Annotated in this window: 89 protein-coding genes and 2 pseudogenes; 47 read left to right on the forward strand and 44 right to left on the reverse strand. The window is 68.0% G+C overall.

The genetic code is table 11. The features are described from left to right. Window positions 1-146: 146 nt before the first annotated feature. From ychF to FJX73_06605, 10 genes are all read right to left on the reverse strand, one after another. Window positions 147-1241, reverse strand: a complete 1095-nt coding sequence (gene ychF, locus FJX73_06560; protein MBM3470438.1) for a redox-regulated ATPase YchF — start codon at window positions 1239-1241, stop codon at window positions 147-149. Window positions 1242-1250: 9 nt separating this feature from the next. Continuing rightward, window positions 1251-4928 carry a GAF domain-containing protein gene (locus FJX73_06565; protein MBM3470439.1) on the reverse strand — a complete coding sequence of 1226 codons (3678 nt, stop codon included), beginning with the start codon at window positions 4926-4928 and terminating at the stop codon, window positions 1251-1253. A gap of 45 nt (window positions 4929-4973) precedes the next feature. Next, entirely contained in the window at window positions 4974-5222 is a 249-nt protein-coding gene (locus tag FJX73_06570; GenBank protein MBM3470440.1) for a DUF951 domain-containing protein, read from the reverse strand. A 67-nt stretch (window positions 5223-5289) separates the two neighbouring features. Beyond that, complete coding sequence (locus FJX73_06575) at window positions 5290-6792, reverse strand: spermine synthase (protein ID MBM3470441.1); 1503 nt, start codon at window positions 6790-6792, stop codon at window positions 5290-5292. Between the two features lie 21 nt (window positions 6793-6813). Continuing rightward, the gene (gene clpB / locus FJX73_06580) at window positions 6814-9414 is read right to left on the reverse strand and encodes an ATP-dependent chaperone ClpB (protein ID MBM3470442.1); all 2601 of its coding nucleotides are present in this window, start codon (window positions 9412-9414) and stop codon (window positions 6814-6816) included. A 19-nt stretch (window positions 9415-9433) separates the two neighbouring features. Further along, the gene (locus tag FJX73_06585) at window positions 9434-10372 is read right to left on the reverse strand and encodes a hypothetical protein (protein MBM3470443.1); all 939 of its coding nucleotides are present in this window, start codon (window positions 10370-10372) and stop codon (window positions 9434-9436) included. Window position 10373: 1 nt separating this feature from the next. Next, on the reverse strand, window positions 10374-10952 hold the full coding sequence (locus tag FJX73_06590; GenBank protein MBM3470444.1) for a nucleotide exchange factor GrpE: 579 nt from the start codon (window positions 10950-10952) through the stop codon (window positions 10374-10376). 9 nt (window positions 10953-10961) lie between these two features. After that, on the reverse strand, window positions 10962-12866 hold the full coding sequence (dnaK, locus tag FJX73_06595; protein MBM3470445.1) for a molecular chaperone DnaK: 1905 nt from the start codon (window positions 12864-12866) through the stop codon (window positions 10962-10964). 62 nt (window positions 12867-12928) lie between these two features. Further along, entirely contained in the window at window positions 12929-13372 is a 444-nt protein-coding gene (locus FJX73_06600) for an Hsp20/alpha crystallin family protein (GenBank protein MBM3470446.1), read from the reverse strand. Next, window positions 13369-13749: a MerR family transcriptional regulator gene (locus FJX73_06605; protein MBM3470447.1), complete on the reverse strand. Its 381-nt coding sequence runs from the start codon at window positions 13747-13749 to the stop codon at window positions 13369-13371. Before FJX73_06605 ends, FJX73_06600 begins: the two co-directional genes overlap by 4 nt. Window positions 13750-13860: 111 nt before the next feature. On the opposite strand from FJX73_06605, the gene trxB reads away from it, so the two are divergent. Then, the gene (gene trxB, locus FJX73_06610; GenBank protein MBM3470448.1) at window positions 13861-14781 is read left to right on the forward strand and encodes a thioredoxin-disulfide reductase; all 921 of its coding nucleotides are present in this window, start codon (window positions 13861-13863) and stop codon (window positions 14779-14781) included. Here the strand turns inward: trxB and trxA are convergent. Further along, entirely contained in the window at window positions 14778-15125 is a 348-nt protein-coding gene (trxA, locus tag FJX73_06615) for a thioredoxin (GenBank protein MBM3470449.1), read from the reverse strand. The genes trxB and trxA overlap by 4 nt on opposite strands. Window positions 15126-15236: 111 nt before the next feature. Here trxA and FJX73_06620 point away from each other — a divergent pair, with 111 nt between their 5' ends. Further along, window positions 15237-16349 carry a CBS domain-containing protein gene (locus tag FJX73_06620; GenBank protein MBM3470450.1) on the forward strand — a complete coding sequence of 371 codons (1113 nt, stop codon included), beginning with the start codon at window positions 15237-15239 and terminating at the stop codon, window positions 16347-16349. 6 nt (window positions 16350-16355) lie between these two features. Here FJX73_06620 and FJX73_06625 read toward each other — a convergent pair whose 3' ends face one another. The 21 genes from FJX73_06625 to FJX73_06725 all read right to left on the reverse strand — a co-directional run bounded on the left by FJX73_06625 (window position 16356) and on the right by FJX73_06725 (window position 33295). Further along, window positions 16356-16901 carry a tetratricopeptide repeat protein gene (locus FJX73_06625; protein ID MBM3470451.1) on the reverse strand — a complete coding sequence of 182 codons (546 nt, stop codon included), beginning with the start codon at window positions 16899-16901 and terminating at the stop codon, window positions 16356-16358. A 19-nt stretch (window positions 16902-16920) separates the two neighbouring features. After that, the gene (gene mgtA, locus FJX73_06630; GenBank protein ID MBM3470452.1) at window positions 16921-19536 is read right to left on the reverse strand and encodes a magnesium-translocating P-type ATPase; all 2616 of its coding nucleotides are present in this window, start codon (window positions 19534-19536) and stop codon (window positions 16921-16923) included. 115 nt (window positions 19537-19651) lie between these two features. Next, complete coding sequence (locus tag FJX73_06635; GenBank protein MBM3470453.1) at window positions 19652-20071, reverse strand: reverse transcriptase-like protein; 420 nt, start codon at window positions 20069-20071, stop codon at window positions 19652-19654. Between the two features lie 85 nt (window positions 20072-20156). Next, entirely contained in the window at window positions 20157-20834 is a 678-nt protein-coding gene (gene lexA / locus FJX73_06640; GenBank protein MBM3470454.1) for a transcriptional repressor LexA, read from the reverse strand. Window positions 20835-20960: 126 nt separating this feature from the next. Beyond that, the gene (locus FJX73_06645; GenBank protein ID MBM3470455.1) at window positions 20961-21917 is read right to left on the reverse strand and encodes a threonine/serine dehydratase; all 957 of its coding nucleotides are present in this window, start codon (window positions 21915-21917) and stop codon (window positions 20961-20963) included. Next, window positions 21914-23392, reverse strand: coding sequence for a glycine dehydrogenase subunit 2 (locus tag FJX73_06650; protein MBM3470456.1), 1479 nt, complete (start codon window positions 23390-23392; stop codon window positions 21914-21916). The genes FJX73_06645 and FJX73_06650 overlap by 4 nt, the downstream gene beginning before the upstream one ends. Beyond that, complete coding sequence (locus FJX73_06655; protein ID MBM3470457.1) at window positions 23389-24699, reverse strand: aminomethyl-transferring glycine dehydrogenase subunit GcvPA; 1311 nt, start codon at window positions 24697-24699, stop codon at window positions 23389-23391. Before FJX73_06655 ends, FJX73_06650 begins: the two co-directional genes overlap by 4 nt. Window positions 24700-24761: 62 nt before the next feature. Next, window positions 24762-25148, reverse strand: coding sequence for a glycine cleavage system protein GcvH (gene gcvH, locus FJX73_06660; GenBank protein MBM3470458.1), 387 nt, complete (start codon window positions 25146-25148; stop codon window positions 24762-24764). Window positions 25149-25175: 27 nt separating this feature from the next. Continuing rightward, window positions 25176-26276, reverse strand: a complete 1101-nt coding sequence (gene gcvT, locus FJX73_06665; GenBank protein ID MBM3470459.1) for a glycine cleavage system aminomethyltransferase GcvT — start codon at window positions 26274-26276, stop codon at window positions 25176-25178. Window positions 26277-26290: 14 nt separating this feature from the next. Next, window positions 26291-26920 carry a phosphoribosyltransferase gene (locus FJX73_06670; protein ID MBM3470460.1) on the reverse strand — a complete coding sequence of 210 codons (630 nt, stop codon included), beginning with the start codon at window positions 26918-26920 and terminating at the stop codon, window positions 26291-26293. Between the two features lie 13 nt (window positions 26921-26933). Next, window positions 26934-27392 carry a DUF4446 family protein gene (locus FJX73_06675; protein MBM3470461.1) on the reverse strand — a complete coding sequence of 153 codons (459 nt, stop codon included), beginning with the start codon at window positions 27390-27392 and terminating at the stop codon, window positions 26934-26936. 68 nt (window positions 27393-27460) lie between these two features. Next, a complete protein-coding gene (locus FJX73_06680; GenBank protein ID MBM3470462.1) occupies window positions 27461-28177 on the reverse strand; it encodes a DUF554 domain-containing protein in 717 nt (238 codons plus the stop codon). Window position 28178: 1 nt separating this feature from the next. Continuing rightward, window positions 28179-28769 (reverse strand): HDIG domain-containing protein, encoded by a 591-nt coding sequence (locus FJX73_06685; GenBank protein ID MBM3470463.1) that lies wholly within the window; start codon window positions 28767-28769, stop codon window positions 28179-28181. Beyond that, on the reverse strand, window positions 28766-29665 hold the full coding sequence (locus FJX73_06690) for a ParB/RepB/Spo0J family partition protein (GenBank protein ID MBM3470464.1): 900 nt from the start codon (window positions 29663-29665) through the stop codon (window positions 28766-28768). Before FJX73_06690 ends, FJX73_06685 begins: the two co-directional genes overlap by 4 nt. Further along, on the reverse strand, window positions 29652-30413 hold the full coding sequence (locus tag FJX73_06695; GenBank protein ID MBM3470465.1) for a ParA family protein: 762 nt from the start codon (window positions 30411-30413) through the stop codon (window positions 29652-29654). The genes FJX73_06690 and FJX73_06695 overlap by 14 nt, the downstream gene beginning before the upstream one ends. Further along, complete coding sequence (gene rsmG, locus FJX73_06700) at window positions 30392-31180, reverse strand: 16S rRNA (guanine(527)-N(7))-methyltransferase RsmG (GenBank protein ID MBM3470466.1); 789 nt, start codon at window positions 31178-31180, stop codon at window positions 30392-30394. Before rsmG ends, FJX73_06695 begins: the two co-directional genes overlap by 22 nt. Further along, window positions 31177-32025 carry a hypothetical protein gene (locus tag FJX73_06705; GenBank protein MBM3470467.1) on the reverse strand — a complete coding sequence of 283 codons (849 nt, stop codon included), beginning with the start codon at window positions 32023-32025 and terminating at the stop codon, window positions 31177-31179. The genes rsmG and FJX73_06705 overlap by 4 nt, the downstream gene beginning before the upstream one ends. Beyond that, window positions 31845-32555: a YidC/Oxa1 family membrane protein insertase gene (locus FJX73_06710; GenBank protein ID MBM3470468.1), complete on the reverse strand. Its 711-nt coding sequence runs from the start codon at window positions 32553-32555 to the stop codon at window positions 31845-31847. Before FJX73_06710 ends, FJX73_06705 begins: the two co-directional genes overlap by 181 nt. A gap of 18 nt (window positions 32556-32573) precedes the next feature. Next, window positions 32574-32786, reverse strand: a complete 213-nt coding sequence (gene yidD, locus FJX73_06715; GenBank protein MBM3470469.1) for a membrane protein insertion efficiency factor YidD — start codon at window positions 32784-32786, stop codon at window positions 32574-32576. Continuing rightward, complete coding sequence (gene rnpA, locus FJX73_06720; protein MBM3470470.1) at window positions 32783-33145, reverse strand: ribonuclease P protein component; 363 nt, start codon at window positions 33143-33145, stop codon at window positions 32783-32785. The genes yidD and rnpA overlap by 4 nt, the downstream gene beginning before the upstream one ends. A 9-nt stretch (window positions 33146-33154) precedes the next feature. Continuing rightward, complete coding sequence (locus tag FJX73_06725) at window positions 33155-33295, reverse strand: 50S ribosomal protein L34 (protein ID MBM3470471.1); 141 nt, start codon at window positions 33293-33295, stop codon at window positions 33155-33157. Between the two features lie 463 nt (window positions 33296-33758). Here FJX73_06725 and FJX73_06730 point away from each other — a divergent pair, with 463 nt between their 5' ends. From FJX73_06730 to FJX73_06850, 25 genes are all read left to right on the forward strand, one after another. Beyond that, window positions 33759-34550, forward strand: coding sequence for a histidine kinase (locus FJX73_06730; GenBank protein MBM3470472.1), 792 nt, complete (start codon window positions 33759-33761; stop codon window positions 34548-34550). A gap of 49 nt (window positions 34551-34599) precedes the next feature. Further along, the gene (dnaA, locus tag FJX73_06735) at window positions 34600-35967 is read left to right on the forward strand and encodes a chromosomal replication initiator protein DnaA (GenBank protein MBM3470473.1); all 1368 of its coding nucleotides are present in this window, start codon (window positions 34600-34602) and stop codon (window positions 35965-35967) included. A gap of 213 nt (window positions 35968-36180) precedes the next feature. After that, window positions 36181-37290 (forward strand): DNA polymerase III subunit beta, encoded by a 1110-nt coding sequence (gene dnaN, locus FJX73_06740; GenBank protein ID MBM3470474.1) that lies wholly within the window; start codon window positions 36181-36183, stop codon window positions 37288-37290. Then, complete coding sequence (locus FJX73_06745; protein ID MBM3470475.1) at window positions 37280-37546, forward strand: RNA-binding S4 domain-containing protein; 267 nt, start codon at window positions 37280-37282, stop codon at window positions 37544-37546. Before dnaN ends, FJX73_06745 begins: the two co-directional genes overlap by 11 nt. Further along, window positions 37410-38615, forward strand: a complete 1206-nt coding sequence (locus FJX73_06750) for a DNA replication/repair protein RecF (protein ID MBM3470476.1) — start codon at window positions 37410-37412, stop codon at window positions 38613-38615. Before FJX73_06745 ends, FJX73_06750 begins: the two co-directional genes overlap by 137 nt. After that, on the forward strand, window positions 38588-38914 hold the full coding sequence (locus FJX73_06755; GenBank protein MBM3470477.1) for a DUF721 domain-containing protein: 327 nt from the start codon (window positions 38588-38590) through the stop codon (window positions 38912-38914). Before FJX73_06750 ends, FJX73_06755 begins: the two co-directional genes overlap by 28 nt. After that, on the forward strand, window positions 38911-39234 hold the full coding sequence (locus FJX73_06760) for a hypothetical protein (protein ID MBM3470478.1): 324 nt from the start codon (window positions 38911-38913) through the stop codon (window positions 39232-39234). Before FJX73_06755 ends, FJX73_06760 begins: the two co-directional genes overlap by 4 nt. A gap of 141 nt (window positions 39235-39375) precedes the next feature. Continuing rightward, complete coding sequence (gene gyrB, locus FJX73_06765) at window positions 39376-41283, forward strand: DNA topoisomerase (ATP-hydrolyzing) subunit B (GenBank protein MBM3470479.1); 1908 nt, start codon at window positions 39376-39378, stop codon at window positions 41281-41283. A 35-nt stretch (window positions 41284-41318) separates the two neighbouring features. After that, window positions 41319-43772 (forward strand): DNA gyrase subunit A, encoded by a 2454-nt coding sequence (gene gyrA / locus FJX73_06770; protein ID MBM3470480.1) that lies wholly within the window; start codon window positions 41319-41321, stop codon window positions 43770-43772. Between the two features lie 24 nt (window positions 43773-43796). Further along, window positions 43797-44426 carry a hypothetical protein gene (locus FJX73_06775; GenBank protein ID MBM3470481.1) on the forward strand — a complete coding sequence of 210 codons (630 nt, stop codon included), beginning with the start codon at window positions 43797-43799 and terminating at the stop codon, window positions 44424-44426. A gap of 144 nt (window positions 44427-44570) precedes the next feature. After that, window positions 44571-45608 (forward strand): tripartite tricarboxylate transporter substrate binding protein, encoded by a 1038-nt coding sequence (locus FJX73_06780; GenBank protein ID MBM3470482.1) that lies wholly within the window; start codon window positions 44571-44573, stop codon window positions 45606-45608. An 8-nt stretch (window positions 45609-45616) separates the two neighbouring features. Continuing rightward, a complete protein-coding gene (locus tag FJX73_06785; protein MBM3470483.1) occupies window positions 45617-46060 on the forward strand; it encodes a tripartite tricarboxylate transporter TctB family protein in 444 nt (147 codons plus the stop codon). A 12-nt stretch (window positions 46061-46072) separates the two neighbouring features. Next, the gene (locus FJX73_06790; protein ID MBM3470484.1) at window positions 46073-47608 is read left to right on the forward strand and encodes a C4-dicarboxylate ABC transporter permease; all 1536 of its coding nucleotides are present in this window, start codon (window positions 46073-46075) and stop codon (window positions 47606-47608) included. Further along, entirely contained in the window at window positions 47608-49017 is a 1410-nt protein-coding gene (locus FJX73_06795) for an aldehyde dehydrogenase family protein (protein ID MBM3470485.1), read from the forward strand. Before FJX73_06790 ends, FJX73_06795 begins: the two co-directional genes overlap by 1 nt. Before the next feature lie 34 nt (window positions 49018-49051). Beyond that, a complete protein-coding gene (locus FJX73_06800) occupies window positions 49052-49447 on the forward strand; it encodes a cupin domain-containing protein (GenBank protein ID MBM3470486.1) in 396 nt (131 codons plus the stop codon). 27 nt (window positions 49448-49474) lie between these two features. Beyond that, complete coding sequence (gene aroD / locus FJX73_06805) at window positions 49475-50272, forward strand: type I 3-dehydroquinate dehydratase (protein ID MBM3470487.1); 798 nt, start codon at window positions 49475-49477, stop codon at window positions 50270-50272. Continuing rightward, on the forward strand, window positions 50272-51291 hold the full coding sequence (locus tag FJX73_06810) for a zinc-binding dehydrogenase (protein ID MBM3470488.1): 1020 nt from the start codon (window positions 50272-50274) through the stop codon (window positions 51289-51291). The genes aroD and FJX73_06810 overlap by 1 nt, the downstream gene beginning before the upstream one ends. A gap of 18 nt (window positions 51292-51309) precedes the next feature. Continuing rightward, entirely contained in the window at window positions 51310-53037 is a 1728-nt protein-coding gene (locus tag FJX73_06815) for a thiamine pyrophosphate-binding protein (protein MBM3470489.1), read from the forward strand. A gap of 42 nt (window positions 53038-53079) precedes the next feature. After that, window positions 53080-53808 (forward strand): IclR family transcriptional regulator, encoded by a 729-nt coding sequence (locus tag FJX73_06820; GenBank protein ID MBM3470490.1) that lies wholly within the window; start codon window positions 53080-53082, stop codon window positions 53806-53808. Then, window positions 53792-54994, forward strand: a complete 1203-nt coding sequence (locus tag FJX73_06825) for a CoA transferase (protein MBM3470491.1) — start codon at window positions 53792-53794, stop codon at window positions 54992-54994. The genes FJX73_06820 and FJX73_06825 overlap by 17 nt, the downstream gene beginning before the upstream one ends. Further along, window positions 54991-55845, forward strand: coding sequence for a citryl-CoA lyase (locus FJX73_06830; protein MBM3470492.1), 855 nt, complete (start codon window positions 54991-54993; stop codon window positions 55843-55845). The genes FJX73_06825 and FJX73_06830 overlap by 4 nt, the downstream gene beginning before the upstream one ends. A 655-nt stretch (window positions 55846-56500) precedes the next feature. Beyond that, window positions 56501-56737, forward strand: coding sequence for a hypothetical protein (locus FJX73_06835; protein MBM3470493.1), 237 nt, complete (start codon window positions 56501-56503; stop codon window positions 56735-56737). A gap of 2 nt (window positions 56738-56739) precedes the next feature. Next, the gene (locus tag FJX73_06840) at window positions 56740-57078 is read left to right on the forward strand and encodes a type II toxin-antitoxin system PemK/MazF family toxin (GenBank protein MBM3470494.1); all 339 of its coding nucleotides are present in this window, start codon (window positions 56740-56742) and stop codon (window positions 57076-57078) included. A gap of 119 nt (window positions 57079-57197) precedes the next feature. Further along, entirely contained in the window at window positions 57198-58601 is a 1404-nt protein-coding gene (locus FJX73_06845; GenBank protein ID MBM3470495.1) for a hypothetical protein, read from the forward strand. Window positions 58602-58742: 141 nt separating this feature from the next. Then, window positions 58743-60353: a bifunctional shikimate kinase/3-dehydroquinate synthase gene (locus tag FJX73_06850; GenBank protein ID MBM3470496.1), complete on the forward strand. Its 1611-nt coding sequence runs from the start codon at window positions 58743-58745 to the stop codon at window positions 60351-60353. A gap of 25 nt (window positions 60354-60378) precedes the next feature. Here FJX73_06850 and FJX73_06855 read toward each other — a convergent pair whose 3' ends face one another. Further along, window positions 60379-60990, reverse strand: a complete 612-nt coding sequence (locus tag FJX73_06855) for a hypothetical protein (GenBank protein ID MBM3470497.1) — start codon at window positions 60988-60990, stop codon at window positions 60379-60381. A 69-nt stretch (window positions 60991-61059) separates the two neighbouring features. Here FJX73_06855 and FJX73_06860 point away from each other — a divergent pair, with 69 nt between their 5' ends. After that, entirely contained in the window at window positions 61060-61680 is a 621-nt protein-coding gene (locus tag FJX73_06860) for a histidine phosphatase family protein (protein ID MBM3470498.1), read from the forward strand. Here the strand turns inward: FJX73_06860 and FJX73_06865 are convergent. Then, window positions 61663-63057, reverse strand: coding sequence for an MFS transporter (locus tag FJX73_06865; GenBank protein ID MBM3470499.1), 1395 nt, complete (start codon window positions 63055-63057; stop codon window positions 61663-61665). The genes FJX73_06860 and FJX73_06865 overlap by 18 nt on opposite strands. 88 nt (window positions 63058-63145) lie before the next feature. On the opposite strand from FJX73_06865, the gene FJX73_06870 reads away from it, so the two are divergent. The 11 genes from FJX73_06870 to aroA all read left to right on the forward strand — a co-directional run bounded on the left by FJX73_06870 (window position 63146) and on the right by aroA (window position 70182). Beyond that, a complete protein-coding gene (locus FJX73_06870) occupies window positions 63146-63439 on the forward strand; it encodes a type II toxin-antitoxin system RelE/ParE family toxin (protein MBM3470500.1) in 294 nt (97 codons plus the stop codon). Beyond that, the gene (locus FJX73_06875) at window positions 63436-63681 is read left to right on the forward strand and encodes a type II toxin-antitoxin system Phd/YefM family antitoxin (protein ID MBM3470501.1); all 246 of its coding nucleotides are present in this window, start codon (window positions 63436-63438) and stop codon (window positions 63679-63681) included. Before FJX73_06870 ends, FJX73_06875 begins: the two co-directional genes overlap by 4 nt. 126 nt (window positions 63682-63807) lie before the next feature. After that, the gene (locus FJX73_06880; GenBank protein ID MBM3470502.1) at window positions 63808-64242 is read left to right on the forward strand and encodes a DUF488 family protein; all 435 of its coding nucleotides are present in this window, start codon (window positions 63808-63810) and stop codon (window positions 64240-64242) included. Between the two features lie 44 nt (window positions 64243-64286). Next, window positions 64287-64520: a transcriptional regulator gene (locus FJX73_06885; protein MBM3470503.1), complete on the forward strand. Its 234-nt coding sequence runs from the start codon at window positions 64287-64289 to the stop codon at window positions 64518-64520. Continuing rightward, window positions 64513-64926, forward strand: coding sequence for a hypothetical protein (locus FJX73_06890; protein ID MBM3470504.1), 414 nt, complete (start codon window positions 64513-64515; stop codon window positions 64924-64926). Before FJX73_06885 ends, FJX73_06890 begins: the two co-directional genes overlap by 8 nt. A gap of 33 nt (window positions 64927-64959) precedes the next feature. Next, a complete protein-coding gene (locus FJX73_06895; GenBank protein ID MBM3470505.1) occupies window positions 64960-65472 on the forward strand; it encodes an N-acetyltransferase in 513 nt (170 codons plus the stop codon). Window positions 65473-65681: 209 nt separating this feature from the next. Continuing rightward, window positions 65682-66800, forward strand: coding sequence for a chorismate synthase (aroC, locus tag FJX73_06900; GenBank protein MBM3470506.1), 1119 nt, complete (start codon window positions 65682-65684; stop codon window positions 66798-66800). Beyond that, a complete protein-coding gene (locus FJX73_06905; protein ID MBM3470507.1) occupies window positions 66794-67360 on the forward strand; it encodes a GNAT family N-acetyltransferase in 567 nt (188 codons plus the stop codon). The genes aroC and FJX73_06905 overlap by 7 nt, the downstream gene beginning before the upstream one ends. After that, entirely contained in the window at window positions 67293-68531 is a 1239-nt protein-coding gene (aroB, locus tag FJX73_06910) for a 3-dehydroquinate synthase (GenBank protein MBM3470508.1), read from the forward strand. The genes FJX73_06905 and aroB overlap by 68 nt, the downstream gene beginning before the upstream one ends. A gap of 2 nt (window positions 68532-68533) precedes the next feature. Then, entirely contained in the window at window positions 68534-68911 is a 378-nt protein-coding gene (gene aroH, locus FJX73_06915; GenBank protein MBM3470509.1) for a chorismate mutase, read from the forward strand. After that, window positions 68896-70182, forward strand: a complete 1287-nt coding sequence (gene aroA / locus FJX73_06920; GenBank protein MBM3470510.1) for a 3-phosphoshikimate 1-carboxyvinyltransferase — start codon at window positions 68896-68898, stop codon at window positions 70180-70182. Before aroH ends, aroA begins: the two co-directional genes overlap by 16 nt. 210 nt (window positions 70183-70392) lie before the next feature. On the opposite strand, the gene FJX73_06925 is transcribed toward aroA, so the two are convergent. Together FJX73_06925 and FJX73_06930 are read right to left on the reverse strand one after the other, a co-directional pair. Next, window positions 70393-72036: an aldehyde dehydrogenase family protein gene (locus tag FJX73_06925; GenBank protein MBM3470511.1), complete on the reverse strand. Its 1644-nt coding sequence runs from the start codon at window positions 72034-72036 to the stop codon at window positions 70393-70395. A gap of 16 nt (window positions 72037-72052) precedes the next feature. Further along, complete coding sequence (locus tag FJX73_06930) at window positions 72053-72715, reverse strand: SdpI family protein (protein ID MBM3470512.1); 663 nt, start codon at window positions 72713-72715, stop codon at window positions 72053-72055. Between FJX73_06930 and FJX73_06935 the strand changes: the two genes are divergently transcribed. Genes FJX73_06935 through FJX73_06950 form a run of 4 tightly spaced genes read left to right on the forward strand, consistent with a single transcriptional unit; the run spans window position 72663 to window position 77756 of the window. After that, window positions 72663-74096 (forward strand): amino acid deaminase/aldolase, encoded by a 1434-nt coding sequence (locus tag FJX73_06935; protein ID MBM3470513.1) that lies wholly within the window; start codon window positions 72663-72665, stop codon window positions 74094-74096. The genes FJX73_06930 and FJX73_06935 overlap by 53 nt on opposite strands. 20 nt (window positions 74097-74116) lie before the next feature. Further along, complete coding sequence (locus FJX73_06940) at window positions 74117-75856, forward strand: hypothetical protein (protein ID MBM3470514.1); 1740 nt, start codon at window positions 74117-74119, stop codon at window positions 75854-75856. Next, on the forward strand, window positions 75853-77250 hold the full coding sequence (locus tag FJX73_06945) for a GMC family oxidoreductase (protein ID MBM3470515.1): 1398 nt from the start codon (window positions 75853-75855) through the stop codon (window positions 77248-77250). The genes FJX73_06940 and FJX73_06945 overlap by 4 nt, the downstream gene beginning before the upstream one ends. Then, a complete protein-coding gene (locus FJX73_06950; protein ID MBM3470516.1) occupies window positions 77247-77756 on the forward strand; it encodes a hypothetical protein in 510 nt (169 codons plus the stop codon). Before FJX73_06945 ends, FJX73_06950 begins: the two co-directional genes overlap by 4 nt. A gap of 31 nt (window positions 77757-77787) precedes the next feature. Here the strand turns inward: FJX73_06950 and FJX73_06955 are convergent, their stop codons facing one another. From FJX73_06955 to FJX73_06975, 5 genes and pseudogenes are all read right to left on the reverse strand, one after another. Further along, window positions 77788-78012: a hypothetical protein gene (locus tag FJX73_06955; protein ID MBM3470517.1), complete on the reverse strand. Its 225-nt coding sequence runs from the start codon at window positions 78010-78012 to the stop codon at window positions 77788-77790. A gap of 37 nt (window positions 78013-78049) precedes the next feature. Continuing rightward, the gene (locus FJX73_06960; protein MBM3470518.1) at window positions 78050-79654 is read right to left on the reverse strand and encodes a bifunctional metallophosphatase/5'-nucleotidase; all 1605 of its coding nucleotides are present in this window, start codon (window positions 79652-79654) and stop codon (window positions 78050-78052) included. 172 nt (window positions 79655-79826) lie between these two features. After that, window positions 79827-79931, reverse strand: a pseudogene (locus FJX73_06965) (peptidoglycan-binding protein). Between the two features lie 115 nt (window positions 79932-80046). Further along, window positions 80047-80922, reverse strand: a pseudogene (locus FJX73_06970) (hypothetical protein). A gap of 17 nt (window positions 80923-80939) precedes the next feature. Beyond that, window positions 80940-81644 (reverse strand): esterase, encoded by a 705-nt coding sequence (locus tag FJX73_06975; GenBank protein ID MBM3470519.1) that lies wholly within the window; start codon window positions 81642-81644, stop codon window positions 80940-80942. A gap of 85 nt (window positions 81645-81729) precedes the next feature. Here FJX73_06975 and FJX73_06980 point away from each other — a divergent pair, with 85 nt between their 5' ends. The 3 genes from FJX73_06980 (at window position 81730) to FJX73_06990 (ending at window position 85530) form a co-directional block, all read left to right on the forward strand. Next, window positions 81730-82707, forward strand: a complete 978-nt coding sequence (locus FJX73_06980; protein ID MBM3470520.1) for a MoxR family ATPase — start codon at window positions 81730-81732, stop codon at window positions 82705-82707. A 44-nt stretch (window positions 82708-82751) separates the two neighbouring features. After that, a complete protein-coding gene (locus FJX73_06985; GenBank protein MBM3470521.1) occupies window positions 82752-83975 on the forward strand; it encodes a DUF58 domain-containing protein in 1224 nt (407 codons plus the stop codon). A 70-nt stretch (window positions 83976-84045) separates the two neighbouring features. After that, on the forward strand, window positions 84046-85530 hold the full coding sequence (locus FJX73_06990; GenBank protein ID MBM3470522.1) for a DUF4129 domain-containing protein: 1485 nt from the start codon (window positions 84046-84048) through the stop codon (window positions 85528-85530). Here the strand turns inward: FJX73_06990 and FJX73_06995 are convergent. Genes FJX73_06995 through FJX73_07005 form a run of 3 tightly spaced genes read right to left on the reverse strand, consistent with a single transcriptional unit; the run spans window position 85484 to window position 88053 of the window. After that, entirely contained in the window at window positions 85484-85891 is a 408-nt protein-coding gene (locus FJX73_06995) for a cupin domain-containing protein (protein MBM3470523.1), read from the reverse strand. The genes FJX73_06990 and FJX73_06995 overlap by 47 nt on opposite strands. Window positions 85892-85912: 21 nt before the next feature. After that, window positions 85913-87406: a GAF domain-containing protein gene (locus tag FJX73_07000; protein ID MBM3470524.1), complete on the reverse strand. Its 1494-nt coding sequence runs from the start codon at window positions 87404-87406 to the stop codon at window positions 85913-85915. Beyond that, complete coding sequence (locus FJX73_07005) at window positions 87403-88053, reverse strand: response regulator transcription factor (GenBank protein ID MBM3470525.1); 651 nt, start codon at window positions 88051-88053, stop codon at window positions 87403-87405. Before FJX73_07005 ends, FJX73_07000 begins: the two co-directional genes overlap by 4 nt. A gap of 136 nt (window positions 88054-88189) precedes the next feature. On the opposite strand from FJX73_07005, the gene FJX73_07010 reads away from it, so the two are divergent. Then, window positions 88190-88645, forward strand: a complete 456-nt coding sequence (locus FJX73_07010) for a response regulator transcription factor (GenBank protein MBM3470526.1) — start codon at window positions 88190-88192, stop codon at window positions 88643-88645. Window positions 88646-88734 lie beyond the last annotated feature (89 nt).

Raw genomic sequence — 88734 nt, forward strand, 5'->3', positions numbered from 1 at the left:
GAAAATCCTCCCGGCGCGACAACTGCGAAAATAGGAAGCGCCCGCAGCATCCAGCAGCCGCCGGCGCTTATCCGCTTCCAGTAACTGCCCGCTTCGCCCTACCTACTCACCTCTTCCGAAATGGCTGGTAGAGCGGGCGCCCGAGGCTACACCGCGAACCTGAACGTTATCACGTCCCCGTCGGCCACCCGATAGTCGCGACCCTCGGTGCGCACCGTGCCGTGTTCGCGCGCCGCGTGCATGCTCCCGGCGGCGACCAGGGCGTCCCATGCAATCACCTCTGCCCGGATGAACCCGCGCGCCATATCTGTGTGGATCTCCCCGGCGGCCAGAAGCGCGGTTGTGCCTATCCGGACCGGCCACGCGCGCACCTCGTTAGAGAGCACCGTGAAAAAGCTCACCAGGCCCAGCGTGGCGAATCCCAGGCGAATCACCCTGTTAGCGCCCGGCTCCTCCAGGCCGGTCGCGGCCATGTATTCTCGGGCCTCGTCCGGCGGCAGGTCGCCGAGTTCGGCTTCCAGACGCGCGGCCAGCCCGATGAACGCGCCGCCCTGGCGATCGGCCAGCGCGTGCAATGCCGCAGCCGGGGGGCCTCCGTCGGGAAGGAGGCGCTCGTCGAGGTTGGCCACATAGATGACGGGCTTGGCGGTGAGCAAACGCAGTTCGCGGGCCAGGGCGCACCCTGGGTCCGAAAGCGGTTGCCGCCGCACGGGCACGCCCTCGGCCAGCGCGGCCGCGATGCGTGCCAGCATCGCCCCCTGTTCCCGCGCGGCCGCCTCTCCGGCCTTGGCCCGCGTCGCCGCCCGCTCGCGCGCCCGCTCGACGGTCTCGAGGTCGGCGAGCGCCAGCTCCGTCTCCACGATCTCGGCGTCGCGCACCGGATCCAGGCCGGCCTCATCCAGGGGCGCAGCGGGGTCGGAGAAGCAGCGGACGACATGCGTGATCACGTCCACCTCGCGGATGTGGGCCAGGAACCGGTTGCCCAGCCCTTCCCCGCGGGAGGATCCCTTCACGAGTCCTGCGATGTCAATGAACCGAACGGTCGCCGGCACCGTGCGGGCAGGCAGGATAACCCCGGCCACCGCCTGCAGGCGGGGGTCCGGAACTGCCACCTGCCCCAGGTTGGGCTCTATCGTGGTGAACGGGTAGGCCGCCACGGCTGCGCCTGCCCGTGTCAGCGCGTTGAAGAGCGTGGATTTTCCTGCGTTGGGAAGACCAACCAGTCCGAGTGCGAGACTCATGGAGCCCTGTCAGGCCTCGTGGGCCGAGTGGACCCTGTTGCCTCCGGACCGCTTGGCGAGGTATTGTGCGCGGTCCACCGCCTCGACCAGCGCTCCGGCCGTAGCACCATCCTGGGGGAAGGCCGCCACGCCAACGCTCATGGTGACGCTGGTTATGATGTCGCCGTTGGCGAGGAGAGGATACGCCTCTACCGTACGGCGCAGGCGCTCAGCAATCTCGTGCGCCGCGGCCGCGCTCGCGCCGGGCAGCACCACCATGAACTCGTCGCCGCCGTATCGAGCGACGACGTCCGAGGGACGGCTGCCGCGCCGCAGCAGGCCTGCGATCGTACGCAGGACCTCGTCCCCGCTCTTGTGTCCGTAGGTGTCGTTGTGGTGCTTGAACCGATCTATCTCGGCCATAATGATGGCGAGTGGCTGCGCATCCCGGCGGGACCGCTCGAGAAACCGCTCGAGCGCCTCATAGAAGTACCTGTGGTTGTACAGCTCGGTGAGCCCGTCCGTGATCGCGAGGCGCTGGGCCTGCTCGTACAGCCGCGCGTTCTGGATCGCCACGACTGCGTAGGAGGCCAGGGTGCCCAACAGGTGCAGGTCGCGCTGCCCGAACGCCGCCAGGCGCGTGCTCTCCACGTTGAAGACGCCCAGCACCTTGCCCTCGGCGATTAGCGGCACGGCCAACTCAGAGCGTACCCGGTCGTCCACCTGGTAGTACCGCGGGTCCGCGCTGACATCGTCCACCATTAGGGGGTTGCCGGTCCGGGCAACCCACCCGCTGATCCCCGTGCCTACGGCCACGCGCACGCCGACCACGGGGTTCTGGTACCCGTAGGCCGCCTCCACGACGAGGTCTCCGGTGGCGGCGTCCACCATGAGCAGCGCGCCGTTCTCGTAGCCGAAGGCACGGCAGGTGACCGAGACCAGGCTTTCCAGCACGGTACGAAGATCGAGCGTGCCGCTCACGGCCTTCGCGGCCTCGAACAGCACCTGCAGCTCGTCGTGCGTCCTGCGCAGGTCCTCGAAGAGCGCGGCGTTTCTCACCGCTATGCTCAACTGCCCGGCGAACTCGGTCAGGAACTCGAAGGCGTGCTGTGTCAGCGGGCGCGCGCGTGTGCCCTCGGCTGTGACCACGCCGGTGGTGACGCCTTCCAGCACAACAGGCACCGCGGCCATGCTAACCGTATCTGCGCTGCCGGAGACGTAATCTGGGTCTTCGCGCACGCTCGCGACGAACTCGGGGCGGCCGCTGCGGACAACGCGCCCCTTTACCCCAGAGGATGCCGGGGTCTCCGCGGGCGCGTCAGGTGAGCCCACCTGCGCGACCAGGCGTAGCAGCGTTCCTTCCAGGCGATGAATCGTGACGCGCGCGATCCCCACACCGTCTGCGAGTTCCGACACCGCGATGCGGCACACTTCGGCGGGGTCCAGCGAAGCGCTCACCGACCCAACGATGCGGTTCAACAGTGCAAGCTCGTTGAGGCGCCGGTCGCCGTGGGCCTGCAGGGCCATCCGCGCCATGGCGGCCGCCACCTGGGCGGCGAACGCCGTGGCCATATCGTTGTCGCCAGAGATGCCTCCGCCTTCGTCATCGTAAACCAGCGCCATCAGACCCACGAACGTCGCGTTGGTCCGCAGCGGAAAGAGGACTGCGGACCGATCCGGGCCTCCTCCTGGATCTGCCGGCAGGCCGGCCAGCACGTGCGGCCGGGCCCCTGGTGCGGTGTACCGGCTGCGGCCGTCCTGGGCACGCGCGACCACGGCGCGATGGTATTCGTCGGACAGTCCGGCCCCAAACGCCTCCCTGATGGGGCCCTGACCGTCCCAGGCCAACAGCATGCAGCGGCCTGCTCCAAACAGGTCGCGCGCTCCCTCCGCGACCAGCGTGAAGATGGTCTGCAGGTCCGCGGCCCTGCCAATCCGGCCGAACAGCTCGGCTGCCAGCTGGAGGCGGGCGTTCCGCACCTTCAGCGCGGCGCACGCGCGGGCGTTCTCAATCGCGGCCGCTCCCTGGGCCGCGGTCGCCTCAATAATCGCGGTCTCGGCCGCAGAGAAGGGGCGCGGCTCGGTGCGCACCACGGTCAGGGTTCCCACCGGCCGGCCCTGGTGGATCATGGGCGAGGTCAGCGCGTGGCGGCCCTCGGGCAGACCCAGGAGCACCAGGCAGCGGCAGGCCGGCAACTGATCATCGCCGGCCATGGTGGAGGCAATGGAACGGCGTTCGCGGACGGCGCGCACCGCGTCGCGCAGCTTCCCTGGCTCGGCATCCAGGCCTACGCGCAGCCGTCTCACCTCTTCCTCGTCCGTGCCGTATGCCGCCTGGCCGCGCAGTTCGCGGCGCACGCCTTCGTAGATCGCCAGCAGCGCGTACCTTGCGCCCAGCGCCTCCGCCGATCGCCTCACCAGGAACCGGCACGCCTCGTCAACATCGAGCGTGGCACTCGGAGCAAACCCAAGGTGCTGGAGCGCAACAAGCCGTTCCCCCTGGCGCCGGCCCTCCTCCAACTGGCGAGCGTTCCGCATGGCCACAGCGGCATATCCTGCAAGGGTGGCGACCAGATACTCGTGCCGGGCCGTGAAGTGACTGCGGTCGGCCTCGGCAAAGGCCATCGCTCCCCAGACCTCCCCGGCGGCCGCCAGCGGGACGACCAGCACAGAAAGAACCGCGCCCGTGCCGGCGAGCGGCCGGAGGCGTGGGTTGCGGCTGCGATCGCGCTCGTAGTCGCCGGACCGCACTGGCCGGCCGGACCGCATGACCTCAGCGACGAGCCCGGCCAGCTCGATCTGACCCACGGCCTCGCCGTTCTTGGTGCCGGTACCGTGAACCTGGACGGCCCCGGGTTCACCAGGCAGGCGCAGCCATACCAATGCTGTATCCGAGACCACCAATCTTTCCATGGCCGAGGCAGTGGCCTGTGCTACCTCATCCGTGTTCTCGGAGCGGCCGATCTCCAACGCTGCGGCGTGAAGCACCTCCAGCTCTGCCGATGCCTGCCTCCCTCCCGTGAACACCACCAGCACAACCGAGAACATCGCCACCGGGGCGGCTACCAGCAGCGCAAGCAGCGGCAGGCTGCCGTTGATGACCATTCCGGCTATCGAGCCAAACCCGAACAGCAGGATCGTGTTGATGGTCTCGACCCCAACGTTGGCTCCCAACACGCCAGCGAACGCCCGTCGCCGCCGCAGGGCAATGTACCAGTTCACCAGCACCGCGGAAACGGCCGTGAACGCCGCTGCCGCTGCCAGAATGGCCAGCGCGAGGTCCATGCTTTCGTGCACGCGGGGAAGACGGCTGGCCCATCCGGCAAAACCGGGTTGGACCTGGGCAGCGACGCTTCCGGCAGCGAGCGTGGCCAGGGTCGCCTGCGCAGCGTTGAACAGCGTGACTCGCAGTGGGCGCCGGCGCAGGAGTCCGTCCCCGAGCACCGCGCCGCCCGCCATGGCAACCGCGGCCGGCGCTGCGCCGAAGAGCCCGAGGCCGGCAGCGGCCACAGCGGGCCGCAGCGTCTGGTAGCCGCCCGCTGGCATCGGCACGCGCAGCGCGCTGGCGACCACCCCTGCCATGCACAGCAGCGCGAACCCCTGCGCCGGAGGCCAGGCAGCCGTGGATATCGCCGCGGCCATCGCTGCGGCGGCGGCCGCCACGACCGCCCACGGGTACGCAACCCTAAGCCGCGATCCTGCAGTCAAACCCAGCCCCCGCTCAAGACCCAGCCCTCACCCAAGACCCAACCCTCAACCAAGATCCAGCGCGCCACGCTGGTCCCCCTGCTGGCCGGCCTCGGCGAAGTCGGGGCCGCGCCGTATGAACGTCCGGACCCGGCGCTCGAACTTCACGCGAGGCATCAGGACCCTCCTGCCGCACTTCAGGCACCGAACCCCTATGTCGGCACCAAGACGCACCACTTCCCACTGGTCGTTCCCGCAGGGATGTGTCTTGCGCATGCGCACGACGTCCCCCAGGACGATCTTCAGCACCGGCACGGCGCCGAGACCTCCTGTCCGGCAACCAGGGCATCTCGTCGTACTCCCGTTGTGCCCAACTCCCCGCCTATCGAGTCGGTATCAGCGCATCAATGGGTGCGAAGTTGTCGGAGAGCACCGGGACGTCGGCGGTCGGGATGACCGCCTCGTACAGATCGGCCGCCGCGGCCAGGAACCTGTCCACGGTTACGCGCCGCGCATCCACCAGCGCCTGTGCGCGGCGTCTGATCTCCTCGGACGAGAGCGCCGGCTCGTCGGTCGCGATCACTATGACGTTGCGGAGCGAGTCCGGCGCGCCGTAGCGGCCGAAGTCCACCGGAAAGACATACACCGTGGGAAAGACCTGGCGGATGGTCTTGTAGATCGCCCTGAACAACCGGCTGTTCGGACCGTCCAGGGCTCCGATTATGTTGGAGGCGACCAAGCCGCCGGGGGCAAGCCGGGAGCGGGCGAGCGCGAAGAACTCGCGGGTGGCCAGGTGGAAGGGAATGGTGTCAATCAGGTAGGCATCGGTCATGATAATGTCGAACCGTGCCTGCGCTAGGCGCAGGTGCAGCCTGCCGTCGCGCGCGGTCATGATCAGGCGATCGCTGTCCGCCACGCCGAAGAAGCGCCGCGCCACGGTCACCACCTCGGGATCTATCTCGGCCACGTCCATCGTCACCGTGGGATAATCGGCCACGTAGCGGGCCGGGATCGTGCCCCCGCCTAGCCCGATCAGCGCGGCGTGCGACGGCCGGGGCACGAAAATCACGGGCAGGTGCATGTAGTCCGCGTAGGCAAAAACCGTGCGCTGCGGCCGCTCGCGATCGAGGGCGCTCTGCCAGTAGTTGTCCAGCTTGAGATAGCGGACGGTGCCCTCGTCTGAGACGGTGATCCGGTGATAGACGGTGTCGCGGGCATAGACCAGCGTGGGCGCGGGCGCCGCTCCCGTAACCCCGGCAGCCAGCAGAACCGCAAGCACCGCGCCCAGGGCCGCGGCAGTCCTCTGCCGCGCGGCCATCCAGGAGACCACGGCCATTGCCATCAGCGACAGCCCGAGGATCTGGATTATCTCGCGGACCCCGAGGTAGTTGATCAGCACGAACGAGGCCGCCAGCGTCCCGGTAATCGAGCCCACCGTGCTGATGGCGTAGAGCGCGCCGGCCGTCTGCCCCACGGTGGCCACGGCCCTGGCGCGAAGCCGCACGGCAAACGGCGAGACCATGCCCATCACAATGCTGGGTACCACGAACAGCGCCATGGATCCGGCCAGCGGGTTGAGCTGCGGCCCCAGGTCGGCGCGGGCGATCGCATCAAGCACGGGCGTGGCCAGGGTAGGTATTGGGACGGTCAGCAGCCCGGCCAGGAAGACGATCCCAGAGAACAGGCCGTGCGATGGGAATCGGTCGGCGATCCTACCGCCGACGGCGTACCCCACGCTCAACGCCGTGAGGAAGACGCCTATTAGACTGCCCCATACGTAGATCGAGTTGCCGAAGTAGGGCGCCAGTACCCGGCTGGCGATGATCTCCAGCGCGAGCAGCACGCCTCCGCTGACGAAAACTGTGACCTCAAGGATGGCGCTCACCTCCCCGCGAGTGTCGCCCAATTATAGCGCGGTAAACACCAGGTGGTCGCCCTGATAGTCCACGTGCATAGTCTCCCCCTGCCGCAGATCCCCGGCCAGTATCTTGCGGGCGACGACGTTCTCGATCTCCCGCTGGATCAGCCGGCGAAGAGGGCGGGCGCCGAAGTCTGGACTGTACCCCTCCTTGGCCAGGTACTTCCTCGCTGCCTCGGTTACCTCGATGCCCATGCCTTGCGCGGCCAGCCGCCGGGCCAGCGCACTGGCCTGGAGCCCGACGATCTCGACGAGCTGCTCCTCGGAGAGAGGGCGGAACACGATGATCTCGTCTATGCGGTTCAGGAACTCTGGCCGGACGGTCTTGCGCAACTCGCCCAGCACGAGCATCCGGGCCATCTCGTACGATGAAGCATCCCGGGCCTCCAGGCCCTGCAGGTGCCTGCTGCCCAGGTTGCTGGTCATGATGATGGCCGTGTTCTTGAAGTCCACGGTCCGGCCGTGACCGTCGGTCAGCCGGCCGTCCTCCATGACCTGAAGCAGGATGTTCAGCACGTCCGGGTGTGCCTTCTCGATCTCGTCAAGGAGGATCACGCGATAGGGCCGCCGCCTGACCGCCTCGGTGAGCTGCCCGCCTTCCTCGAATCCCACATAGCCCGGGGGCGCGCCGACGAGCCGGCTGGTGGTGTGCCGCTCCTGGTACTCCGACATGTCCAGGCGCACCATGGCGTCCTCGTCGTCGAAGAGCTGCTCGGCAAGGGCACGCGCCAGCTCGGTCTTGCCCACGCCGGTGGGGCCCAGGAACATGAAGGCGCCAATGGGCCGGCGGGGGTCCTTCAGGCCGGCCCGGGCGCGCCGGATCGCGTCGGCGATGGCGCTCACGGCTTCGCCCTGGCCGATCACCCGCTCGTGCAGCCGCTCCTCGAGGTGCAGCAGCTTGGCCATCTCGCCTTCCAGCAGCCGCTGCACCGGGATGCCCGTCCAGCGCGCTACCACCTCGGCCACCTCGTCCGGGGTGACCTCCTCGTTGAGCAGCCGCCCGCCGGCCTGAACCGTCCGCAGGTGCTCTTCCTGGCCGCGCATCTGGCGCTCCAGCTCCGGCACGGTCCCGTATCTAAGCCGCGCCGCGGCCTCCAGATCGGCACGCCGCTCAGCGTCCTCTATCTGGCGTCGGGCCTCCTCTATCCGTTGCTTGGTCTCGCGGATGGCGGTAATCGCCTGCTTCTCCTGGTCCCACTGCCCCCGCAGGGCCCCGGACCTTTCCGTCAGCGAAGCCAGCTCCTCCTCGAGCCGCTCCAGGCGCTCCCGGCTGGCGGGGTCGGTCTCTCGGCGCAGGGCCTCGCGCTCGATCTCGATCTGCATGACGCGGCGATCCACCTCGTCCAGCTCGGCGGGCTTGCTGTCAATCTCCATGCGCAGCCGGCTGGCCGCCTCGTCCATCAGGTCTATGGCCTTGTCGGGCAGGAACCGCGCGCTGATGTACCTGTCGGAAAGCATCGCGGCGGCGATGACCGCGGGGTCGGTGATCCGCACCCCGTGATGGACCTCGTAGCGCTCCTTCAGTCCGCGCAGGATGCTGATCGTCTCCTCCACCGACGGCTCGCCCACGAGCACCGGCTGGAAGCGCCGCTCCAGCGCCGCGTCCTTCTCGATGTGCTTCCGGTACTCGTCGAGCGTGGTGGCGCCGATCGCGTGCAGCTCGCCGCGCGCCAGCATCGGCTTCAGCAGATTTGCCGCGTCAATGGCCCCCTCGGCCGCGCCGGCGCCGACCACGGTGTGCAGCTCGTCAATGAAGACGCTGATCTGGCCTTCGGCCGAGGCGATCTCGCGGAGCACCGCCTTGAGGCGGTCCTCGAACTCGCCCCGATACTTGGTCCCGGCGACCAGCGCTCCCATGTCCAGCTGCACTACGCGCCTGGATTTGAGCCCTTCGGGCACGTCGCCTTTCACGATCCGCTGCGCCAGGCCCTCGGCTATGGCGGTCTTGCCGACGCCCGGGTCGCCGATCAGCACCGGGTTGTTCTTGGTGCGGCGGCTGAGGACCTGAATCACGCGGCGGACCTCGTCGTCGCGGCCGATGACCGGATCCAGTTTGCCCGAAGCCGCGAGTTGCGTGAGGTCGCGGCCGTACTTCTCCAGCGCCTGGTACTTGTTCTCGGGATTGGGATCCGTGACGCGCTGCTGCCCGCGTATCTCTCCAAGGGCCTTGTAGGCGCCTTCAGGCGTAACCCCCATCTCGGAGAGGTGCCGGGCGGCCTCGCTGTCGTGCGATGCTAGCAGGCCCAGCAGCAGGTGCTCGGTGCTGATGTACTCGTCGGTGAGCCGGTCGGCCTCCCGCTGCGAGGCCTCCAGCACGCGTGCCAGGCGAGGCGAGATCACGATGCCGGCGGCGGGCGGACTTCCCTCCACGCGCGGTCGGCGCTCCAGGTCAGCGACCAGGCGGGTGCGCAGAACGCGGGGGTCGGCGCCGAGGCGCAGCAGCAACTGCGGTATCAACCCTTCGGGCTGTTCCGTGAGCGCCAGCAGCAGGTGCTCCGGGTCGGACGCCTGGTGTCCGCGCGCCGCGGCGGCCTGCTGGGCGCCGATCAGCGCCTCCTGCGCCTTCTCCGTGAACTTGTCGAATCGCATTGTCATCTCCGTCCGTCTCCTACGAGAGCAGTCCCTTGCGCGGATCCTCGCTGCGCGCCCCACCCAATTCCTGGAAGAGCTCGCGCTCCCGCTCCGAAAGCCCGGTCGGAATCACCACGTTCACCTTCACGTACAGGTCTCCGCGGCCTTCGCCGCGCGCGTGGGGAATGCCCAGCCCCTTCAGCCGGAACCGCCGGCCGTTCTGCGTCTCGGGCGGCACGCGCATCGTAACGGCACCCTCCAGCGTCGGCACCTGGACCTCGGCGCCCAGCGCCGCCTCGCTGACGGTAACAGGAAGCACCACGGTCAGGTCGTCATCGCTGCGCTCGAAGAGCCGGTGAGGGAGGACGTGGATCTTCAGGTAGAGGTCTTCGCCGGCGGCGGCGCCTGGCAGCCGCACGGTCTGGCCCGACCGCACCCCGCGCGGGATCCCGGCGTCCACCCGCTGGCCGGATCCCGGCATCTCGATCTTCCGGTGCGCGCCGCCGAAGGCCTCTTCGAGCGTGATCTCGACAGGAACCTCCATGCGGCCAGGCCGTGTTGCGCCGTGGGGTTGGCCTGCCATCCCTCCGAACCCCCCGAACAGTTGCTGGAAGAACTCGCTGAAGCCCGCGGCAGATCCGCCGCCACGGCCGAAGAGATCCTCGAACCCACCTCCGACCGTGAACGTGACCCCACCCTGCGCCGTTCGGCCGGCCGTGGGCCGGCCGAACAGGTCCTGCCAGCGAACCCCACCGCTCTTGTAGGCCTCGTAGACCTGGTCGTACTGCGCCCTGCGCCCGGGATCGCTCAGAACCTGATACGCCTCGTTTATCTCCTTGAACCGGTCCTCGGCTCCCTTGCGCTTGTTGACGTCCGGGTGGGACTCGCGCGCCAAACGCCGGAAGGCACGGCTGATCGCCTTCTGGTCAGCCCCCTGCTCGACGCCGAGCGCCTTGTAGTAGTCCTTGAACTCCACCCTATTGCGCCACCCTCACCCTGGCCGGGCGGAGCACCTCGTCGCCCAGCATGTACCCGCGCTGGATCTCAGCGGCCACGGTTCCGGCCGGCGCGCACTCGCCGGCGGCCACCGCCTCGACCGCATCGTGAAAGCGCGGGTCGAACTCCTTGCCCAGCGCCTCCATCGGCCGTACACCCATCCTCGAGAGAACGTCCAGCACCTGGCGGTGCGCCAGGCGGATGCCGTCTGCGATGGCCGCCGCGCCCGCGTTGTTCCCGCCCGAATCGGCCGCGCCCGCGCTCCCGGCGTGCGTCAGGGCCCGCTCCAGCGTGTCTGCCACGCCCAGGATCACGGCGAGCAGGGCGCGTCGCGTGGAAGCCACCGCCTCCTCGCGCTGCCGAGCCGCCTGCTTCCGGTAGTTCTCGAGGTCGGCGGCCGCGCGCAGGAACTGCTGCCAGTTGCGCTCCGCCGCCTGGCTCAGACGCGCGACCTCGGCCTGGAGCGCCTCCACGCTCTCGCCGGGCGCCTCAGGCCGCGCCAGTGATTCCCCGTTGGTCTCGCCGTTGGCATCTCCCTTGAGAATGCGCTCGTCACCCATCGCCGCTTCCTACTGGCTCGGCTTGTACTCGGCGTCAATCACGTCTTCCCCGGACGGAGGCGCCTGACCGCCCACCGCTTCCCCGCCGGCGGCGGCGCCAGGGGCGCCCGCGGTCGCCTTGTACATTTCCTCGCTCATCTTGTAGGACGCCTGCTGCACCGCGTCGGCAGCGCTCGAGATGCGCGCCACATCCTCGCCCTTCAGCGCCTCGCGCAGTTCCTTGAGCGCCTCCTCGACCTTCGCGCGCTCCGCGGACGAGATCTTGTCCCCGGAGTCCTTGAGCAGCTTCTCCACCTGATAGGCGATGGAATCGCCGCGGTTGCGCGTCTCGGCGGCCTCGCGCTTGGCCTTGTCCTCGGCGGCGAAGCGCTCCGCCTCCTTCACCATCTTGTCAACCTCGTCCTTGACCAGCGTCGAAGTACCGGTGATCTTGATGGACTGCTCGCGATTGGTCGCGGTATCCTTGGCGGTCACGTGCAGGATGCCGTTCGCGTCAATGTCAAACGTCACCTCGATCTGCGGCACCCCTCGCGGGGCCGGCGGGATGCCGTCCAGCACGAACCGGCCAAGCGTACGGTTGTCGCGCGCCATCGGCCGCTCGCCCTGCAGGACGTGGATCTCGACCTGCGTCTGCCCGTCGGCGGCGGTGGTGTACCTCTCGGTCTTGCGTGTGGGAATGGTCGTGTTGCGGGAAACCATGGGCGTCATGACGCTGCCCAGGGTTTCGACCCCCAGCGTCAGCGGGGTGACGTCGAGCAGCACCACATCGCGCACCTCGCCCGCCAGCACGCCGGCCTGGATCGCCGCGCCCACGGCCACGACCTCATCCGGGTGGACCTCCCTGTTGGGCTCCTTGCCGGTGAGCCGCCGGACAAGCTCTTGGATCATGGGCATGCGGGTCGCTCCGCCGACCAGGATCACCTCGTTGATGTCGCGCTCCGTGAGCCGCGCGTCCGAGATGGCCTGCCGAAACGGCCCGATGCAGCGCTCGACCAGATCCGCGGTCAGCTCCTCGAACTTGGCCCTGGTGAGAACGTAGTCGAGGTGTTTGGGGCCGGTAGCGTCGGCGGTGATGAAGGGTAGGTTGATCGTGGTCTGAACGACCGTGGTGAGTTCCACCTTGGCCCGCTCAGACGCCTCGCGCAACCGCTGTAGCGCCTGGCGATCCTGCCGCAGATCAATGCCCTGCTGCTTGCGGAACTCGTCGGCCAGCCAGTTGACGATTCGTTCGTCCCAGTCGTCCCCGCCCAGGTGGGTATCGCCGGAGGTCGCCTTGACCTCGAACACGCCGCCGCCGATCTCCAGAATGGACACATCGAAGGTGCCGCCGCCCAGGTCGAAGACCAGGACCGTCTCGGAACCCTTCTTGTCCAGGCCATAGGCCAGGCACGACGCGGTCGGCTCGTTGATGATCCGGAGGACCTTCAGGCCGGCGATCTCGCCGGCGTGCTTGGTCGCGGTGCGCTGCGAGTCGTTGAAGTAGGCCGGCACGGTGATGACCGCCTCGGTGATCTTCTCGCCGAGGTAGGCCTCCGCGTCGGTCCGGAGCTTCTGGAGGATCATTGAGGAGATCTCCTCGGGCGTGAAGGTCTTGCCGGAGGCGGGAATGTGCACGACGGCCATGCCGTTCTGCCCTTCCCCGACCTTGTAGGGCACGATCTTGCGCTCGGACTCCACCTCGGCGTACCGGCGGCCGACGAAGCGCTTGATCGAGTAGACCGTGTTTTCGGGGTTGAGGATCGCCTGGCGCTTGGCCATCTGCCCGACCAACCGCTCGCCGGTCTTCGTGAAGGCGACCGCCGACGGCGTAAGCCGGCTACCCTCGGTATTGGCGATCACCTGCGGTTCTCCGCCGACGACCACGGCGATCACCGAGTTGGTCGTTCCCAGATCAATGCCCACAACTTTGCCCATGTGAGATCTCCCCTCGCGTTATCCTCGCGTTACTCTTGCGTTGTGCCTGCGTCGTCCCCGGGCTAGCCTTCGACCTCTACCTTTACGGTCTTCGGCCTCACCCGCTCGGCCTTCGGAACCTTCACCTCGAGAATGCCGTGGCGGAACGAGGCCTTTGTCTCCTCGCTCTTCACCTCGGTCGGCAGCGGGATAGTACGCTGAAACGCGCCGTAGCGCAACTCGCGCCTGTAGTAGTTGCGTCCCTTCTCTTCGTGGTCGGCCTTGGCCTCTCCCTTGATGCTCAGGCCCTCGGCGGTGATGGTCACGGTGACGCTCTTGGGGTCTATCCCGGGCAGCTCGGCCTTCACCACAACCTCGCTGTCGGTTTCGAAGACCTCGGTCGCGGGCTGCCAGACCAGCGGCGCCGCCGCACGGGGCCGCCGGGTAAAGAAGTCCTCGAACAGGCGGTCCATTGACTCCCGCAGGGACATCATCTCGTCAAAGGGCTCCCAGCGGATAATGCTCATCTCTTTCTCCCTCCCTGATGCTCTAGTATTCGTTCGACCAGCCACTGCATGGTGCTCTCAACGCGCTCTTCGTTGCCGTATCCCAGCCGCTCCACCACCTCCAGTATCAGCCGCACCCCGGCAAGGTTGAGCCGGTGGGCCTCGATCAGCCGCCGGATCATGCGCACCCGCTCGATGTCGTCGTCCGAGTACAGCCGGATCCGGTTGCGCCGCACCGGGGCGAGCAGGCCCTTCATCTCGTAGATACGCAGCGTGCGGGGGTGTAGCCCGGTTATCTCGGCCGCGACGCTTATCACGTAGACCGGCCTGGTATCCCTGCGTTCCCGCACCCCGCCACCTCCTGGCCTGCTCTCCTGGGCCTGAGTGATAGCGTCCATATTAGAAACCCTAACAACAGTATTGTCAACTCTTCTCCGGTTGTCAATACCGCCTCATGCAGTCCCGGCGGCATATGGCCCGTCTCGGGCCCGGCGTGATACGTTAGAGACATGCGCGACATCACAATCCTCGGCGGCGGACCCGCCGGCCTCACTGCGGCCATATACACGGCCCGCGCCAACCTGGCGCCGCTGGTCATCGAGGGTGCCGCAGCCGGCGGGCAGCTCACGACCGCCACGATCGTGGAGAACTACCCGGGGTTCGCGAAGGGGATACTGGGGCCCGCGCTGATGAAGACGATGCGGAAGCAGGCCGTGCGGGTGGGGGCCGAGTTCGTCTCGGAGGACGCAACCGAGGTGGAGTTCGGCCGGCGGCCGTTTGGCATCACGGTGGCATCGGGCCAGCGGTTCGAGTCGCGGGCCGTCATCGTGGCCACCGGCGCTTCGGCGAAGCTTCTCGGGGTGCCTGGGGAGTCGCGATTGATGGGCCGCGGAGTGTCCGTCTGCGCCGTCTGCGATGGCTTCTTCTTCCGCAACCGAGATGTGATCGTGATCGGCGGCGGCGACTCGGCCGTGGAGGAAGCCCTCTACCTGGCCAACCTGGCACAGACGGTCTCCCTGGTGCACCGCCGGGACGAGCTGCGGGCCAGCAAGGTCATGGCGGAGCGCGCGGCGGCCCATCCCAAGATCGCCTTCGTCTGGAACAGCGTGGTAGAGGAGATCCTGGGCGGCGACGCGGTGACCGGCGTGCGGCTCCGGAACGTAAAGACCTCTGAGCAGACCGAGGTGGCGGCCGACGGCGTGTTTGTCGCGATCGGCCACGTGCCCAACACGACCCTGTTTCGGGGACAGCTCGACCTCGACGAGGCCGGCTACATTCGGCTGCGAGAAAGGTCACTCACCAGCGTTGATGGGGTCTTCGCCGCGGGCGACGTGCACGACCCTACGTACCGCAAGGCGATCACCGCCGCAGGATTCGGCTGCATGGCCGCGATTGACGTGGATCGCTGGTTGCATACCCAGAGGATCTAGCCGCTCTTCTTGAGATCCGCCCCCAGGGCTCCATCGAGCCGCCGCTTCAGCTCGGGCTTGGGCATGAAGCCCACGATCCGCTCGATCATCTCTCCGCCCTTGAAGACCCCGAGGGTGGGGATACCCATGACATTGTATCGAATAGCCAGGTTCTGGTTGCTGTCCACATCTACCTTGGTGACCTTGACCCGGCCCGCGTACTCGCCGGCCAGTTCCTCCACGATGGGCGCCACCATGCGGCACGGGCTGCACCACTCCGCCCAGAAGTCCACCAGGACGGGTAGGTCGGATTTCAGGACCTCCGCGTCAAACGTCTGCTCGGTCACTGCCACTGGCTTGGCCATTCTGTGCTCCTCCTCGCGAATCTGCGGCGGCCTTGGACTCCTGACCACCAGGTCCCTTAACCGCTCCCCAGGTTAGGGTATTCCCGCTATCATGTCCACAGGAGGTGCGTGATGCGCGGTGCGCTGCGGTTGGGAACCCTGCTTGGGATCCCGGTTGCCATCAACTACACATGGTTCATCGCGATCTGGCTCGTGGCGTGGTCCCTCGCCGGATCGTACTACCCACAGCAGTCCCCGGGCTTTGATGAGAGCACCTACTGGGCCATGGGCATCGTCTCCGCGCTGCTGCTGTTCGCCTCGGTACTGGCCCACGAGTTCGGCCACGCGCTGACCGCGCGTCGCTTCGGCATGCGGACGCACTCCATCGTGCTATTCCTCTTCGGGGGCGTAGCGCAGGTTGCCGAGGAGCCGCCCTCGCCGCGGGCTGAGTTCCTGGTGGCGATCGCCGGGCCCCTGACGAGTCTGGCGCTGGCAGCAGCGCTGTACGCGGTCTCGCCGATCCTCGGTGATCGGGCCCTGGGTACCATCATCCGGTACCTGGCCGTGGTGAACCTGATGCTGGGCGTTTTCAACATGGTCCCTGGGTTCCCGCTCGACGGCGGGCGCGTCCTGCGCGCCCTGCTGTGGCACAGATCAAACAACCTGCCCAGGGCGACTCGCATCGCGGCCCGCACCGGGCAGGTGGTCGCCGTGATGTTCATCGGCGCCGGGCTGGTCGTGCTGTCACGCAGCCTCATCACGGGCCTTTGGTTGGTGCTCATCGGATGGTTCCTCGACGCCGGGGCGCAGTCGTCCTACCAGCAGGTGGTGCTGCGCCAGGGTCTGGGCGGCGTGCGGGTGGGCGAGATCATGACGCGCGATCTACACACCGTTGAGCCATCGCTCACCGTGGAGCGCGCCATTGCCGATCATTTCCTCCCGCACAAGCACGGCGGATTCCCGGTCGTGTACGGCGATCACCTTGTTGGAATCGTGACGCTGCAGGACGTGGCCGCGGTTCCAAGCGACCGGCGCGCCGAGGTCGCCGTGCGCGAGGTCATGACACCGCGCGAGCGGCTGAAGACCGTACTGGTGGATGACTCGGCCTACGACGCGCTCGCGCGCATGATGCAGGCCGGGATAGGCCGCCTGCTGGTGCTCGACGACCGCGGCGACCTGGCGGGAATCGTAACCCGCAGCGATCTCCTGCACGTGCTGCGGCTCCGGGGCGGCGTGGAAGACTAGAGAGGACTAGAGCAGGAGCGCCGCGGCGGCCACGATGATCAGCGCCGCGGCCGAGGCGCCGCCGCAACCGATCCGGCGGCCACCGGCAGGCCGGGAGCCGCGCAGCGCCCTGCTTGCCGACAGCCGCGTGGCACGGCGCAGCGAGGCGATCGCCTCGCCCGTGCGGCCCATCTGCTTGTAAAGGCCACCCAGGTTCTGGTGGGCGATCCAGTAGTCGGGGTCCAGCGCGACCGCCCGCTGGTAGGCCTCCAGCGCCTGATCCAGCCGCCCTGTCTCCCTGCAGGCGTTCCCCAGGTTGCTCCACGCGGGCGCGTATCGCGGGTCCACGGCGACCGCGCGGGCGAATGCCTGCTCCGCTTCTCCCAGGCGGCGCTGGTGTGCGATCGCAACGCCGAGCTTGCTGAGCGCCGCGGCCGACGAAGGATCCGCCTCAACGGCGCGGCGGAAGGCGGCCTCGGCCTCGGGCCACTCGCCGGCTTCGAGGTGAGCCTCGCCTTGCGCCATGTGCGTGGAATGCGTGGAAGCGGATTCGCCGGTCAACGAGGTCGTCACCCTCGGGCAAGGTTCGGCATCAGGGCGCTGCGGCCCTGCGGGGCACGGGCGGGGTGGACAGGCGCCGGTAGAACCACCGCTTCACCCATTCCACCGCCAGCAGGTAGGTGAACACCAGCCCTGCCAGCACCACGAAGAAGGCCGGCGGCAGCGGCACGAACCCCAGGCGGCCGGCGATGGGCGCGAACGGCAGGGCGATGGCCACCGCGACAACGCCCAGCGACGCGCCTGCCAGCAATTGGTGGGGGCGGCTTCGGAATGGATTTCCGCGCGTGCGTATCACGAAGATGACCAAGACCTGCGTGGCGAGCGACTCGACGAACCACCCCGTGTGGAAGAATGCTTCGTGGGCCCGGAACACCTCCAGCAGAACGTAGAACGTGAGGAAGTCGAAGATCGAGCTCACCGGCCCCACCACCAGCATGAACTTCCGGATGAATCCCATGTCCCACGAGCGCGGGTGGGCCAGGTCCTCGGGGTCCACGCTGTCCGCGGGAATGGGCATCTCGGAGATGTCATAGAGCAGGTTGTTCAGTAGGATCTGCGCCGGCCTCATCGGTAGGAAGGGCAGCACCAGGGATGCCCCTGCCATGCTGAACATGTTCCCGAAGTTGGAGCTGGTGCCCATCATGATGTACTTCATGACGTTGGTGAACGTGCGCCGGCCCTCCATGACCCCGCCGTGGAGGACGCCCAGGTCCTGCTCCAGGAGAATCAGCTCCGCGGCCTCCTTGGCCACGTCCACCGCGCCTTCCACGGAGATGCCCACGTCCGCGGTGTGCATCGAGGGCGCGTCGTTGATGCCGTCTCCCATGTAGCCCACCACGTGTCCGCGCGCGCGGAGCGCGCGGATGACCCGGTTCTTCTGCGCCGGGTTCACGCGGCAGAACAGGTTGGCGGTGCCGGCGCGGGCCCCCAGCGCCTCGTCGTCCATCGCCGCGATCTCCGTGCCCAGCAGCACGCCGGACACCGTAAGCCCGATCTGCGCGCAGACGTGCTGGGTGACGAGTTCGTTGTCGCCAGTGACGACCTTGACCGTGACCCCGCACTCCGCCAGGCGGCGGAGCGCCTCGGACGCGCTCGCCTTCGGCGGGTCGAGGAATGCCGCGAATCCCGCGAAGACCAGCTCCGTCTCGTCGGTCACCACCGCGTGGGGATGATCTACGCCGACCGACCGCCAGGCCACTCCCAGGACCCGGAACCCTTCGCGGCCCAGGGAGTGGAACAGGGCCTGAATCCGCTCCAGTCCGGGGCGGTCCATCGGCCGGAGATCCGACGGCCCGTCCCCCTCATACATGGTTGAGAGGCGCAGGATGTCCTCCGGGGCGCCCTTGACCACCAGGAGCCGTTCCCGCTCCCCCTTCCGCCCCCCATCCCGCTCGCCCTCCCGCTCCCCTTCCCGTTCCACGAGCACCGAGACCCGGCGCCGCTCGAAGTCGAACGGCACCTCGTCTATGCGCGTCCAGCCGCGCACGTCAATCTCCACGTGTTCCAGGATCGCCTCGTCCAGCGGGCTGCGCAGGCCGGTCTCGAAGACGCTGTTGATGTAGGCGAGCTCCAGCACTCGCTCGCTCTCGCGCCCGAATCCGTCCAGGTGGCGTTCCAGATGGATGCGCGCCTGGGTCAGCGTTCCGGTCTTGTCGGTGCACAGCACGTCCATGCTGCCCAGGTCCTGGACCGCGGCCAGCCGCTTCACAATGACCTTCTTCTCGGCCATCCGCAGCGCGCCCCTGGCAAGGGTCACCGAGACCACCATGGGCAGAAGTTCAGGGGTCAGCCCCACCGCGAGCGCGAGCGCGAACAGAAACGCTTCCAGGAGAGGCCTGTGGAACAGTGTGTTCACCATCAGCACGAACAGCACCATCAGGACGGTCAGGCGCATGATGAGCAGGCCGAACTGGCGCGTCCCCTGCTCGAACGCGGTCGGTGGGGCCTGCCTGCCCAGGGTGTCGGCGATCTCGCCCAGCGCCGTGGCTCCCCCGGTGCGGTAGATCAGGACGCGCCCGCTGCCGCTGATTACCGAGGTGCCCATGAAGACCGCGTTCTCGGCCCCGGCCATCCCCACGCTCCCCGTGAGGTCGCCGGAGCGCTTCTCCACCGGGTACGGCTCGCCGGTCATGAGCGCCTGGTTCACGAACAGGTCGCGCGATTCCAGTACGCGGCCGTCGGCAGGCACCAGGTCGCCGGCGGCCAGCATCACGACGTCACCGGGCACCACCCGTTCTGCCGGAACCTCCGTGGGGGCGCCGTCGCGGAGGGCTGTGACGCGCACCGCGACCGAGTTCTTCAGCCGCTCCGCGGCGCGGCCGGCCTTGTGCTCCTGCACGAAGTCCAGTGTCACGCTCATCAGCACAATGGCGCTGATGATGAAGAAGCTGGTGGCATCGCCGGTGAGGGCGGAGATTCCGCTGGCGACCACCAGTACGATCACCAGCGGATTGCGGAACCGTGAAAGGAACTCGACAAGCAGGGCCCGCTGCCCGCGCGGGCGCAGCACGTTGGGCCCGTGGCGGATCAGGCGCGCATCGGCCTCGGCGCTACTCAGCCCGGACGAATCCGAGCGTAGATCGTCTGCCAGCGCTGCCAGCGGCCGCGTCCAGAATGTGTCTTCAGTCTCACGGGCAGGGGCGGGCATAGGGCCTGCCGCGTGTCTTCTCCGGCAATCACGCTCCACCCTGCGCCCGCGATCGGGCCGTGCCGCGGCGGCCCGCGACAGCCCAGGGCGGCCCGCCCGCGAAACGGTGGCCCGCCTACGACGCCGCGGCCCAGAGCGGAAGGTCGGCGCAGGCAGACGCCAGGCGCCGCACCTCCACGGAGCGGAAGGCGTGGCGGAGGGCCCTGGCCTGAAGGTACGGCCCGAGCGCTCCCTCGGGCGGCGGGCCGGATCCCGTGATAAGGTCCGCGGCCTCGTCGTCGTCGGTGCACAGCACGAGCGAGCGGGCGCGCGCACGCCGCGCCTCCCAGAGCGCGAGCAGGACCGCCCTGCACGCAGCGGGCGCGGTGTCCCCGTGCCGCAGCCGCCTGACCACCGTGCGCGCGGCGCAGCCGCCCTCCCAATGCATCACCACCTTGATAACGTCGGGCCCGGCAGGCGCCGGACACACCGAGACCGACGCGTGCAGCCTCCGCCTCACCAGGGCGCCTCCAGCGCGGCCGCGGCCAGGACACATGCGACGAGGAGGAGCACCTTCAGCCGGACCGCCTTGCGGTCGTCCCACAGGCGGGCCCAGGCGCCCTCGGAATACGCGGCCAGAATCATGCCGGTCCCCCGACTGGTCTCCCGGCGGGTCCTACGCCCGGCCCTCCTGCCGGCCCTCCGGCCGGGAAGCGCCGCAGCAGGCCGACCACCTTGCCCAGGATCTCGAACTCGCCCCGGTTCGGAGTGTAGGCCGGGTTCTCGGGCCGCAGATACGGACCGCCGCCTTCCACAGCCAGGCGCTTGACCGTGGCCTCCTCGCCCTGGAGCGCAACGACGATATCTCCGGCGCTGGCAGTGGCCTGGCACCGGACGATCACCAGGTCGCCATCAATAATCCCGGCGCCGGTCATGCTGTCACCCCGCACCGTGAGAAGGAAGCTCTCGTCGCTCCATCCGACGAAGCGCCTGGGGATCGGGATCATGTCCTCAATGTGTTGTTCCGCCAGCACCGGCGTGCCCGCGGACACGCGCCCGACCAGGGGCAGGTGAACGGCTTCCTCGCCTTCTTTCAATGGCGTGCGGTCGGTGATCTCGAGCACCCGCATCCGATCGCCGTCGCGGCGCAGGAATCCCTTGCGGGCCAGGGCGGAGAGGTGTTGGTGCACGGTGGATGGTGACCGCATCCCGAGCGCATGCCCGATCTCGCGCACGGAGGGCACGATGCCGGTTCGGCGAATGCTGGTCGCTATGTGGCGGAGGATCTCGTGCTGCCTAGGGGTCAGAGGGCTGGTCATGCGCCACCTCCGCCCCAACCATAACGAACGTTTGTTCGTATAGCAACCCCGCGGGTGAGCGAACAAGTGTACGGTAGTCTTGCCTGGCGGCGCCTGCTCGCCCTGGCTTGCTCGGACGCGCGATTTCTAGCCCGGACGGGTCAGGAGGCCTGCCAGGAGTGCCGGATCCAGGTTGCCGCCACTGACCACGGCCACTGCCGGACGGTGCCTGACCAGGCCTGCCAGCAGCGCTGCCACGGAAACGGCGCCTGACGGCTCGACCGCCAGGTGCGCCTCCACGCAGAGACGGCGGACCGCATCCAGGATGGCATCGTCGTCCACGGCCACGAACTCGTCCACCGCCCGGCAGGTGGCCTCCCATGTGAGCTCCCCGGGCGTCTGCCCGCGCAGGCCGTCGGCAACAGTGTCCACCGAGGGCACCGAGACCCGCTTCCCGGCCGCCCGCGATGCCGCGAACCTGGCCACGTTGAGCGGCTCCACGCCGATTATCCGCACCTGCGGCCGCAGCGCCTTGATCGCGAGCGCCACGCCGGAGAGCAGGCCGCCGCCGCTGGCCGGAACCGCCACCGCTGCCAGGTCCGGGACCTGTTCCAGGATCTCAAGGCCGCAGGTCCCCTGGCCCGCGATCACCAGGGTGTCGTCAAACGATGGCACCATGTGGAGCCCTCGCTCCTGGGCCAGGCGCGTCGCCATATCGTACCGCTCCGACATCGTGGTTCCGCACCGGACCAGCTCGGCGCCATATCCGGTGATCGCGTTGGCCTTGACCTGGGGTACCGTCTGCGGGACCACGACGACCGCCGGGATGCCCAGGCGCGCGGCCACGTAGGCAACCGCCTGCCCGTGGTTGCCGGAGGAGGCGGTAACCACGCCCGGCACCTTGCCCGCGACCGTGCAGAGGTGGTTCGCTGCCCCGCGCACCTTGAACGACCCTGTCGTCTGGAGGCTCTCCAGCTTCAATAGGATTCCCTGCCGCTCGTCCCATGGGTGAACCGGCGTGCGGCGCGCATAGGGCGCGATGCGCGCGACCGCTTCCTGGATATCGGCTAGTTCAGGCACGCGACCGCCGCCTGGCACGGTCATGAGTCGCCCTCCTTGCCCGCGGTCCACCGCAGATTGAGCTTGCGGGCCGCGGCGACCTCGTCGAGGCGCGTCACCACGGTGCTCTGCGGCGCGTTCCTCACGGTCTCGGGGTCGGTCGCGCACTCCCCGGCCACGCGGATCATCGCGTCGGCGAACGCGTCCAGCGTCTGCCTGCTCTCGGTCTCGGTCGGTTCGATCAGGATTGCCTCGCTCACGATCAGCGGGAAGTAGACCGTGGGCGCGTGGAATCCGTGATCCAGCAGGCGCTTGGCGATTTCCAGCGTCCTGATCCCGTGCTGCTCCTTCTGTCTGCGGCCCGACAGCACGAACTCGTGCATGCACCTGCGATCGTATGGCAGATCGAAGTGGGGCCTCAGCAGCGCCAGCAGGTAGTTGGCGTTGAGCACCGCCGCCTCGGACACCTGGCGAAGCAGGGGCCCGTACGCCAGCAGGTAGGCGTAGGTGCGCACGAAGATCCCGAAGTTGCCGTTGAAGGCGCGCACGCGACCTATGGACTTGGGTCGGTCTCCGTCCAGGAGGAAGCGGTCGCCGTCGCGCTCGACCGTCGGGGCCGGCATGTACGGCTCGAGCAGGCGCTTCACAGCAACCGGTCCGGCACCGGGGCCTCCGCCGCCGTGGGGCGTGCCGAAGGTCTTGTGCACGTTCATGTGCATGACATCGAAGCCCTGGTCGCCCGGGCGCGTGATGCCCAGCATCGCGTTGAAGTTCGCGCCGTCGAGGTACATCAGCGCGCCACAGTTGTGCACTATCTCGGCCACCTCGTAGATGCCTTCCTCGAACAGCCCCAGGGTGTTGGGGTTGGTCAGCATGAGAGCGGCAACAGAGCCGTCGGCGGCGCGGCGCAGCGCGGCGTGGTCAATGTTTCCGCGGGCGTCGCTGCGCACGGTTGTAACCTCGAACCCGCACATGGCCGCGGACGCCGGGTTGGTGCCGTGCGCCGAGTCGGGCACGATCACGCGGGTGCGGCGTTCGCCGCGGTCCTCCAGGTACGCCCGGATCATCATGAGCGCGGTCATCTCTCCGTGCGCCCCTGCCGACGGCTGGAAGGTGACCCGGTCCATCCCGCTGATCTCGCAGAGCATCTGCTCGAGGCGCCACAGGAGTTCGAGCGCTCCCTGCGCCAGCGGCGCGGGCGTGTTGGGGTGGAGCCGGGCAAACCCGGCCAGGCCCGCGGCGTCCTCGTTGACCTTTGGGTTGTACTTCATCGTGCACGACCCGAGCGGGTAGAACCCTGCATCCACGGAGTAGTTCCGGTGCGAGAGCCGCGTGTAGTGCCGCACGAGATCGAGCTCGCTCACCTCGGGCAGGGTCGGTGGGGTGTTCCGGAGGTGCTCCGCGTCAACGATCGTCTCCATCGGCACGTCGGGCACGTCCGGAGCAGGAGGGGCCGCGGCGATGCGGCCGGGCATGCTGCGTTCAAAGATCACCGGCATGGTCGTCGGCGGCCTGGTCATCGGACGATCGCCTCCTTCACCGCTTCCACGAACGCGTCAATCTGCCCTCGCGTGCGCGCCTCGGTGACGCAGACGAGCCAGCCGTCCGGCAGGTCCGGATACCAGGCCCCCAGCGCCAGGCCTCCCAGGAACCCGGCCTCGGCCAGCCGCCCGTTGAGCTGGTCGGGCGGCAAGGGTGTCCTCAGCACGAACTCGTTGAAGACCGGGGCGGCGAATGCCCGGCTGATGCCCGCTACGGCGGTCAGCCTCTCCATCGCGTAGTGCGCCCGGCGGGCGTTCACCTCGGCCACGCGGCGCATTCCCCCAGGGCCTAGCGCGGCCATGTAGACCGCTGCCGCGAGGGCGTTCAGGGCCTCATTTGTGCAGATGTTGCTGGTTGCCTTCTCGCGCTTGATGTGTTGCTCGCGCGCCTGAATGGTAAGGACGAAGCCCCTGCGGCCGTCGCGGTCCTTGGTCATCCCTACAAGGCGGCCGGGCATGCGTCGGACAAACTCCCGGCGAGCCGCGAGCATCCCCAGATACGGGCCTCCGTAGTTGAGGTGATTGCCCAGCGGCTGGCCTTCTCCGGCCACGATGTCGGCGCCGTAATCGCCGGGCGGGCGCAGCAGGCCCAGGCTGATCGGCTCAGCCACGGCAGCGATCAGCAGCGCCCCGGCTTCGTGCGCCACCTGCGCCAGGGCGGCTCCCTGCTCGATGCATCCAAAGGCGTTGGGTGACTGCACCATGACCGCCGCCGTCTCCGGCCCGGTTGCCGCGCGGATCTCCCCGGGGGGTGTCACCCCGTCGCGGTGCGGAACCTCGGTCACCTCGATTCCCAGGTGGCGCGTGTACGTGCGCAGCACCTCGCGATAGTGGGGGTGCACGGCGCTCGAGGTCACCACCCGGTTGCGGCCGGTCAGGTCGCGGGCCATCACCGCCGCCTCTCCGAGCGCGCTGGCACCGTCGTACATCGAGGCGTTTGCCACGTCCATTCCGGTCAGCTCGCAGAGCATCGTCTGGTACTCGTAGGCCGCCTGCAGCTCTCCCTGCATAACCTCGGCCTGATATGGCGTGTAGGCCGTCACGAACTCGGCCCGGCCTGCCAGGCGCCATACCACGCTGGGGATCTCGTGGTCGTATGCGCCAGCACCCAGGAAGCTGACCATGTGGTCCGCGTGTGCGTTCTTGTCGGCGAGGCGCCGTAAGTGATCAAGCAGCTCTCCCTCTGGAAGGGCGGGCGGCAGTTCCAGCGGCCGCTTCATGCGGGCGGCCGCGGGGATCTCCGCGAACAGATCCTCCAGGCTCGCGACGCCGGCGACTCGTAACATCTCCTCTATCTCGCCGCCGGTCAGCGGCAGATACCTGTGCGGTTGCCATCCAGCAGCGGGATTCACGTCTGCTCTGCCCCTACCAGGGCCCCGTATGCTTCGGCGTCCAGGAGTTGCTCCCACTCGTCGGGGGCGGACATCTCTATCACGACCATCCAGGCAGCCCCGTGCGGGTCTTGGTTGATGGTCTCGGGACCGTCAACCACCGCCTGGTTCACCTCCACGACCCTGCCGGAGACCGGCGCGTAGAGGTCGCTGGCCGCCTTCACAGACTCGATCGCCCCAAACGCCTGCCCGGCGCGCACTTCAGCGCCCACGTTGGGCAGCTCGACGAAGACAATGTCGCTGAGCCGCTCCGCGGCGAATGCTGTTATTCCGATGCGGACCCTGCCGTTCTCCCTCTTGGCCCACTCGTGGTCGCGCGTGTACTTTCGGTCTGTCGGGAACATGCCTCACCTCTCGGGTTGGTTCTCGGTTCAGTCTCTTCTTGGTTCTTGCGTGCGCCGGTAGAACGGCAGCCGAACCACGCGGGCGGGAACCGGCGAGCCCCGGACCGTGATTTCCAGGCCGGTTCCGCGAGCGGCCGCTTCCCTCGGCACATAGCCCATGCCGATCGGGCGGCGGAGCGAAGGCGAGAACGTTCCGCTTGTGACGCCCCCGGCGCGGTCGCCCCCGGCGCGGATCTCGCACCCGTGCCGTGGTATGGCCCTTCCGTACGCCTCGAATCCGACCAGACGTCTTGCTACGCCCCCTGTGCGCTGGTGCTCCAGCGCCGGCCTGCCTATGAACTCCTCCTTGTCGAACTTCACCGTCCAGGCCAGGGGCGCCTCCAGCGGAGAGGTCGTCTCGTCAATGTCCTGCCCGTAGAGCATCATGCCGGCCTCGAGGCGAAGCGTGTCGCGGGCGCCCAGCCCGACCGGAATCAGCCCGTGCGGCCGACCGGCCTCCACGAGTGCCTCCCAGACTCGGGGCGCGTGGTCCCAGGCCGAGGCGATCTCGAAGCCATCTTCGCCGGTGTATCCTGTCCGCGTGACCGCCACCGGAACGCCCTGCGCCGCGAGTCCATCGAGGCGGCCAAATGGCCGCAGGCCCGCGAGCGAGGCTCCGGACACCGCTGCGAGCACCGCCTCGGCCCTGGGCCCCTGCAGGGCCAGGAGGGCCACGCCGTCAGAGATGTCCCGTACCATCGCCGGCGCTGCGTGTTCCTGGATCCAGGCCAGATCTTTGGCTCTGGTGCCGGCGTTCACTATGAGGAGATACTCCTGTTCGGCCGTGCGGAAGAGGGTCAGGTCGTCAATCACGCCGCCTGCCGGACTACACATCGGGGAGTACAGCCCTTGGCCCACTGCCAGCGGCCGGGCATCGTTGGTAATCAGCCGCTGCACCGCCGCGAGCGCATGTGGACCTTCGACGAGGATCTCGCCCATGTGCGACACGTCAAAGAGCCCGGCGCGCGTGCGCACCGCCAGGTGCTCCTCCACCAGGCCCGCGTACTGCACGGGCATCTCCCATCCCGCGAACGGCACCATCCGGCCGCCCGCGGCCCGGTGAGCCTCGTAGAGCGAGGTGCGGCGCAGGGCCGCGCCACCAATCACTTCTGCTGTCCTTGCGAGAGAAGCGCAACCACCTCGGCGTCTTCCACCTGTGTGAAGTCCTCGTAGAACTGCCCGACCGCCTGGAAGAAATCCGGGGCGCTCAAGCAGACCACCTCGTCCGCCTCCCTGGCCATGCGGGCGACCGACTCAGGAGGTGCAACCGGCACGGCCGCCACCAGGTGGCCCGGCGCCATGGCGCGCACGGCGCGCAGCGCCGCGATGAGGGTGGCGCCGGTTGCGATGCCGTCGTCGAGCACGATGACGGTCCGGCCGGCCAAGGATGGGAGTGACCGGCCCCCACGATACGCCTTGACGCGCCTGGCGATCTCAGCGCGCTGCGCCTCGGTCTCCTGCTCCAGATAGGCCGCGCTCACGCCGTGCGCCATCTCGTCCAGCACGGCCGCGCCGCCTTCGGCCACCGCGCCGATCGCCAGCTCGGGGTTGTAGGGCGCGCGCAGCTTCCTCGGCACGATCACATCCAGCAGCGCGCCCAGCCGGTCGGCGACCTCCCGGCCCACCACCACTCCGCCTCGCGGCACCGCGAGAACCACAGGGTCCTGGTCCCGCAGGTGGTCGAGGGCCGCGGCCAGGTGGCGGCCTGCGTCTCGCCTGTTGGTGAAGACCATGATGGCCGCGCGCCTATGCTTCGTCTATCGCGCGCTGCTCTTCCTCCGATAGGGTATATGTGGACCGTCCGCCGGTCACGGGCTTGGCATACCCGCGCGCGCCATCGCGGTCGTTGAGCACGCTCAGCACGACCCCGTCCCGGCGCGCGTCCAGCAATGCGAGACTGAAGCTTAGGTGCCCCCCGAGCTCCTTGAAAGCATCGTACCTTACCAGCCCGGTGTGCTGGAGACTGCGCTGGGCCTGCTCGCCCAGGCGGTCCACACGCCCCCCCAGGTGTTCAATCTGCCGGGCGGCTGCTCCCACCTCGCGCTGGAGCGCCGCCACCCGCTCCACGAACGCCGGGTCGCCGCCAGCAGCAGCAACCTGCCGCGAGAGCCCCCGGAGCCGCAGGGCCATGGCCACCACCGCGATTACAAGCGCTCCGGTGGCCACAAGCAGGTAAAGAATAAGGGAATCAGAGGTCAATGGCATCTCAGGATTTCGCCTCCAGGATCGGGACTGTTCTCTTCCATACCGTCCTGCCTACCTCCTGTTGCCCGCTACAGGCCCACGGCGCGCGTCAAGACCCGCAGGTATGGCAGCGCGGCCGTCAGCAGGACGGAGATGACCAGCGCCGGAAGCATGTTACCAACGCGGACCTTGCGAACCCGGAGGATCCCCAGGCCCAGCCCGATAATCAGGGCGCCGCCGGTGGCGGTGAGCTCGCGCGTCATCTCCTGTGTCATGACGCTGTGCACCGCGCCTGCCGCCAGCGTCAGCGCGCCCTGGTAGAGCAGCACCGTACCCGCCGACAGCAGCACGCCGACACCCAGCGCCGCGCCGATGGCGACCGCCGAGATGCCGTCCAGGAGCGACTTCGTATAGAGAAGCACGGGCGTCTGCCCCAGCCCATCCTGGATCGCGCCGAGCACGGTCATCGGCCCGACGCAGAACAGCAGACTGCTCGTGACGAACGCCGCCGCCACGGTGTTCTCGTTTGTCTGGGACCCGTACATCCGCTCGGCCCAACGCCCCAGCGCTTCGATGCCCTCCTCGATGTGGATCGCCTCTCCGATGATTCCCCCGAGCACGAGACTCGCGATTACGATAAGCACGTTGCCGGTCTGCAGCGCCATCTGAAAGCCGATAAGCAGGGTGGCCAGGCCGATGCCCGCCATGACCGTCTCGCGCACCCGCTCGGGAAACCGGTGGCGCAGGGCCACCCCTGCCAGCCCTCCGGCGGTGACGGCCATGGCGTTGACGATCGTGCCTTCCATATCAGACCGCTCCGGCAAGGCCCAGCGCCGGCGCGACATCGCGCATCGCCGCGATCACAAGCGTTGTGTGCTCCTCGAACGGCACGCCCAGCGTCTCCGTGGCGCGCAACATCTCGTCCCGGTCCACAGCGCGGGCGAATGCCTTGTCCTTCATCTTCCTGCGAACGGCCGCGGCATCCACGTCGTCGAGGCTGCGCGAGGGCCGGACGAGCGCAACCGCCACGATGAACCCGGTGAGTTCATCGCAGGCGTGCAGCGTGTGTTCCATGCGTGACTGCCTGGACACGCCGGTGTAGTCGGCGTGGGAGAGGATCGCCCGGCACACGACCTCGGGATAGCCCATCGCCCGCAGGTGCTCGACTCCCCGGATCGGGTGTCCGGCGTCCGCGGAAGGAAACCGCTCGTAGTCCATGTCGTGTAGCAGACCCACCATTCCCCAGAGGTCCTCGTCCTCCCCGAACTGCCTGGCATAAGAGCGCATCGCGGCCTCTACCGCGAGCATGTGCTTGCGCAGGTTTGGGGTGGGCGTCCACTCGCACAGGAGGGCCCAGGCTTCGTCGCGCGCGGGCAGGCGTACGGCGTCCTCTGTCATCGGGGCTTTCCTCCTTGCCGCGTCAACGCGTCCAGGAGCCGCTCCAGATCCGCGGGCGTGTAGAAGGTGATCCTGATCTCGCCGGAGCCGTTCCGCCGCAGCCGTAGGCGCACCTGGGTTCCCAGCGCGTCTTGGAGGCGTTGTTGAATAATATTGATCTCTCCTGCGTCTCGGCGGGCGCGCGCCGGTATTCCACGTGAAATAGCGCGCGGGCGGGCCCGAGATTCGGTCTCCCTGACCGAGAGGCCCTTCGCCTCCACTTCCTTCCAGACAGCCAGGAGGCGGCGCGGGTCCTCTATCGCCAGCAAGGCCCGGGCATGACCTTCGGTGATACGCCCTGCCGTGAGCGAGGCCTGAACCTCGGCGGGAAGAGTCAGCAGGCGCAGGGTGTTCGCTACCGAGGGCTGGCTCCTGCCAACCCGGCGGGCCACGGCCTCCTGGGTGAGGTGGAACTCGTCCTGGAGGCGCCGGTAGGCGGTTGCGCGCTCCATCGGGTTGAGGTTCTCGCGCTGCAGGTTCTCGACAAGCGCTGCCTCTAGGGCGCCGCGGTCGTCCAGGTGGCGCACCAGGGCAGGCACGGTCCTCAACCCGGCAGCGGCCGCGGCCCGCCACCTGCGCTCCCCGGCGACCAGCTCGTAGCCGTCCGGCATGGGCCTTACCAGCACGGGCTGCAGCACGCCGTGCTCCCGGATGGATGCGCCCATCTCCGCCAGGGACTCCTCGTCAAATCCAGTACGGGGCTGCATGCGGTTAGGCCGGATCCTGTCTATCGGCAGCTCGATGGCTCCGGATGGGGCCTCTGGTCCGGCTCCGGGGATCAGGGCTCCCAGCCCGCGGCCCAGGGCGCGCCGCGGAGAATGCGCCGGGTCAGGGGCTTGGCGTTCAGTGTCGGCCACGCTGTATCACCTCCTGGCACAGCGCCCGGTAGGCCTGGGCGCCGCGCGAGCCGGGATCGTACAGCGTGATCGGCTTGCCGTGGCTGGGCGCCTCGGCCAGACGCACGCTGCGCGGAATGACACTCTGATAGACGCGCTCACCGAAGAACCGCCGGACTTCGCCGGCGACCTGATCGGAGAGGTTGGTCCGGGAATCAAACATCGTCAGCAGCACGCCGCTGATCTCGAGGCCCTGGTTCAGGTGCCTCTGCACCAGCTCGATCGAGCGGAGAAGCTGTTTCAGCCCCTCCAGCGCGTAGTACTCGCACTGAATCGGTATGAGGACCTCGGTTGCCGCGGCGAGCGCGTTGATCGTCAGCAGTCCCATGGCCGGAGGGCAGTCCAGCAGGATTAGCGGGTAGTCGGCCGTGCCCAGCGCGCCCCGGAGCCGGGCCTCCGGCCCCTGCGTGCCTGCCAGCTCAACCTCCACCCCGGCCATGTGGATACTGCTGGGCGCAACGTACAGTCCTGGAACCTCCGCGGCTACCACTATCTCCTCCAGGGCCGCGCCGTTCATCAGCACGTCATACGTGGAGGCGGAGTGGGGGCTCCTCTCGATGCCCAGGCCGCTGGTTGCGTTGGCTTGCGGGTCCAGGTCCACCAGGAGCGTCCGGAATCCTTCGGCTGCCAGGCACGCGCCCAGGTTGACGGCCGTCGTGGACTTGCCGACGCCGCCTTTCTGGTTGACTATCGCGATGATCCTTCGCACGGCCCCTCGGGTGGATGCTTCAACGCCGCGGCCGGCCCTTCCCCCTTGCGGGGCGGGGGGGCGCCCAGGCGGCGCCCGCTACGCGGGAACTCCGGAGGCGTCGGGCGCTGTTTGCGCAGCACCAGGGCCGCGCGCAGCCGGTTGGTGGTGGGAAGGGTGCCGAGCGAGCAGGACTCAACCTCCCCTCCCAGCGCCCCCACGAGCCGGCTCGCTGCGCTGGCCTCCTCAGCAACCTTTGGGCCCCTGAGGAGTACTGCCGCGCCTCCGGGCTCCACCAATGGAAGAGTGAGTTCGCAGGTCGCGCCCAGATGGGCTGTCGCGCGCGAGACGGCCAGGCCAAATGCCTCCCGAAAGCCCTGCTCGCGGCCGAGCGCCTCTGCCCGCGCCCAGCGGATCTCAACATCCGGAAGGTCGAGCGCTACCCGGAGGTGCTCGAGAAAAGCAACGCGCCGCCTGGAGGCCTCGACCAGCACAATGCGCAGGTCCGGCCGGACTATCTTCATCGGGACGCCAGGGAATCCGGCGCCCGACCCCACGTCCACGACCCTGCACCCGGGCGGCACAACGCAGGCCTTTAGCGGGAGCAGTGAGTCCAGGAGGTGCAGGCCCTCCAGCTCGTCGGCGCTGGTGGCGGCGGTCAAGTTCAGCCGCCCCTTCCATGAGAGCAGCTGCTGCAGGAAACGCTCGAATCGGTCAAGGGCGGCGGGGGCCAGTGCGATGCCGAGCAGCGTGGTGCCTGACTGCAGGCGCGCGAGTCGCGTGGTCACTCCTCGTGCGCTGGCTCGCTCCCCGCGTCGGCGGTGCGGCGGGGATCCTCGGCGGCGCGCGGCAGCACCACAACGTGGCGCGCGTCGTCTTCCCCCTGGCTGCTCGTGGTAACCCTGGCATCGTCCTTGAGCATCAGGTGGGCAGACCTGCGGTCGCGGGCGCTCATGGGCGCCAGGGCGACCGGCGTGCCTTCGCTGGCCGCGCGCTCGGCGGCGCGGCGGGCCGCCTCCTGCACCTCTCGCTCCCGGCGCATGCGGTAGCCCATGGCATCCACGCCCAGGTGAATCTTGCGCCCGAACAGCCGCTGCATATGAAGGCCCGCGATCATCTCTAGGGCGTCCAGCGCGCGGCCGTCCCTGCCGACCAGCCCGGCCAGGGTGCGGCCCTGCAATGTTGCCATAAGGCCGTCAGGGGCCTCTTCGATGCTCACGGTGGCCGGGAAGCCCATGAGCCGGGCGATCTCTGCTATGAGCGCTCCCAGGGTGTCGGCGGCGCCGGGCCGCATGGTGATCCGAACGCGCGCCTCTCTTCCTCCGAAGCCCAGCAGGGCCGCCTTGGGCTCCTGGAGGATCTCGACGTCCACCTCGCTCCGCGTGACGCCGAGCAGGGCGAGCGCCTTCTCCACGGCCTCATCAACGGTGCGTCCCGAGGCCTCCGCGGAGGTCATCGGTCGTCCTGGGCTCCGGGCTTGCGCTTGGCCTTCGCAGCCGCGGTGGGCTGCCGGGGTGGGGCTACCTTCACCGGGCGCGGGGGCCCGATCACGATGAAGTACTCCGCGATGTAGGCCACCGTGGAAGAGATCCAGTACACGGAAAGGCCAAGTGGGAACTGCGTGGAGAACCATGCGATCATAATCGGCATAAAAATAAACATCTTGGCCTGTTGTGGATCAGTGATGGACATCTTCTGCTGGTAGTAGGTAGTCAGGCCGCTCAGGACTGGGATCAGGATCAGCAGGGGGTTGTCGAGGAACACCTGGACCGGCCAGGGGTGGGCCTCCAGGGGCAGCCCGAACAGCTTCTCCCCGCCGAACAGCCCCGGCTTTCTCAGGAGCGCGAAGAGGGCGTACAGCACCGGCAGTTGCAGCAGGAGGGGCAGACACCCGCCCAGCGGGTTTACCTTGTGCGCGCGATAGAGGTTCATCACCTCGGCGTTCAGTTGTTTGGGGTCTTCCTTGTACTTGCGCCGCAGGACCTCCATCTGCGGCGCCAGGGCCTGCATCGCCTTCATGGATCCAAGTTGCTTGCGCGTCAGGGGGTGCAGGACGAGCTTGATCGCGATCGTCAGCAGCACGATTGCCGCCACGTAGTTCTGGGTGACGCCGTGGAAGGCCTGGAGCACGCTCTGCAGCAGCGTCACAATGGCTTCAAACACGCGATGTCCTCCTCTTGCTCATCTTGGAACAGGATCGTGTCCGCCTGGATGGAACGGATGGCAGCGGGCGATTCGCCGCACCACGAGCGGCAGCCCCCGCAGCGCGCCGTGGCGCTCGATTGCCTCGGCCGCATACTCCGAACAGGAGGGATAGAAACGGCAGGCGCGCGGCAGCAGGGGGGAGAGAAACCGTCTGTATGCCGCGATCACGGCGAGCAGGATCCGCGTCATCTGCCACTCTCCTCCGCCGCGCGGGCCATCCCGGCCCGGTCCAGGGCAATGCCCACGGCACCGCGAAGATCGGCGTATCTCGCCGCTGCTGCTGCCCGGCGAGGAACCACCACCATGTCCGCGCCGGCGCGGATGCGCGATTGCTCGGCACGGACCGCCTCACGCAGCCGCCGCCGGATGCGGTTGCGCGCAACGGCGCCGCCGAACCGCCTGCTCACGACCAGGCCCAGGCGCACGCGCTCGGTGCCGTTGGGCCGGGCGTGCAGGACGAGCAGCGCGGTCGTGCAGCGGGATCCTTCGCGATACACGCGGCGAAAGTCTTCCTCTCGGGACAAGCGGCCAATACTGTGGGTGAGCACAACAGCGCCCTACCCGGAGACGGTCAGCCGGTGCCTCCCCTTCGCCCGCCGGCGCTTCAGCGTCTGGCGCCCGCCCGGTGTGCGCATCCGCGCGCGAAAGCCGTGTACGCGCCCGCGCTTCCGCTTCTTCGGTTGAAATGTTCGCTTCACTTGGGGACCCTCCACTACACAACAGGCCCACTATAGCACAGCCCCTTTGCCGCGGCAACGCGCGTTTGGCGCCGCATCGCAGCGTCCTGGGCATACCCTGTGGATAACCCCCGCGGCTGTCCACATCTTTGCCCGCGGCTGTCCGAACCGTGCTCGATTCAGGCCCCTGGTTCGCCTGCGGTTGCGCGAAAATGCCCCCAGAACCCCCTCCGATGTCCACAGGGTTTTCCACACCTGTGGATAACGTCCGGGTCCCGCCGCTGTTGCTGGTTTCCGGGTTGCCGCCGGACAGAGGATGCCGGGTGCGGCAGCGCGAATCCCTTGTCCGTCCGGGTCGCGTTATCCACACCCTTGCCGTTCCTGTGACCGTCCAGGGGTGGGCGTGAAATCCGATGCCCGGGGGTCTGCGGGGTAGGAGTCTGCGCGGTGGTGGCCAACCACTACCGGGCGCAGCGGGGACTCGATGTCCATTCGTGAGATCATCGCGCGGCTGATCGAGGAGCGGCGCGTCGCGCCGCTGCCTGTCGGCGACGAGGCCGAGCCGGAGGTGCGCCTCGCGGTTTACGACTCGCCACTGGCGGCTCCGCGGGTGATCTCGCTGCGCGGGGACGATTTCCACACGCTCGTCGGCGAGCTGGCGGCGCGCACATATGCGGTATCGCGCGAACGCGGGGGGCGAGTGCCGTTTGTTGTCATCAAGGAGATCGTTGAGAACTTGATACACGCCTACTTCCACAACGCCACGGTCACGGTCCTCGATGACGGCAACACGATACGCATCGCCGACCAGGGACCGGGGATCTCCGACAAGGAGCGCGCCGCAGTGCCTGGGTTCTCCACCGCCACCGCCGAGATGCGGCGGTTCATCCGCGGCGTCGGCAGCGGGCTGCCGGTGGCAAAGGAGCAGATGCAGTTTCTTGGCGGCTCGCTATCCATAGAGGACAATCTGGACCGTGGCACCGTGGTCACGCTGCGCATACAGCAGGAGCCGCCCGCCCCAGAGCCGACCCCGGAGCCGGCTCTTCGTCGGGCCCCGGCGATCACCCCGCGGCAGAAGAAGGTGCTCCTGCTGGTCGCCGAGTTGGGCGCCGCCGGCCCCACGACGATCGCCAAGGAGCTCGACATCAGCCACAGCACGGCGTACCGTGAGCTTCAGGCCCTGGAAGCCCTCAAGCTCGCAACGGGGAAGGGGCGCGGCAAGCGCACCCTCACCGAGGAGGGCATTGCCTTCCTAGATGAGATCTTCAAGTCCTGATGGAGTGACCGCTGGATATCGCGCATCGCGAGAGGAGCCGGCCGTGACGATCGAAGTCTCCCCCGCCGAGTTGTGGACGGAAGCCCTGCGACGAATGGAGGGGCAGCTCAACAAGCCGACCCTCGAGTCGTTTCTGCGGGTGATGCGTCCCGTCGGTCTCCAGGATGACACCTTTCACTTCTCCGTCCCTAACCGCTTTGCGAAGGACTGGGTGGAGCAGCGGCTGACCGACACGATCCGGCGCGCACTGCGCGTCGTGATCGGTCGCGACGTCGGCGTGCGCGTTTCGGTTGTCGAGGCCCCGCCGCCGGCCCAGGGCCCCGCGGCCCCGGCGCAATCTCCACGCACCGCGGCGCCGTCCTCTCCTGCGCCCTCCCGCGTTCCCGAAGGGATCCACATCTCGCCCAAGTACACCTTCGAAACGTTCGTCGTGGGAGCCGGAAACCGGTTCGCCCACGCGGCCGCGATGGCCGTGGCCGAGTCGCCCGCGCGGGCCTACAACCCCCTGTTCATCTACGGCGGCGTTGGCCTGGGCAAGACTCACCTGCTCCAGGCCATCGGGCACCGGGTGCTGCACGGCGCGGGCATCGCGCGGGTCGCGTACGTGAGCAGCGAGAAGTTCACCAACGAGTTGATCAACTCGATCCGGGACGACAAGACGCTAGAGTTCCGGCAGCGGTACCGCAGCGTAGACGTCCTGCTCATAGACGACATCCAGTTTCTGGCGGGAAAGGAGCGAACGCAGGAGGAGTTCTTTCACACGTTCAACACGCTTCACGAGACCAACCACCAGATCATCATCTCGTCAGATCGGCCGCCCAAGGAGATACCCACCCTGGAGGACCGCCTCCGGAGCCGTTTCGAGTGGGGGCTGATCGCCGACATCCAGCCCCCCGACCTGGAGACGCGCATCGCCATCCTGAGCAAGAAGGCCGAGAGTGACGGGATCTCCGTGCCCGGGGGAGTCGCGGAGTTCATTGCCCAGCGCATCCACACGAACATCCGCGAGCTGGAAGGTGCGCTGGTGCGTGTGGTCGCCTACGCTTCTCTCACCCGCTCGGCCATCAGCGTGGAGCTGGCCGCGGATGTGCTGCGCGATCTGCTGCCTCCCGCGCGAGCCAGGGTCGTGACAATCCAGTCCATCCAGCAGGCGGTGGCGGAGTTCTTCGGCCTGCGGGTGGAAGAGATGCGCGCCAAACGCCGCACCAAGGGCGTGGCCTTCCCGCGCCAGGTGGCCATGTACGTGGCTCGAGAGATCACGGACGCCTCGCTGCCGCGCGTTGGGGAAGAGTTCGGGGGGCGTGATCACACCACGGTCATGCACGCGTGCCAGCGGGTGCGCGAAGCGCTTCACCGCGACGCCCATCTTGCGGCCAGCATCAAACGCCTGATGGAAGACCTCCAGCGTCAAGGTTGATATCCTGTGCGCGCACCTGGGATCGTGTGGACAACCGGATGCCGTGGCGCACGCGCGCCCGCGTGCTTCTCCGAGATGTCCCCACGCCGTCCAGGGTGGCATGGCGCCGCAACGGTCCGCGCCCAGGAGGCCCGGGCGGTTCTCCACAGAGTGCACAACGCCTACTACTACGACTGTTGTTTGATTACAATACAGATATAGAAGGAGGCGCGCATGCAGTTTACCTGTGCGCACGAGCATCTAAGCAAAGCGGTTGCCCTGGTGGGCCGCGCCGTATCCACGCGCGCCACGATGCCCATCCTGAGCAACATACTGATCGAGACGCGCAAGGACGCGATCAAGTTGGCCGCCACCGACCTCGACCACGGCATACAGACCGAGGCGCCCGCAAAGGTCAAGAAGGGCGGTGCGATAACGCTTCCGGCGCGGCTGTTCGGCGAGATCGTTTCGAACCTCCCCGAGGCGCCCGTGCAGGTGAAGGTCGTGGAGGGAGGCACCGAGGTCGAGGTCCAGTGCGAGAGGGTGACCTACGATCTGGTGGGGCTGCCCGCGTCGGACTTCCCGCTGATGCCGGAGCCCGAGGCCGCGCCGGTGGCCAGCGTGGACGCAGGGCTGCTGCGCACAATGGTGCGGCAGACCGAGTTCGCTGTGTCCACCGATGACACGCGCGTGTTCCTGACAGGGCTCTACCTCGTCCTGGACGGGAAGGAAGTCCGCGTGGTCGCCACCGACGGCGGCCGGCTCGCCCTGCGCACCGCCGCGCTCGCCAGCGCGGCATCGCAGAAGATAGGCGTCATCGTGCCTTCCAAGACGATGCGCGAGTTGACGCGCGCACTCGGGAGCGCCGAGGGCGAGGTGGAGATCTCCCTGGCAGAGAACCAGATCCTGTTCACCATGCCGGGAGCAAGGATGGTCAGCCGCCTGATTCCAGGGCCCTTTCCGAACTACCAGCAGGTCATCCCGCAGGGCTACAAGCAGCGCGTGACCGTTGGCACACAGCGGCTGCTGGCCGCCGTGCGCCGCGTCGCGCTCACGGCACGGGACTCGGCCAACGTTGTTCGGCTGCAGGCCGAGGGGGACACGCTGACGCTCGCTTCCAACACGCCCGAGTACGGCCGGTCCGAAGAGCGCCTGCAGGTCGCCTCTGAGGGCGACATCGTCGCAACCGCGTTCAACGCCAGATACCTGATCGAGTGCCTGTCGGTGCTCGATGCGGACGAGCTGGTGCTCGAGCTGACCGGACCGCTTAGCCCTGGCGCGCTGCGCCCTGTCGGAGGAGGCGACTATACGTACGTTCTGGCCCCGGTCCGCGTTGCCACCTGAGCGCACGGTAAGGATCCATACAGGGACCATCACCCTGGGCGCGCTGCTGAAGTGGGCAGGCGTGGTGGGAACCGGCGGCGAGGCCAAGACCCTCATCGCGGCGCGCCGCGTGCTGGTAAATGGGCAGGTCGAGACGAAGCGTGGCCGCCGGCTGGCCGCCGGGGACCTGGTCGCCGTGCAGGGAGGGCCCACCCTGGCCATCGCAGTTGCGGAAGATGCCACGACTCCGGCGCCTCTGGATTCGGTCCTTTCGTAACTACTCCCGAGCGGACATCGCGCTCGACGACGGCGTCACCGCGCTCGTCGGCCGCAACGGAGCGGGCAAGTCCAACGTGCTGGAGGCCGTCTACCTGGTGGCGACCGGACGGTCTCACCGGACCGCGCGCGAGGAGGAGGCAATCCAGAGCGGCGAGACGGCCGCCCGAGTGCGTGCACAGATCTTCCGGCGAGGACGCGAGGAAGAGATTGAGATAACGCTGGCGGTGGAAGCTGGCCGCCTGACCTCGCAGATGCGGGTAAACGGCGCGCCCACCCCGCGAGGGAGCGTGCTCGGCCGCCTGACGGTCGTCCTGGCGGCCCCGTGGGATTTGGAGATGGTACGCGGCCCTGCGGCAGGCCGTCGCCGCCTGCTGGACGCGGCCCTGGCTCAGATCAGCCCGGCCTACTTCTTCGCGTTGCACCGTTACCACCGGGTGGTGGCGCAGAGGAACGCCCACCTGCGGCGCGGGGTGCCGGGCGGCACCGAGGCCTGGGACGCCCAGATGGTCGCGCTTGGCGTGAGGATCGCGGCGCACCGCGGCGCATACATGCGGCGCATGGCGCCCGAGGCGGAAGCGTGGTTTGGACGCCTGGGTGGAGAGGGCGCCCTCACGGTGGCCTACCGCCCGTCCTGGCTCGGGGAAACGGACGAGACCCGGGAGGACGAGGCACGGGCGCAAATGGCGCGCCTGCGCGCCGATGAGATCAGGCGGGGCACCACGCTGTCTGGCCCCCACCGCGACGACGTGGAGTTGTCGCTCGGGGGTACCGCGCTGCGCGCCAACGGGTCGCAGGGACAGTGGCGGACCGCCATGCTGGCGATTCGGCTGGCCGAGCGCGGAGTGATGGCCTCCGAGACGGGAGAGAGCCCGGTTCTCCTGCTGGACGACGCGCTCTCGGAGCTCGACCAGGACCGGCAGAGAAGAATCCTGGGGCTGGCGGAGGAGGGGCAGGTGCTGTTGACCTCGACCGTGCTGCCGCGGGTTGCCCGACCGGTGAGGGTGCTGACGGTGGAAGCCGGCGCCGTGGCGGAGGCGGCATGGTCGTCCCAATCAGAGACGTTCTAAGGTCGGCCGCCCGCGCGCTGGGAATCGAGCCGGCGGCGCACCTCGCGGCTGCCCGGGAGGCATGGCCGCGGGTCGTGGGCCAGGCGCTGGCAGGAGTAAGCGCTCCGGTTACCCTGCGGGGCAAGAGATTGCAGGTGGGGGTGACCCACGAGGCAGCCGGACAGGAGATCCGGCTGCGGCGCGCAGAGATCGTGGTAGCCCTGGCCCGTGAGGTGGGCGAGGGGGCAATCACCGACGTGACGCCGGTAGCACGGCGAAGCCTGCCCGGCCGCGGGCCGGGCCGCAGGGAGGTCCGGTGAGCGCCGGAGCGAGCGCTGGAGTGGGCACCGGCGTTAGCACCGGGCTGTTCGTCTACCTCGGTGGGGACACCGTCGTGGACGTGCGCGAGGTAGTGGCGGTTCTCGACGCGCGGGGGCTGCAGCGGTCTTCTATGGGACGAAGCCTGCTCACGCGGGCCGCGGCAGCAGGCCGCCTGGCAGAGCCCGAACTCCTGCCGTCGGCCCGCGCGATCGTGGTGACGACCGCCCGCCTCCACCCTACGCCGGCGACCCCATCCACGGTGGCCGGCCGGATCGGGATCCTGACCAGAACCCGGCGGCGGAAAACGGCGGAGAGATAGTCAGGACGCGTGTTTCCACCGTTGACACCCCAGCCGCTCAGGCGGTAGAATAGGTAATGGGCATGCGCGCCGGGGCGCGTGCCCGTTTGCATGAGAGTGCTTGTGTGAGCGTGCCCGTTCGCTTGAGTGGAGCGTGGATTGATGGCTGAGACCCCAGAGTATTCCGCCCAGCATATCCAGGTCCTGGAGGGGCTGGACGGTGTCCGGCGGCGCCCCGCCATGTACATTGGGAGCACCGGTCCGGACGGGCTGCACCACCTCTTGTACGAGGTGGTGGACAACTCGGTGGATGAAGCCCTGGCCGGGGCCTGCACGCGCATTGATGTCGCCCTCCACGCCGACGGCAGCGCTACCGTGCTGGACAACGGCCGAGGCATTCCCGTGGACAAGGTGCCGAAAGTTGGGAAGCCGGCCGTCGAGGTGGTGCTGACCACCCTGCACTCGGGCGGCAAGTTCGGCGGGGGCGGGTACAGGATCTCCGGCGGGCTGCACGGCGTTGGGGTGTCGGTGGTCAACGCCCTCTCCGAGTGGCTGGAGGTCGAGGTCTACCAGGACGGCAAGACGCACCACCAGCGGTTCGCGCGCGGCCGGACGCAGGGCCCGCTCGTGGCGACGCGCGGATCTCCCCAGCCCAACGGCACCAAGGTGACCTTCAAGCCCGATGCGCAGGTTATGACGGCGACCGAGTTCGCCTTCGAAGTCGTGGTCAAGCGCCTGGAGGACATCGCCTATCTCAACGCGGGCCTGGAGATCCGCCTGACAGACGAGACCACCGGGCGCGCTGCGACGATCAAGCACGACGGCGGAATAAAGGAACTCGTGGCGGCCCTCAACAGGACGAAGGCGAAGATCTCCGAGATCGCGCACGCCCGACGCGAACGCGACGGCGTCGAGGTCGAGGTTGCCCTCCAGTATACCGACAGTTACGTCGAGCACATGCTCACGTACGTGAACACGATCCCCACGCCCGAGGGCGGTACGCACCTGATCGGGTTCCGCTCGGCCCTGACGCGCACCATAAACGACCATGCCAGGCGCGCGTCGCTGGTGCGCGACAGCGACCCCTCGCTTGCCGGCGAGGACATGCGGGAAGGTATGACCGCCGTGCTCAGCGTCAAGATGGCCGAGCCGCAGTTCGAGGGACAGACCAAGACGAAGCTCGGCAATACCGAGGTAAAGGGAATCGTCGAGTCCGTGGTCTCCGACGCCCTCGCGGAGTTTCTGATTACCCACCCGCCGGACGCGAAGCGAATCGTGGCGAAGGTGCTGAACGCCGCGCGCGCCCGCGAGGCCGCGCGCCATGCACGGGAGCTCGTGCGGCGCAAGAGCGCCCTCGAGGTGGGCACCCTGCCGGGCAAGCTGGCCGACTGCGTGGAGCGCGACCCCAACCTCTGCGAGGTGTACATAGTGGAGGGCGAGTCCGCGGGCGGGACCGCCAAGCAGGGCCGCGACCGGAACTTCCAGGCGATCCTGCCGATCCAGGGCAAGATCCTCAACGTCGAGAAGGCGCGCGAGGACAAGATGATCGCGCACGACGAGATCCGCGCGATCATCACCGCGCTGGGCACCGGCGTGGGCGGGGAGTTCTCGCTCGAGAAGAGGCGCTACGACAGGGTCATCATCATGTGCGATGCCGACGTGGACGGCAACCACATCCGCACGCTGCTGCTGACCTTCTTCTACCGCTACATGAAAGAACTCATCACGCACGGAAAGGTCTACATCGCGCAGCCACCGCTCTACCTGATAAGGAGCGGGAAGGAGAGGACCTACGCCTACTCCGAGGAGGGGCGCCAGGTGGCCCTGCAGGCGCTCGACCGCCGGGGGACGAGGGCCGAGGTGCAGCGGTACAAGGGGCTGGGCGAGATGAACCCCGAGCAACTCTGGGAGACCACGATGAACCCGGCCACGCGGACGCTGCTGCGCGTGGACCTCGAGGACGCGGCGGCCGCCGAGGGGGTCTTCCGAACGCTGATGGGAGAGGAAGTCGAACCCCGAAAGCAGTTCATAATCCAGTACGCGCGCGACGTGCGCAACCTGGACATCTAGGAGAACGCCGCCCCCCCACCGAGGGCTACCGAAGAATGGCAACCGAAGAGCTGAGGATCGTCCCGCGGCCGATCGAGGAGGAGATGCGGACCTCCTACCTCGACTATGCCATGTCGGTGATCGTGAGCAGGGCGCTGCCCGACGTGCGCGACGGGCTGAAGCCGGTGCAGCGACGGATTCTCTACGGTATGCAGGAACTGGGCGTGCGGCCCGACACGCCGCACCGTAAGAGCGCCCGCATCGTGGGTGAGGTGATGGGCAAGCTCCATCCGCACGGGGACGCGCCGATCTACGACGCGCTGGTGCGGATGGCGCAGGAGTGGTCGTTCCGTTATCCGCTGGTGGACGGCCAGGGCAACTTCGGCAGCGTGGACGGCGACCCGGCAGGGGCCATGAGATATACGGAGGCACGGCTGTCGCCCGCCGCCGCCGAGCTCCTGGCCGACCTGGACAAGGAGACCGTTTCCTTCCGTCCCAACTTCGACGAGAGCCTGAAGGAGCCGGCGGTCCTGCCGGCAAGGCTGCCCAACCTGCTCGTGAACGGCGCCAGCGGCATCGCTGTCGGCATGGCCACCAACATCCCGCCGCACAACCTGGGCGAGATTACGGACGCGCTGGTTGCGCTGATTGACAGCCCTGCGACGCCCATTGAAGAACTGCTGAAGATCGTCAAGGGGCCCGATTTCCCCACCGGCGGCGTCATCCTGGGAAGGGACGGGATCCGCTCCGCGTACACGACCGGGCGGGGAAGCATCACGGTGCAGGCCAGGACCGCAATGGAAGAGATACGCGGCGGCCGCATCGCGCTGGTCGTGACCGAGATCCCGTACATGGTGAGCAAGTCGGCGCTTGTTCAGCGCGTTGCCGACCTGGTGCGCCGCAAGAAGCTGGTGGGCATCGCGGACCTGCGCGACGAGTCGGACCGGCGGGGGCTGCGCGTGGTGATCGAGCTTCGGCGAGACGCCAACCCGCAGATAGTGAAGAACCAGCTCTTCAAGCACACCCAGATGCAGATCACCTTCGGCGCGATCATGCTGTCGCTGGCAGACGGCTCCCCGCGGCAACTGGGGCTCAAGGAGATGCTGGGGCACTACCTCGCGCACCGGCGCGACGTGGTGATTCGCCGGACCCGGTACGAGCTGCGCCGCGCCGAGGAACGCGCCCACATCCTCGAGGGGCTCAAGGTTGCGCTGCGGCGACTGGACGAGATCATCGCGCTCATCCGCAAAGCGAAGGACGTGCCCTCCGCGCGCGCGGGGCTGATGGCGCAGTTCGAGTTGAGCCAGGCCCAGGCCGAGGCGATCCTGGAGATGCGCCTGCAGCGGCTGACGGCGCTGGAGCGCGAGAAGATAGAGGCGGAGTACAAGGAGCTGCTCAAGGAGATCGCCCGGTTCAACGAGATGCTGGCAGACGCCACCTCCCCGCGGCCGAGGCTCATCATGGCCACGGTCCGGGAGGAACTGCTGGCGGCGCGCGAGCGCTATGCCGACCCCCGCCGCACCCGGATCACCGGCAAGGAGGCCGAGGAGTTCGAGGCCGAGGACCTGATCCCCGACACCGAGGTTGTAATCACGCTCACCCGCAACACCTACATCAAGCGCCAGCCCCTGGAAACCTACCGGGTGCAGCGCCGCGGCGGCAGGGGCGTCACCGGGATGGCCACGCGCGAGGAAGACGTGGTCGAGCAGATAGCGGTGACCACCAACCACGCCTTCCTGTTGTTCTTCACCAACCGCGGCAAGGTCTACCGGACCAAGGCGCACGAGGTCCCCGAAGCAGGCCGCACCGCGCGGGGGCTTCCGGTGGTCAACCTGTTCAACGTCGCGCAGGGCGAGCGCGTCAACGCCATCATCCCGCTCCGCTCGTTCGAGGAGGCGGGGACGCTGTTCATGACGACGCGGCGCGGCATGGTGAAGAAGACCGGGCTGATGGAGTTCGTGCACGCCAAGCGGGCCGGCATCTTCTCCATCACGCTCGCGGGCGACGACGAGCTCGTGGGCGTCAGGCACATCCATAAGGAGACCGAGATCGTGCTGGCAACGCGGCTGGGCCGCGCGATCCGGTTCAAGGCAGGCCAGGTGCGCGAGATGGGGCGAACCGCCCGCGGCGTGATCGGCATCCGGCTGAAGGGCGATGACAGCGTGGTGGGGGTTGCCGACAGCAGCGAGGGAGGCGCGCTGCTGACCGTGACAGAGGCCGGATACGGGAAACGCACGCCCTTCTCGCAGTATCCGGTGAAGCGCCGCGGCGGAATCGGGGTGATCAACATCAAGATCGCCCGCAAGAAAGGCCCCGTGGCCGCGGTGCGGGCGGTGGACGACGAGGACGAGCTGCTGCTGATCTCCGCCAACGGCATCGTCAACCGGATCACCGTGCGCGAGATCACGGCGCACGGCAGGCAGTCGCAGGGCGTCGCGGTGATGCGGCTCGAGGCCGGCGACCGCGTCGCGGCCGTGGCCCGGGTTGCTGCAAAGGACGCCGCGGAGTAACCGGGCCAGGGCATCGGGTCGCAGATGGGCTGGGCGCGCTGGGCCAAGGCCGTGGGCATCATAGGCGGGACCGTGCTCTTGCACGAAACCGCCCACCTCCTGGCCGCGCTGCAAACCGGGGTGGCGGTGCGAGAGGTAGGGATCGGCTTCGGGCCCACCCTGGCGCGCCGGCGGGCCCGCGGCCTGGACGTGACGCTGCGACTGCTGCCGCTGGGCGGGTTCGCGGCGATTGACGTGGACCAGGTTCCTCCGGAGCGGCGCGTTCCCGTCCTGCTGGCCGGGCCGCTGGCCAACATCGCCGCAGGCCTGCTCCTGCGCTACGCCGCCCGCGTGCCGGCGCCGCCGCTCCTGCCAGGGCGTACCGGGCGCATACAGGTGGGTGGGCCGCTCTCCGTCTTGGCGCTGCTTGCCGGCGCGGACGGGGGAGGGCCGCGCGCTCTTGCTGCTGCAGCGGGCGCCGTCAACCTGAGCGTTGGGATCTCCAACCTGCTTCCGCTTCTGCCGCTGGACGGCGGGCACCTGGCCGTGGCGCGCATGGAAGTCGCGGGCGTCCAGCCATCAGCCGTATCAGCGTTCCGGCAAACCTCCGCTGCGCTGTTCCTGTGGCTCGTGCTCCGTGCGCTCCTGAGCGATCTGACCAGACGGCGGCGCTGATCGGCGCCCCTGGGGGTTGAGGCCGCTTGCGGCATATTGACACCGGCGCCGGGCCGGCGTAATTTAGAATGGCGTTCTACACAGTAGTATGAAGGGGCCCGCGATACAAGGAGTGCCATCGAAACACCACGGGGAGGTAACGAGATGCACGCGACCACGGCTCATCGGCTTGTGCGTATGTTCCTCGTTCCTGCACTGGTGATAGCCCTGGCATGGGGTGTGGCTATCAGTCCATCCGGCGCGCAGGTGTACCCGGAGCGAAGCATCACCGGGATCATCCAGTGGGGCGCCGGCGGGACCACCGACCGTGTCTCGCGCCGGATCACCCCTCTGGCCGAGCGAGGGCTGGGCCAGCGGATCGTGCTCAGCAACATGACCGGCGCCACCGGCGCGGTCGGAATGCAGTACGTCTTCGATCAGAGGGCAGACGGCTACACCCTGCTCTACGCGGCAGAGAACCCGACGCTCTACGGCGTCCTGGACATCTCGCCGCGGAACTTCGACGAGTTCGAGCCCGTCAGTCTGATGGCGCGCAGCATTCCTGTTGTGGTCGTCCGGAGCGACTCCAAGCTGCGCTATCTCACCGAATTGATCCACCTGGCCAAGCAGCAGCCCGGACAGGTCAAGGCCGGCTCGACGGGAATCGGTGGCGTGCCCTTCGTAGTGGGGGCCATGATGACCGCGGTCAGCGGCGTGAAGTTCAACCCGATCCCGTTCGACGGCGACGGTCCTGCCATACCCGCGCTCCTCGGCGGGCACATTGACTTCCACGTTTCAGTCCTCGCAGCCGTGGCAGAGCACATGCGCGCCGGCCGGATGCGGGCCCTTGCCGTCATTGACAATGTGCCCTCGGACGTCGCTCCCGGCGTGCCGGCTCTGGGCCAGATGATGCCCGAGTACCGGCCTTACCTGCCGTGGGGACCGTTCTTCGGCGTGTGGGTCAAGAAGGGTACTCCCGCGCCCGCGATTCGGCGGCTGGTTGACTCGTTCAGGCCTGCCGTGGCCGCCGAGGATACCCGGGAATTCCTGGACCTCATCGGCGCGGTGCCCATGAACATGGCCGGCGATGAGGCGGTGAGGTGGGTCAAGAACTGGCAGTCCGTGACCGCCTGGTTGCTCCACGACGCCAAGGCGACCCAGAAGTCGCCGGAGGTGTTCGGAATCCCACGGCCTCGCCGGTAGACCCGGCGATGTACGGCGACAGGCGACGGCTGTCAGCACACCTGCAGCCAGCGGGCATTGTTGCACTGGCAGGGTTCGTGTTCTTCAAGGCGAGCCGGATGTCCAACTTTGGACACGACCCCGGCTCGCCTGGCGTTTTCCCGGCACTGGTCGCCCTGGTCCTGTTGCTGTGCGCCTTGTTGATCTGGCGGGAGAGTACGGCAGGGACAGCCGCGCCGGCTTCTGACGGCGGGGCCGTGAGGTCCACGGCCCTGATTGCCGCCCTGATGGCCGTCCTCTACGGGGTAGTGCTTCGCAAGCTGGGTTTCGTGGGCGCATCGTTCCTGTATCTGGCCGTCTCATTCATGTGGCTGCGCGCGACCGCCTGGTGGAAGTCCGTCCTGCTGGCGGGCGCGGCCGTGGCAGTCACGTTCGTGGTGTTCCGGCAAGTGTTCCTGGTGCTCCTGCCCTAAGGAGGTACCGTTATCGAACTTGCGCTGCAGGTCTTCCGGGAGTTCCTTACCCCGCAGAACGTCGCGCTGTCCGCCATAGGCGTCGTGTCCGGCATCGTCGTGGGCGCGGTCCCCGGGCTGTCGGTCACCATGGCCACGGCGCTGCTGGTGTCCATGACATATGCGTGGGACACCAAGCCGGCTCTGGCGATGATGCTTGGCGTGTACGCCGGGGGCGTCTACGGCGGGTCGCGGTCGGCGATCCTGATCAACATCCCAGGGACGCCGGCGGCCGTGGCCACCGGTTTCGACGGCTACCCCCTGGCCCAGCAGGGCGAGTCAGGCATGGTCATCGGCGTCGCGACCGTGCAGTCGTTCATCGGCGGCATCCTGGGTCTTACAGCCCTGGTGGTGGCCGGCCCACTCATCTCCGAGTTTGCGTTGAAATTCGCACCCAGGGACTACTTCCTGCTGGTGGCGATGGGGCTGTCACTCGTCAGCAGGCTCGGAGCGAAGTCAATGCCGCGAGCCCTAGTCGCCGCGTCCGGGGGCGTGCTCGTCGGTCTGGTGGGCATGGACCCGGTGACGGGCGAAGGTCGGTTCACCTTCGGGCTGCCCCTGCTGATCGGCGGCGTGCACTTCATCGCCGTCCTCATCGGCCTGTTCGGTCTGTCCGAGGTGTTCTACCAGTTGGGCAGGATCGGCCGGGGCACCGCGCCTCAGATACAGATCCCGGAGGTCGGCCGAATCCTGCCGTCGTGGGCGTCCGTTCTGCGCTTCCTGCCGCTCAGCCTGCGCACATCCGTCATCGGCGTCATGGTAGGTGCGCTGCCAGGCACCGGGGGAGAGATCGCGGCCCTGCTGGCCTACGACCATGCCAAGCGGACCGTGCGCAAACCCACGCGGCCGTTCGGACAGGGCGCCATCGAGGGCGTGGTGGCTCCGGAGACCGCCAACAACGCCGCCATTGGCGGGGCGCTCATCCCGATGCTCACGCTGGGGATCCCCGGCGACGCGGTCACCGCGGTGCTGATCGGCGCGCTGTTCATCCACGGCCTGCGACCCGGGCCATTGCTCATGGTGGAGATGCCGGACCTGTTCTGGTTCATTGCGGGGTCCTACGCGATGGCCAACGTCTTCCTTTTGATCTTTGGGTTGATGGCGGTCCGTCCGTTCGTGAAGCTCGTCAACGTCAACAAGAAGATCCTTATGCCCATGATCGCGCTGATCTCGGTCGTGGGCACCTACGCCATTCAGAACAACATCTATGACGTCTTCTGGATGATCGGGTTCGGCGTCCTGGGGTACTTCATGAAGCTGGGCGATTATCCGGTCGGCCCCATGGTGCTGGGCGTCATTCTGGGGCCGCTCGCCGACATCAACTTCCGTCGGGCGATCATCTCTGTCCGCGGGAACGTGCCCGCTTTCCTGGGGGAGTTGTTCACCAACCCCATCAGCCTGATCCTGACGATCATGCTGCTGGCGGCGTTCATTCCAAAGTTGCCAGAGGGAGGGATCCTAGGCTGGCTGCGACGCTTGCTGCGGTTGGGCAAGAGGGAGGGTGCATGATGTCGCCTCGACCGATCACTCCCGAAGAAACCGCTCATGTCGACGAGCTCGTGGCGCGCGGGCGCGCGGCGCTCCAGGCGTTCGAAGGCGCCACCCAGGAACAGGTGGACCGGCTCTGCCAGGCGGTGGCCTGGGCGGTCGCGAACGAGAAGACCTTCACGCGCCTCGCCCACATGGGGGTCGAGGAGAGCGGCATCGGCGACCCCGAGAGCCGGGTCGGGAAGCGCTTCAAGGTCATGGGAATCCTGCGAGACGTCCTGCGGCAGAAGAGCATCGGCATTATCGAGGAACTCCCGGAGAGGGGCATCGTAAAGTACGGCAAGCCGGTGGGCCTCATTGCCTCGCTCGTCCCCACCACCAACCCCGAGCTGACGCCGCCGGGCGTCGGGATCTTCGCCATCAAGTGTCGGGACGCGGTCATCTTCTCGCCGCACCCGCGCAGCAAGAACACTACCCGCGAGACGGTCGAGATCATGCGCCGCGCCCTGGCCTGCGAAGGGGCTCCGATCGACCTCCTTCAGTGCGTCGAGCGTTCGAGCATCCCCGCCGCCCAGTACCTGATGACCCGGGTCGATATGGTCCAGGCGACCGGCGGGCGCGATATGGTCAAGGCCGCGTACGCCTCCGGGACGCCGGCTTATGGCGTCGGCGCCGGCAACTCGACGATGGTCATCGACGAGACCGCGGACGTCGCCGAGGCGGCCCGGAATACCCGGATCAGCAAGATGTCCGACTTCGGCTCCGGCTGCTCGGCCGACGGCAATCTGGTCGTCGACGCGAGAATCTACGAGGCGCTGCGCGACCGCCTCGTGGCGGAGGGCGGCCACCTCGCCACGGCCGAGGAGGCGGCGAAGCTGCGGGCGATCCTCTGGGACGACGACGGCCACCGGACGCCGGACACGATCGCGATCTCGGCCCAGAAACTGGCCGAACGGGCTGGCTTCGAGGTAGCTTTGGATCGGCGCTTCTTCATTGTCGAGCAGACCGACATCGGGCGGCACAACCCGTTCAGCTCCGAGAAGCTCGGCGTGGTCCTGTCGATGTTCCGCTACTTTGGCTTCGACGAGGCGCTCGAGATGGTCAGGGCCATCTACGAGGTCGGAGGCAAGGGCCATTCCTGCGGCATCTACTCGTTCAACGACGACCACATCGACCGGCTGGCGCGCGTCGCGCCCGTGAGCCGGATCATGGTCCGTCAGCCGCAGTCGAAGGCGAACGCCGGCGCCTTCAACAACGGGATGCCGATGACCTCGAGCCTCGGGTGCGGGACCTGGGGCGGCAACATCACCTCGGAGAACATCCACCTCAAACACTACATGAATACCACCTGGGTGAGCCGCCCGATTCCCGAGGATCGGCCGTCCGAGAAGGAGCTCTTCGGCGAGTTCTATGGGACGCCCGTCGATTGATGTGTTCAAGAGATTGTGACAAGGAGGGTGCGCGATGAGCGTCAAGCAGCGGGCCGGCGTCAAGGTTATCCGCACGTTCACCGAGGGCAAGCAGTCCTGGATCGGCCTCGATAATCCTGGTTTCCGGCGCAAGGTGTTCAGGACGGTGGACCAGAAGCTGGTCGGGTCCGAGTTCATCGTGGCCGGCATCACCATCTTCCCACAGGGCGAGTCCAGCTCTCTGCACGAGCATCCCGGATCCGAGGAGATCAACGTGATCCTCTCGGGCAGCGGGGAGGCGGTGGACGCAGACGGCAGCCGCCAGCCGTTCGGTCAGCACGACATGATCTTCGTGCCCAAGGGCCGCAAGCACCAGCATGTCAACTCCGGCACCGAGCCGCTCGTGCTGCTGTGGGCCTACACACCGCCGGGAGAGAACCCCCCGCGGTAACGGCAGCCCGGTGGGAGGGTGAGCCCGATGCGACTGGAGGCCAGGCGGCCGGTTCGGATAGGCCACCGCGTCCTGGGCGGGCCGACCGTGCTGACATGCGTGCCGCTGACCGCGGCGGAGCGCGCCGCGCTGGCTCCGCAGGCAGCACGCCTTGGGGCGCTTGGACCCGACTGCGTCGAGTGGCGCGCCGACTTCGTCTCCGGCCTGACCCCTGAGGATGTGACGGAGCTGCTTGCCGGGATCTCCGCCGCCGCGTCGTGCCCGCTGATCTTCACCAACCGGCGGCATGAAGAGGGTGGGGCCCGTCCCCAGGACGAGGCGCAACGCCTGGCCATACTTGAGGCCGCGGCGTCGACCGGGCTGGCCGCGCTGGTGGACATCGAGATGGCCACGTCCCCGGCACTGGCGGAGAAGGCCGCGACCGTGGCTAGGAGCTCTGGGACATCGGTAATCAGGTCGTGGCACGACTTCGGGGCCACCCCCCCGGCAGCGGCTATCCTCGACTCGCTGCGCGCGATGCAGGAGGCAGGGGCAGACGTCGCCAAGGTGGCGGTCATGCCGCGCGCCCCACAGGACGTCCTGGTGCTGCTGGAGGCCGGGCTGGAGGCCCGCAGCACGTTCCTTGAGATCCCATGCATACTCATGTCAATGGGAGCCGTGGGCGCAATGAGCCGGATCGGAGGGGGATACTTCGGTTCCGACCTGACCTTCGCGGTTGGGATAGCGGCTTCGGCTCCAGGCCAGATCGGGCTGGACATCGCCAAGCGGCTCCTCGCCGCAGTCGGGCTCGGGCAGGAGGGTGAGCCCATGACAGGAGGGTCGTGATGAGCAGGATGCGAGCAGCGAGACTGCACGGGCCGCGAGACCTGCGCCTGGACGAGGTGCCGGCCCCGATCCCGCGGCAGGGCGAGGTGTTGGTACGGGTTGAGCGGGTCGGCATCTGCGGTTCCGACGTGCATCTCTACGCCGGCCACCGGCAGGCGCCCTACCCCATGATCCTGGGACACGAGGCGATAGGCAGAATCGCCGCGGTCGGAGACGGCGTCTCAGCCGATCTTGTGGGCAGGCGGGCCGTGGTCGAGCCCAACATCCCCTGCACAACCTGTCCGATCTGCCGACGCGGCCACGGCAACGTCTGCCCCAACAAGCGCGTCCTGGGTGTCAACGAGGACGGCGTCTTCGCGGAGTACGCGTCCATACCGGCCAGCCACGCCTGGGTGGCGCCGGATGCCATCCCAGACCCTGACCTGGTGCTGACCGAGCCGCTCGCGGTGGCGGTGCATGCTCTGGCGGCCTCGGGGCTGGTTCCGGGAGATCGCGCCGTGGTTCTCGGGTGCGGCGCCATCGGGCTGTTGCTCGCGCATCTGCTAAGCGCTGCGCGCATCTCGGTCACCGCGCTCGACCTTGACCCCAGGAGGGTCGAGGTGGCCAGGGGTCTGGGAGCGGCCGAGGCGGTCGTGATGAGCCAAGAGGCCGGCAGAGAGATCGCGGCGCGCATGCGTGATACCGGCGAGCCAGCCACGGTCTTCGAGTGCTCGGGGGCCGCGGCCGGCGCCGCGTGGTGCATCCGGGCGGTTCCGAGGAGAGGACGCATCCTGATGCTGGGGCTGGGCGCGGATGAGGTGGCGTTCTCGCCGCTGCACTTCGTCCGCGAAGGGATAGAGCTGGTCGGCTCGTTGATCTACGACCATCCCGACGACTTCCGCCGCGCCCTCAGCCTCGTCGAGGGAGGGCTGCGGGCGGGGCATCTCGTCGAAGCCGAGTTCCCCCTGGAGGAGGCAGCCGCCGGCCTGCAGGCAGCGGCCGAGTCCCGGTTTGTGAAGGCAGTCATCCGCGTCACCTAGCCCGGAGGGTTGGTATCCATGGGGTCCAAGCAGCACAACGTCGCGCACCAGATCGTGCGGTTCCTGGAGGGCGCGGGCACCGAGTACGTGTTCGGGCTGTGCGGCCACACGGTGATAGCGGTGCTGGATGCGCTCTCCGACAGCCGCGTGCGCTTCGTCATGACCCGGCACGAGCAGATCGCGGCGCACATGGCCGAGGGCTACGCGCGCGCGTCCGGACGCTGCGGCGTCCTCCTCACGCATCTCGGCCCCGGGCTCACGAACGCCGCGACCGGCGTTGCAAACGCCGCGCTGGACTCGATCCCGCTCCTCGTGATCGCGGGCGACGTGCCCGGCTACTTCTACGGCCGCCACCCGCACCAGGAGATCCAGTATCACACCGACGGCGACCAGTGGGAGGTCTTCCGCCCCTTCGTCAAGCGGGCCTGGAGGGTGGCTGATCCGCGCGGGCTCGATCGAATCCTGCCGCGCGCCTATAGTTTGGCCACGAGCGGCCGGCCGGGTCCGGTGCTCGTGAATGTGGCCATGGACGTCTTCTCGATGCCGGCGGAAGGGCCCCTACCGTTGCCCCCGACTCCGATGGCGTCGCCCGGGCTCGATTCGGCCACCGCCCGACAGATCGCCCGGCGCCTTCTGGCGGCGCGCCGGCCGGTCATCTACGCGGGCGGAGGCGTGATCTCGTCAGGGGCTTCGGAGGAGCTGCGGCTGGTGGCCGAGCACCTCGGCTCGCCTGTCGCCTACTCGCTGATGGGCAAGGGTGCTCTGCCGGACGACCACCCACTCATCCTCGGCATGACCGGGTTCTGGGGGACAGAGCTGACGAACCGGGTGACGCGCGAGGCCGACCTCATCCTGGCCGTGGGTACAAGGTTCGCCGAGGCCGACTCCAGCTCGTGGGATCCGCGGTTCACCTTCGCGATTCCCCCGACCGAGCTCATCCATCTTGATATCGACCCGCAGGAGATCGGCCGTTCGTTCCCTGTCTCCATAGGCGCCGTGACAGATGCGCGCGCCGGCCTCGCCGCGGTCCTGGCGGCGCTGCGTGAACTGGCGCCCAACGGAGGGGGAGGTCACGCAGAGCTTGCCAGCATCCAGGCGGAGCGGCAGGCCTGGCTGGAGGGGCTCGAGGGCCCCTCGCGCTCCTCGTCGGTGCCGCTGGCACCGCAACGGATCCTGGCCGACGTCCGTGCCACCCTTCCCAAGGAAGGAGTCCTGGTCACCGATGTGGGCTGGAACAAGAACGGGGTCGGCCAGCAGTTCCCGATCTACCTGCCACGGACGCACCTTCCGCCGGGCGGCCTGGCTACAATGGGATACGGCCCCGCGGCGGTGCTGGGCGCCAAGTTGGCGAGGCCTGACGTCCCATGCCTTGCCATGGTGGGCGACGGCGCGTTCAGCGCCAACCCCTCGGTGCTCGCGGCCGCCGTGGAGGGAGGCATCGCGGTAACCTGGGTCGTGATGAACAACAGCGCCCACGGCACGATCGCCGGCCTGATGGGGGCGCACTACGGCCGGACATTCGGTTGCGAGTTCCAGTGCGCCGGGCAGCCATACAGCCCGGACTTCGCGGTGATGGCACGCGCCTATGGGGCCGACGGGGTGAAGATCGAGAGGGCCGAGGACCTGGCCCCGGCCCTGTCGGCGGCGCTGGGGTCCGGAAGGCCCACGGTCATTGACGTGCCGATGGTGAACGATCCGGTGCCGACCGCCGGGCACTGGGACATCAACGACATCTACCGGTGGTGACCGTTTGGCGCTCAAGCCCCGGTTGACGGCACGATGGCGGCCATGAAGACAAGCGGCGTGGCGGCGGTAGAGCGCGCGCTTGCCATCCTCGACGCCTTCCGCGAGGGCGATGACGGCCTCACCCTGGCCGAGATCGCCGAGCGCACGAGGATGTACAAGAGCACCATCCTGCGCCTGTGTGCCTCGCTGGAGAAGTACGGGTATCTGTGGAGGGTGCCTGACGGCAGGTACCGGTTGGGCCCCACGCCCATGCGCCTCGGCAGCCTCTACCAGCGCGGGTTTCCCCTGGCCGACCGCGTCGTGCCGGTCCTGCGCCGGCTCGCGAAGTATAGCGGCGAGAGCGCTTCGTTCTATATCCGCCATGGGGCTGTGCGTGTGTGCCTCCACCGCGTTGACTCCCCGGCGCCGATCCGCGATCACGTGCGCGAGGGCGACCACCTACCGCTGGACCGGGGCGCGGCGGGTCGGGTGCTGCTGGCGTTCGGCGGGGCCAGGGGCTCGCTCTTCGCAGCCGTCCGCCGCGACCTGGTCGCCGCCTCCTTCGGCGAACGCAACCCCGAGACCGCGGCCGTCGCCTGTCCGGTCTTCGGCGTGGAGCAGGAGCTCGTCGGCGTGCTGTCGCTGTCCGGCCCGCTCTACCGGTTCCGTCCCGAGGCGGTGCGGCGGATGTCCTCGGCGCTGATGCGGGAGGCTGCGGACCTGACCGCTGCTCTGGGCGGCGACCGCCGGCCCTTCGACAAGAGGATGGCCACACGTGTTACGTCCGCTTGAGGGCATAAGGGTCCTCGATCTCACCAACGTGCTGGCGGGTCCGTTCTGCACGTTCCAGCTCGCGCTGGTGGGGGCCGAGGTCATCAAGGTCGAGGTGCCCGGGACCGGCGACCTGGCGCGCCAGCTCGGCGCGGACCCTGAACTGAACCAGCGCCTGATGGGCGCGTCCTTCATGGCCCAGAATGCCGGCAAGCGGTCGGTGACGTTGGACCTCAAGCAGGCCCGTGGCCGCGCCGTGTTCGAGCGGCTCGTGGCAACCGCGGACGTGCTGGTTGAGAACTTCCGGCCCGGTGTCATGGCACGTCTGGGTACGGGCTACGACGAGCTATCTCGCATCAACCCCGCCTTGATCTACTGTGCCATCTCCGGATTCGGCAGCGACGGTCCGTTGCGTGGCAACCTGGCCTACGACCAGATCATTCAGGGACTCTCAGGCGTGATGAGCGTCACCGGGGACGCGGCGACCGGGCCACTGAGGGCAGGGTTTCCGATATGCGACACCCTCGGCGGGCTCACCGCGGCGTTCGCGATCACCTCTGCTCTTCTGGCCCGCCGGCAGGGCGGCCGGGGCGCGTTCATAGACGTGTCAATGCTTGAGGCCACTCTGGTGGCCATGGGGTGGGTTGTCTCGAACTACCTGATCGCGGGCGAGGAGCCCCAGCCCATGGGCAACGACAACTTCACGACCAGCCCGTCGGGTGCGTTCCGAACCCGGGACGGCCTGCTCAACATCGCCGCCAACAAGCAGGAGCAGTTCGTGGCGCTCTGCAGGGTGGCGGGGCGTCCTGATCTTGCAGACGACCCCAGGTTCGCGCGGCGCGGGGACCGCCTCAGCCACCGCGCCGCCCTGACCGCGGAGATCGAGGTTGCCCTGGCCTCGCGCACGGCGGCCGAGTGGGAGCCCCTGCTGAATCAGGCCGGGGTGCCGGCGGGCCGCGTGCTCTCGGTTTCGGAGATACTGTCCCACCCGCAAGTTGCCGGGTGTGGGCTGGTGCGCCAGTTCGGTGACGTTCCAGGAGCCGGCCGAGGCATCTCGGTCACGACCGCCGGGTTCAGGTTGTCCGGATGCCGGCCCGATGTGGACCGCCCGCCTCCCCGCCTCGGAGAGCACACCGACGAGGTGCTCCGGGGCCTGGGATTCACTGACGACGAGATCGCCACGCTGCGAGCGGAGGGCGCGATATGACGGATCAGCCGGCCGACCCGTCCCGGGCCTGGTGGCGCACGGCGATCATTGACATCGCCCCCGGCCAGATCGGCGTGCGGGGTTACGCGATAGAGCAACTCATCGGCTCGATCTCCTTTCCTGCCATGATCTGGTTGCTGCTGCGCGGGGAGTTGCCGTCCCCTGCGCAGGCCGCACTTCTGGAGGCAGCCCTTGTGGCCTCCGTGGACCACGGGCCGCAGGCGCCGTCCATTGCGATTGCACGGATGTCGGTTACCTGCGGGCTCCCCCTCAACAACGCCGTGGCGTCGGGGATCAACTCTCTGGGCGACGTCCACGGCGGAGCAGGTCAGCAGTGCATGGAGATGTACGAGGCGATAGCGGCTGCCTGCGGTGAGCGCTCACTCGGCGAGGAGACAGATCGGGGCGCACCCCTTGAAGAAGCCGTGCGCGACGAGGTCGAGCGGGCTAGCCGCAGGCCTAACCGGCTGATCCCGGGGTTCGGCCACCGGTTCCACCCGGTGGATCCGCGGGCGGTGCGCCTGCTGGCGATGGTGGATCAGGCAGCGAGGGACGGCGTCGTTGCGGGCCGGTTTGCGCGCATCGGCCGCGCGGTCGAGGCGGAACTGGAGCGGCGCAAAGGCCGGCGGATCCCCATGAACATTGACGGCGTTACCGCAGTGGTCTTCTGCGAACTGGGCTTTCCCCCGCCGCTGGGCCGCGGCCTGTTTGTGCTGTCGCGGGCCGCGGGCATCCTGGCACACGCGTGGGAGCAGAGCCAGCAGGGCGAGCGCATCAAGGGACCGGTTCCTCCTGAGGCCGGCTATACGTACACCGGAGTTCCCAGAAGAGACCTCCCAGGGCAGGTGTAGCCCCCGGCCCCCCGCGGACAGACCCCGCGGTACAATACCTGCGAAAGGGGTTTGCGACAATGGCGGAAGAACAGACTGGGGGGCGCACACGACCATGAGAAGGATAATCTTGATGCTCGCGGTGCTGCCTCTCCTTGGCGCCGCGAGCGCCAGCCCGGAGCCCTCGTTTTCGTATCGCGTGACAGGCTGTGCCGAGACAGAAACGGGTATGCCCTCGAAGACACGGTCCCCGTATCAGACTGTTGGCGCGACGATTGAGGTCGTCGGGGGCGGTATCCGCTATTCCAGAGCGGGCACGCATCAGTGTTGCCGGATGGTTGTGGTCCGCAGGCAAGTCCAGGGGAGACGAATCGTTCTGACGGAGTTCTGGACGGGCGATGGGTGCCGCTGCATGTGCTCCTCTCGAATTGAGGCCACCCTCACCAATCTGGCCTCGGGAGAGTACGAGGTTGCCGTCTACAGCGGCGGTACTGAGCCGATCACTCATAAGGAGATAGAACCGAAGGCGATTCTCTCGAAAAAGGCGAGAATTCCATAGGCATGAAGCCCCACCGTGCGTATCAGCGAACGGCGCTGCGGCCGCTGCTGCGCTAGGACGCTGGACACAGACGACCGGGAGAATTGACGACGCGCGCAGGCCGGTTATACTTGGGGTATGAAGACCGCGGTGTCCATCCCGAACGAGGTGTTCGAGGGAGCCGAACAGCTGGCGCGGCGCATGAGGCGGTCCCGCAGCGAGCTATACAGTCGAGCCCTCGCTGAATACGTTGCACGTCACGCCCCTGACCGCGTGACCGAAGCCATGGACCGGGCGCTGGACGAGATCAACGAACCGGCGGATCAGTTCACACGGGTGGCGTCCCGGCGCGTCCTGAAGCGTAGCCGCTGGTGAGCATCGGCCAGGGGGACGTTTGGTGGGCCGACCTGTCGGCGCCGAGGGGGTCCGGGCCGGGGTTTCGCCGTCCGGTGGTCGTCGTGCAGGGAGACGCGCTGAACCGCAGTCGAGTCGCGACGGTCGTTTGTGTTCCTCTGACGAGCAACCTGAAGTGGGCGGCCGCACCGGGAAACGTGCTGCTTTCGCCGCGTGTCACCGGGCTCCCAAAAGAGTCGGTTGCCAACGCCTCGCAAATCGTGGCGTTGGACAAGACCGATCTTACCGAGCGGGTCGGGAAGCTGCCACGAGCCAAGCTCAGCCTAGTGCTTTCTGGGATCGATGTCGTCCTTGGGCGATGAGGAGCCATCCATCGGGCCCCACCTGCCTTCGTGTGGAAGAACGCACCGGCGGAGCCCTGCAGAGGAGGGACCGCCCCTGCCAGGGCCAGACCATTCCGTGAAGGGGAGGGTTGACTGTCGTGAATCGCTGGCGTACGACCACGCTCGCTGTCCTGACGTCCCTGGCCGTCCTGCTCACATCTTTCGGGTCGGCCGGCCTCGCCGCGGACCCCGGATTGCCGAAGTACATCCTCATCATGTTCGCGGACGGCGCCGGCCCTGGGACGTTTGAGCTGGGCCGCCTCTACCACAAGGAGGTCCTGCGCAAGGGGTTCATCACCACCGATACCATCATGGCCGCCGGCAACCTGGGCCTGATGATCCACACCTGCGCGGACGCCCTGGTGTGCGACTCCGCCGCCGCCGCGACGGCCATGTTCACCGGGTTCAAGACAAACACCGGCATGATCGGGATGACACCGAACAAGCAGCCCGTCCGCAACCTGGCCGAGGTGGCCAAGGCCAGGGGCTACCGGATAGGGCTGGTTTCCACGGACGCAGTCTGGGATGCGACGCCTGGCGCCTTTTCGGCCCACGCCGAGTCGCGCAGGGATGCGCCCTCCATAGCGGAGCAGTATGTCGCCCTAGAGCCGACGATCGTGCTAGGCGGGGGCAGGGGCGCCTTCCTGCCGAAGGCCGCGGGAGGCGAGCGGGCCGACGGTCGAGACCTTCTGGCCGAGCTGCGCGCGCGCGGGTACTCGGTTATCACCACAGGGGACGAGCTGCGCAAGGTCGCCGGCGGCAAGGTGTTCGGGCTCTTCGACACGGGCGGGCTGAGCCTGGACCTGGATAAGGACCCGGAAGAGCCCTCCTACGCGGAGATGGTGGCCGCGGTACTTCGTGTCATGAAGTCCGGCCAGGGCAAGTTCATAGCGATGCTGGAGAACGAGAACACGGACGCAGCGACGCATGATAACGATCTCCCGTCCACGCTCGCGGCGCTGGAAGAGTTCGAGCGCGGCGTCCGGCTGGCCTACGGCTTCTACCTGGCGCACCCGAAGGAGACACTGCTCATCGTCACCTCCGACCACGACACCGGAGCGCCGGGGTTGACCTACGCGCAGCGAAGTCTGTCGCACACGGCGAGCGCCGACCGCGTTTACCCTACAGCGGCGCACCTCGCGATGGCCCGCGTGGCCCGGACCTCGGTGAACACGGCGTCGGCGCGGCTGGGCGCGCGCCCAACTGTAGCAGATCTGGCCAGGGTCATGAGCGAGTCCTATCCGAGGCTGGTGATGCATGATCGCTACCAACAGCACATCCTGCGCAACGAGATGGTCAATCCCGCGCTGGCGCGTCGGATACGACAGGGCGCATTCGGGCTCATGCTCGGCCAGTACACGCTCGTCTACTGGGGCTCCACCGGGCACACCTCCATCCCTGTGCCGGTCGCCGCGATCGGAGTCGGCGCGGAGCGCTTCAGGGGCTACATGGACAACACCAAGTTCGCGCACATCCTGTTCGACCTGATGGGGGGGCGCTAGAGGCCAGAGACAGGCACTCACGCCTCCTCGCCCCCGGCGGGCTACACAGGTAGCCGGCGCCGGCCGTGGTATACTCTCTCGCAACAACGGGGCCTCCTGCCGCGGAGGGCCGCGGGAGCCCCTCTCCGGAGGGTGTTCGTCGTGAGGAACATTGCCTTGATCGGGATGCCGGCCACCGGAAAGAGCGCTGTCGGCCGACAGCTCTCGCTCACCCTTGGCCTGCCCTTCGTGGACACCGACGAGACGATCGAGAGCCGCGAAGACGCGTCAATCTCCTCGATCTTCGCGCGCCACGGGGAGCCCCACTTCCGGGCCATTGAAGAAGCGCTGATCGCGGAGGTCACGCAGGCGCCGGGCGTGGTTGCCACCGGCGGCGGCGTGGTTGAGCGCCAGACCAACCTCCAGGCCCTGCGCTCCTGGGGGTGGCTCATCGCGCTCGTCGCGTCTCCGGAGGCCATAGCGCGCCGCGTTGGACAGGCGGACCAGTGGCCGCTGCTGAAGGGCCAGGTGGTTGCGAACCTTGAGCGGCTGTGGGCGCGGCGCGCAGAGAAGTACCTGTCCGCCGATCTGGTGGTGGACGTTGGGCACGAAGATGTGGACGGCGTCGTGCGCAAGATCCTGGGATTCCTCGCGGAGCGCGAGCCGGCCTCCTCGGTCGAGGTCCGCCCTGGCCAGGCCCCGGCCTACCGCGCCGTCGTTGGCACGGGCATCCTGGGGCTACTGGGACACTACGCGCGAGAGGCCGGCCTGTCGGACCGGGCAGGCATCCTGGCGTCCCCTGCGGCGGCCCGCCGGCACGGCGAGCAGGTCTGCGATGCCCTGCAGGGAGCGGGCCTGGATCCTGTGCTGATTGAGGTTCCATCCGGCGAGAGCGTTAAGACGTGGGAGATCGTAGGGGGGCTCTACGGCCGCCTCGTCCGTGAGCAGATTGACCGGACAGGATGCCTCATTGCCATGGGCGGCGAGGAGGTGCTCGATGCGGGCGGCTTCGTGGCCGGCACCTACATGCGGGGCATTCCCGTCGCGTACGTTCCAACCACGCTCATGGCGCAACTCGACAGCTGCGTCGGCGGCAAGGTGGCCCTCAACCACTTCCGGGCCAAGAACCTCATTGGGTTCCTCCATCACCCTCGGCTGGCCATCGTGGATGTGGCGGCCGTCAGCGGAAGCGGCGTGCGGTCGGTTCGGGCGGGTCTGGCCGAAGCCGTCAAGTACGGCGCGATCGCCGACGCGGATCTATTCGACTTCATTGAGGCACATGCCGCGGAACTGCTGGACGCCGACAGCCGCCGCCTGCCGGAACTCGTGGCGCGTTGCCTGCGGATCAAGGCCCGCTTCGTGGAAGAGGATGAGCATGGGGTGGGCCCGCGCATGCTTCTCAACTACGGGCACACCTTCGGGCACGCGATCGAATCCTCGACGGGATTCCATCGGTACACGCACGGCGAAGCCGTGGCGATTGGGATGACGCTGGCCGCCCGCGTCGCTGTGGCGATGGGGTTCGCCCCCGCTTCTCTGGAAGCCCGCCAGACCGCGTTGCTGCGGGCACTCGGTCTCCCCATTGATTTCTCCGGCGTGGCACCGGCCCGCCTGGTGGAGGCGCTCTGGCGAGACAAGAAGCGGCAGGGCACGAGCCTGCGGTTCGTGCTTCCCAGAGGGTTCGGACAGGGAGAAGTCCGGGGCGACGTCCCGATTGAGCTGGTGGAGCGTGTGCTAACAGACCACGCCCCACCGGCCAGCGCTGGGGGTTAGACGCCGGGCATACACGTTCGTCGTTCTACTTGCACGACGGCAAAGTGATCTTGATGGCAGCGTTGAAATCGTAGTAGTCCGTCGTCATCGTTACCGCGCCATCATCGCCAAGAACCTGCGCGCGCCTGGGAAGGCCGTCCGCGGTCGCCACGAACAGCCGCGTCTTCACCGTCATCACGTCGTTCTTCCACACGTAGGTGTACGACTGAGTCCGGACACCCGCGATCGTCTCTTCGGGGCCCCGGGTTGCGGCCACCTCACCCCACATCTGCCCGGGGTCCAGGATGGCCTGTTCTCGGGGCTGAGATTGACACATCCACGGTCCTCCGCCAGTCCGCATTCGGACCGCGGTCCCAACCTGGATCGTCTCAATGGTGTTCCCTCCGACCGTCATCTTGGCGTGGTAGCTGTCGGGGTTCACCACGTCCATCATGGTGACCATGGGGCCGGTCGGTCCTGCTATCGTTCCCCTGGAGCGGTAGGACTTGAGCTTCGCGAGCTTGGTCATAGCGGCAGAGACCTCCGCCCAAACCTTCGCGTCTCCCTTGACGACGAGCTTCGGGGCAGCCGATGCCCCCACCACGAATGTCAACGTGCCGACGAGGACAAGCGCCAGCACCTTCATGATGGTCCTCATGTCAGCCACCTCCCTCAGCGGTTGCTTCCCTGCTGCCCCGACGAAACCTGCTATCATAGCGTGTGCCAGATGAGCCCTACGACCATCTACCTCATCCGCCACGCCGAGACCACCTGGAACGCCGAAGGGCGCCTGCAGGGAACCCTGGACGCTCCGCTGAGCGAGCGCGGTCAGGAGCAGGTGCGGCGGCTGATTGAGGCGCTCCGTGCGGTCCCGCTTGCCGCGGTGTATTCCAGCCCGCTCGGCCGGGCCCATGCGACCGCCGATCCGATAGCAGCCGCGCACGCGGTCCCGCTGCGCACCGTCGCAGAGCTGCGGGAGATGGCGCAGGGCGAGTGGGAGGGCCGCCTGATCTCAGAGGTCAGGGACGGGGACGGCAGGCCGATCCAGGCCAGGGTGGATTCGCCCGTTGAGTCTGTCTTCCCCGGCGGCGAGACCATGGAGCATGTGCAGACGCGCGCAGTCGCCGCGCTGCGTATGCTGGCAGAGCGGCACCCCGGCGAGGTCATCGCGGTCGTCGCCCACGGAGGAGTGAACAAAACGCTCCTGCTGTCGTGCCTTGGCGCGCCCCTGGGGCATCACGCGCGGATCGCTCAGGGCGGGGCGTGCATCAACATCATCGAGTTGGGCGGGCCGCTGCCCCGCGTTACTGCGCTGAACAACACGGTGCACCTAGACGTTGACCCGTAGGTCGCCTTCAGGGTAGCGCCGAAAGACCGCGATGCCCGCGACCACGCAGGCGGTGGCGATCATCGGCGCCACCCGCAGCCCGAGCCCGTACCCGAAGACCTCCAGGACGCCACCCAGGATTGCGGCCGCGACGCTTGTTGCGCCGTTGAGGATCAGACCCTGGAACGCGAAGAACATCCCCTCCAGGCGCTGCCCGCGCTCGCGGGCCACTGCGTGGGCGATGTCGGCCAGGATCGCGTTGGGCAGCACAAACAGCGCCGCCAGCGGCAATCCGGCCATCGCGGCAACCAGGTAGCCCTGGGCCGCCGCGCCAAGCGGCACCGGCCACAGGCCGACCGATGCCAGAAGGGGCAGGATCACGCCGGCTGCGGCCATGGCCAGCAGCAGCGCCCGCGGCTTGCCCAGGCGGTCGGCCAGGGCAGCGATAGCGGGTAGGGCGAGCAACGTCGTGGCCACGCTCGCTCCCAGCACGCTGCCGACCGCGGCCCGGGGCAGGCCCATCAGGACCGTCACCATCAAGGCCATCGAGAGGTTCACCATGGAGAGCCCGAGCCACAGCAGCGCGAACCCCACGATGAAGACCCGAAACGCCCGCTCGCCGAAGACCGTGCGCAGCGCAGGCCAGAAATCAACCGGGGTGTCGGCGATCGGCCGCTCGCGCACTGCGATCCCTGCCACCAGCAGCGGGATTAGACCCAGCGGCGCCAGCATCAGCCCCATGGTCCGGAAGCCGGCCCTCGCGGCGAGCGCCGACGAGGCGATGAACGCCGCCGCTGTGCCGGTCAGACTGAACGCGCTCTGCCATGCCGAGGTGACGACACGATCCCGCCCGGGCCCGGTGATCTCGGGCAGCAGCGCCATGTAGGGGTTGAGCACGAACGTCAGCACGAAGAAGAAGACGCCCAGCACCGCGGCCAGGAAGAGAAAGTTCACAGCAGAGACAACCTCGTGAGGCGGCCTCCACAGGAGCGCGAAAGAGGCCGCCAGCAGCGGCGCGCCGGCCAGGATGAACGGCCTCCGGCGGCCGATCTGCCAGCGCAGCCGGTCGCTCCAGTGGGCCACCAGCGGATCGGCCAGCGCGTCCACGGCACGTCCAATGCCCATGGCCAGGCCCAGAAGTGCCGGCGCCACGAGCTGAGGCAGGCCCTGATCCGGCGGCGGCGCGTAGAAGTAGAAGACCCACAGTAGAACGGTCTGCTGGAGCAGGCTGGAACCGAAGGGTCCGAGACTGTAGAGGATGCGGCGGGCGGGAGTGAGCACGCACGAGGCTTCCACAGAGGCGCCGTCGTATTCCTTGTTCAGTCGCCACCCGCAGGGGGGCGGCCCAACGACCCGGAGCGAAATGGGATGCCCTGCTTGCAGTGCTGGCCGGACCACGAGGTTCTTCTTGCTTCAAGTTGGGCGCACAGCAATGCGCCCCACCTGCCTTGACGCACTCGACTATTCTGGCTAGAATCTGGCTAGAATGCGCCATGAAATCCTGCTAGCGCCAGAGGCCGCCCAGGACCTCGAGGAGCTTGACGCGCACGTTCGGGTTACGGTCCGTGACGCTATCGAGAAACACCTTCGGCATCAGCCCGCCCGGACGAGCAAGAGCCGGATCAGGCGTTTGAGAGGCCTGGCGCGACCTCAGTTTCGTCTTCGCGTGTGCGAGGTGCGCGTCTTCTACGACGTTTTCGAAACACGTGTAGAAGTTCTCGCCATCGTCCGGAAGTCAGACGCCAGGGCATGGCTAGAAAGGGCGGGTGAACGATCATGAAGAAGGTCGCTCTCTCGGAGGCCAAGGACGACCTCTCCAGGATACTCCGCGTCGCCGAGAAGGAGGAGGTACTCATCACCCGGCACGGCAAGCCCGCGGGTGTACTGGTTGGCTTTGAGTCAGAAGACGATTGGTTTGACTATCGGCTTGAGCATGATCCCAGGTTTCTTGCTCGAATCGAAGCAGCGAGGCGCAGCTTGCGGGCCGGGCGTGGTGTAAGGCTCGAAGACCGCGACACGTGACAGGGAGAGGGTACCTGACTTCGGCTTGCGGCCGCCAGCGGGCGGGACTTCGTCGGTACTCCAGATTGCCCCGTTCGCCCGCCGCGGCTGATACCGCGCGTTGGGCGGCATAGAAGGGAGCGAGTGGTGGCAATACGTGTTGTCAGGCTAGGCAGTCAGAGGGTAGAGGGCGAAGGCACACGCATCGGAACCGTTCGGCGTCCGCCGCGTGGTGTGCCCAGGGCAGAGTTCGCATCACAGAACTGGTACGATGTGTGGCTCCCCAACCTTGCGCCGAGCGTCGAGACCATGAATCTCGGCCAGGAAGCCAAGACGCCTGCTGAGTGGGCCAATTTCATCAGGAATTACCGGGCTGAAATGGCAGCTCCGGAGAACAGCCACGTCATCGAGCTACTCGCGGCACTCTCCCGCCAAAGCAACTTCTCGGTCGGCTGCTACTGCGAGAGTGAAGCACGTTGCCATCGTTCGGTGCTTCGCGAATTGCTGGCCGAGAGGGGTGCCAGGCTGGAAGCGTCGGCCGCTGATGTCAAACGTTTGGCCCGCCACAAAGGAGGTGTGTAGTGCAAAGCCAACAACCGAAAGGTCCATTCTGCCAAAGCTGCGGTATGCCCCTCGAGAAACCCGAGGACTTCGGCACCGCGGCCGGTGGGTCTCGGGCAAACGACTACTGCCGTTTCTGCTTTCAAGACGGCGCGTTTACAGAACCCGAGATAAGCATGCAGGCCATGATTGACAGATGCGTCGCCATCATGGCGCAACAAGGCATCATGCCGGAAGATCAGGCAAGGGCGCTCATGACCGACGTCATCCCTGGGTTGAAGAGGTGGCAGCGTGCCTGACCAGACCATCAAGATCGTCGTTGCGGCGGTGCTCTTGCTTCATGGGCTGGGTCATGGCGGAGCGCTTGGCGCGCTCGTCTGGATCAGGTTCAGGCCGGGTGACGCCGGGGCCTGGCTGGCCGCGCGATCATGGCTCTTCCCCGCACTCCCGGCTGGCACGGCTACTGCGATGGCCAGCACCTTCTGGGTCTTGTCCTTGATCGGCTTCGTCGCGGCGGCCTTGTCATTCTGGTGCATCCTCGTGCCCGGAGATGCGTGGAGGCAGATCGCCGTCGTTTCGGCGATCGTCTCGACCCTTGGCATCGTGCTGTTCTTTGGCACATGGCCCACCCTCAACACAATCGCCGCCCTTGCGGTGAACAGCGCGGTTCTTGTCACGCAGCTCTGTCTGCGCTGGCCCCCGTAGACCGGCTGAACATCGGCTGTAGGTGAAGGTCGTATGACTCGTATCCGAGCCGAGAAACCCGGTGATGCTTCCCAAGTTCGGGCCGTCATCGAGGCAGCGTTCGGGCGGTCACTAGAGGCCGACATCGTGGCCGAGCTGCGGCTGGCCAGCGAGGACTACCTGGCATTGGTGGCCGAGGACGGCACGGTGGTCGGCCACATCCTATTCACCCCGGCCGTGGTCGAACTCGCAGGGCGCCGGGTCGTCGGCATGGGGCTCGCGCCGATGGCTGTTCTCCCGGATCGCCAGCGCCAGGGCATCGGCAGCGACCTCGTGAGGCGCGGGCTGGAGATCCTTCGCGAGAGGGGCTGTCCTTTTGTGGTTGTCCTCGGGCATCCGGAGTACTACCCGCGCTTCGGGTTCGAGCCCGCCTCCGCTCATGGCCTCGCCAGCCAGTGGGAAGGCGTGCCCGACGAGGCGTTCATGGTCCTGGTCCTGGACGCGGACGCCATGGAAGGTGTCACCGGCGTGGTGAGGTACCGGGACGAGTTCGATGAGGCCGTGTAGGATGCAGCCCGCGTAGGGTGCGGCTCGCGTAGGGTGCGGCCCGTGTAGGATACAGCCCGCCCAGGCCTTGACGGATTCCCGTACAGGGAGCGCGGCGGCTCTGGCGTATTCTACTGCAACAATGGGTGCGGCGCCGCCGCGGGGATTGCCGCCGTGGGCACTGGGATCCGGGAGGTTCCCGCGGCGACCGGCGTCGGGGAGGGGCAATGCTGCGCTATCTCACAGCGGGCGAATCGCACGGCCGAGCGCTGGTCGCCATCGTCGAGGGCCTGCCCGCAGGGCTGCGGGTGGACGAGGACTGGGTCAATGCCCAGATGGCGCGGCGCATGCAGGGGTACGGCCGCAGCAGCCGGATGCAGCTGGAACAGGACCGTGCCGAGATCGTCTCGGGCGTAATCCGCGGCGAGACCATCGGCGCGCCGGTTGCGCTCTGGATCGAGAACCGCGATTGGCGGCGCGACGAGCCGGACATCACGCGGCCCCGGCCCGGGCACGCCGATCTAGCCGGCGCGCTCAAGTACGGCTTCGACGAGGTGCGCCGCGTGCTCGAGCGGTCCAGCGCCCGCGAGACCGCGGCGCGCGTGGCCGCCGGCGCCCTCTGCGGTCGGCTCCTGGATGAGTTCGGGGTGCGCCTGTTCAGCCACGTTACCGAGATCGGCGGCGAGGCGATTCGCGAGCAGCCCGCTCACTGGGAAGAGGTCCCGGCGCTGGCCGAATCCTCGGCGGTGCGCTGCGCAGACCCCGAGGCCGAAGTCCGCATGAAGGTGGCGATTGACGCGGCACGCGCGCGCGGGGACACGTTGGGCGGCGTGTTCGAGGTCGTGGCGCTGGGCCTGCCTCCGGGGCTCGGCAGCCACGCCCATTGGGACCGGAGGATTGACGCCCGCATCGCCGCGGCCGTGATGTCCATCCCCGCGGTCAAGGGCGTCGAGTTCGGGCTTGGGTTCGGGGCGGCGCGCACGCCGGGCAGCAGCGCCCACGATGAGATCCTCCACGACCCGGAGCGCGGGTTCTACCGGCCGACCAACCGCGCGGGAGGCGTCGAGGGAGGCATGACGAACGGCGAGCCCCTGGTTGTCCGGGCGGCGATGAAGCCGCTCTCGACGCTGCGCGCGCCGATGCGCTCAGTGGACCTGAGAACCAAGGAAACGGTGGAGGCAGCGGTGGTGCGCAGCGACGTCTGCGCGGTGCCGGCCGCGGGTGTGGTTGGCGAAGCGATGGTGTCGTCCGTGCTGGCCGATGCCTTCTTGGAGAAGTTCGGCGGCGACGCGGTGGCGCACATCCGGCAGGCCTACGACCGGTACAGAGAGGAAGTGCGACGGTGCTGACCATCATCGGTCGGCGCGTCAACCTGAGGGAGTTCAGGGCCGAGGACGCCGCCTGGCTGGTCCGGATGATGGCGCGCGGCACATGGTGGAAGTGGGACGCGCCGTGGGAAGGTCCTCCCTCCGAAGACGAACTACGCCAGGTGCCCGTGCGAATTGCCGCCATGGTCCGCGAAGCCGCCTCGCCGCCCAGGCGCATGATAATCGAGACGCGGGCAGGGTCTCCCATTGGCACGGTCTCCCGCTACTGGGTGGACGAGCGCACCCAGTGGCTGGAAGTAGGCGTGGGCATCTACGCGGCGCGTAACTGGGGCCGGGGGTTTGGGCCGGCAGCGCTTGGGCTGTGGGTGGACCACCTGTTCGAGGCCCTGGAACTGCGGCGCGTCGGCCTGCGCACCTGGTCCGGAAACGAGCGGATGGTACGTCTTGCCCGCCGCCTGGGGTTCAAGCGGGAGGCCGTATTCCGGGAGGCCTACGCCACCGCGGATCGCGCCCATGACCGGGTTGCCTTCGGCCTGCTCAGGCGGGAGTGGCAGCGGGTCCGGCGTTCCTGGCCCGGGTAGCCCGATGCGGACGGATACCTCCCGACCGTCGGAGATGCCGCCAGAGAAACCGCCAGAGAAACCGGCAGAGAGCGGCTGGCGCCGCGTGCGCGTGAACCTGGGTCCCCGGTCGTACGATACCGTGGTGGGCGCAGGCGCGATCTCCCTGACCGGGCACGAACTGCAACGGCTCGGCGCCGGCCGCCAGGCCGCGGTACTGTCCAACCGGGGAGTGTTGCGCCGCTTCGGGGATGCGCTGTTGCGCTCCCTGGAAGGATGCGGCTTCGCTGCTCAAACCCTGACAGTCCCAGCCGGTGAGAAGTCCAAGAGTCTCCGTCAGGTTGTGCGCATCTACGATGCGCTCGGCGCGTTCGGGTTCAACCGCGACGACACGCTCATCGCGCTGGGCGGGGGCGTCGTGGGCGACCTGGCAGGGTTCGCGGCCGGCACCTATATGCGCGGCATCCGGCTGGTGCAGGTGCCGACCACCCTGCTGGCCCAGATTGACAGTGGCATCGGAGGGAAGTCGGCGGTCAACCACCCGCGCGCCAAGAACCTGATCGGGGTCTTCCACCAGCCGGCGTTGGTGATAGCCGACACCGACGCGCTGCGCTCGCTGCCACCGGCGGAGTTGCGCTTTGGGCTGGCTGAGGCCGTCAAGTACGGCATGGCGATGGACCGTGTGCTATTTGAGATGCTGGAGGGGTTCACGCCCAGGAATCTGGATGAAGTCGTGTATCGCTGTGCCGCGCTGAAGGCCAGCGTGGTCGAAGAGGACGAGTTTGATTGGGGCCCACGCGAGGTGCTCAACTACGGGCACACGGTGGGACACGCCATCGAGGTGGCGCTCCCCGGCCGCTTCACGCACGGTGCCGCGGTGGCCATCGGGATGCAGGTGGAGGCCCGCGCAGCGGTGAGGCTCGGCCTGCTGGGCGAGGCGGACTCGGCCCGTCAGGCCGCCCTGCTGGAGTGCCTGGGACTGCCGGTGACGGTTCCGGCCGGGCCTGCCGGCCCGCTGCTCGAGGCGATGCATCTGGACAAGAAGCGGCGCGGCGGCAGGATTCACTGCACCCTTCCCGAAGGCATCGGCCGTGCCCGGCTGGGAGTGGAGGTTCCTGACTCCCTGATGCAGGAGGTCGTCATGGAGTGCCAGGAGCCCATCCAGGCCGCGCCGCGCGAGGGAGGGGCATAGGAGTGCACGTCCGGGGCATACGCGGCGCGATCACGGTGGAGTCCAACGCCGCGGAGGCGATTCGCGAGGCAACGCGCACCCTGCTGGAGGCGATGGTGCGCGCCAACCATGTTGAGACGGACGAGATAGCCGCGGTGATCTTCACGCTGACCCCGGACCTCGATGCCACCTTCCCGGCCGAGGGCGCCCGGCAGATGGGCTGGGCCTCTGTGCCACTCCTTTCGTCCACGGAGATCGCCGTGCCGGGCGCGCTGGAGCGCTGCCTGCGCGTGCTCATGCTGGTGAACTCGCCCAGGGCGCAGGGAGAGATCGCGCACATCTACCTGCGCGGAGCCGAGGTACTCCGGCCGGACCTCAACGCGCGATCTCGGGCGACGTGAGAGAGATAGTCCCTCTGGGGACCCCCCCGGATGCGTCCATTCGCATCCCCGGCTCGAAGAGTCTGACCAACAGGGCCCTGCTGCTGGCCGCGCTGGCCCGCGGTAGATCACGGCTGACCGACGTGCTGTTCAGCGATGACACAAGCGCGATGGTAGAGAGCCTGCGGCGGTTGGGCTTCGCAGTCCAAGTTGACCAGCCGGGACTGCTCATGATGGTCGAGGGCCTCGGCGGGGACATCCCTGCAAAGAGCGCCGATCTGTTCGTCCGGGGTGCCGGGACGGCGGCCCGGTTTCTGACCGCGATGGTGGGTCTGGGCAGCGGTCGGTTCACGATAGACGGCACGGAACGGATGCGGGAACGGCCGATCCAGGATCTGCTCGACGCCCTTGGGATGCTTGGTGTGGAGGCCGTTGCAGAGCGCGGAACGCCTCCGGTGGTGGTGAATGCACACGGCATGCGCGGTGGACGCGCGATGGTGCGCGGCGATACAAGCAGCCAGTTCCTCTCCGCGCTGCTCATGGCTGCGCCGTACGCACAGAACGATGTGGAGGTGATCCTGGAAGGCCGCCTGGTGGAGGCCCCCTACGTTGAGATGACGCTGGCCGTGATGGAGGCGTTTGGGGTCAGCGTTGGGCGCGAGGGCGTACGGCGGTTCTTCGTCCGGTCCGGACAGCGCTACCGCGCGCGCGAGTACGCCATCGAACCGGACGCCAGCGCCGCCGCGTACTTCTTCGCGGCCGCGGCCATCACCGGAGGCAGGGTGAGGGTGCCGGGGCTCTCCAGGTCCTCGCTACAGGGGGACGCGCGCTTCGTGGATCTGCTCGAGGAGATGGGCTGCCGGGTAGTGCGCGGCGAAGGCTTCCTCGAGGTCTCGGGAAGCGGGGTGCTGCGCGGAATCGAGGCAGACCTCTCCGAGATGAGCGATCAGACCATGACGCTGGCCGCGATCGCGCCCTTCGCCGACGGCCCGACCCGCATCCGTCGCGTTGCGCACATCCGCCACCAGGAGTCCGACCGGCTCGCGGCCACGGCTGCCGAACTACGGCGGTTGGGTCAAGAGGTGGAGGAAAGCGACGACGGCCTGGTGATCCTGCCCAGGCCTGTGCGGCCGGCTGTGGTTCAGACATACGATGACCACCGCGTGGCGATGGCCTTTGCGGTCACCGGCCTGCGGGCCCCGGGAATCGCCATTGCGGACCCCGGGTGCGTGGCCAAGACCTTTCCGGACTTCTTCGAGCGGTTGGAGGACCTCCGCTCGGGTCCTGCCTAGCCCGACTTGGTCTCAGTCGGCGTCGGCTTGAACGTGAACCGAGTACCGCAGTTGCGGCAGCGCCACTTCTGACTGCCTGTTTCGTCCACACCTTGGTACTCGAGGTGCGTGCTCTTGCACCCCGGACACCTTGATGCGCCTTTCATACCCATGGCCATCCTCCTCTCTCTATGAAATCCTTACGGACCCACGGGCCGAACTCCTGCGTGCCTAGCCGCCCAGGCCCGGCTGGCGCCTGCCGGCCAGGAGCGCGCGGACGACCGGTCCGGCGGCGCCCAGACGCTGGCGCAGCCGTCCGGCGAAGAGCAGCTCGCTTCCCCGGCGGAAGTACTCGTAGGCCGGCCGCGTGTACGGGTACCACCAAACCTTAGACGTCGGAACCCGGTCCACCACGCGCGCGCACGCCTCGGTCACCTCGCACAGGGCGTCGGGTCCGTGCAGCCGGCCCCACCCGCTGGAGCCGCTTCCGCCCCACGGGCAATCCAGCATCGCGTAGGCCGAGGCGTGATCGTTCACCATGGCAAGGCATGCGCGCATCTGGTCTGCCAGCCGCCGCCCGCGCTTCAGGTCCCGCGTCCACACGCTGCCGGTCAACGCGCGGGGCGACGCGTTGGAACGGGTGACCGCCTCCTCCTCATCGGCCACGGCTACCACGGGCAGGACCGGTCCAAAGGTCTCCTCGCGCATTACGAGCATCTCATCGGTCACGTCGGCCAGGACGGTCGGCGGGTACCAGAAGCCCGGCCCCTCGGGGATGCGGCCGCCGGCCAGCAGCCGGGCCCCGCGCTCGACCGCGTCGGTAACGTGGCGGTGCACCCTTTGCCGGGCCGACTCACTGATCAGCGGTCCAAAGGCCCAGTGCGTGGCCGGAGCGTGCAGGCGGCCGGCGTGCTCGACGAACCCGGCCAGTTCGGTCAGGCGGGCGGTGGCCTGCAGCGCCCGATCCACGAAGGCTCCGGCTACATCGCGGGCGACGTAGACCCGTTCCACCGAGCAGCAGAACTGTCCGGTGTTGCTGAAGGCGTTCCACACCGCGCCCTGCGCCGCGTAGGCCACGTCCGCATCCACGCAGACAACCATGGCGTCCTTGCCACCCAACTCGAGCAGCGGGGGCCTCCTGCACGCATCCGCCAGGGCGCGCGCAACCGAAGCCCCGGTGGCTACGCTGCCGATGAACACGATACGATCGGTCTGTGAAGCCACGAGCGCGGCCCCGGTCGCCGGGCCGCCGGGGACCACGTTGAGCAGCCCAGCGGGTAGGCCAGCATCTGCGAAGGCGCGCGCGATCTCCAGGGCAGTCAGGGGGGCATGTTCCGACGGTTTGACGACCACCGCGTTCCCGGCCGCCAGCGCAGGCACGATGGCGCCCATGGCAAGCGAGAAGGGCAGGTTCCACGGCGTAATGGCTCCGATCACACCCAGGGGCTTCCGGTACACGCGGCCGGACTTGCCGAAGAAGTAAGGCCGGAAGCGCGTCCGGATCGCGCGCGGGCGCAGCACCCGCTCTGTCTCCGCCGCGTAGTAGGCCAGGCACTCAAGCCCGGTTGGGATCTCCGCGCCGCCGACAGACTCGCATGGGGGCTTGCCGGTCTCCAGCAGGATGGTGTCCGATATCTCGTCAATGCGATCCACCATCAGGTGCAGGGCGCGCCGCAGCACGCCACGCCGGGTGGACCAGGGGCTCTCCGCCCAGGCCGGTTGCGCGCGGCGTGCTGCGGCCACGGCCTGCCTGACTTCGTTCGGCCCGGCTACCGCGTACCGATAGGCATCCTCGCCTGTGCAGGGGTCCTGACCCTGTGCCCAGGCCCCGCTCTCGGACCACTCGCCGCCGATCCACATCCTGGCCTCGCGCATGGCAGTCCCCTCCCTGTCACGGGATTACCTGCCGGTCCGGGTCGTGCTTCCACCAGATGTACGAGCAGACCGTCAGCACAGACACTCCGCCCACCAGGAGCGCGATCATGGCCCACACCGCGTACTCCGAGCGCAGGAGGCCTGCCAGGATTGACGCCGCGCCGACCAGGATGAACACCTTTCCTCCCAGCCGGTGGGTCTTGTTCCATGACTCCTCGCTGGAGAGCGTCCACGGAGTGCGGATTCCAACGAACCAGGTCGAGCGCAGTTTGCCCATGTAGTTTCCCAGCACGATAAACAGCGCGCCGACCAGCAGGGGCGTGATCCTCTCCACGCGGACCGGGATCCCACGCGCCCAGAGCACGACTACCAGGTACAGGGCGAACAGAAACGCGACCAGTAGCGTCCGGATGAGGTTGTAGACACCGGCAAAGAGCGCGTAGTGCCCGCGCCGTGGATCGAAGCGCGGCAGGACGAGCATCAGGACGTAGATGCCCACGGCGGCAGCCGGGATGGCAAGGAGCCCCTCTGCCTTGCCGCCGAACCGGTCCGGCGTCCCATTGATGTCCCAGTGAACCGGCAGCCGCTCCGGTGCTGCGCCCCAGGTCAGGCCTGCCAGCACCAGCATGGCCGCGATTAGCGCGAGACTCAGCCCCTCGCTTCTCCACGAAACCCGCACGATGGTCGTCCTCCTTTCCCCCTCCTATTCTGCGGCGCGAGGCCCACGGAGAAAAGGGCTGTCGGGTCGGCCCCGGCCAATGCGGCCGCACAGCGGTGCAACACAACGCGCCACCGAGAGGAGAACCGCCGGGAGACGGGAAACTGGTAGCCCGTGGAAACCCGTGCCCACGCCTGACGCCGGTCTCTACCAGAGATACTCCCGGGCAATCCACGGCGAGCGACTGCCGCTGGCGCTGGTGGACATGGACGCGGTGGACCGCAACATAGAGACGCTGGTTATGCCGGTCCACAAGGCCGGTAAGACGCTCCGGCTGGCAACCAAGTCCGTCCGCTGTCCGGCACTGATCCGCTACATCCTGGATCGCGGCCAGGGCACGATCCGCGGCCTGATGGCCTACGCCGTGGAAGAGGCCGCGTTCCTGCTTGAGCAGGGCTTCGATGATCTCCTGGTGGCCTATCCCACGGTCCAGGATTCTGACATGCGGATCCTGGCTGCGATCAACCGCGAACGGCCCAGGGCAGCGGTCGTCGTGGATTGCGTGGAGCACCTGGAGCGGGCCGACCGCGCCGCCCAAGGGGCGCGGAGTACCATCCCGGTCGTGGTAGAGGCGGATCTCTCGTATCGGCCACTGGGAGGGATGCTGCACCTCGGTGTGCGGCGCAGCCCGCTGCGCACTCCGGAGGCGGTCGTTGGAGTGGCGGCGCGCGTGCTGGCCTTTCCCAACCTGTCGTTGAAGGGTGTGATGGGCTACGAGGGCCAGATCGCGGGTGTGGGTGAGGCCAACCCGCACTCGCCCCTGCTCAATCCCGCCAGGCGGCTGATCAAGCGGCTGTCCGTGCCGCGGGTGGCTGAAGCGCGATCGCGCATCGCCGGCCTGCTCGCCGACCGGGGGATACGGATCGAGCTCTTCAACGGGGGCGGTACCGGGAGTCTCTTTTCGACCGTGACAGAGGCCGCCGTGACAGAGGTCACGGTAGGATCGGGCTTCCTGACCGGCCACCTGTTCGACTATTATCCGCGGCTCGATCTGGTTCCGGCGCTCTTCTTCGCCCTGCAAGTTGTGCGCCGGTCCGATCTGCGGATCGTTACCTGCCACGGCGGCGGCTACATCGCCTCGGGCGAGGCCGGCCGCGATCGGCTGCCCCTGCCTGCCCTGCCCGCCGGAATGAAGCTCCTGGCCTTCGAGGGCGCCGGGGAGGTGCAGACCCCTCTGCGCCTCCCGCCGGGTGAGACGCTGGATCCGGGCGACCCCGTCTTCTTCCGGCACGCCAAGGCAGGCGAGCCCGCGGAGCACTTCAACGAGTACCTGTTCGTCCGCGGAGACCGCATCGAGCAGCGGGCCCCCACCTACCGGGGATACGGCCTGTGTCCGTTGTGATTACGTAGGAGGAGGCGACCGTGCGAAGAGAGATTGCACACCTGTTGCTCGTTCCGATCGTCCTGCTCGCGTGGGCGCGCATCGGCGCGCCGCGGCTCACCCTCTACTCCTGGGACGCCGTCGCCAAGTACCGGAGTCCGTACCTGAGCGCCATTGCGCCTGGAGGGGAGGGCGACGCGGTCTCCCGTCGGGTGGTCGTGGTCGTGGTGGACGCCCTGCGCGCCGACGCATCGAGGACCCTGCCTACCCTCAACAGATTGCGCGAGGCAGGAGCAGACCGTACCGCGCGCACCGGTCAACCCTCGCTCTCGTATCCGTCCTGGACGGTTATCGGCACCGGTGCATGGCAAGAGCAGAGTGAGGTCACGACCAACTTCTACAAGGGCGCCATCCCGGTGGACACGATTTTCGAAGCGGCCAGGCGCAAGGGGCTGACCACGGCAATCGTCGGCTCTGGTTCAGGGTGGCCGCAACTCTACGCCCGCGGGGTTGACGTCAACCTGGGGATCGACGGGCCGAGCGACCCGTACTCCGATCTGCAGGGCGTGCGCAGGCAGGACGACCAGATAGAGGCGGCGGCGCTACGCGTCCTGGCCGAGAAGAAGCCGGACCTGTTGCTCGTTCACCTGGCCGAGCCAGATAACGCAGGGCACGCCCGTGGCGCGGCCAGCCGGGAGTACGCGGACGCCATTGCCACGATTGGCGCGCGCATCGGCCGCCTGGTATCCGCGCTCGACCTGCGCAACACCACCATCCTGGTCACCGGTGATCACGGCATGCTGGACCGCGGCGGGCACGGCGGCTGGGAGAGCGAGGTGCTCACCGTGCCGCTTCTGGCCGCTGGAGCCGGCGTCCGGCCGGGCCGGTACGCGGAAGCGACCCAGGCGGACGTGGCCCCCACCGTGGCCGTGCTCCTGGGGACGAGCATCCCGGCGCACAACCAGGGCCGGCCGTTGTTCGACATGCTCGACCTGCCAGAGGGCCTGCGCGCCCGACGCGCCCTGGATGCCGCGGCGCAGTTGCGCGACCGCTACGCCCAGTACGCGCAGGTGATCGGCGCGGCCCCGTTCGTCCACCGAAACCTGGACCAGGCAAGAGAGGCCCTCGCCGCAGGCCAGGACGAGGGTGCATACAGGGCCGCGATGTCGGACATTGAGGCCACCTGGAAGCAGGCCTCCTCAGCCAAAGCCGCGCGCCTGACACATGAACGGCTGGTGCGGTTGCCCATTGCGCTGCTTGTGATGCTACCGTTCGCTGCCTACATGGCCTTCGTGGTCAGAAACCGTTGGGACTGGCGCGCGCCACTTGCCGGCACGATTGCATACACGCTGATCTATCAGGGCCTGTATTTCGGCCGCGGCTACAAATGGTCGTTGAGCGCCTTCAACACCGAGGAGCAGATAATGAGGTTCTTCACTGAGCGCACCGTAGATGCGATGATCGCGCTGCTCATTGCTGCTATCCTCGTAGGCGCGCTGAGTCGCCGCGTGAGACCCCTGGCGGCCGCGGTCAACGCGGTCACCATGGCGTTCATGGTTGCCTGGTGGCTGGTGTTCCAGATCGGGATCTTCTACTTCCTCTACGACGTCGGCTTCGCCTGGTACCTGCCCGATTTGGCCATTGGCTTCAAGTACTATCTCGACGTGCTGCAGACCGGCGCGTTCTGGCCGCTTACCCCTGCCCCGCTGCTCATCGTCCTGCCGTTTGCCGCGATCGGCGCCCGCTGGGTGGCGGCCCGCGTTCCGGCGTTCCGCGCATGAGCGGCCAGTTTGACTGCATCATCGTCGGCTCCGGGACCTCCGGGGGTGTCATTGCATACTACCTGACCGCCGGGGGCATGCGTTGTCTGCTTCTGGAAGCTGGCGATGTCTACACCGCCGATACCTTTCCCGACAACGACATGGACGGCTCTGCACGGCTGTTCTGGGGGGGCGGGCTCGAGCTGAGCACCACGGCGGAGATGGCGTTTCTGCGGGCCCGCTGCCTGGGAGGCACCTCGGTCGTCAACCAGTGCCTGCTCGACCGTTTTGACGAGTACGCGTGGTCGGCCTGGAAGGAGGCATCCGGGGTCGGGTTCCTGTCCGGGGAGGAGATGGCCCCGCACTACGCGGAGGTCGAGGGCCGCCTCAGCATCAGGGAGGTCCCCGCGTCCCACCACAACCGCAACTCCCGCCTGTTCGTGGACGGCTGCGAGAAGCGAGGATACCGGTGGGCACCGCTGCGCCGCGGAGAGACCGACTGCGCGATAGAAGAGGGGAACGACTGCATCGCCTGCCTGAATGGATGCCGGCGCGGCTCCAAGCAGAGCACCCTGGTTACGTTCATACGCTGGGCGCAGGCGCTGGGGCTTACGGTGCGGCCAGGGTTTCAGGTCGAGCGCCTGGAGCCAGGCAGCGATGGTGTGCGGATGTACGGCACCCACCACGGCCAAGCCCAGGAGATCCGCGCCCCCAGGGTTGTCCTCGCATCCGGCGCGCTGGGCAACGCGCGTCTGCTGCTGCGCTCTGGATTCGAGAAGCGCCTGCCGCATCTGGGCAGGGGATTCTACTGCCACCCCCAGTTGATGACCTTTGCCGAGTTCGACGAGCCGGTGGACGCCTACAAGGGTGCCTTCCAGGCCTGCAAGTCCGACGACCCGCGGTTCAGGAAGGCGGGGTTCAAGCTGGAGAACGTATTCGCCCCGCCGACCTCGGTGGCCATGCTCTATCCGGGATACGGCGCACGCCTGCAGGCGTTCATGCTTCGATACCGGCACCTGGCTTCGGTAGAGGTGGCCGTGCAGGACACGGTTCCGGGCAGGATCAGCGTGGATGCCAGGGGGCGGCTCCGGATAGCAAAGCGCCTGGAGGGCGAAGACGTCCGTCGCGGAAAGGCAGGGCTGCTCGCGGTCAGGGAGATCCTCGAGAGCGCAGGCGCCCGGACCATCCTGCACTGCCCTATGAGCTTCGGGCTGCACCTGATGGGAGGGCTGGCGATCGGCCAGGACGCGCAGCGGTCTGCGGTCGGTGGAGGATTCAGCCTGCACGGCTTTCCCTACATCTACGCCGCCGACTCGAGCATCTTCCCGGCCGCGCCAGGGATCAACCCTGCGCTGACGATCATGGCGCTTGGCCAAAGGGCGAGCCAGGAGATCCTCAAAGGGGTGATCGAATGACCTCCGATCCTGCGCGCACACCGCCTGCGGAGGCGCCCTCCGGGACCCCAACGCCGATCCTGACGCCGCGGGAGGTACGGGCCCTGGAGAGGGTTGGGGACATCGTGGCCCCTGCCTGCGGGCCGCTGCCGGCATTCTCGGCCACGGGGTGCGTCCGCTACGCGGACGACCTGCTCCGCTACATGCCCCCGGAGGACGTCGCCGATATCCGGCTGCTGCTGCGGATCCTCTCCATCAAGCCGACGTCCGGCATCCGGTTCATCCTGGCCCTGGCACGGGCCGGCCGGCGCCTGCCAGGGTCTCTGGGCGCGACCCTTCGGATGATCGAGATAGGGCTCAAGGGACTGGTCATGTCGCTCTACTACTCGGGCAAGGCAGCCCCGGGCGATGCCGCCGCAGGCAACGCCAGGAGGGCAACCGCGGATGTGGCGGACTTGATCGGGTACAGGCCGCGGGTGGTTCCTGTGAGCGGCTTGAACCCGCCGTCACCGCCGCCCTCAGGGTAGGCAAGACCGATCTACTGCGCCGGGGCAAATGCTACCGGCGGGCCTCTACGCGTAGCCGCTGCCCGGCGTAGAGTGCGCCGCCCAGGTCCACCTCGGCACCGACGGTCTCATCCACGACCACGTGCGTGCCGGCCTCGACCTGCCTTACCAGACGGCGACCGCCCGCGGCGCTGACCAGGGCGTCCTTCACGTGAGCGCCCTGCCACAAGACCACAGGAGCGTCGTTGACCAGGACCGTCAGCCGCTGTGGCCGCACGCCCCACTCCGCCGTCGCCGGTTGAGCACCCTGCGACCTACCGCCTGACCTCGATCCGTATCCGGCCCTCAGACGCGGGATAGTTGACCACGCCCCGCAGCGTCTTCTCGATAAACGCCGCCAGCTCCAGGACATCGGTGCCGGATGAAGTATCAACAGGCGGGCCGAAGGCAGGGAAGGCATACCCTCCTCCGCCGGTGCCCATGTAGTCGTTGACTGCCACCCGATACCTCCGGGATGGATCCAGCGGTCGGCCTGCCACGGATATCTCGGCGTCGAGCAGCCGGCGCTCCGCGTCCACCAGGTACCGGATGGTCATCCCCGACACCTGGAGATCCACCTGGTTGCGCCGCGAGTACGAGGCGCGCACGCTCTCGCGCAGTTGCTCGCCCGTGATCTCGAAGAGCAGGAGGTAGTTGGCGAAGGGCATCACGGCATACAGACTGCGCAGTGTTATCGGCCCGGATGGGATCGAGGCGCGGATGCCGCCGCTGTTGGTCATGCCGATGTCGGCGCGGTCGAAGGCGGCCCGGGTCGCGTCGGCGATCAGGTTCCCCATGCCGACATCACGGGTGGTACGGTCGTCGCGGACGAGCGGGGCCAGAGCGTGACCCACTCTCCGGTCGAGCTCCGCGGCCAGATGCGCGTTCCATCTCTCCACGATTGCGCGCACGGCCGCGTCTTCCCCCCGCAGTGATCTCGTCTCCAACAGCCCGGCTGCCACGCTGCTACGCCGCACTGCCAGATCACGGACCAGATCGGCCCGTCCCAGGAACAGGCCGTTGGCGCCGGCCTGCACAATCGGCACCCCGTTCTCGACCGCCGGGACGCGCAGCACTGTGTGGGAGTGCCCGCCAATGATGAGGTCGAGGTCGCCGGCGGCCCGGGCGACCTCGCGGTCCACGTCCACGCCTAGATGCGTGAGGGCCACCACCAGGTCTGCCTGCTGCCGCAGTTGCGCGGCCATGACGCGCGCTACGGCCACCGGATCGAGGAACTCAAGGCCGACGACGTTCTGTCGGCGCGTGGACGGCGGGGTCTCGGTGACGCCGAAGAGAGCGACGCGCTGCCCCAGGTCGGTTGCCAGTATCGCGTAGGGGTCGAAGGGCGCTATGGGAGTTGCTGTCCGGTTGACGACCCGGATGTTGGCGCCCAGCCAGGGGAAGGCCGATGCGCTTCTTCGCGACTGGGTCTCGGCAGGCCCGTGATCTAACTCGTGGTTGCCCGTGGTCAGCGCGGTGACGCCCATCGCGTTGAGCGCCTCGATTACCGACCTGCCTGCGGTCAGGTCGGCCACCGGGTTGCCCGAGAAGATGTCCCCTGCGATAACGAAGTAGGTGTTCGGGTTGTGCGCGCGAACCCGATTCACCTCCGCGGCCTGCGCGGCCAGGCCATCCAGGGCGCCGTGGATATCGTTCATGTGGAAGAATGTCGCGCGGATGAACCGGGGGATCTCGATGCCGATGGTGGCCGAGGCGCCGGGCGGAGCCCGCGCCGCGATGCGGATTCGATTCGGTCCCCAGCGGACCAGGCCGCTAAGGTCAAGGGCCGCTCCAGGCCTGTCCTCCAACGGCAGCTCATGGCCGTTGACCGCGATCGCGACACCGGTCAATCCCTGGTTGACAAACGAGAGCTTCGCCACCTCCGCGCGGATGAAGACAACTTCCTCGATCGTGCCGGCACGCAGGGCCTCGGGGCTCACGGTACGACCGTAGATGGGGAAGGTCTCGAGCGCGCGTGTCCAGGGATGGACAGAACCCGCCGGCGCCGCGGCCGTGGCTGTGGTGCCGGGAGTTGCGAGGCCGGTGGCATGCAGCGACGGCGCCGCCAGAAGGGCCAGCGCCGCCAGGAGCGCCACCGCCGTGCGCCGCGCCAGCGCCGCCAGGAGCGCCACCGCCGTGCGCCGCGCCAGCCCCGCCGGGAGTGGCGGCGCCGTGCGCCGCGGCGGCCGCATCACTCCTCGATTCCGGCCTCGCGGAGGAACCGATCCCATCGCAACCGCCCCGGCGGCCTCTCCGCCCCCCGCGCGTAGGCAATCGCCAGATCGGCCATCTTCTCGACAACCCACTCAAAGTAGATGTCCCGGATGCGGGAGCGCTCGAAGTCCGGAGCGGGGTTCACGAAGTCTATCGCATAGGGCACGTTGTCCCGTATCGCGAACTCGACGGTATTCATGTCCAGGCCCAGGACCTCGCAGATCAGGCGCGCGTCGCGCACCACCCGTGCGCCCAGTTCCGGGGTGAGGTGCTGGTGGTCCACTATGTACCGCTCTGTCCAGTAGAGGCGCGGATCCCACCGGATGGGCATGATCTCGCGCCGGCCAATGCAGATGCACCGGACATAGTGGTCAAACTCAACGTACTCCTGCAGGATCATCGTCTGGAGGCCGCTCTGATCGTAGCAGCGCCACAGTTCCTCGAGGGAGTGCACCTTGAAGACCTGTTTGAACCCTCCGGCGGTGTTGGGCTTCAGCACCGCCGGAAAGCCCACGTACTCGACGATCTGCTCCCAGGGGATCGGGTATTGTAGATTTCGCAGCGACTCCGGCGCCACATCCTGGGCGTAGGACTTGTTGGGCAGCACCACGGTCCGCGGCACCGCGATCCCCAGGCGCGCCAGCAGCGCGGCCCCGAAGAACTTCTCAGAGGCCGACCACCAGAAGGGGTTGTTTATGATCGCAGTGCCGGCCAGCGCCGCGTACTTGAGGTAGGTGCGGTAGTAGGGGGCCTCGTGAGAGATCCGGTCAATGACGACCGCGTACTGCCGTGGATCGTCCAGGCGCGTTCCGCCCAGGCAGCACAACTCCGCGGTCACCCCGTCGGCGCCGCGCCGGTTGATGTGCTCGATCAGCGCGGCAGGGAAAGACTCCTCGTGACCGACCAGCAAACCGATCTTGCGCGTCTGGTTCATGCGCGGGGCTCCTGCTGCTACAGGTAGTGCGGGATCGCCTCCCGCCAGAGCGGCCAGTCGTGCGTGCGTTCCCACCATGTGGCCATTTGGTGTTCCACGCCCTTCTGGCTGAGCGTTTCGGAAAGGGCGCGGGTGGAAGCCAGAGCGATGTCGTGCTCTCCGGAGAGCAGCACTATCTGCATGCGCCGCATCGGGCGCAGGTAGGTCTCGTCGGTCAGGTTCGGGAGGAAGTCCAGCGGGCAGTTGTAGTAGACGTCATCGTCAATGTATCCGTCGAGGAACCCCTTGATGTCGTACCGGCCGGACAGCGCAACCAGCTTCGTGACCAGGGAGGGGTGGCGAAACGCCAGGTTGACGGCGTGGTAGGCGCCGAACGAGGTGCCGGTGACCAGCAACGGTCCGGGGTTGCGCTTGCGGATGAACGGCAGGTATTCGCCCAGGATGTACCGCTCGTAGTCCATGTGCCGGAGTATCCTCTGGCGCGGCGGTACCGCCCGGTTGTACCACGACTCCGCGTCCACGCTGTCCGGACAGAAGAGCTGGATCAGGCCGGCATCCATCTTTGACTCCAGCGCCGCTACCATTCCGAAGTCCTCGTACTGGTAGAACCGACCCATTGTGGTAGGGAAGACCAGTACCGGCGCACCGGAATGGCCGAAGACCAGCGTCTCCATAGTCCGGCCCAGGGTTGGGCTGATCCAGTGGTGATACTCGCGGTTCATCGTCGCCTCCGGTCTGCTGTTCGACGTCCGCCGCCCAAATCATCCTGCAGGAGGGGCCACCCCCTGCCGTGCCGAAGGCCGCCCCATGGACGTGCTTGACGCTGTGGGGATCGCCTCGGTCGCGACGCTGGCGCGCCGCGTACGCGCCAACATCGAGCGGGTGATCGTCGGTAAGCCCGACGTCATCGAGCAGGCCCTGGTCGCGGTGCTCTGCGAGGGGCACGTCCTCATCGAGGACGTCCCGGGCATCGGCAAGACCATGCTGGCCAAGGCCCTGGCCCGCTCGCTGGGATGCTCGTTCCGGCGCGTCCAGTGCACCCCAGACCTGCTGCCTTCGGATATCACCGGCCTGGAGTTCTTCAACCAGAGGACGGCGGCCTTCGAGTTCCGGCCGGGCCCGATCTTCGCCCAGATCGTGCTGGCCGACGAGATCAACCGAGCTACTCCTCGAACCCAGTCGGCGCTGCTGGAGAGCATGGAGGAGCGTCAGGTCACGGTCGAGGGGCAGACGCGGGCGCTGCCACGGCCGTTCATGGTGCTGGCCACCCAGAATCCGGTGGAACTCCAGGGCACGTTCCCGCTTCCCGAGGCGCAGCTCGACAGGTTCTTGCTGCGCCTGGCACTGGGCTACCCGTCGGCAGAGGACGAGCAGGAGATCCTGCGGCGATACAGCACCGGCGGGCCACTGGAAGATCTTGAGCCGGTGACGGCTCCCGACGCCGTGCTGGCAATGGCGGAGGCGGTCCGCGGCGTGCACGTCAGCCCGGCGGTGGAGGCCTACATCGTCGCCATCGCCAGGGCGACGCGGGTGCATCCCGAGGTCGAGCTGGGAATGAGCCCGCGCGGCAGCCAGGGGCTCCATCATACCTCGCAGGCACTGGCGGCGATCCGGGGCCGGGAGTTCGTGCTGCCCGACGACGTGAAGGCCATGGCGCCGCTGGTTCTGGCACACCGGTTGATACTTGGCAGCGGCGCGCGATTGCGTGACCGGACCGCGCGTGAGATCACAAACGAGGTGCTGCGAAGCGTGCCGGCGCCGGTGGAGCGCGACGCACGGCCGTAGCGGCAGGGCGGTAGCGGCACGGCGCCCGCCGCGGACAGGCAGAGATGTTCTCGCAGGGATGGCTGATCGTAGGGAGCCTGCTGCTCATCCTGGGCTTGGCCGCGCACAGCGGAGGGCCGTTCCTGGTAGGTCTGGTCGTCCTGCTGGGCGCCGGGACTTCCTACCTGTCGCACCGGTACTGTCTCCACAGCGTGGCGTTCCGCCGATCGTTCGTACCTAGAAGAGCATTCCACGGCGAAGAGATCACCCTTACGCTGGAGGTCACCAACCGCAAGCCGCTCCCACTCGCCTGGCTCGAGGTCACGGACGAACTGCCGGAAGAGGTCGTGCCCAGGCGCGGCCGCATCATCCCCAGCCTACGCCAGCGCCGCCAGCACCTGGTGCACCTGTTCTCGCTGCGGTGGTACGAGCGCGTGCGCCGGCGCGTCACGATCATGTGCATGGCCCGCGGGTACTTCCCGCTGGGACCGGCGCGGCTGCGCTCGGGCGATCTGTTCGGGCTCACCTCGCAGGGCCGCACCCTGGAGGGGGCCGACCACCTGATCGTCTATCCCAAGATAGTACCGCTGGAGGCTTTGGGGATTCCCGCGCTTCATCCGATCGGCGACCACCGCGCGCCGCGCCCGCTGCTTGAGGACCCGACCCGCACCATCGGGGTGCGGGGCTACCAGACTACCGATCCCGTGCGCCGCGTCCACTGGAAGGCCACCGCCCGCATCGGGCGCCTGCAGACGCGGCAGTACGAGTCCACCACAACCCATAGGTTGGTGATCCTCCTCAACATGGACACCCTGGGCGAGTACGCCGAGTACCGGGGCTTCATCCGCCCGCTGCTGGAGCTCAACATCATGGTCGCGGCGTCGCTCGCGGCCTGGGCCGAGGAGCAGGGGATCCCAGTTGGGCTGCACGCAAACGGATACCTGCCCGATCGGCTACGGCGCGTGCGGCTGGCGCCGGCGCTAGGCGCGGTGCACCTTACGGCGATCCTGGAAGCGCTGGCCAAGGTGTTTTCCACGCCCGTTATGCCGCTGGGCGACCTGATGGCGCTCGAGGCAGGGGCACTCCCGTGGGGCACGACCGCGATCATCGTTACCGCCGTTGTGGATCCACCGCTGCTGGCAGGCATCGCCCGGCTCCAGGAGGCGGGTCACAGCCCGGTTTTGGTGCTCATCGGCGATCGGGCGGCCGATCCGCGACTCGGCATTCCCACGCATCGCGTGAGAGGGGAGGCGGGCTGGCGTGCGATGGACGAGATCCGGCTCGTCTGAGGGCTTCCCAGCTCCTGGCGTGCGCGGGGAACATGATGCGCCCCGCCGTCGCGACGGGTTTTGGGAGGGCGTGGGCCTGCTGCTGCCCGTCGCGCGCGCGGTCATGGAATTCTGCTGGCTCTACCCGTGGCTCGTCCTGGTCGGTGGAGGCTTCTACGGCGCGACCGGCCCCATACTGTCAGCGGGGTGGGCTTTCCTGCTGCTGGTGGGCGCGGAGGTGGCCGTACGGCAGATACTGGAGCGCCCCGGATTCCCGTGGCATGCAGGGGCCGGCGATTCGCTACGGCATGCGCGTATCCTGCTGGTCGGCATCGGAGTCGTTCTGGGGTTGGCCGCCGTACACGGGCAGTACTATGCCCACCTTCCGGTGTGGCATCCCACCTGGGTGGCAACCCTGCTCCAGGCCGCACACGACGTCCTGCCGGAAGTTTCCAAACCGGTGGCCGCCGCGCTCGCCGCCGCGTGCCTCTGGTGGCGCGGGCTCGTGCTGGGCGCGCGTCATGTTGGGGCCATGGAGATCGAGGAGGCGTACAAGACCGGCGTAGGAATGGTCGTCGTCTATCTTGCGGCCGCCGTGGTCTATGCCGACGCGCGCGGATTCGCGGCCGCCGGGCCCGAGATGCCGCCGACGATGCTGGCGTTCTTCTTCCTGGGGCTCTCGGCGTTGGCGCTGGCGCGATTGGCCGCGATCTGGGAGCAGAGCCGGCCGGCCGAGCGCAGCCAGATTCCCACGAGGGCCTGGGTGTTGCTGATTACTGGTGTCGTTGGCCTGATAGTGCTGGCCGCAGGCATGATGGCCGGGATGGCCACGGCCGATGTTTTCAAGTACGTCGGGGTGGTGCTCCGGCCGCTGATACCCGTGGTAGAGGCGCTGTTCGTGGTCCTGTTCGTGGTGGCGGGCCTTGTCGTGAGGGTGCTCATCGCGATCCTCTCGCGCCTGCCGCGCCGCGAGATGCCTGATATCGGCCCGGCCCCCACGGTCTTCGACGACCTGCTCCGCCGCCTGCGCGAGTTCGAGATGCACCCTCAGGTGGTCTCTGGCGCGCGGTGGGGCATGGTGCTGGTCGTGATCGCGATCCTGGTCGCCGGCATGGCCCTGGCCGTCGTGCTACGGCGGCGGCGCGAGCGCAGACCCGACGAGGACGATCACGAGTCGGTATGGTCGGTGCGTGAAATGCTGCGCGGGCTGGCCGGCTGGCTGCCGCGGCTCGGGCGCCGGCAGGAAGATGGCGACGGGTCGGCCGTTCCGGCCGTTGGTGCGATCCGGCGGATCTATCGAGAGCTGCTCGGCCTCGGCGCAGATCTGGGAGCGCCGCGCCATGCCTGGGCGACGCCGCGCGAGCACGAGCCGCGGCTGCGCGGGGTGCTACCCGAATCCGCCGCCGAGGTGGAGCTGCTCACCGCGGCGTATGAGCGGGTGCGGTACGGTGCGTGGCGTTCGGCCGCGGTGGAAGTGCGCGCGGCCGTGGAGGCCCTGGAACGCGCCAAGGCGGCTGCTACGGCGCTTTCTACGGGGCCTGCGGGTTCGGCTTCTTCTGAGGAACGCAGCAGATGAACTTGAGCGGCTCCGCGCCGGTATTCTTGATCTGATGCCGCTCGTGGGGCGGAACCCACATCACCATGCCGGGTTCCAGCGTCCACTCGCCCTGCTCGCCTACCATCACGCCGCGTCCGTCGAGTAGGTACATCTCCTGCTCGTACCAGTGGTCGTGCAGCGGCGTCTCCGCGCCGGGCGCGACCTCGAAGACGCGCATGGCGAAGTTCTCTGCACCGCGCTTCTTGTCAATGACCCACCGGATCTTGACCCCGGGTAGGCTCTCGGGCTCTTCGGCCGGGACGTCCTCGGGTCGAAAGATCTCCATGGCTGCGTCACCTCTTCCGCATACTACCACCGCGGACGCTATACAGCCACGCATACGATAATCGGCAGACGGGGTCTATGAGGGGCCCCCGAGAGGGATGCGGACGCGGATGCGCGTTCCATCCCCCGGAGCGCTGGAGATCTCCAGGGAACCGCCCAGTTGCTCGGCTCGCTCGCGCATTGACCGCAGGCCGAGGTGTCCGGGGAATGTCCCTTCCGAGTCGAATCCCTGGCCATTGTCGGTCAACTCCACCCAGAACCCCCCGTTGTCGCGGCTGAGCCGGAGATCCACCCGGGTGGCCTTCGCGTGCTTGACGATGTTGTGGAGCCCTTCCTGGGCGATCCTGTAGATCGCTTCCTTGACTTCGAGGGGAGCGTCGGGCTCCTCGGGCAAGTCGGCACGGGCATCGAGTCCATGCCGGGCACGAATGGCCTCCACCTGTCTGTTCAGAATCGCCACCAGCCCTTCTGCCTCGAGCGCCTCGGGGCGCAACTCGAAGATCAGCGCGCGCATCTCTGCCAGGCCGGCCTCGGCGAGCGACAGCACGTAGCCGACCGGCTCAGTCGCCCTGGCCGGATCGCGCTCCAGCCATGTCTGGGCCGTGCGGGCACCCAGGGCGATTCCATAGAGCGCCTGAGACACAGAGTCGTGCAGTTCACGGGCCAGCCGTTGCCGCTCCTCCAGCGCGGCCTTGTCGCGGGCCTCTACGAACAGGCGGGCATTCTCGGCGGCGACCGCTGCCTGGTCCGCGATGGCGGTCAGGAAGTCCACCTCCGATTGTCCGGGGATCCGGCCGCTGGGATAGAACATGCTCAGCGCTCCTATCACGCGCCCCCAGTACCGCAGCGGCACGGAGACGATGGCATCCCATGCCGCCCCGCGCGCGGCGTCGTGAACAGGGGCGTAGCGCGGGTCGGCCAGCATCTCGTTGCGGGCGTTGAGCCGCACCACCGGCTGCTTCTCCTGCACCGCTTGCTGGCCCGGCGGAGGAGCCCCGGCACGAACCGCGGCGCGCATTCCGGCGATGTGCTGGGGCGAGAGCCCGTAGGCTCCCGTCACGCGAACTCCCTGGAGATCCTCGTCCATGAGGACAACGCCGCAGGCCATGCCACCGGTTGCCTGTACAACCGTGCGTGCGAGCGCGTCCAGCGTGGCCTCCAGGGATCCGGCCAGCGCCATGCTGGAGACGATCTGCGCCATGGCCTCCGCCTTCCGGGCCAGGCGTTGAGTTTCGGTCTCGTCGCGCAGGAAGACGGCCGCCAACCCCTGCCCGTCGAGGGACATGGGACACACGGTGCATTCGATCTGGTACTCCTCGCCGTCCGTGCGCAATACCGGTGCGATCAGACGGCGCGCCTGCCCCACGAACGCTGCCGCGATGGCCTCCTGGATATCGGAGCGGACGGGCGTGGGGAAGAGCATCAGCACGTCGCGGCCCAACATGTGCGCGGGGCCGCAACCGATCGTCTGGCAGACCGCCGGGTTGGCGTAGAGGCACCGGCGCGCAGCGTCAGCAACAACGATTCCGTCCATGGCCGCGCCGAATAGCGCGGCCAGGCGATCGGTCACGTCTCCCCACCCAGATGATCCAGGGAAACCAGCCCGATCCGGACGGCGAAGAGCGCCGCCTGCGTGCGGCTCTGCACTCCGAGCTTCGCTAGGATGTTGCTCACGTGCGTCTTCACGGTCTTCTCCCCGATGCGCAGGGCCCGGGCGATCTGCTTGTTCGCCTGTCCCTGGGCCATCAACCGCAGCACATCTGTCTCCCGCTCGGTGAGCGCCTCAGGGCTCTGGGGTGCCCGTACCTCGCGCATCAGCCGCGCGGCCGCCTCCGGGGAGAGCTGAACCCTACCTTCAGCGGCCGCCTTGATGGCCCGGATCAACTCATCGGCCTCGGTATTCTTCAGCATGTATCCGATCGCGCCGGCCCGCACCGCGGCCACGACGCTGGCGTCCTCGAGGACGCTGGTGAGAGCCATGACCTCGACGTCGGGCAGTTCTTTGCGGATCGCTTCCGTGGCAGCGATTCCATCCATGACCGGCATGAGGAGGTCCATCAGCACGACGTCCGGCCGTAACTCTCTGGCCAGCCGGACTGCCTCAGCACCGTCCGTGGCTTCTCCCACCACTTGAAGATCGGAGTCGAGCCCCAGGAACATCCGAAGGCCCTGTCTGACAACGCTGTGGTCATCGGCAATCAGGATTCGGATCGGCATCGCGGGCCCCTCCTGTCCAAAGCCGCCCTCACGCATCGTCCACCGGGCGGACGCGTACCTCCGCTCAAGGTACCACAGGAGCCCACTCTCGGAGTCTGACGCGCGGGCACCGGGAGTGTGCGTCAATGATGTAGCCATGATACGACTTCTCGTAGTGGATGACCAGCAAGGGGTCCGGCAAGGGCTGCGGATGCGGCTTGCGCTGGAGCCGGATATCGCCGTTGTCGGCGAGGCCGCAGACGGACCGTCCGCGCTGAACGTGGCCGCCGACCTGGCGCCCGATGCGGTGGTCATGGACGTCGGCATGCCCGGCATGGATGGCATCGAGGCGGCGGCCTCTCTACGGGAGGCAGCGCCCGGCACCCGGGTTGTGATGCTGACGGTTCACGACGACCCCAATACCCGCCGGCGCGCCCAGGATGCCGGGGCAGCGGCCTTCGTCGTCAAGCAGAAGTGCGGTGGGGACCTGATTGCAGCGATCCGCCGGGTGGCTGGGGGCCAGCCGCGCGATGACAGTGAGGGTCCTGGCAGCCTTCCGGCCGACCAAGGCGATCGGAACGTGTCAACACCTCTGAGACAAGTTCCTTTGTGAATTAGGCTCCCGGTCGCCACACCTCCTTCGTGGTCGTTTGGATCTGCGGTCGGTTGATCCAGGCCGCCGTGGGAAGCGGCCACGGCCTG

This window comes from Armatimonadota bacterium (assembly GCA_016869025.1).
In the GTDB taxonomy this organism is placed as follows: Bacteria; Sysuimicrobiota; Sysuimicrobiia; order Sysuimicrobiales; family Humicultoraceae; genus VGFA01.

Bases quoted from the DNA above. Each gene is read 5' to 3' on its own strand.
- FJX73_07005 (MBM3470525.1), bottom strand. From the start codon at position 88,053: ATGCCGATCCGAATCCTGATTGCCGATGACCACAGCGTTGTCAGACAG.
- FJX73_06835 (MBM3470493.1), top strand. From the start codon at position 56,501: ATGAAGACCGCGGTGTCCATCCCGAACGAGGTGTTCGAGGGAGCCGAA.
- FJX73_06995 (MBM3470523.1), bottom strand. From the start codon at position 85,891: ATGCGTGGCTGTATAGCGTCCGCGGTGGTAGTATGCGGAAGAGGTGAC.
- gcvH (MBM3470458.1), bottom strand. From the start codon at position 25,148: ATGTTCCCGACAGACCGAAAGTACACGCGCGACCACGAGTGGGCCAAG.
- yidD (MBM3470469.1), bottom strand. From the start codon at position 32,786: ATGACGCGGATCCTGCTCGCCGTGATCGCGGCATACAGACGGTTTCTC.
- FJX73_06895 (MBM3470505.1), top strand. From the start codon at position 64,960: ATGACTCGTATCCGAGCCGAGAAACCCGGTGATGCTTCCCAAGTTCGG.
- FJX73_06950 (MBM3470516.1), top strand. From the start codon at position 77,247: ATGACCTCCGATCCTGCGCGCACACCGCCTGCGGAGGCGCCCTCCGGG.
- FJX73_06885 (MBM3470503.1), top strand. From the start codon at position 64,287: ATGCCCCTCGAGAAACCCGAGGACTTCGGCACCGCGGCCGGTGGGTCT.
- aroD (MBM3470487.1), top strand. From the start codon at position 49,475: ATGCGACTGGAGGCCAGGCGGCCGGTTCGGATAGGCCACCGCGTCCTG.
- FJX73_06855 (MBM3470497.1), bottom strand. From the start codon at position 60,990: ATGAGGACCATCATGAAGGTGCTGGCGCTTGTCCTCGTCGGCACGTTG.
- FJX73_06645 (MBM3470455.1), bottom strand. From the start codon at position 21,917: ATGACCGTGCCAGGCGGCGGTCGCGTGCCTGAACTAGCCGATATCCAG.
- clpB (MBM3470442.1), bottom strand. From the start codon at position 9,414: ATGCGATTCGACAAGTTCACGGAGAAGGCGCAGGAGGCGCTGATCGGC.
- FJX73_06780 (MBM3470482.1), top strand. From the start codon at position 44,571: ATGCACGCGACCACGGCTCATCGGCTTGTGCGTATGTTCCTCGTTCCT.
- FJX73_06680 (MBM3470462.1), bottom strand. From the start codon at position 28,177: ATGGAAGGCACGATCGTCAACGCCATGGCCGTCACCGCCGGAGGGCTG.
- mgtA (MBM3470452.1), bottom strand. From the start codon at position 19,536: ATGCCCGCCCCTGCCCGTGAGACTGAAGACACATTCTGGACGCGGCCG.
- FJX73_07010 (MBM3470526.1), top strand. From the start codon at position 88,190: ATGATACGACTTCTCGTAGTGGATGACCAGCAAGGGGTCCGGCAAGGG.
- lexA (MBM3470454.1), bottom strand. From the start codon at position 20,834: ATGACCAGCCCTCTGACCCCTAGGCAGCACGAGATCCTCCGCCACATA.
- ychF (MBM3470438.1), bottom strand. From the start codon at position 1,241: ATGAGTCTCGCACTCGGACTGGTTGGTCTTCCCAACGCAGGAAAATCC.
- FJX73_06675 (MBM3470461.1), bottom strand. From the start codon at position 27,392: ATGCCATTGACCTCTGATTCCCTTATTCTTTACCTGCTTGTGGCCACC.
- FJX73_06945 (MBM3470515.1), top strand. From the start codon at position 75,853: ATGAGCGGCCAGTTTGACTGCATCATCGTCGGCTCCGGGACCTCCGGG.
- FJX73_06975 (MBM3470519.1), bottom strand. From the start codon at position 81,644: ATGAACCGCGAGTATCACCACTGGATCAGCCCAACCCTGGGCCGGACT.
- dnaK (MBM3470445.1), bottom strand. From the start codon at position 12,866: ATGGGCAAAGTTGTGGGCATTGATCTGGGAACGACCAACTCGGTGATC.
- FJX73_06830 (MBM3470492.1), top strand. From the start codon at position 54,991: ATGACGGATCAGCCGGCCGACCCGTCCCGGGCCTGGTGGCGCACGGCG.
- FJX73_06795 (MBM3470485.1), top strand. From the start codon at position 47,608: ATGTCGCCTCGACCGATCACTCCCGAAGAAACCGCTCATGTCGACGAG.
- FJX73_06925 (MBM3470511.1), bottom strand. From the start codon at position 72,036: ATGCGCGAGGCCAGGATGTGGATCGGCGGCGAGTGGTCCGAGAGCGGG.
- FJX73_06635 (MBM3470453.1), bottom strand. From the start codon at position 20,071: ATGTGTCCTGGCCGCGGCCGCGCTGGAGGCGCCCTGGTGAGGCGGAGG.
- FJX73_06820 (MBM3470490.1), top strand. From the start codon at position 53,080: ATGAAGACAAGCGGCGTGGCGGCGGTAGAGCGCGCGCTTGCCATCCTC.
- FJX73_06800 (MBM3470486.1), top strand. From the start codon at position 49,052: ATGAGCGTCAAGCAGCGGGCCGGCGTCAAGGTTATCCGCACGTTCACC.
- FJX73_06590 (MBM3470444.1), bottom strand. From the start codon at position 10,952: ATGGGTGACGAGCGCATTCTCAAGGGAGATGCCAACGGCGAGACCAAC.
- trxA (MBM3470449.1), bottom strand. From the start codon at position 15,125: ATGGCCAAGCCAGTGGCAGTGACCGAGCAGACGTTTGACGCGGAGGTC.
- FJX73_06985 (MBM3470521.1), top strand. From the start codon at position 82,752: ATGTTCTCGCAGGGATGGCTGATCGTAGGGAGCCTGCTGCTCATCCTG.
- FJX73_06655 (MBM3470457.1), bottom strand. From the start codon at position 24,699: ATGTTACGAGTCGCCGGCGTCGCGAGCCTGGAGGATCTGTTCGCGGAG.
- FJX73_06730 (MBM3470472.1), top strand. From the start codon at position 33,759: ATGTCCATTCGTGAGATCATCGCGCGGCTGATCGAGGAGCGGCGCGTC.
- FJX73_06705 (MBM3470467.1), bottom strand. From the start codon at position 32,025: ATGGTTCTCCACGCAGTTCCCACTTGGCCTTTCCGTGTACTGGATCTC.
- gyrB (MBM3470479.1), top strand. From the start codon at position 39,376: ATGGCTGAGACCCCAGAGTATTCCGCCCAGCATATCCAGGTCCTGGAG.
- FJX73_06815 (MBM3470489.1), top strand. From the start codon at position 51,310: ATGGGGTCCAAGCAGCACAACGTCGCGCACCAGATCGTGCGGTTCCTG.
- gyrA (MBM3470480.1), top strand. From the start codon at position 41,319: ATGGCAACCGAAGAGCTGAGGATCGTCCCGCGGCCGATCGAGGAGGAG.
- FJX73_06600 (MBM3470446.1), bottom strand. From the start codon at position 13,372: ATGAGCATTATCCGCTGGGAGCCCTTTGACGAGATGATGTCCCTGCGG.
- dnaN (MBM3470474.1), top strand. From the start codon at position 36,181: ATGCAGTTTACCTGTGCGCACGAGCATCTAAGCAAAGCGGTTGCCCTG.
- FJX73_06775 (MBM3470481.1), top strand. From the start codon at position 43,797: ATGGGCTGGGCGCGCTGGGCCAAGGCCGTGGGCATCATAGGCGGGACC.
- trxB (MBM3470448.1), top strand. From the start codon at position 13,861: ATGCGCGACATCACAATCCTCGGCGGCGGACCCGCCGGCCTCACTGCG.
- FJX73_06605 (MBM3470447.1), bottom strand. From the start codon at position 13,749: ATGGACGCTATCACTCAGGCCCAGGAGAGCAGGCCAGGAGGTGGCGGG.
- FJX73_06750 (MBM3470476.1), top strand. From the start codon at position 37,410: ATGGGCAGGTCGAGACGAAGCGTGGCCGCCGGCTGGCCGCCGGGGACC.
- FJX73_06620 (MBM3470450.1), top strand. From the start codon at position 15,237: ATGCGCGGTGCGCTGCGGTTGGGAACCCTGCTTGGGATCCCGGTTGCC.
- FJX73_06785 (MBM3470483.1), top strand. From the start codon at position 45,617: ATGTACGGCGACAGGCGACGGCTGTCAGCACACCTGCAGCCAGCGGGC.
- FJX73_06870 (MBM3470500.1), top strand. From the start codon at position 63,146: ATGCGCCATGAAATCCTGCTAGCGCCAGAGGCCGCCCAGGACCTCGAG.
- FJX73_06755 (MBM3470477.1), top strand. From the start codon at position 38,588: ATGGTCGTCCCAATCAGAGACGTTCTAAGGTCGGCCGCCCGCGCGCTG.
- FJX73_06980 (MBM3470520.1), top strand. From the start codon at position 81,730: ATGGACGTGCTTGACGCTGTGGGGATCGCCTCGGTCGCGACGCTGGCG.
- FJX73_06935 (MBM3470513.1), top strand. From the start codon at position 72,663: ATGGCCGCGATTAGCGCGAGACTCAGCCCCTCGCTTCTCCACGAAACC.
- FJX73_06810 (MBM3470488.1), top strand. From the start codon at position 50,272: ATGAGCAGGATGCGAGCAGCGAGACTGCACGGGCCGCGAGACCTGCGC.
- aroB (MBM3470508.1), top strand. From the start codon at position 67,293: ATGACCGGGTTGCCTTCGGCCTGCTCAGGCGGGAGTGGCAGCGGGTCC.
- FJX73_06650 (MBM3470456.1), bottom strand. From the start codon at position 23,392: ATGACCAGGCCGCCGACGACCATGCCGGTGATCTTTGAACGCAGCATG.
- FJX73_06875 (MBM3470501.1), top strand. From the start codon at position 63,436: ATGAAGAAGGTCGCTCTCTCGGAGGCCAAGGACGACCTCTCCAGGATA.
- FJX73_06860 (MBM3470498.1), top strand. From the start codon at position 61,060: ATGAGCCCTACGACCATCTACCTCATCCGCCACGCCGAGACCACCTGG.
- FJX73_06685 (MBM3470463.1), bottom strand. From the start codon at position 28,769: ATGACAGAGGACGCCGTACGCCTGCCCGCGCGCGACGAAGCCTGGGCC.
- FJX73_06670 (MBM3470460.1), bottom strand. From the start codon at position 26,920: ATGGTCTTCACCAACAGGCGAGACGCAGGCCGCCACCTGGCCGCGGCC.